The organism is Micromonospora sp. NPDC049004 (genome assembly GCF_040649315.1).
Classification (GTDB): domain Bacteria; phylum Actinomycetota; class Actinomycetes; order Mycobacteriales; family Micromonosporaceae; genus Micromonospora.
The window spans coordinates 270,690-384,935 of sequence record NZ_JBEZFG010000002.1 but is presented as its reverse complement, the minus strand read 5'-3'; the positions used below and the strand labels follow the sequence as shown (position 1 = coordinate 384,935).

The 114,246-nt window shown below is 71.5% G+C and carries 102 protein-coding genes and 1 tRNA gene (1 of these 103 cut by a window edge); 56 read left to right on the top strand and 47 right to left on the bottom strand.

Annotated elements, in window-relative coordinates:
• The 4 genes from nuoL to AB0B97_RS06505 all read left to right on the top strand — a co-directional run.
• Positions 1-944, top strand: partial view of an NADH-quinone oxidoreductase subunit L gene (gene nuoL, locus AB0B97_RS06520; RefSeq protein WP_357491187.1) — the end only. The gene continues 982 nt to the left of window position 1, outside the view; only the last 944 of its 1,926 coding nucleotides appear in the window; its start codon lies off the left edge, out of view; its stop codon occupies positions 942-944.
• A gap of 64 nt (positions 945-1,008) precedes the next feature.
• Positions 1,009-2,544, top strand: a complete 1,536-nt coding sequence (locus AB0B97_RS06515) for an NADH-quinone oxidoreductase subunit M (RefSeq protein WP_234584591.1) — start codon at positions 1,009-1,011, stop codon at positions 2,542-2,544.
• A 112-nt stretch (positions 2,545-2,656) separates the two neighbouring features.
• The gene (nuoN, locus tag AB0B97_RS06510; RefSeq protein ID WP_234584574.1) at positions 2,657-4,210 is read left to right on the top strand and encodes an NADH-quinone oxidoreductase subunit NuoN; all 1,554 of its coding nucleotides are present in this window, start codon (positions 2,657-2,659) and stop codon (positions 4,208-4,210) included.
• A 90-nt stretch (positions 4,211-4,300) separates the two neighbouring features.
• Positions 4,301-5,386, top strand: a complete 1,086-nt coding sequence (locus AB0B97_RS06505) for a polyprenyl synthetase family protein (RefSeq protein ID WP_234584573.1) — start codon at positions 4,301-4,303, stop codon at positions 5,384-5,386.
• 79 nt (positions 5,387-5,465) lie between these two features.
• Here AB0B97_RS06505 and AB0B97_RS06500 read toward each other — a convergent pair whose 3' ends face one another.
• Positions 5,466-6,665, bottom strand: coding sequence for an MFS transporter (locus tag AB0B97_RS06500; RefSeq protein ID WP_357491184.1), 1,200 nt, complete (start codon positions 6,663-6,665; stop codon positions 5,466-5,468).
• Between the two features lie 154 nt (positions 6,666-6,819).
• Between AB0B97_RS06500 and AB0B97_RS06495 the strand changes: the two genes are divergently transcribed.
• Positions 6,820-7,602 (top strand): IclR family transcriptional regulator C-terminal domain-containing protein, encoded by a 783-nt coding sequence (locus AB0B97_RS06495; protein ID WP_234584571.1) that lies wholly within the window; start codon positions 6,820-6,822, stop codon positions 7,600-7,602.
• Positions 7,603-7,713: 111 nt separating this feature from the next.
• Here the strand turns inward: AB0B97_RS06495 and AB0B97_RS06490 are convergent, their stop codons facing one another.
• Positions 7,714-9,843, bottom strand: coding sequence for a PhoX family phosphatase (locus AB0B97_RS06490; RefSeq protein ID WP_357491181.1), 2,130 nt, complete (start codon positions 9,841-9,843; stop codon positions 7,714-7,716).
• A 215-nt stretch (positions 9,844-10,058) separates the two neighbouring features.
• Between AB0B97_RS06490 and AB0B97_RS06485 the strand changes: the two genes are divergently transcribed.
• Both AB0B97_RS06485 and AB0B97_RS06480 read left to right on the top strand, forming a co-directional pair.
• Positions 10,059-10,574 carry a sigma-70 family RNA polymerase sigma factor gene (locus tag AB0B97_RS06485; RefSeq protein WP_266249813.1) on the top strand — a complete coding sequence of 172 codons (516 nt, stop codon included), beginning with the start codon at positions 10,059-10,061 and terminating at the stop codon, positions 10,572-10,574.
• Positions 10,571-11,290 carry a zf-HC2 domain-containing protein gene (locus AB0B97_RS06480; protein WP_357491179.1) on the top strand — a complete coding sequence of 240 codons (720 nt, stop codon included), beginning with the start codon at positions 10,571-10,573 and terminating at the stop codon, positions 11,288-11,290. Before AB0B97_RS06485 ends, AB0B97_RS06480 begins: the two co-directional genes overlap by 4 nt.
• Positions 11,291-11,465: 175 nt before the next feature.
• Here AB0B97_RS06480 and rarD read toward each other — a convergent pair whose 3' ends face one another.
• From rarD to eccE, 4 genes are all read right to left on the bottom strand, one after another.
• Positions 11,466-12,383 (bottom strand): EamA family transporter RarD, encoded by a 918-nt coding sequence (gene rarD / locus AB0B97_RS06475; protein WP_357491177.1) that lies wholly within the window; start codon positions 12,381-12,383, stop codon positions 11,466-11,468.
• Complete coding sequence (locus AB0B97_RS06470; RefSeq protein ID WP_357491175.1) at positions 12,380-12,877, bottom strand: GNAT family N-acetyltransferase; 498 nt, start codon at positions 12,875-12,877, stop codon at positions 12,380-12,382. Before AB0B97_RS06470 ends, rarD begins: the two co-directional genes overlap by 4 nt.
• A gap of 118 nt (positions 12,878-12,995) precedes the next feature.
• Positions 12,996-13,382 carry a phage holin family protein gene (locus tag AB0B97_RS06465; RefSeq protein ID WP_234584566.1) on the bottom strand — a complete coding sequence of 129 codons (387 nt, stop codon included), beginning with the start codon at positions 13,380-13,382 and terminating at the stop codon, positions 12,996-12,998.
• A 110-nt stretch (positions 13,383-13,492) separates the two neighbouring features.
• Positions 13,493-15,217, bottom strand: coding sequence for a type VII secretion protein EccE (eccE, locus tag AB0B97_RS06460; RefSeq protein WP_357492055.1), 1,725 nt, complete (start codon positions 15,215-15,217; stop codon positions 13,493-13,495).
• A 560-nt stretch (positions 15,218-15,777) separates the two neighbouring features.
• On the opposite strand from eccE, the gene AB0B97_RS06455 reads away from it, so the two are divergent.
• Positions 15,778-16,098, top strand: coding sequence for a WXG100 family type VII secretion target (locus AB0B97_RS06455; RefSeq protein ID WP_234584564.1), 321 nt, complete (start codon positions 15,778-15,780; stop codon positions 16,096-16,098).
• A 20-nt stretch (positions 16,099-16,118) separates the two neighbouring features.
• The gene (locus AB0B97_RS06450; protein WP_234584563.1) at positions 16,119-16,412 is read left to right on the top strand and encodes a WXG100 family type VII secretion target; all 294 of its coding nucleotides are present in this window, start codon (positions 16,119-16,121) and stop codon (positions 16,410-16,412) included.
• Between the two features lie 85 nt (positions 16,413-16,497).
• On the opposite strand, the gene mycP is transcribed toward AB0B97_RS06450, so the two are convergent.
• Positions 16,498-17,721: a type VII secretion-associated serine protease mycosin gene (mycP, locus tag AB0B97_RS06445; RefSeq protein WP_357491172.1), complete on the bottom strand. Its 1,224-nt coding sequence runs from the start codon at positions 17,719-17,721 to the stop codon at positions 16,498-16,500.
• Positions 17,722-17,873: 152 nt separating this feature from the next.
• Here mycP and AB0B97_RS06440 point away from each other — a divergent pair, with 152 nt between their 5' ends.
• Positions 17,874-21,041, top strand: coding sequence for an SseB family protein (locus tag AB0B97_RS06440; RefSeq protein WP_357491170.1), 3,168 nt, complete (start codon positions 17,874-17,876; stop codon positions 21,039-21,041).
• Positions 21,038-21,403, top strand: coding sequence for a hypothetical protein (locus AB0B97_RS06435; protein ID WP_357491168.1), 366 nt, complete (start codon positions 21,038-21,040; stop codon positions 21,401-21,403). The genes AB0B97_RS06440 and AB0B97_RS06435 overlap by 4 nt, the downstream gene beginning before the upstream one ends.
• A gap of 4 nt (positions 21,404-21,407) precedes the next feature.
• Here the strand turns inward: AB0B97_RS06435 and AB0B97_RS06430 are convergent, their stop codons facing one another.
• From AB0B97_RS06430 to acs, 5 genes are all read right to left on the bottom strand, one after another.
• Positions 21,408-22,340 (bottom strand): alpha/beta hydrolase, encoded by a 933-nt coding sequence (locus tag AB0B97_RS06430; protein ID WP_357491166.1) that lies wholly within the window; start codon positions 22,338-22,340, stop codon positions 21,408-21,410.
• A 65-nt stretch (positions 22,341-22,405) separates the two neighbouring features.
• Positions 22,406-22,807 (bottom strand): hypothetical protein, encoded by a 402-nt coding sequence (locus AB0B97_RS06425; protein WP_357491164.1) that lies wholly within the window; start codon positions 22,805-22,807, stop codon positions 22,406-22,408.
• 204 nt (positions 22,808-23,011) lie between these two features.
• Positions 23,012-25,438, bottom strand: a complete 2,427-nt coding sequence (locus AB0B97_RS06420) for an immune inhibitor A domain-containing protein (protein ID WP_234591394.1) — start codon at positions 25,436-25,438, stop codon at positions 23,012-23,014.
• 332 nt (positions 25,439-25,770) lie between these two features.
• Entirely contained in the window at positions 25,771-28,563 is a 2,793-nt protein-coding gene (locus AB0B97_RS06415; protein WP_357491162.1) for an immune inhibitor A domain-containing protein, read from the bottom strand.
• A 242-nt stretch (positions 28,564-28,805) separates the two neighbouring features.
• Positions 28,806-30,770, bottom strand: a complete 1,965-nt coding sequence (acs, locus tag AB0B97_RS06410) for an acetate--CoA ligase (protein ID WP_357491160.1) — start codon at positions 30,768-30,770, stop codon at positions 28,806-28,808.
• Between the two features lie 376 nt (positions 30,771-31,146).
• On the opposite strand from acs, the gene AB0B97_RS06405 reads away from it, so the two are divergent.
• Positions 31,147-31,893 (top strand): oxidoreductase, encoded by a 747-nt coding sequence (locus tag AB0B97_RS06405; RefSeq protein WP_357491158.1) that lies wholly within the window; start codon positions 31,147-31,149, stop codon positions 31,891-31,893.
• A gap of 6 nt (positions 31,894-31,899) precedes the next feature.
• Here the strand turns inward: AB0B97_RS06405 and AB0B97_RS06400 are convergent, their stop codons facing one another.
• The 7 genes from AB0B97_RS06400 to AB0B97_RS06370 form a co-directional block, all read right to left on the bottom strand.
• A complete protein-coding gene (locus AB0B97_RS06400; protein WP_234584132.1) occupies positions 31,900-32,532 on the bottom strand; it encodes a TetR/AcrR family transcriptional regulator in 633 nt (210 codons plus the stop codon).
• Positions 32,427-33,791, bottom strand: a complete 1,365-nt coding sequence (locus AB0B97_RS06395) for a methyltransferase (protein ID WP_357491156.1) — start codon at positions 33,789-33,791, stop codon at positions 32,427-32,429. Before AB0B97_RS06395 ends, AB0B97_RS06400 begins: the two co-directional genes overlap by 106 nt.
• On the bottom strand, positions 33,788-34,720 hold the full coding sequence (locus AB0B97_RS06390; protein ID WP_357491154.1) for a hypothetical protein: 933 nt from the start codon (positions 34,718-34,720) through the stop codon (positions 33,788-33,790). The genes AB0B97_RS06395 and AB0B97_RS06390 overlap by 4 nt, the downstream gene beginning before the upstream one ends.
• A 201-nt stretch (positions 34,721-34,921) precedes the next feature.
• Positions 34,922-35,725, bottom strand: coding sequence for an HAD-IB family hydrolase (locus AB0B97_RS06385; RefSeq protein ID WP_234584135.1), 804 nt, complete (start codon positions 35,723-35,725; stop codon positions 34,922-34,924).
• A 580-nt stretch (positions 35,726-36,305) separates the two neighbouring features.
• Complete coding sequence (locus AB0B97_RS06380; RefSeq protein ID WP_357491152.1) at positions 36,306-37,025, bottom strand: hypothetical protein; 720 nt, start codon at positions 37,023-37,025, stop codon at positions 36,306-36,308.
• Between the two features lie 208 nt (positions 37,026-37,233).
• Complete coding sequence (locus AB0B97_RS06375) at positions 37,234-37,770, bottom strand: hypothetical protein (RefSeq protein WP_234584137.1); 537 nt, start codon at positions 37,768-37,770, stop codon at positions 37,234-37,236.
• Between the two features lie 205 nt (positions 37,771-37,975).
• Positions 37,976-38,590, bottom strand: coding sequence for a DUF4240 domain-containing protein (locus AB0B97_RS06370; protein ID WP_357491150.1), 615 nt, complete (start codon positions 38,588-38,590; stop codon positions 37,976-37,978).
• 396 nt (positions 38,591-38,986) lie between these two features.
• Between AB0B97_RS06370 and ssd the strand changes: the two genes are divergently transcribed.
• The 7 genes from ssd to AB0B97_RS06335 all read left to right on the top strand — a co-directional run bounded on the left by ssd (position 38,987) and on the right by AB0B97_RS06335 (position 44,226).
• The gene (ssd, locus tag AB0B97_RS06365; RefSeq protein ID WP_234584139.1) at positions 38,987-40,090 is read left to right on the top strand and encodes a septum site-determining protein Ssd; all 1,104 of its coding nucleotides are present in this window, start codon (positions 38,987-38,989) and stop codon (positions 40,088-40,090) included.
• Positions 40,087-41,298, top strand: a complete 1,212-nt coding sequence (locus AB0B97_RS06360; RefSeq protein ID WP_357491148.1) for a TadA family conjugal transfer-associated ATPase — start codon at positions 40,087-40,089, stop codon at positions 41,296-41,298. Before ssd ends, AB0B97_RS06360 begins: the two co-directional genes overlap by 4 nt.
• Positions 41,295-42,482, top strand: a complete 1,188-nt coding sequence (locus AB0B97_RS06355; protein ID WP_357491146.1) for a hypothetical protein — start codon at positions 41,295-41,297, stop codon at positions 42,480-42,482. Before AB0B97_RS06360 ends, AB0B97_RS06355 begins: the two co-directional genes overlap by 4 nt.
• Positions 42,483-42,601: 119 nt before the next feature.
• A complete protein-coding gene (locus tag AB0B97_RS06350) occupies positions 42,602-43,165 on the top strand; it encodes a type II secretion system F family protein (protein ID WP_357492052.1) in 564 nt (187 codons plus the stop codon).
• A gap of 22 nt (positions 43,166-43,187) precedes the next feature.
• Positions 43,188-43,355, top strand: a complete 168-nt coding sequence (locus AB0B97_RS06345) for a DUF4244 domain-containing protein (protein ID WP_234584142.1) — start codon at positions 43,188-43,190, stop codon at positions 43,353-43,355.
• A gap of 113 nt (positions 43,356-43,468) precedes the next feature.
• Positions 43,469-43,783: a TadE family type IV pilus minor pilin gene (locus AB0B97_RS06340; RefSeq protein ID WP_357492050.1), complete on the top strand. Its 315-nt coding sequence runs from the start codon at positions 43,469-43,471 to the stop codon at positions 43,781-43,783.
• Positions 43,783-44,226 (top strand): Rv3654c family TadE-like protein, encoded by a 444-nt coding sequence (locus AB0B97_RS06335; RefSeq protein ID WP_357491144.1) that lies wholly within the window; start codon positions 43,783-43,785, stop codon positions 44,224-44,226. Before AB0B97_RS06340 ends, AB0B97_RS06335 begins: the two co-directional genes overlap by 1 nt.
• 123 nt (positions 44,227-44,349) lie before the next feature.
• Here the strand turns inward: AB0B97_RS06335 and AB0B97_RS06330 are convergent, their stop codons facing one another.
• The 3 genes from AB0B97_RS06330 to AB0B97_RS06320 all read right to left on the bottom strand — a co-directional run bounded on the left by AB0B97_RS06330 (position 44,350) and on the right by AB0B97_RS06320 (position 47,729).
• Positions 44,350-44,928, bottom strand: coding sequence for a hypothetical protein (locus tag AB0B97_RS06330; protein ID WP_234584144.1), 579 nt, complete (start codon positions 44,926-44,928; stop codon positions 44,350-44,352).
• Positions 44,929-45,047: 119 nt separating this feature from the next.
• On the bottom strand, positions 45,048-45,251 hold the full coding sequence (locus AB0B97_RS06325; RefSeq protein WP_234584145.1) for a hypothetical protein: 204 nt from the start codon (positions 45,249-45,251) through the stop codon (positions 45,048-45,050).
• A 99-nt stretch (positions 45,252-45,350) separates the two neighbouring features.
• Complete coding sequence (locus AB0B97_RS06320) at positions 45,351-47,729, bottom strand: DEAD/DEAH box helicase (RefSeq protein ID WP_357492048.1); 2,379 nt, start codon at positions 47,727-47,729, stop codon at positions 45,351-45,353.
• A gap of 188 nt (positions 47,730-47,917) precedes the next feature.
• Between AB0B97_RS06320 and AB0B97_RS06315 the strand changes: the two genes are divergently transcribed.
• The 7 genes from AB0B97_RS06315 to AB0B97_RS06285 all read left to right on the top strand — a co-directional run bounded on the left by AB0B97_RS06315 (position 47,918) and on the right by AB0B97_RS06285 (position 57,381).
• Entirely contained in the window at positions 47,918-48,274 is a 357-nt protein-coding gene (locus AB0B97_RS06315) for an STAS domain-containing protein (RefSeq protein ID WP_007454668.1), read from the top strand.
• Positions 48,274-48,708 carry an ATP-binding protein gene (locus tag AB0B97_RS06310; RefSeq protein WP_234584146.1) on the top strand — a complete coding sequence of 145 codons (435 nt, stop codon included), beginning with the start codon at positions 48,274-48,276 and terminating at the stop codon, positions 48,706-48,708. The genes AB0B97_RS06315 and AB0B97_RS06310 overlap by 1 nt, the downstream gene beginning before the upstream one ends.
• A 338-nt stretch (positions 48,709-49,046) precedes the next feature.
• A complete protein-coding gene (locus tag AB0B97_RS06305; protein ID WP_357491141.1) occupies positions 49,047-51,407 on the top strand; it encodes a sodium-translocating pyrophosphatase in 2,361 nt (786 codons plus the stop codon).
• A gap of 102 nt (positions 51,408-51,509) precedes the next feature.
• The gene (locus AB0B97_RS06300; RefSeq protein WP_357491139.1) at positions 51,510-52,052 is read left to right on the top strand and encodes a hypothetical protein; all 543 of its coding nucleotides are present in this window, start codon (positions 51,510-51,512) and stop codon (positions 52,050-52,052) included.
• Positions 52,043-52,792, top strand: a complete 750-nt coding sequence (locus AB0B97_RS06295) for a hypothetical protein (protein ID WP_357491137.1) — start codon at positions 52,043-52,045, stop codon at positions 52,790-52,792. Before AB0B97_RS06300 ends, AB0B97_RS06295 begins: the two co-directional genes overlap by 10 nt.
• A 435-nt stretch (positions 52,793-53,227) precedes the next feature.
• Complete coding sequence (gene topA / locus AB0B97_RS06290) at positions 53,228-56,074, top strand: type I DNA topoisomerase (RefSeq protein ID WP_357491135.1); 2,847 nt, start codon at positions 53,228-53,230, stop codon at positions 56,072-56,074.
• Between the two features lie 80 nt (positions 56,075-56,154).
• Entirely contained in the window at positions 56,155-57,381 is a 1,227-nt protein-coding gene (locus AB0B97_RS06285; RefSeq protein WP_357491132.1) for a CapA family protein, read from the top strand.
• Between the two features lie 55 nt (positions 57,382-57,436).
• Here the strand turns inward: AB0B97_RS06285 and AB0B97_RS06280 are convergent, their stop codons facing one another.
• Entirely contained in the window at positions 57,437-58,753 is a 1,317-nt protein-coding gene (locus AB0B97_RS06280) for a D-arabinono-1,4-lactone oxidase (protein WP_357491130.1), read from the bottom strand.
• A gap of 226 nt (positions 58,754-58,979) precedes the next feature.
• On the opposite strand from AB0B97_RS06280, the gene AB0B97_RS06275 reads away from it, so the two are divergent.
• Positions 58,980-59,585, top strand: a complete 606-nt coding sequence (locus AB0B97_RS06275; protein WP_234584216.1) for a TetR/AcrR family transcriptional regulator — start codon at positions 58,980-58,982, stop codon at positions 59,583-59,585.
• A 21-nt stretch (positions 59,586-59,606) separates the two neighbouring features.
• Here AB0B97_RS06275 and AB0B97_RS06270 read toward each other — a convergent pair whose 3' ends face one another.
• Entirely contained in the window at positions 59,607-60,812 is a 1,206-nt protein-coding gene (locus AB0B97_RS06270) for an amino acid deaminase/aldolase (protein WP_357491127.1), read from the bottom strand.
• Between the two features lie 317 nt (positions 60,813-61,129).
• Between AB0B97_RS06270 and tmk the strand changes: the two genes are divergently transcribed.
• The 6 genes from tmk (at position 61,130) to ricT (ending at position 67,058) form a co-directional block, all read left to right on the top strand.
• Positions 61,130-63,220 carry a dTMP kinase gene (gene tmk / locus AB0B97_RS06265; RefSeq protein ID WP_357492046.1) on the top strand — a complete coding sequence of 697 codons (2,091 nt, stop codon included), beginning with the start codon at positions 61,130-61,132 and terminating at the stop codon, positions 63,218-63,220.
• Entirely contained in the window at positions 63,220-64,494 is a 1,275-nt protein-coding gene (locus AB0B97_RS06260) for a DNA polymerase III subunit delta' (protein WP_357491126.1), read from the top strand. The genes tmk and AB0B97_RS06260 overlap by 1 nt, the downstream gene beginning before the upstream one ends.
• 122 nt (positions 64,495-64,616) lie before the next feature.
• On the top strand, positions 64,617-64,946 hold the full coding sequence (locus AB0B97_RS06255) for a YbaB/EbfC family nucleoid-associated protein (RefSeq protein ID WP_007454690.1): 330 nt from the start codon (positions 64,617-64,619) through the stop codon (positions 64,944-64,946).
• Between the two features lies 1 nt (position 64,947).
• A complete protein-coding gene (locus AB0B97_RS06250) occupies positions 64,948-65,253 on the top strand; it encodes a hypothetical protein (RefSeq protein WP_357491123.1) in 306 nt (101 codons plus the stop codon).
• Positions 65,253-65,933, top strand: coding sequence for a hypothetical protein (locus tag AB0B97_RS06245; protein WP_357491121.1), 681 nt, complete (start codon positions 65,253-65,255; stop codon positions 65,931-65,933). Before AB0B97_RS06250 ends, AB0B97_RS06245 begins: the two co-directional genes overlap by 1 nt.
• A gap of 285 nt (positions 65,934-66,218) precedes the next feature.
• Positions 66,219-67,058: a regulatory iron-sulfur-containing complex subunit RicT gene (gene ricT / locus AB0B97_RS06240; RefSeq protein ID WP_234584157.1), complete on the top strand. Its 840-nt coding sequence runs from the start codon at positions 66,219-66,221 to the stop codon at positions 67,056-67,058.
• A gap of 83 nt (positions 67,059-67,141) precedes the next feature.
• Here the strand turns inward: ricT and AB0B97_RS06235 are convergent, their stop codons facing one another.
• On the bottom strand, positions 67,142-68,878 hold the full coding sequence (locus tag AB0B97_RS06235) for a metallophosphoesterase (RefSeq protein ID WP_357491119.1): 1,737 nt from the start codon (positions 68,876-68,878) through the stop codon (positions 67,142-67,144).
• Positions 68,879-69,021: 143 nt separating this feature from the next.
• Here AB0B97_RS06235 and AB0B97_RS06230 point away from each other — a divergent pair.
• Positions 69,022-69,098, top strand: a tRNA-Thr gene (locus AB0B97_RS06230).
• Between the two features lie 250 nt (positions 69,099-69,348).
• Here AB0B97_RS06230 and AB0B97_RS06225 read toward each other — a convergent pair.
• Complete coding sequence (locus AB0B97_RS06225; protein ID WP_357491117.1) at positions 69,349-70,401, bottom strand: aldo/keto reductase; 1,053 nt, start codon at positions 70,399-70,401, stop codon at positions 69,349-69,351.
• 89 nt (positions 70,402-70,490) lie between these two features.
• Here AB0B97_RS06225 and AB0B97_RS06220 point away from each other — a divergent pair, with 89 nt between their 5' ends.
• Positions 70,491-71,096: a TetR/AcrR family transcriptional regulator gene (locus tag AB0B97_RS06220; RefSeq protein ID WP_357491115.1), complete on the top strand. Its 606-nt coding sequence runs from the start codon at positions 70,491-70,493 to the stop codon at positions 71,094-71,096.
• A gap of 142 nt (positions 71,097-71,238) precedes the next feature.
• Here the strand turns inward: AB0B97_RS06220 and AB0B97_RS06215 are convergent, their stop codons facing one another.
• The 3 genes from AB0B97_RS06215 to AB0B97_RS06205 all read right to left on the bottom strand — a co-directional run bounded on the left by AB0B97_RS06215 (position 71,239) and on the right by AB0B97_RS06205 (position 73,336).
• Positions 71,239-71,847: a hypothetical protein gene (locus AB0B97_RS06215; RefSeq protein ID WP_357491113.1), complete on the bottom strand. Its 609-nt coding sequence runs from the start codon at positions 71,845-71,847 to the stop codon at positions 71,239-71,241.
• A gap of 147 nt (positions 71,848-71,994) precedes the next feature.
• On the bottom strand, positions 71,995-72,525 hold the full coding sequence (locus AB0B97_RS06210) for a 2'-5' RNA ligase family protein (protein WP_357491111.1): 531 nt from the start codon (positions 72,523-72,525) through the stop codon (positions 71,995-71,997).
• Positions 72,526-72,541: 16 nt separating this feature from the next.
• Positions 72,542-73,336 carry a helix-turn-helix transcriptional regulator gene (locus tag AB0B97_RS06205; RefSeq protein ID WP_357491109.1) on the bottom strand — a complete coding sequence of 265 codons (795 nt, stop codon included), beginning with the start codon at positions 73,334-73,336 and terminating at the stop codon, positions 72,542-72,544.
• A gap of 97 nt (positions 73,337-73,433) precedes the next feature.
• Here AB0B97_RS06205 and AB0B97_RS06200 point away from each other — a divergent pair, with 97 nt between their 5' ends.
• The gene (locus AB0B97_RS06200) at positions 73,434-74,639 is read left to right on the top strand and encodes an MFS transporter (RefSeq protein WP_357491107.1); all 1,206 of its coding nucleotides are present in this window, start codon (positions 73,434-73,436) and stop codon (positions 74,637-74,639) included.
• Positions 74,636-74,830 (top strand): ATP-binding cassette domain-containing protein, encoded by a 195-nt coding sequence (locus AB0B97_RS06195; RefSeq protein ID WP_357491105.1) that lies wholly within the window; start codon positions 74,636-74,638, stop codon positions 74,828-74,830. Before AB0B97_RS06200 ends, AB0B97_RS06195 begins: the two co-directional genes overlap by 4 nt.
• Here the strand turns inward: AB0B97_RS06195 and AB0B97_RS06190 are convergent, their stop codons facing one another.
• Positions 74,831-75,475, bottom strand: a complete 645-nt coding sequence (locus AB0B97_RS06190; protein WP_357491103.1) for a class I SAM-dependent methyltransferase — start codon at positions 75,473-75,475, stop codon at positions 74,831-74,833. It lies immediately after the preceding gene.
• 153 nt (positions 75,476-75,628) lie between these two features.
• Here AB0B97_RS06190 and AB0B97_RS06185 point away from each other — a divergent pair, with 153 nt between their 5' ends.
• Positions 75,629-76,033 carry a VOC family protein gene (locus tag AB0B97_RS06185; RefSeq protein ID WP_357491101.1) on the top strand — a complete coding sequence of 135 codons (405 nt, stop codon included), beginning with the start codon at positions 75,629-75,631 and terminating at the stop codon, positions 76,031-76,033.
• A gap of 80 nt (positions 76,034-76,113) precedes the next feature.
• Positions 76,114-76,470 carry a VOC family protein gene (locus AB0B97_RS06180; protein WP_357491099.1) on the top strand — a complete coding sequence of 119 codons (357 nt, stop codon included), beginning with the start codon at positions 76,114-76,116 and terminating at the stop codon, positions 76,468-76,470.
• Between the two features lie 21 nt (positions 76,471-76,491).
• On the opposite strand, the gene AB0B97_RS06175 is transcribed toward AB0B97_RS06180, so the two are convergent.
• Positions 76,492-77,109, bottom strand: a complete 618-nt coding sequence (locus tag AB0B97_RS06175; RefSeq protein WP_357491097.1) for a pyridoxamine 5'-phosphate oxidase family protein — start codon at positions 77,107-77,109, stop codon at positions 76,492-76,494.
• A 164-nt stretch (positions 77,110-77,273) separates the two neighbouring features.
• On the opposite strand from AB0B97_RS06175, the gene AB0B97_RS06170 reads away from it, so the two are divergent.
• The 3 genes from AB0B97_RS06170 to AB0B97_RS06160 are packed head-to-tail and all read left to right on the top strand — an operon-like array spanning position 77,274 to position 79,437.
• Complete coding sequence (locus AB0B97_RS06170; RefSeq protein WP_357491095.1) at positions 77,274-77,774, top strand: DUF2231 domain-containing protein; 501 nt, start codon at positions 77,274-77,276, stop codon at positions 77,772-77,774.
• Positions 77,771-78,322 (top strand): Hsp20/alpha crystallin family protein, encoded by a 552-nt coding sequence (locus AB0B97_RS06165; RefSeq protein WP_234584176.1) that lies wholly within the window; start codon positions 77,771-77,773, stop codon positions 78,320-78,322. Before AB0B97_RS06170 ends, AB0B97_RS06165 begins: the two co-directional genes overlap by 4 nt.
• Before the next feature lie 8 nt (positions 78,323-78,330).
• Positions 78,331-79,437 (top strand): glycosyltransferase family 9 protein, encoded by a 1,107-nt coding sequence (locus AB0B97_RS06160; RefSeq protein ID WP_357491093.1) that lies wholly within the window; start codon positions 78,331-78,333, stop codon positions 79,435-79,437.
• A 7-nt stretch (positions 79,438-79,444) separates the two neighbouring features.
• On the opposite strand, the gene AB0B97_RS06155 is transcribed toward AB0B97_RS06160, so the two are convergent.
• Positions 79,445-80,323, bottom strand: coding sequence for a glycosyltransferase family A protein (locus tag AB0B97_RS06155; protein ID WP_234584178.1), 879 nt, complete (start codon positions 80,321-80,323; stop codon positions 79,445-79,447).
• Positions 80,320-82,116, bottom strand: a complete 1,797-nt coding sequence (rfaE2, locus tag AB0B97_RS06150) for a D-glycero-beta-D-manno-heptose 1-phosphate adenylyltransferase (protein WP_357491091.1) — start codon at positions 82,114-82,116, stop codon at positions 80,320-80,322. The genes AB0B97_RS06155 and rfaE2 overlap by 4 nt, the downstream gene beginning before the upstream one ends.
• 181 nt (positions 82,117-82,297) lie before the next feature.
• Between rfaE2 and AB0B97_RS06145 the strand changes: the two genes are divergently transcribed.
• Both AB0B97_RS06145 and AB0B97_RS06140 read left to right on the top strand, forming a co-directional pair.
• Positions 82,298-82,840 carry a type 1 glutamine amidotransferase domain-containing protein gene (locus AB0B97_RS06145; protein ID WP_357491089.1) on the top strand — a complete coding sequence of 181 codons (543 nt, stop codon included), beginning with the start codon at positions 82,298-82,300 and terminating at the stop codon, positions 82,838-82,840.
• Between the two features lie 140 nt (positions 82,841-82,980).
• Complete coding sequence (locus AB0B97_RS06140; RefSeq protein ID WP_357491087.1) at positions 82,981-84,657, top strand: MDR family MFS transporter; 1,677 nt, start codon at positions 82,981-82,983, stop codon at positions 84,655-84,657.
• Between the two features lie 62 nt (positions 84,658-84,719).
• On the opposite strand, the gene AB0B97_RS06135 is transcribed toward AB0B97_RS06140, so the two are convergent.
• On the bottom strand, positions 84,720-85,352 hold the full coding sequence (locus AB0B97_RS06135; protein WP_357491085.1) for a TetR/AcrR family transcriptional regulator: 633 nt from the start codon (positions 85,350-85,352) through the stop codon (positions 84,720-84,722).
• Positions 85,353-85,479: 127 nt separating this feature from the next.
• Between AB0B97_RS06135 and AB0B97_RS06130 the strand changes: the two genes are divergently transcribed.
• Positions 85,480-86,514 (top strand): aldo/keto reductase, encoded by a 1,035-nt coding sequence (locus tag AB0B97_RS06130; RefSeq protein ID WP_357491083.1) that lies wholly within the window; start codon positions 85,480-85,482, stop codon positions 86,512-86,514.
• A 3-nt stretch (positions 86,515-86,517) separates the two neighbouring features.
• Here AB0B97_RS06130 and AB0B97_RS06125 read toward each other — a convergent pair whose 3' ends face one another.
• A complete protein-coding gene (locus AB0B97_RS06125; RefSeq protein ID WP_355134399.1) occupies positions 86,518-87,009 on the bottom strand; it encodes an NUDIX domain-containing protein in 492 nt (163 codons plus the stop codon).
• 56 nt (positions 87,010-87,065) lie between these two features.
• On the opposite strand from AB0B97_RS06125, the gene AB0B97_RS06120 reads away from it, so the two are divergent.
• Positions 87,066-88,715 carry a fatty acid--CoA ligase gene (locus AB0B97_RS06120; RefSeq protein ID WP_357491081.1) on the top strand — a complete coding sequence of 550 codons (1,650 nt, stop codon included), beginning with the start codon at positions 87,066-87,068 and terminating at the stop codon, positions 88,713-88,715.
• A gap of 187 nt (positions 88,716-88,902) precedes the next feature.
• On the opposite strand, the gene AB0B97_RS06115 is transcribed toward AB0B97_RS06120, so the two are convergent.
• The 6 genes from AB0B97_RS06115 to AB0B97_RS06090 all read right to left on the bottom strand — a co-directional run bounded on the left by AB0B97_RS06115 (position 88,903) and on the right by AB0B97_RS06090 (position 94,195).
• Positions 88,903-89,913, bottom strand: coding sequence for an NADPH:quinone reductase (locus AB0B97_RS06115; RefSeq protein ID WP_357491079.1), 1,011 nt, complete (start codon positions 89,911-89,913; stop codon positions 88,903-88,905).
• A 28-nt stretch (positions 89,914-89,941) separates the two neighbouring features.
• The gene (locus AB0B97_RS06110) at positions 89,942-90,595 is read right to left on the bottom strand and encodes an HAD family phosphatase (protein WP_357491077.1); all 654 of its coding nucleotides are present in this window, start codon (positions 90,593-90,595) and stop codon (positions 89,942-89,944) included.
• 32 nt (positions 90,596-90,627) lie between these two features.
• Entirely contained in the window at positions 90,628-91,452 is an 825-nt protein-coding gene (locus AB0B97_RS06105) for a hypothetical protein (RefSeq protein ID WP_357492044.1), read from the bottom strand.
• 189 nt (positions 91,453-91,641) lie between these two features.
• On the bottom strand, positions 91,642-92,358 hold the full coding sequence (locus AB0B97_RS06100; RefSeq protein WP_357491075.1) for an FKBP-type peptidyl-prolyl cis-trans isomerase: 717 nt from the start codon (positions 92,356-92,358) through the stop codon (positions 91,642-91,644).
• 100 nt (positions 92,359-92,458) lie between these two features.
• Complete coding sequence (locus AB0B97_RS06095) at positions 92,459-93,097, bottom strand: DUF4241 domain-containing protein (RefSeq protein WP_357491073.1); 639 nt, start codon at positions 93,095-93,097, stop codon at positions 92,459-92,461.
• 75 nt (positions 93,098-93,172) lie between these two features.
• Entirely contained in the window at positions 93,173-94,195 is a 1,023-nt protein-coding gene (locus AB0B97_RS06090) for a Ku protein (RefSeq protein ID WP_357491071.1), read from the bottom strand.
• Positions 94,196-94,280: 85 nt separating this feature from the next.
• On the opposite strand from AB0B97_RS06090, the gene ligD (AB0B97_RS06085) reads away from it, so the two are divergent.
• The 3 genes from ligD (AB0B97_RS06085) to AB0B97_RS06075 all read left to right on the top strand — a co-directional run bounded on the left by ligD (AB0B97_RS06085) (position 94,281) and on the right by AB0B97_RS06075 (position 97,567).
• Entirely contained in the window at positions 94,281-95,222 is a 942-nt protein-coding gene (gene ligD, locus AB0B97_RS06085) for a non-homologous end-joining DNA ligase (protein ID WP_357491069.1), read from the top strand.
• Positions 95,212-96,129 (top strand): non-homologous end-joining DNA ligase, encoded by a 918-nt coding sequence (gene ligD / locus AB0B97_RS06080; RefSeq protein ID WP_234584192.1) that lies wholly within the window; start codon positions 95,212-95,214, stop codon positions 96,127-96,129. The genes ligD (AB0B97_RS06085) and ligD (AB0B97_RS06080) overlap by 11 nt, the downstream gene beginning before the upstream one ends.
• 370 nt (positions 96,130-96,499) lie before the next feature.
• Complete coding sequence (locus AB0B97_RS06075) at positions 96,500-97,567, top strand: hypothetical protein (protein ID WP_357491067.1); 1,068 nt, start codon at positions 96,500-96,502, stop codon at positions 97,565-97,567.
• A gap of 6 nt (positions 97,568-97,573) precedes the next feature.
• Here AB0B97_RS06075 and AB0B97_RS06070 read toward each other — a convergent pair whose 3' ends face one another.
• Positions 97,574-98,314, bottom strand: a complete 741-nt coding sequence (locus AB0B97_RS06070) for a hypothetical protein (RefSeq protein WP_234584194.1) — start codon at positions 98,312-98,314, stop codon at positions 97,574-97,576.
• Between the two features lie 77 nt (positions 98,315-98,391).
• Positions 98,392-99,300, bottom strand: a complete 909-nt coding sequence (locus AB0B97_RS06065) for an NAD(P)-binding domain-containing protein (protein WP_357491065.1) — start codon at positions 99,298-99,300, stop codon at positions 98,392-98,394.
• A 58-nt stretch (positions 99,301-99,358) separates the two neighbouring features.
• Here AB0B97_RS06065 and AB0B97_RS06060 point away from each other — a divergent pair, with 58 nt between their 5' ends.
• Complete coding sequence (locus AB0B97_RS06060) at positions 99,359-99,757, top strand: MerR family transcriptional regulator (RefSeq protein WP_357491063.1); 399 nt, start codon at positions 99,359-99,361, stop codon at positions 99,755-99,757.
• On the opposite strand, the gene AB0B97_RS06055 is transcribed toward AB0B97_RS06060, so the two are convergent.
• Entirely contained in the window at positions 99,723-100,754 is a 1,032-nt protein-coding gene (locus AB0B97_RS06055) for a hypothetical protein (RefSeq protein WP_357491061.1), read from the bottom strand. The genes AB0B97_RS06060 and AB0B97_RS06055 overlap by 35 nt on opposite strands.
• A 142-nt stretch (positions 100,755-100,896) precedes the next feature.
• Between AB0B97_RS06055 and AB0B97_RS06050 the strand changes: the two genes are divergently transcribed.
• Entirely contained in the window at positions 100,897-101,649 is a 753-nt protein-coding gene (locus AB0B97_RS06050; protein WP_357491059.1) for a TIGR03089 family protein, read from the top strand.
• Positions 101,650-101,761: 112 nt separating this feature from the next.
• On the opposite strand, the gene AB0B97_RS06045 is transcribed toward AB0B97_RS06050, so the two are convergent.
• The gene (locus AB0B97_RS06045; protein ID WP_234584199.1) at positions 101,762-102,247 is read right to left on the bottom strand and encodes a carboxymuconolactone decarboxylase family protein; all 486 of its coding nucleotides are present in this window, start codon (positions 102,245-102,247) and stop codon (positions 101,762-101,764) included.
• A 176-nt stretch (positions 102,248-102,423) separates the two neighbouring features.
• Here AB0B97_RS06045 and AB0B97_RS06040 point away from each other — a divergent pair, with 176 nt between their 5' ends.
• Both AB0B97_RS06040 and AB0B97_RS06035 read left to right on the top strand, forming a co-directional pair.
• Positions 102,424-103,329 carry an RNA polymerase sigma-70 factor gene (locus tag AB0B97_RS06040; RefSeq protein WP_357491056.1) on the top strand — a complete coding sequence of 302 codons (906 nt, stop codon included), beginning with the start codon at positions 102,424-102,426 and terminating at the stop codon, positions 103,327-103,329.
• Between the two features lie 166 nt (positions 103,330-103,495).
• Entirely contained in the window at positions 103,496-104,446 is a 951-nt protein-coding gene (locus AB0B97_RS06035) for a zinc metalloprotease (protein WP_357491054.1), read from the top strand.
• A 113-nt stretch (positions 104,447-104,559) separates the two neighbouring features.
• On the opposite strand, the gene AB0B97_RS06030 is transcribed toward AB0B97_RS06035, so the two are convergent.
• Both AB0B97_RS06030 and dcm read right to left on the bottom strand, forming a co-directional pair.
• Positions 104,560-105,945, bottom strand: a complete 1,386-nt coding sequence (locus AB0B97_RS06030) for a hypothetical protein (RefSeq protein WP_357491052.1) — start codon at positions 105,943-105,945, stop codon at positions 104,560-104,562.
• Between the two features lie 2 nt (positions 105,946-105,947).
• On the bottom strand, positions 105,948-107,177 hold the full coding sequence (dcm, locus tag AB0B97_RS06025) for a DNA (cytosine-5-)-methyltransferase (RefSeq protein WP_357491050.1): 1,230 nt from the start codon (positions 107,175-107,177) through the stop codon (positions 105,948-105,950).
• 248 nt (positions 107,178-107,425) lie between these two features.
• On the opposite strand from dcm, the gene AB0B97_RS06020 reads away from it, so the two are divergent.
• From AB0B97_RS06020 to AB0B97_RS06010, 3 genes are all read left to right on the top strand, one after another.
• Complete coding sequence (locus tag AB0B97_RS06020; RefSeq protein ID WP_357491048.1) at positions 107,426-108,148, top strand: hypothetical protein; 723 nt, start codon at positions 107,426-107,428, stop codon at positions 108,146-108,148.
• Positions 108,149-108,300: 152 nt separating this feature from the next.
• Positions 108,301-113,232: a carbohydrate-binding protein gene (locus tag AB0B97_RS06015; RefSeq protein ID WP_357491046.1), complete on the top strand. Its 4,932-nt coding sequence runs from the start codon at positions 108,301-108,303 to the stop codon at positions 113,230-113,232.
• A gap of 159 nt (positions 113,233-113,391) precedes the next feature.
• Entirely contained in the window at positions 113,392-114,114 is a 723-nt protein-coding gene (locus AB0B97_RS06010; protein ID WP_357491044.1) for a hypothetical protein, read from the top strand.
• Positions 114,115-114,246 lie beyond the last annotated feature (132 nt).

Below are 114,246 nucleotides of genomic sequence, written 5' to 3'. Positions count from 1 at the left end.
TGTTCCTCGGCGTCGGCCTGGGCGGTGGCGCGTACGCGCTGGCCATCGTGCACCTGCTGGCGCACGGCTTCTTCAAGGCCAACATGTTCCTGGGCGCCGGTTCGGTCATGCACGGGATGAAGGACCAGGTGGACATCCGCCGCTTCGGTGGGCTGTCGACGTACATGAAGGTCACCTGGCTGACGTTCATGATGGGCTGGCTGGCCATCATCGGCATGTTCCCGTTCTCGGGCTTCTTCTCGAAGGAGCCGATCATCGTGGCCGCCTTCGAGCGGGACGACTGGACGGCCTGGCTCTTCGGTGGTGCGGCGCTGCTCGGCGCGGGGCTGACCGCGTTCTACATGACGCGGCTGTTCGTGCTCACCTTCCACGGCCCGAAGCGGTGGACCGAGGACATCGAGCACCCGCACGAGTCGCCGAAGCTGATGACCATCCCGCTGATCCTGCTGGCTGTCGGTTCGGTCGGCGCCGGTTTCCTGCTCTCCACGTCCGTTCCGGACTGGCTGACCTCCACCGCCGGTCTGGGCGGTGAGCACGCCGAGCACGAGCCGGTCCTCTCGCACCTCGTGATCACCACGTTGTCGCTGCTGGTGACGGTGCTCGGCGCTGGACTGGCCTGGTTCCTGTTCCGGGCCGGTACGGCCACCGCGCCGCAGCCGGCCGGCGTGCTGGTCACCGCAGCCCGCCGCAACCTCTACACCGACGCGGTCAACGAGGCGGTCTTCGAGAAGCCGGGCATCTTCCTCACCCGGGCGCTGGTCTTCCTCGACAACCGGGGCATCGACGGGCTGGTCAACGGTCTCGCTGCTGGTGTCGGCGGCGGTTCGGGCCGGCTCCGGCGGCTGCAGACCGGTTTCGTCCGCTCGTACGCCACCTCGATCCTGGCCGGTGCGCTGCTGGTGATGGCGGCGTTCCTGGCGGTGCAGGCGGGGTGGTTGGCGTGATCGACCTGAATACGCCCGCCCCCGCCGGCGGACCACGCATCCACGACGGAGGTAAGGCCGCATAATGTCCAACTTCCCGTTCCTCTCGGTGCTCACCGTGGCGCCGCTGGTGGGCGCCCTGGTGGTGGCCTTCCTGCCGCGCCACCGGCCGGAGCTGGCCAAGCAGGTGGCGTTCGTCTGGTCGCTGCTGGTGCTGGTGCTCTCGGTGGTGATGTGGGTCAGCTTCAACGCGGGCGGTGACCGGTTCCAGTTCCGGGAGTCGTACACCTGGATCCCGAACTGGGGCGTCAGCTTCACGTTCGCCGCCGACGGCATCGCACTGGTGATGCTCATGCTGATCGCGGTGCTGGTGCCGCTGGTGATCCTCGCCTCCTGGCACGACGCGGAGTCCTCCAAGCGGTCCATTCCGGTCTACTTCGCGCTGCTGCTGATCCTCGAGAGCACGATGATCGGCGTCTTCGCGGCCGCCGACGTCTTCCTGTTCTACGTGTTCTTCGAGGTCATGCTGGTGCCGATGTACTTCCTGATCGGCAGCTACGGCGGTCACCAGCGGCAGTACGCGGCGGTGAAGTTCTTCCTCTACTCGCTTGTCGGCGGCCTGTTCATGCTGGCCGCGGTGATCGGCCTCTGGGTGGTCGGCGGGAAGACCTTCGACTGGCAGGCGCTGTCGCAGGTGGACATCAGCACCGGCACCGAGCGGTGGCTGTTCCTCGGCTTCTTCCTCGCGTTCGCCATCAAGGCCCCGTTCTTCCCGTTCCACACCTGGCTGCCCGACGCCGGTGGCGCCGCCCCGGCGGGCGCCGCCGCGCTGCTGGTCGGTGTGCTGGACAAGGTCGGCACGTTCGGGATCCTGCGCTACTGCCTGCCCCTGTTCCCGGAGGCGTCGAAGTGGTTCGCGCCGTGGGCGCTGGCGCTGGGCGTGATCGGCATCATCTACGCGGCGCTGCTGGCGGTCGGCCAGAACGACCTCAAGCGGCTCGTGTCGTACACGTCGATCGCGCACTTCGGGTTCATCGGGGTGGGCATCTTCGCCTTCACCACGCAGGCCGGCACGGGCGCGGTGCTCTACATGCTCAACCACGGTCTGGCCACCGGCCTGCTGTTCCTGGTGGTCGGCATGCTGATCTCCCGGCGCGGCTCGTCGTTGATCAGTGACTTCGGTGGCGCCGGCAAGCTGGTCCCGGTGCTCGCCGGCGTGCTGTTCTTCGCCGGTCTCGCCTCGCTCGCGCTGCCCGGCACCGCGCCGTTCATCTCCGAGTTCCTGGTGCTGATCGGCACCTTCACGGTGAACAAGCCGGTGGCGGTCATCGCCACTGTCGGCATCATCCTGGCGGCGGCGTACGTGCTGTGGATGGTGCAGCGCACCACGCAGGGCACGCTCAATCCGGCGCTGACCGAGGTCGACGGGATGCGCCGGGACCTCAACCTGCGCGAGAAGGTGGTGGTCGCCCCGCTGATCGCGCTGATCGTGCTGCTCGGCTTCTATCCCAAGCCGGTCACCGATGTGATCAACCCGGCCGTCCAGGCGACCATGGACGACATCGGCAGAACCGACCCGGCCCCGTCCGTGGGCGGCACCGTCCAGGAGGCGCAGCGGTGAGCGCGAGGAGTGCAGCGAGGCGGAGCCCCCGTCGCCCGCGTGAGGAGAGAGCGGAGCGAGCCCCGCAGTCGCGGGCAGAGGCTTGCGCAGTCGCGAACGGAAGGCTGGCCCAGTGACCGAGTTGAAATTGCCGTCGCTCGACTACGCGGCACTCGCCCCGATCATGATCATGCTGGGCACCGCGTTGCTCGGTGTGCTCGTCGAGGCGTTCGTGCCGCGGCGCTCGCGGCACGTCGTGCAGCTGACGCTGGCGCTGCTGGCCGTCCTCGCCGCGCTGACCATGGTGGTCCTCAACGCCGACGACCGGCTCGTCACGGCCGGTCAGGCCATCGCGGTGGACGGGCCGACGCTCTTCCTCCAGGGCGCCATCCTGGTGCTGGCCGCGATGGCGCTACTGCTGATCGGTGACCGTACCGTCGAGCGGGGCGGCGCGTTCGTCGCCCAGGCCGCGGTGACCGCCGAGTCCGCCGACGACCGGAAGCAGGCCGAGGGGCGCAACGGGCTCACCGAGGTCTACCCGCTCATCACGTTCGCGATCGGCGGCATGCTGATCTTCGTGGCGGCGAACGACCTGCTGACCATGTTCATCGCGCTGGAGGTCTTCTCCCTGCCGCTGTACCTGCTCTGCGCGCTGGCCCGCCGCCGGCGTCTGCTGAGCCAGGAAGCGGCGATGAAGTACTTCCTGCTCGGCGCGTACGCCTCGGCGTTCTTCCTGTTCGGGGTGGCCCTGATCTACGGCTTCACCGCAGGTGTTCCGGGCCGTTCGGCAGGTGTCGACTTCGCCACCGTCAACGCGGCGGTCAGCGAGTCGCCGGCCAGCCAGGTGCTGCTCTTCGCCGGCATGGCGCTGCTCGCCATCGGTCTGCTCTTCAAGGCCGCCGCCGCCCCGTTCCACGTGTGGACGCCGGACGTCTACCAGGGTGCGCCGACGCCGATCACTGGTTTCATGGCCGCCTGCACCAAGGTCGCGGCGTTCGGCGCGCTGCTGCGCGTCTTCCACGTCGCGTTCGAGGGCGGGGGCTGGGACTTCACGCCGGTGCTCGGTGCGGTGGCGGTGCTGACCATGCTGGTCGGCGCGGTGCTGGCGGTCACCCAGACGGACATCAAGCGGCTGCTCGCGTACTCCTCGATCGCCAACGCCGGCTACCTGCTGGTCGGTGTGCTGGCGCCGAGCCGGGACGGGCTCTCCGGCACGATGTTCTACCTGGTCGCGTACGGCTTCTCGGTGCTGGCCGCGTTCGCCGTGGTCACCCTGGTGCGCGACGCCGACGGCGAGGCCACCCACCTGTCCCGCTGGGCCGGGCTGGGGCGGCGCTCGCCGTTCTACGCCGGGCTGTTCACGTTCATCCTGCTCGCGTTCGCCGGTATTCCGCTGACCAGCGGCTTCACCAGCAAGTTCGCGGTCTTCGGGCCGGCGCTGGACGGCGGTCAGGCCTGGCTCGTCATCGCGGGTGTGCTGACCAGCATGGTGCTGGCGTTCCCGTACCTGCGGGTCGTGGTGATGATGTGGCTGTCCGAGCCGGGCGAGTCCACGCCGACGGTCACCGTGCCGGGCGGCCTCACGTCCGCCGCGCTGATGGTCGGCGTGCTGGCCACCCTGGTGCTGGGTGTCGCCCCTGGTCCGTTGCTCGACCTGGCTACCGGAGCCGCAGAATTCGTGCGGTGAGACGTACCTCGGACACCGGGGGTCGGCGCGCGGACGCGTGCCGGCCCCCGCTGCGTATCCCCGACCCGGAGCAGGTCGAACGGGTGTGGCATGGTTGATGGTGTGGTGATTCCGGCTGGCGAGCGTTCAGGTGCCACCGGTTCCGGCGGTCGCCGGGGTCGGGCGAGCACGAGTCAGTTCGGCGCGCTCGGCCTTCATCTTGCCGATCCCCGCGTCGAGGCGTCCGTGCTGGGGCTGCTGGACGCGGTCGAGATCGAGCTGCGCGCCAGTGTGGCCAGCGCCGACCCGTTCGTCACGGAGGCTGCCCGGCACCTCCTGGAGGCCGGCGGGAAGCGGTTCCGGCCGCTGCTGGTGGCGCTCGGCGCACAGTTCGGCGATCCGTCGGGCGCGCAGGTGGTCCCGGCGGCCGTGGTGATGGAGCTCACCCACCTGGCCACCCTCTACCACGACGACGTGATGGACGAGGCCGCCGTGCGGCGGGGCGCACCGAGCGCCAACTCGCGCTGGACCAACTCGGTCGCCATCCTGGTCGGCGACTACCTCTTCGCCCGCGCCGCGGACATCGCGGCCGATCTGGGCCCCGAGGCCGTCCGGTTGCAGGCGCGCACCTTCGCCCGGCTGGTGCACGGTCAGATCGCGGAGACGGTGGGCCCGCGCGCCGGGGAGGACCCGGTCGCGCACTACCTGAGCGTGATCGCCGAGAAGACCGGCTCGCTGATCGCCACGTCGGTCCGGTTCGGCGGCATGTTCGGTGGCGCCCCCGCCGAGCAGGTCGAGGCGCTCGCCGGTTACGGCGAGACGATCGGCGTCGCGTTCCAGCTCACCGACGACCTGCTGGACATCGCGTCCGAGTCGGTGCAGTCGGGCAAGACGCCCGGCACGGACCTGCGCGAGGGTGTCCCGACGCTGCCGGTGCTCTACGCCCGTGCGGCCGACGACTCCGACGCGGCGTCGGTGCGGCTGCGGGAGATCCTGGCGACCGGCCCGTTGACCGACGACGCGCTGCACGCCGAGGCCCTGGGGCTGCTCCGGGAGAGCCCGGCGCTCAAGCGCGCCCGGGAGACCGTCCGCAGCTACGCCGAGGACGCCCGCGCGCGCCTGGCGCCGCTCCCGGCGAGCGCGTCCCGCCAGGCGCTGGAGTCGCTCTGCGACTACATCGCCGACCGCACCAGCTAACCTCCCATCCGGTCCGTCCCCCGGTTGATCGTGAAGTTACCGCCCCGACACGTCGTGTGATCGGGCAACAACTTCATGGTCACGCGCGGGTTGGGGGTGCGGCGGCTGTCAGTAGGCGGCTGCCCATCAGCATCAGGGCGGCGGCGAGCAGCATCGCCACCGCCGCCGTGACCCACATGGTCGGATAGCCGAAGTGGGCGGCGAGGGGGCCGAGGCTCAGCGGGCCGAGGCAGCCGCCCGCGTACACCCCGGTCTGCGTGATCGAGGTGGCGGCGGCCGGAGCCTGCGGATGCAGCCGGACCACCGCGAAGTTCACCAGGCCGGGCCACGCCCAGCCGAGGCCGAAGCCGAGCACCACGCCGGCCACCAACGGCACCGGACCGGCCACCGCGAGCAGACCGAGCCCGGCCGCCCCGACCACCAGCATCGCGGCGATGAGGGCGACGTGCCCGCTGGCCCGGCGGTCGGCCAGTCCGCCGGCACCCACCCGGGCGGCCACGCAGACCGCGCTGCCCAGCGTCAGGGTGAGGCCGGCGAGGCCCGGCGACAGACCCCGGGCGGCGGCCGAGTCCACCAGGAAGGTGCCCAGCGCGTTGGCCGCGCCCGCCGCCAACGTCGCCGCCGCGCCGATCACCACCAGGGCCGTCGTGGCCCGGCCCGCGCGTGCCGCGTCGGCCCGTCGGTCCCGGCCGGGCAGTTGCCGGGGTACGGCCGGCAGCGTCGTCAGCGCCGCGACCGCTGCGGCCACGAACGCCCAGCGCCAACCGGCGGTGAGCGCGATGGTGGGCACCGCCGCGCCGGCCAGCAGGGTGGAGACCGGAATGGCCGCCTGCTTCACACCGAACGACAGCCCCTGCCGGTTCGGGGGCACGTGCTGGGCCAGCGCTGCGTTGCTGGCGAGTTGGCCGAGGGCGTTCGCTGCGGCGCTGAGCGCCAGCAGGGCGAGCAGCACCTCGTACGAGCGGGCGAACACCGCCACGGCCAGCATGGACCCGGAGGCCAGCACGATGCCGCTGCGGGCCACCACTGCCGGCCCGTACCGCTCGACGAGCCGGCCCGACGGCACCGAGGCCAGCGCGCTCACGCCGAAGTAGACGGACACGGCCAGGCCCAGCCCGGCCGGGGAGAAGTCGAGGTCGGCTCCCATCTGCACGGCGAGGCCGCCGAGAAGGAAGACGGGCAGTACGCAGGCCACGGTGGTGGCGACGGCACCGGCGCTGGCCCGGATCGGGCGGGTGCGGGTGCGGTCTTCAGCGGGGGTGAGGGCGGTGTCGGTCATCGTCCGGCAAACCTACGCGAGTCAGGCTCAGACCACTCCTGGTGACCATCGGCCTACAAGGAGTGGATGGTGATCTGGCATCCTCGACCCGAACAGGCATTTCGCGCCCGGCCTGTTTTTCATATGGTGTAAGTCCCCGGCGGCGGAGGTGGTTGTGCGCGACCCCTTGGCAGAACCCTCGGACCTGATCCGCAGCGTGTCCCGAGCCCTGCGGGTGCTCGAGTCGGTCGGTCGCGCCCCGAAGGGCCTGACCGTCAAGCAGATCGCCCGACGGTGCGAGCTGACCGTGGCCACCACCTACCACCTGGTCCGCACCCTCGCCTACGAGGGCTACGTGATCCGTCGCGAGGACGGCACGTACATCGTGGGGCTGGAGGTGGCCGACCGCTACCGCGAGCTGGTGACCGCGTTCCGGGGCCCGCCGGTGGTCGGTGAGACGTTGCGCCGGGCCGCCGTGGACACCGGCTACAGCCACTACCTGGGCCGCTTCGTCGGCGGTCAGGTCGCCATCACCGCGGTGGCCGAGGGGCACCGCTCGCCCTACCTGGAAGACCTGGTTCCCGGCTTCGACGAGGGGGCGCACGCGACGGCCCTCGGCAAGTCCCTGCTCGCCACTCTCACCACCGAGCAGCGTTTCCGCTACCTGCGCGAGTACGGCATGCGCCCGTTCACCACCGCCACGCTGACCACCACCGAGGCGTTCGAGGCCGACCTGGCCGCCGGCGACCGACGCGGGATGCAGCTGGAGCTGGGGCAGTTCCGCCAGGGCGTGGCCTGCGCGGCGGTGCTCGTCACGCCGGACAAGGACATGGAACGCCGGGTCGTACTGGCCTGCGCCCTGCCGGCGAGCGAGATGATGACGTCCGCGCGCGTCGTCCGGGCCAAGCTGCTCACCGTCGCCCGCACGGTCGCCGACGGCATCGCCTCCGACCACTGACCCACCGGATACCGAAAGGCCCTCTCCCGGGCTGGGAGAGGGCCTCTCGGGGCGGTCCAGCGCCGAACCGCCTGGGGGAACGTCAGCGGCCCGCCGGCCGCGGGGGCACCGTCAGCTGCCCACCGGGCCGCCGTCGAGACGCCAGGTGACCACCACGCCCGGCTTGGCGTAGTCGCCGTCCGGCCAGTTCGAGGCCGGGTTCTCCACCGACGCGCCGGTGATCTCACCCGGGTGCTGCACCGCGACGAACACCGAGCGGTTGTCGCCGGTGATGAACGGGCCGCAGGTCTCCGCACCGAGTGGCACGGTCAGGAACTGCTTGAGGTGACCCTTCTCCGGACCCTCGACGGCGGTGGCGAAGAGGCCGTCGTTGCTGCCCAGCGCGTTGCCGTCGGTGGAGATCCACAGGTTGCCGGTGGCGTCGAAGGCGACGTTGTCCGGGCAGGAGATCGGGGAGACCTTGGTCTTGTCGTACCCGGAGAAGAAGGTCGACGGGTCGGTCGGGTCGCCGCACACGATCGGCAGCGACCAGGCGAAGGTCTCCGAGGTGTTGTCGTTGCGGTCCTCGACCAGCTCCAGGATCTGCCCGTGCTTGTTGGCGTTGCGCGGGTTGGCCTCGTCGGCCGTCGCCTTGCCGGCCTTGCCGCGGTCGGTGTTGTTGGTCAGCGCCACGTAGACCTTGCCGGTGAGCAGGCTCGGCTCGACGTCCTCCGGGCGGTCCATCTTGGTCGCCCCGACCTTGTCGCCGGCGAGCCGGGTGAAGGTCAGCACGTCCGCGGCGGTCATCCCGTCGACGAACGAGCGGTTACCGCTGACCAGCTTGATCCAGCGCCCACGACCGTTGAACGCGCCGTCGGCGGGGACGTTGCCCGAGCCGTCGATCTCGCCCGCGCTGGTCTGGTCGAGCTGCGCGACGTAGAGCGTGCCGGACTCCAGCAGCGTGAGGTTGTGCTTGCGGGCCGCCCACGAGTTGCCCTTGAGGAACTTCTTGTCCGAGACGAACTTGTAGAGGTAGTCGAACCGCTCGTCGTCGCCCATGTACGCGACCACGTGCCCGTCCTTGGCGACGATGACGTTCGCGCCCTCGTGCTTGAAGCGGCCCATCGCCGTGTGCTTGCGCGGGCGGCTCTCCGGGTCGAACGGGTCGATCTCGACGATCCAGCCGAACCGGTGCGCCTCGTTGGGGTGCTTGGCCAGGTCGAAACGCTCGTCGGCGCGCTCCCACTTACGGCTGCCGCTGGGGTAGCGGGACGCGGTGGTGATGCCGTAGCGGTCCAGCTTCGGCTTGAGGTCGGCCGGAGCGGCGTCCGCGCCGACGAAGTACTGGTTGAAGTTCTCCTCGCCGGAGAGCACCGTCCCCCACGGGGTCACGCCACCGGAGCAGTTGTTCAGCGTGCCGACGACCGTACGACCCTTGGGGTCGGCGGCGGTCTTCAGCCAGGCCGAGCCGGCGGCCGGGCCGGTCAGGTCGAACGTGGTGCTGAGCGCGGTGACCCGCCGGTTGTACGGCCGGCGACCGTTGTCCACGGGCTTCCACTGCCCGGTGCCGGCGACCCGCTCCAACTCCACCACGGACATGCCGTGCGCGGCCATCGCCGTGCGCAGCTGCTCCACGGAGAGCCCGTCCAGGCCGGGAAAGCCGGGGAACATCAGGTCCTCGTTGGTGTACTCGTGGTTGACCACGAGCAGCGCCCGCCTGCCCTGCCTGTCCAGCGGCAGCACCCCGACGAAGTCGTTGTTGTAACCGAACTGCTTCGACTGGGCGGCGGCGGTCTGGTGGTGCAGATTGAACTCCGGCGCCCCCGGCAGCACCGCGTCGCCCCACTTGATCACCACGGCGTGGTCGTAGCCGTTCGGCACGACAAGGGTGTCCAATTTGTTCGGCGGGATCGGCTTGAAAGTCAGCGCGCCGCTGCCGACACCCGTGGTGGGACGGCCGAAGCCGAAGTTTTCCGGCACGTCCGGGGTGGCGGGGGCCGCGGCGGCGGCGGGGGCCGCGCCGGCCAGCGCGCCGGCCGCCGCGCCACCGAAGCCGAGGACCAGGGCGCCGACCGCGCCGGCCCGGACGACGCCGCGCCGGGAGACCTCCGCGTTCACCACGTCCCCGAAGTACGCGTTGTCCGACGTGTTCGGGACGGGGTGGTCACAGGCGTTGCCGCAGCGGTACAGACAGGTCATGGCATCACGGGTGCCGTGACGGTTGCCGGTCAACAGGGGGAGCAGCCGGGGACGGTCGCTCATGGAAGTGGCCTCCAGGAAAGTCGGTGGCACGACAGGCGGCGTACCAGCCGGACGCTAGGAGGACGTGGTGAGCGGTCGTCGGCCGCAGTGTGAACCAGGCGTGAACACCTGCGCGGGCACCAGCGGTCTGACCTCGGTCTGAACCGTTCGGCGTGACCGCACGTATTCCCGAGCGGACACACCGCCGGACGCGCGCCGGAAGTGAGGAGACCGCCATCAGCGACCATGACGCCCAACTGCTGCGGGCGCTGCACGACGAGCACGCGGAGGCGCTGTACGCACACGCCCTGCGGCTGGTCAACGGCGACCGGCAGCGGGCCGAGGACCTGGTGCAGGAGACGCTGCTGCGGGCCTGGCGGCACCCCGAGTCCCTCGACCCGCGACGCGGCTCCGTACGCGCCTGGCTGTTCACCACCGCCCGTAACCTGGCCATCGACGCCTGGCGGCGACGGTCCACCCGGGTCGGCGAGGTGTTCACCGACGAACTGCCCGAGCCGCCCGAGGTGGTCGACGAGGCCGAGCGCGCGGTGGAGGCGTGGACCGTCGCCGAGGCGTTGAACCGGCTCAGTCCCACCCACCGTGAAGTGCTTGTCGAATGCTTCTACCAGGGGCGGTCGGTGGCCGAGGCGGCATCGAGGCTGGGCGTACCGCCGGGCACGGTGAAGTCGCGCACCCACTACGCCCTGCGCTCACTACGGTTGGTCCTGGCCGAGATGGGGGTGACGGGATGACTCGGTGCGAGTTCGCGCACGACGACGGCGCGTACGTGCTGGGCGCCCTGGCCCCCGCCGAACGGGCGGCCTACGAGCGGCACCTCGCCGGCTGCGCCTCCTGCCGGGACGCGGTCGCCGAGATCGCCGTCCTGCCGGGACTGCTCGGTCGTCTCGACCCTGCGGGTCTGGAGCAGTTCCTGCCGCCGCCGTCCCCGCCCCGGGTGCCCGCGCTGCTCGAGGAGGCCCGGAACCGCCGGCGCCGCGAGCGTGCAGCGACCCGTCGGCGGTACGCCCTCACGACGCTGGCCGCCGCCGCGCTCGCCCTCGTGGTGGGTGTCGGCACGGCCGCGGTGCTGCCCCGACCGGTCGCCCCACCGGTGACCCCGGGCGCACAGGGCACCCACCCCGGCCCGCAGGTGTCGATGGTCGCCATGCGGCCGGTGGCGACAGCCGGGCCGGTGCACGCCGAGATCGGGCTGGCCGGCAGCAAGTGGGGCACCGAGGTGACCATGCACTGCGGGTACGACGCGCGGACGAGCTACGGCAAGGCGTACCCGTTCCGGCTGGTGGCCCACGGCCCGAACGGCAGCAGCGAGCAGATCGGCTCCTGGCTGGCCGCCCCCGGCGACGACCTCAGCTTCACCGGCGTCACCCGCTTCACCGACGCCGAGCTGGTCAGCGTGGAACTCCAACGTTCCGACGGCACCCCCCTGCTCACCTACGCAGTCCCGTAACCCCGCCCGCCCTTCGCCGCCTCCCGCGACCCCGCCCCCCCTTCGCCGCGATCTTGCACTTTCTGTCGTCCCGTAACGGGTCAAGAACCGCAAATCGACGACACAAACTGCAAGATCGCGGGGGTGGGGTGGGGTGGGGCGGGGCGGGGCGGGGCGGGGCGGGGCGGGGTGTGGGTTAGGGGGTTGGGACGGGGCTGGGGAGGCGTGGGGTGCTTCTGGAGTGGCGGGCCTGGCGAATGGCGTCGGCGGTGAAGACGACCAGGGCCAGCCAGACCAGTGCGAAGCCGGCGAGGCGGGCCGGCGGCATCGGCTCGTGGAAGATCAGCACGCCGCAGGCGAGCTGGAGGATCGGCGCCAGGTACTGGATCATGCCGAGGCCGGTCAGTGGCAATCGGTTGGCGGCCCCGGCGAAGAGCAGCAGCGGGATCGCGGTGGCCGCGCCGGCCAGCACCAGCAGCGCGGTGTGCCCGGCGGAGACATGCCCGAAGGTCAACCCGCCGTGCCGGCTCAGCCAGGCGAGATAGCCCAGCGCGGGCAGCGCCAGCACCGCCGACTCGACGAAGAGCCCCTCGGCGGCGGGCAACCCGAGCTGCTTCTTGATCAGGCCGTAGCCGGCGAAGCTGAACGCGAGGCTCAGGGCCAGCCAGGGCAGCCGGCCGTAGTCGACGGCGAGCACCGCGACGGCCGACGCGCCGATGCCCAGCGCCACCCACTGCGCCGGGCGGAGTCGTTCCCGCAGCACCGTCACCCCGAGCAGCACCACCACGAGGGGGTTGATGAAGTAGCCGAGCGCGGTCTCCACCACCCGGTTGGAGCTGACTCCGTAGATGTAGATGCCCCAGTTGATGGCGATGAGCGCGGACGCGGCGACGATCCCGGCGACCGTCCGGCGGCGGCGTAGCAGCGCCCGCAGGAAGCCGATGTTGCGCAGCGCGCCGAGCAGCAGGGCCACGAAGAGCACCGACCAGACGATCCGGTGGGCCAGGATCTCCAGCGGGCCGGTGGGTCGCAGCAGCTTGAAGTAGAGCGGAAAGAAACCCCAGAGCAGGTACGCGCCGATGCCGTAGAGGTATCCCAGGCGGAGTGGCGTCACGCCTCCACCGTAAGGGGTGAACCTCCGCTTTGTTCCTTTCCGGTGATCGGCGTCACCGGTGGGCGCCGGTCGAGCTGCATCCACCGCTGCGGAACGTCCAACGGGGTGAAGCCGACCCGCGCGTACACCTCGTGCGCGTCGCTGGTCGACAGCAGAATCCGGCGTACGCCCAGCTCGGCGAGGTGGTCGCGGACCGCGCCGGCCAGCCAACCGCCCAGCCCGCGGCCCCGGGAGGCGCGGTCGACGTACACGTCGCAGAGCCAGGCGAAGGTGGCGCCGTCGGTGACCACCCGGGCCACCGCCACCTGGTGGCCGTCCCCGGGTCGGTAGACGCCGAACGGGAGTGACCCGGCGAACGCCCGCACCACCGTCTCCCGGTCACGCCCCAGCGCCCAGTAGGCGTCGGTGGACAGCCAGTGGTGGATCCGGTCCAGGTCGAGCCGGGCGGGGTCGGTGCTGATCAGGTGGCCGTCGGAGCGGGTCAGCGAGAACACGTCTGTGAGGCTAACCAACCCGATCGGCTCGCCGGCCCGCCAATTCCCGAACTCTGGTCACCGGACCGCCCGGCCCATCGGGGGCCGGGCGGTCCGGGTCGGTGGTGGTCGGTCGCCGTCAGTCCCGGTCGAGAACGGCGCCCAGGATCCAGGTCACGATGCTCACGAACAGGGCGCCGAGCACGGCGGCCGGCCAGAAGCCGTCCACCGAGAACGGCAACCCGGCCTGGTCGGCGATCCAGCTCGTGAGCAGGAACAGCAGCCCGTTCACCACCAGCGCGATGAGACCCAGGGTGAGCAGGTAGAAGCCGCAGCCGACGGTCTTGATGACCGGCTGGAGCACCGCGTTGACGACGCCGAAGATCACCGCCACCAGGATCAGCGTGGTGACCGTCTCCACTGCCGAGGTCGACTCCAGGTCGATGCCCGGAATGAGCAGTGTGGCCAACCAGAAGGCCAGCGCCGTGGTGGCCAGCCGAATCAGCAACCCTTTCAGAAAACCCATGGCCGGGATCGTGCCACGGACCACTCACCGGCGTAACCCACCAGTTGACCATCCACGACGACGCGGCCCCGGGAGCGCCCGGCAGCACTCGGGTCGGCGTCCCCGCCGGCTCAGCCGCGTGCCGGCGGGCCGATCAGCTGGGCCTCGATCGGGGTGGGGGAGAGCAGCGCCCAGCGCAGGGCTCGGCGGTTCACCACCGCCACCATGTCGTCCCGGATCCGGGTGAGCCAGTCGGCCGAGCCGCCCAGCCCCAGCGCCGTTCCAGCCAGCGCGGCCTCGGCCCCGTGCAGCGGCTGCAACACGGCCAGATCCGCGCGGCTCAACGCGTCCACATCGGCCGGGGTCAGCTCGTCGCGCACCACGAGGGTGGCCCGCCACGCCGGACCCGGCTCGGTCTCGGCCGGCACCGGCCCGGCGTCGACCACCAGCAGCAACGGTTGAAGCGCGGTACCCACCGAGTCGGCGACCGGTCGGCCCGGCGGGATCAGCGGGATCGTTCCGCCCGGAGCGCCCACACCCCGCACGAACGGCTCCCAGGCGCGGGGTCGCGCCGTCTGCACCACCACCAGCGCGCCCAGGGCCATCGCCCGCAGCGCCACCAGCTGCGCGGCCCGCACCCCGCCCACCAGCATCACCCGGGTGCTCTCCGGCCGGAACAACCGTACGGTCACCGCGCCGCCGTGCCGGTTGGTGCCGACCATCATCCCCGCCTCGCCCAGGGTCAGCTCCCAGTCGTCCAGCGCCACAGCCGATTGCCCCCCGGTGCTGGTGAGCGCCACCGGCAGCGTGCCAGCCAGCCCGCTCAGGTGCGCGCCGTCGAGTCTGCGCAGCGTCCCGCCGACGCCGTCGACCAGTCGACTCAGCGCGTCGACGGCCACGGTCAGCTCGGCGGTCGACGTGGCGGCCAGGCGTACGGCCATCTCGGTCGGCGCGGTCCCGGTGTCGCCGGCCGCCGGCGGCCCGACGCAGAGCGACACCGTCGTCGCGGTCGCCGGCAGCGCGAGCAGCCGGGGCACCAGCCGCCGCGCGGCCGGTGCGCCGGTCTGCGGCCAGTCGACCAGCCGGAACGTGGCCTGGACGAGTGCGCCCGAGCGGAGCAGCGGCCACGACTCCCGCACCGGCTGGCCGTCGTGGTGGGCCAGCTCGCCCAGCACGCGCAGTGCCGCAGGCACGCCGAGCGGCCGGGCGGTCAGCGGCCCGAGTCGGCGGACGATCCGGCGTACCGTGCCGGCGAGCGCCCGACGCAGGGCCTCCTGCGTCCACCCGTCCGCCCGCAGCACCCGAACCGCCAGCACCGCCCGCTCCCGCCCGGCGAGCCGGCCGTCGGTGAGCTGCCGGTACGAGGTGCCGACGGTGCCACCCGCCGTCGGGACGGGTGCCGGCGTCCCGCTGAGAAGCAGTTGGATCCGCACCGGCGGGACGTCCGGACCGGGCGTCGGCAGGAGCGCGGCCGGCGCGGGGATCTCCCGGGACGCGTCGCCGAGCAGGTCGCCGGGGTCGCCGAGCTCCAGAAGCGCCACCATGCCGCCGGTGTCCTCCAGCACCGCCGCCGGCCCGCCCGACAGCTCCGTCGAGTGGACCACGGCACCGGGTGCGACAAGGGCGAGCAACCCGGCCGGGTCGGCCTGCCGACCCAGCACGCGCCGCCGGGTCAGATGCGCGGCGGCGGTGCCCAGCCACTCGAAGAGCCACCTGCCGCGCACCCGCACGCCGGCGACCGCGACCAGGAGCGCGGCCACGAGCAGTGCGGCGACGGTGAGCGGCGTGCCCCGACCCAGCGCGGCGAGGACGACCGCGACGGCGACCTGCCCGGTGACCAGTTGGCCCGCGCGGATCCCCGCGCCGCGTCGGCTGAACGCGGCCCAGCGACCGCGGGATCGTCGACCGGGTGCGCCGTCCCTGGCCGCCCTCGGCCCGGGAACGCCGAGCGCGGCCGGCGCGGCGGTGACGGCTTCGGTCGCTCCGGTGTCGACACCCGGCGCGGTGCCGACAGACGCTCCGACGGCGGTGGGGGCGCCCAACCCGGCTGTCGGGGCGGCGGCGGCCGGGACCGGGCCCCAACCCTGCCGGCTCGCCGGGTGCGGGCCTCCGGTGGTGATCGGCGACACCGCGCCTCCTCGACCAGTTTGGACGTGCCGGGCGGCCGACCGCCCCGGGACTGCCCGTCACGCGCCGCGACGTGGCTGCGGCACATAGTAAGCGACCGATGGCTGCCGTGGTTGTCCACAGGGGAGCCCGGTGGGGTAGCAGAACTGCTACCGGGCCGCTACCGTCAGCCACGAAGTTCATCGCTGACCCGCGTCCAGCCATGCTCGTCGACCGGGCCACGCGATAGTGCGCTCCCCCTGGGCGCACAGCCGGCCAGGCACGACCGAGGAGACGAGGTGATGTTCGGGTGTCCCAGACCCAGGCAGAAGCGGCGGTGATGCGGCAGACCGCCGCGAAGTTCGAGCAGGTGGACCAGTCGTTGCAGTCCATGCTGACCGGCCTGCTGGCCGAGCTGGAGGTGTTGCAGCAGGCCTGGCGCGGCGCCGGTGGGCGGTCGTTCGAGCAGGTCAAGCGGCAGTGGTCACAGGATCAGGCCGCGTTGCACCGGGCCCTGCGGGAGACCGCCGGGGCCATCCGCACCGCCGGCCGACAGTACGACGTCTCGGACGACGAGGCGGCCAGCCGGGTGGCCGGCACCAACCGCGGCGGCATCCAGCTGCCGCTCTGACCTGCCGGGAGGGAGTTCCGATGGACCACGGTGTGCTGGTCGTCAACTTCGCCGCGCTGCAACAGGCCGGCGTGGACATTCAACGGGCGCTGAACACGCTCGACTCACAGCTCGGCCAGCTCGAACGCGACGCCGCGCCGCTGGTGTCGGCCTGGGCGGGTGACGCCCGACAGGCGTATGAACAGCGCCAGGCGCGGTGGCGGTCCGCCTCGCAGGACCTGCAGGCGATGCTGCGCGCCATCAAGGTGGCGGTGGACGACTCTGCGGCCGACTATCTGGACACGGAGAAGAAGAACACCGGGCTGTTCCAGTGACGCCGGTGGGCCGGGAGCGCTGACCGTGCCCGCGTCGGCGCCCCGGCCGCCCTCCGACGAGGGCCACCGAGGCGACCCGGTCGGGTCAGACCGGCTCGGCCGGTCGCCAACGCCGGCGCGCGCCGCGGGGCAGCACGACCGCGAGCAACACCACGGCGACCGCCGTCAGGCCGATCGCCGCGCCGGCCACCAGAGCCCGGTCCCGGGCGGCCGCGCGGCGGGCCTGGCGGGCGAGCACCGCCGGATCGGGCCGGTCCTCGGCGAGTACGGCAACCGACCGCGCGGCGGCCGACCGGCCGCCGCCCGTCTCGGTGACCGCCCGGTAGGGGTTCAGCACACCGGCGCCGTACCCGCCGCCGTGTCCCGGGCCGGGCGCCGGATCGACAGTGGCGACGATCCGCTCCACCACCTCGGCGGCGGTCAACTCGGGTCGGTACGCGCGCAGCAACGCAGCGGTGGCGGCCACGAACGGCACCGCGTAGCTGGTGCCCTCGACCTGCTGGTGGCCCTGCACGGGCGCGGCGACCAGCACTCCGCTGCCCGGGGCGACCAGATCGACGTACGAGCCGGTCTGGGAGAAGGTCGCCCGTGCACCGTCCGCCCCGATCGCGCCCACCCCGAGCACCCCGTCGTACGCGGCGGGGAACGGGCGCGGGTCGCCGCTGTCGTGCAGGTTGCCCACGGCGGCCACCAGCACCACGTCCCGCTCGACGGCGTACCGCACGGCGGAGCGGACCTCCGGGTCGTCGGCGTACAGCACCACGGAGAGGTTCACCACGTCGGCGTCGTGGTCGACGGCCCAGCGGATGGCGTGGGCGAACTCGTCGGCGCTCACCGTGCGCCCCGACTCCCGACCCTGCACCACCTGCTGCTCACTCACCCGTACCGGCAGGATCCGGGCGGCCGGGGCCAGGCCGTGGAAGGCGACACCGGGCCGGGGCGCCGCCGCGATGATGCTCGCCACGCCGGTGCCGTGCCCGGCGCAGTCCCGGCTGCCGTCCCCACCCGGGTCGAGCAGGTCGGTGCCGGCCAGCACCCGTCCGGTCAACTGGGGATGCGCCCGGTCGACTCCGGAGTCGACCACCGCGACCGTCACACCGGCGCCCGTGGTCAGCGGCGCGAGTCGCGTGGGGTCGTACCGCTGCTGGGGCCAGGGTGTGGCCTCGACCGGCCGGACGGGCGCCAGTGGCGTCGCGCAGGCCGGGGCCATCCCCAGCCCGGCGCTGGCGGCGACGGCCGGACCGGCCGCAGCGGTCAGCAGAGCAGCCGCCAGACCTGCCAGGACGGGGCGCGCGATCGACCGGGACATCGACAGCCTCCGTATCGTGTCGGCTCCGGAACGGGATGTTATCGCCTCGACGCCGCCCCGGCGGACCGCCACCGGCCAGCCATTGTGATCTTGATACCACCTTGTAGGTTGTACGCGATACCTGTGGCCTGTTCTCGGAAGGAGAGGTGGCCGTGACCGAATGGGAGCCGGCCACGGAGGCCGAGGTGGCGATGCGGGACGCGCTGCGCGCCAACGACCAGGAGCTCTACTTCCGCCTCCTGTCCCGCACCGATCTGCTGTTGCCGGTCTCCACGCCGGCGCCGTCCGGCCAGTCGTCCGCCGGCTGGGGCACCTGGACCACCGGCGGCCGGACCCACGTGCTGGCCTTCACCTCCGCCGCGGCGCTGCGGGCCTGCCTCGGTGAACACGCCGGCACCAACCGGCGCGTGCCGTTCACCGACCTCGCCCTCGGTTGGCCCAACCACGAGTGGTGGCTCGCGGTCAACCCCGGGTTGCCGGTCGAGGGCTACCTGCCCGCCTGGTTCGTGTCGCAGCTCTCCCGTGGGGACGTCCGGCTGCCGGGCCGTGCCATGGGCGCCCGCGCCCGGCTGGAGCGCGCCGAGACGCTGGCCCGATCGAGAGCCGGTACGACCGGCCGGGACGGCTCGCCCGCCACCGGGTTCGTGCCGCCCATGCCGCTTACGCCGCCCACGCCGCCCGCGTCGGACCCGACGCCGTCCGGACGGTCCGCCCCGAGGAACGCGGTGCCGCCGGTGGGTACACCCTCGGGATCGGCCACCCCGACCCGCGCGCCCGGCCCGGGTGAGCTGTCGCGCCGATCCGGCCCGGAGGATCTGCCCGCCGCCGGTCAGCGGCAGCCGACCGCCCCGCCCCGACCGGCCCGCCCCGGCGTCGGCCCCGTGCCGGGCGCGAGCCGTGCCGGCGCATCCCGGTACGTGCCGCTGGCCTCCACCGACCGCGCCCAGGTCGCCCCGGTCGACCAGCCGGGTCCACGCGCCGGCCGGCCGTCCGCGAGCCGTCCGGCGGGTGACGGCGACGGCCCGGCCGCCGGTGACGGCAACACCCAGGGTGGCCGGCGCTCCTTCTTCGAGCCGACGTCCGGTCGAGCGTCCGGGCCGGTCTCCGGGGACGGCCGGCCGGGCGACCGCGCGGTGCCCCCGTCCCGGTTCGGGCGGGGCAGCCAGCCCTTCCCGCGTCGCCGTCCCGCGGACGCGCCGGGCGGCGACAGCGCGGCCTCGGCCTTCCCGATGCCGACACCGGACGCCACCCGACCGCTGCGGCCACCGGCCGGCGACCTGGGCGCGTCCCGGGTGGTACGGGCGCCGTCGACCGACGACGAGGCCACCCAACCTCTGCCACCGCGACGGCCCACACCGTTGGCCGAGGAACCCACCCATGCGTTCCGGGTGCCCGGCCCAGCCGCGGGTGAGCCGTCACCGACAGGCGTCGGAGGGCACGTTCCCACGGCCGACGAGACCCAGGCGATCCCGCGTGGCCGCCCCGGTGACCGGCAGCGTTTCGAGCCGGTGGAGGAACTGCCGCCGTCGGTCGCGGAGCCGGTCTCCGGCCCACCCGCCCCGCGTCGCGGCTTCACGCCCATCGTCATCGAGGGCACCATCATCGAGTCCCGCGATCTCCTCGACCCGACCGAGGGCGCTCCCGCCTTCGACACGACACGGCGACCCGGCCCGACGACGGCCGGCCCGACGACGGCCGGCCCACCGCCGTTCGGCCCGGCGACGGCCGGCCCACCGCCGTTCGGCCCGGCGACCGCCGGCCCGCCGCCGTTCGGCCCGCCCGCGCCCGACCCGGCCGCACCCGGTCCCGCTGTTCCCGGGGCCTCGATGCCCGGCCCCTTCGTTCCCGGACCCGCCGCCGCGGCCCCGGATCCGTTCGGCGTGCCCTCGTCGTTCGCGCCCGCCTCGTCCGGCACAGCTCCGTTCGAACCGGCCGACACCGGCACGGGTCTGGCCGATCCCCCCGAGACCGCCGCCGGCCTGTTCGGCACGGACAGCACCGGCGCGGGCCCGTTCGATCCGGCCGGCTCCGACCTGAGCGGCGCTGGCTTGAGCGGCGCTGGCCCGAGCGGCTCCGACCTGAGCGGCGCTGGCCTGAGCGGCTCCGACCTGAGCGGCGCTGGCCTGAGCGGCTCCGACCTGAGCGGCTCCGACCTGAGCGGCTCCGACCTGAGCGGCGCTGGCTTGAGCGGCGCTGGCCTCAGCGGTGACGACCTGAGCGGTGGCGGCTCGGCCGGTTGGTCGGCGCCCCGATCCCCGGTGGGCTACGAGCCGGAGACGGTACGCGCCGACGACGAACGCCCGGTCGTGGACGACAAGCGTGCGGTGGTCGACGAGCCGGCTCCGGTGCAGTTCGAGCCGGCCAACACGGTCGAGGAGGACCTGCTCGGCGCGGCCGGCGCGGGCAGCACGGACACGTTCCTGTCCACCCTGCTGTTGGCGAGGGTCCTGCTTCCGTCGGCGGCGGACTCGGTGCGCGGCAGCCGTCCCGGCGACCCGGGCTTCGTGTGGCGTACCGCCCAGCTCGACGGCGAGACGTACGTGGTGGTTTACACGTCCCCGGAGCGTCTCGCCGACCACGTCGAGGGTGACGTCGACACCGTCCGGGTGAAGTTCGCCCAGCTGATCCGGCGCTGGCCGGACGAGGACTGGTCGTTCGCCGTCAACCCGGGCACGCCCGTCGGCGCGAAGCTGCCCGGCGACCAGATCGTCGCGTTGGCCAACTGGGCCGCCGAGGTGGGGCTCGGCGACGATCTGGAGGTCGACCCGCAGGAGCCGGCGGTCGAGGCGGAACCCACGGCCCGCCCCCGGTACGCTCCGGCGGCGGTCGACCCGGCCCGTCCGACAGTGATGCAGAAGGCGATCGCGCCGAGTCAGCTCGCGTACTACCTGGAGCGCGGGTACGACCGGGTGTCCGGCTTCGTGCACCGGGCCGGCGAGTTGGCGCACCTGACCACGCCGGCCGAGCTGCACGATGCACTGGGCCTGAGCTACCCGGGGTCACCGTTCGTACGCGACGCGGAGGAGATCTACGTGCTGCGCTGGCCGGCGCACCGGCCCAGCCTTTACCGGATTCCGTACGGCGGTCAGAACGAGCCGGCGATGCGGGCCATGGAGGGTTGGGTCATCGAACGCCCGCCGTTCCGGGGCAACGGCTTCGCCCCGGGTGAGAGCAGCGACGTGGTGGCGGAGTTCAAGGTGGACAGTGCCCGCCTCCCGCACGGCGCGCAGCTCTGGCGCATCGGCGGGGACGGCACCGAGCGGGTGATCGCGGTGCTCGACACGGACGCGGTCATCTGGCGACGGGTTCCGGAGGCGTGATGCGCGACGGCTACGTGGCCCGCTGGCGGGGCCGGGAGTACCAGGCGAGCCCGGACGGCGACGACATCCGGCTCTACCAGCCGGAGCCGGGTGAGGGCTTCGAGGAGATCCGTCCGGGCCGGTACGTGCGGGTGCTGCCGGCGAGCGAGATCGAGGACCTGGCGTACGTGCGGACCACCTGCACGTGGCAGGGGCAACCGTTCATCGTGCTCGGGAAACACGACGCCTGGCTGCGGGTGGAGTACACCGGCGGTCGCTGGCCGGTGGCCGAGGCCATGCAGCTGGAGGTCTTCGACTTCGGCGTCTACCAGGGCTGGGCGCCGGCCGCCGAGGTCACCGACCTGCGCGAGCAGCGGGTCTGATCGATCAGGACTTGGCCCACCGCAGGATCTCGCCGAGGACCAGCTCGGGAGCTTCCAGGTGGGGGAAGTGCCCCACCCCGTCGAGCAGGCGCCACTCGTACGGCGCCACGACGTACCGGCCGGACCCCAGGGCGGTTCTTGGCAGGGCGGCGACGTCCCGTGCGCCGTGCAGTTGCAGGGTCGGGGTGACCAGCGGCTTCTGCATGAGGCGAACGAACCGGTAGCCGTGCAGCCGCAGCACCGACCGGAAGGCCCAGCGGTAGCCTTCCAACGCGCAGAACGCGGCCTGCGGAATGCGCATCGCCTCCCGGCACCGCTCGGCGTACGCCTCGAAGCCCGAGCTGGCCGCCCAGCGCGGTCCGGCCCAGCGGCGCAGGATCTCCCCGACGGCCGCCCCGCCGTCCTTGGTGAGCACGTGCTCGTAGCGGGGGAGCTGGAACTTCAACGCCGGGGTGGAGGCGGCGAACTGCCCGCGTGGGTCGGCGAAGATGGCGGCGCGCAGCCGCAGCGGGTGGGGTGCTCCCAGGACCACCAACCGCCGGACCAGCGACGGGTGGAACGACGCCACGGTCCAGGCGACCATGCCGCCGACGCCGCTGCCGACGACAGTCGCCGAGCGTTCACCGAGCGCGCGGATCAGACCGGCGATGTCGGCGGCGAGCGTGTAGCCGTCGTACCCCCGGGGTGGTTTGTCGCTGGCGCCGTACCCGCGCAGGTCCACGGCGACCGCGCGGAAGCCGGCGTCGGCGACCGCCGGGAGCATCTGGTGCCAGGCCCACCAGTGCTCGGGGAAGCCGTGCAGGAAGAGCACCATCGGCCCGGTGCCGGCCTCGACCACGTGGAACCGGGTGCCGTTGGCGCCGACGAAACGGTGCGTCCACGGCCCCTCGGTGAGGACACAGGACTCGTCGACGGCTCCGCCGCGCTGGTCGGTCATGGTTGACAGCCTAGGACCCCGTCGACGGGCAGCCGTTTCGCCGGCCCGGGAGCGTCGGGCGACGGTCAGCCGACCGGGCTGATGTCGACGATGCTGGCCGGGGTGCCCGGGCCGCAGTCGGTGGTCGGGTCGGCCGGGCCGATGGTCACCCGGACCGTCGTGCCGACGGCGAAGGTGCCCTTGCCGGTGCCGTGCAGCGCGTACTGCCGGCCGTCGTCGGTGACCAGGCCGTAGCAGGGGCCGGCGCCGCCCCGGTTGATCCGTCCGGCCAGCACGTTGGCCTTGCGGGCGTCGGTCGGCTCGCGCGGTGGGCCGGTCGGCGGGCGCAGGGTGGGCAGCGGGACGCGCGAGCGCGACGGTCGTCCGGAGGGGGACGACGGCGTCGGATCGGTGGGCCCGGTCGGCGCGGTGGCGGACGAGGGTACGCCTGTCGACGGGGCGTCGGACGGGGTCTTCTCGGTGGACACGCCGTCTCCTTCGTTCCGCGCTCCGGCGCAGCCGGTGAGCGCCAGCAGGGCGGCCAGACCAGCGCCGGTCACAGTGGTGCGGGTTCGCGGTTGCACGGGTGATCGGACGCGCGGGGCGTGGCCGGGGTTCCCGCAAACGGGCGATGCCCGGGCAGGTGACCTGCCCGGGCATCGCCGTGGTGCGGGTGTCGCGTGATCCGAGGATCAGAAGAAGCGGACGGTGGTGTTGATGCCGTCCTGCGACACGACCTTGATCTTCCGGCCGGTCGCCGGGAGCTTGACGCCGTGGTTCGGCAGCTCCGGGTACCAGTACTGCTGGGTGTCGTCGAACAGCGGCTGCGCGGCCTGGCCACGGACGTAGTTGGCCTGGCTGTCGATGTGCAGCGTGAACGAGTCGGCCTTCTTCAGGCTGAACGGAGCGTCGTAGACCTGGACGCGGGCCCGCCAGGGGGCACCGGTCAGGTTGTACAGCGGCTCCGGGTGCGCGTCGATGATCAGGTTCCGACCCTCACCCGGGTGCGCGAACGTGTCGTTGTCCGCCCAACGGGTGTTGTGGTACGAGATCAGCAGACCCTCCTGGTACGCGTAGTGGTCCACGTAGTCCGGGCGGGTGTTCGCGTAGCCGAAGTAGTACGGGCCGGTCTTGAGGTACTTGTCGTACGAGGTGTACGACCGGGTACCGGCGATGTAGTAGTTGTCGAACGAGCGGGTGTAGGTGGCCGCGGCGATCTCGAACTTCCCGGCGAAGGTCCAGCCGTTGGCACCGTTCTCGGCACCGTCGGTGAACACGGTCTGGCCGTCGGCGGTCACGGTGATCGCGTCACCGTAGAAGCCGCCCTTGGACAGGCCGCCGTCGGTCTGGTAGCGCAGCCGGAACTGCACGACCTTGCCCGCCACGGAGTTCATCGGGATGTTGACGTCGACCCACTTGCCGTTGCTGGAGCCGTCCAGGGCGAAGCGCCCGGGGGAGATCTCCTTCAGCGGGTTGCCGTTGACGGTGCCGGGCAGGGTCGCCCAGGTCTTACCACCGTCGGTCGAGGCCTCGAAGAACAGGTAGTCGAACCCGCTCTCGATGTTGTAGCGGCCCTTCATGGCCAGGGCGGCCGACGACTTCCCGGTGAGGTCCAGCGTCCGGGTCATCGTGCTGTTGAGGTCGTCCTCGTTGCCGGTGAAGAACTGCTTGCTGCCCTCGAACGGTGCGCCGTTCGAGAAGGTGTACTCGCGGTCCGGGAGCACGACGACCGCGCCCTGCGCCTCCGGCGAGTTGTACTCCTGCGGGCCGAGAACCAGCGTCTTCTTCTGCCCGATACCGATCGTCTCGTAGTCGAGCCAGCCGAGCTGGTACTTGTTCCACGCGCCGAGGTCGCCACCGCGCTCGCCGATGCCACCGTCGTTCTTGGCACCGAGCCGGCTCTGGGCCATCAGGGTCCAGTGCTCGTTGTTGTTGTCGCCACCACTGACCACGTTGTAGTCGTCCGGCAGACCGAGGTCGTGACCGTACTCGTGGTAGAAGACGCTCCGGCCACCGTTCTCCGGCTGGATCGTGTAGTCACCGATCCAGACGCCGGTGTCGCCGATCTCGGTGCCGCCGGCCGGGAAGTTCGCCGGGCCGGTGTTGCCCTGGTCCGAGGCGTACGCGTACCAGCGGTGGCTCCAGATGGCGTCCTCACCCTGGATCGGGTCACCGTCGGCCTGGTCGCCGCCGGAGTGGACGATCTGGAAGTGGTCGATGTAGCCGTCCGACTCGTTGAAGTCGCCGTCACCGTCGAAGTCGTACCGGTCGTACTGGTCCATCGACTTGACGTCGGCGGCGATCTGCGCGTCGGTGCGACCGGCGGCCTTCTGGTCGAGGACCCACTGGTTGGCGGCGTCGCGGACCAGGTCCCAGGTGTTGCTGCAGACGTTGCTGTCGCAGACGTTCGGGTCACCGGTCGGGTCGTCGTCGGCCTTCGGGTCGTCGGAACGACCGTAGCGGGCCTCGTTGTACTTGACCTTGACCCAGTCGGTGACCTCGCCCTCGACGCTGTAGCGACCGGAGGACTGGGCCTCGTAGTACTGCTTCAGCGACTCGTCACCGGGGTTGGTGCCGAAGTAGAGCTGCCGGTAGTGGTCGGCGTTGTAGTCCGGCTGCCAGACGGTGGAGTTGTCCACCGCCCGGTTGGGCGCCGGGATCTGGTTGTGCAGCGGCCCGTCGAACTTGGTCGGCCCCGCGGTGTTGGGGTCGATGTTCTTGTCCGGGAAGTCCGGGTGCCGCTCGTTGCCGAACTCGGCGAGGATCACGAAGATCTTGTCGGTCCGCTGACGGGAGAGTTCGACGTACTGGTCTTCCGTCTGGGCCGTGCCCGCCCCGGTGGTGCGGGCGCTGGCCCCGTCGGCCTGGGTCTTACCGACCTTGACGACGGTGCTGCCGTTGATCTTCTCTGCCTTGGCCTTGCCCTTGAGGACCTCGTTGAGGCCCTCCTGGCGCAGCGCTCGCCGCTTGTCCTCCAGCGGGTTCGGCAGGTCGTGGTCGGCAAGGGCGGGCTCGGCGACCGACGGAGCGGCCGTCGGCAACTTCGGCTGCGGCGCGGCACTGGCGGACGGTCCGAACGCCAGCCCCGTCGCCGTCAGCGAAAGCCCGAGCAGACCCACTGCGACTTTGCGCACGTGGTACCTCCGGTGTGAGGGAACCGACCCAACGGGGGTACGGGCCGGTGATAGATCGATCCCACTAGTGGGACCAATGGTGAACATAGACACTGCCGGGACGGGTGGGAAGATGCGCGCGTCGATTTGTTGCAAGATTTTGTTGGGAACGCTTTTCACCGTCACACCCCTGCGCTTCATCTGCGCCGCGAACCAGGGCGGACTGGCCATGCGCAAAGACAGCGACATATTTCGATCAATATGATCGGGTGTACGACAGTGGGGCCGGCGGCGTTCCCGCCACCGGCCCCACCATCAGTTGTTGCTCCGCGAAACCGCTACTTCTTCGCCGGGGTGACGTAGATCGTGGCGGACGTGTTGTCCCGCGCGGTCTTACGGATCGTCAACGACACGCCGTTCTGCACGCCCGCGTCGCCGGGGTTACCGGTGCCGAGCACGATCGCGCCGCCGCCCAGCGTCACGCCGTAGAACTCCGGCGCCGGGCTGCCGTCCGGGTTGGTCACCCGGGTGGTGTACGGCGCGTTGCCACGCGAGGGCACCACCACGGAGGCGTCGTTGTCCCGCGCGTACGGTGCCCCGTCGCGCATCTCGATGCCCGGGTACCAGCCCTTGGCGTCGGTGAAGCTCTTCACCGGTGCCTGCGCCTTGAACTTCGTGCAGTACGCGCTGTACGGCTCGTCCGCCGCCTCCAGGCACTCCGTGAAGGGGTACGTCTTCTGGAGCGTGAACGCCGCGTTGGCCGACTGCGGACGGCTGGGCAGGTTGTCCGTCACCGACGGGTCCTTCTCGGCCGCCGTGCCGGTCCGCCGGTACGGGTCGAAGTGCGAGTCCACGATGAGCAGACCGCCCTTCGCGCCGTAGCTGGGCAGCGCGGTCATCTGCCCGGTGACGTGGTTGACGTCGCCGAGCGCGCTGTCCCGATACCACACCAGCATGCCCGGCGCGTTGTAGGAGATCCGGTCGACCTTCCACGCCTCGTGGGAGTAGATGGTGTCGTAGGCGTACTTCAGGCCCTTGTCGAAGCCGTCGAAGTTGCGCCACTCGGCCAGGTAGTACTGCGCGTGCACCTCGGTGCCACCGGAGACCTTCCAGCCCGCGCCGGTGGTGTCCACGAAGGTGCCGCCGGTGGCCGTCCAGCCGTTGGCGCCGCCCTCGACGTCGTCGCTCCAGGTGGTGGCGCCGCCGCCGGTGACCGAGAAGTCGTCGACGAACCAGTTGCGCTCCTCGAACGCCTCATCGGTGGCCAGGCGCAGCCGCACCTGGACGGTCTTGCCCGCGTACGCCGACAGGTCGACGTAGTCGTGGCGCCAGCCGTCGGTGCTGCCGGTCAGGCCGTACTTCTTGCCGCCGAAGTCGTTCATCCGGCCGTTCGGGTCCGGGTAGTTGTCCGGCGTGGTGACCACGGAGCCACCCTCGGCGTACACCTTCTGCTCGGTCCAGGTCGCGCCGCCGTCGGTCGACAGCTCGACGAAGCCGAAGTCCCAGTCCTCCTCGATGATGTAGTTGTTCCACATCCAGAACTTGGCGTCCGCGGCGTTGGGCACGTCGACCGAGCGGCTCAGCTTGACGTCGGCCCAGCTCTGGTCGTTGTTGCTGTGCCACATCTTGGTGCCGCTGTGCGGCGTGGCCAGGACCGTCACCTTGTCCGGCAGGTCGACCTTGATGCCGTCCTCGGCGTCGATAGGCGTACGCGAGGTCTGCCCGAGCTTGACCTCACGCGGGTTGGACCCGGGGCGGATGGTCAACGGGTCGGCCCAGCCGAGCACCCACTTGTCCCAGATGCCCATGTGCGTCGGGAGCGCCTGGAAGATCTCACCCGAGTGCGAACCCGAGGCCATCAGGTCCCAGAAGTCCACGTCGGAGTCGGCGTTGCCGGAGGTGTCGTAGAGGTCCGGCAGACCGAGGTCGTGGCCGAACTCGTGGGCGAAGACACCGACGCCGGCGTCCTCCGGCTGCACGATGTAGTTCGACACCTTCAGGTTGGTGCCCGGGATGCTGTAGCCACCGGGGACCGAGGAGGAGTGCGCCCAGACGGCGTACACGCCCTGGTCGCCGCCGCCGCGCGACTTGCCCTGGCCGGCGTGCACCAGCACCAGGTGGTCGATCACGCCGTCCGGCTCGAAGAGGTTGCCGTCACCGTCGCGGTCGGCCTGGTCCTCCTTGTCGTACTCGGCCCACGGGAAGCTCGGGTCCTTGGCGGCGAGCGCGTCGATCGCGTCGGCCGCCAGCTTGCCCGCGCCAGCCGGGTTGTCCGGGTGGCCGTTCATCGACTGCTCCCGGCCGGGGACCCAGTTGCCGTTCTCGTCCTGGGTGCAGCGGTTGGCCGCGTACCAGCCCTCGGAGTGCGGAACGGTGATCCACGGGCTGGCCTGCCCGTCGACCGTGTACGCGTTCTTGGACATCTCCAGGTACATGTTGTGCATCGTGCGACCGGAGAGGTCGATGCCCTTCTTGCCGTCCGGGCCCTTCAGGTCCTTGCGGACCCGCTCGGTGATGCCCTTCTTGCTGTACAGCATCTTGTCGTAGTGCGACGGCGAGAAGTCCGGCACCCACATCGAGTTGTTGTCCTCGTGCGGCAGCGTCGCCGGGTTCGCGATGGTGTTGTGCTTCGGCCCGTTCTGCACGGTGCCGGGGACACAGGTCCGATCCTCGAACACCGTCTTCGGGACCATCACGTTCGTGAAGTCGTCGTTCGCCTTGTCGTTGAACTCGACAAGCAGCGTCAGCAGCTTCGCCGTCTGCGTGGTCGGCGACTGCTTGATCTGCCGCGGGCTCTTGCCCGTCTTGATCGACTTGGCTTCGATCTGCGCGAGCTGGCGCGCGGTCACCGGGTTGCCCCGCGCGTGCTTCTGGTCGAACGCGCGCGCGGCGTCGACGGCGGGGGTGTAGACGCCACCCTTGCCCTTGACCTCACGGCCGGTGGTGTCCGTCTGCACCTCGGGCTCGGCGTAGTTGATGTAGTACTCGTCAGCCCCGATCACCGCCCGGGGGGTGGTGGACGGCTGCGCCGCCGCACTTCCACTCACGGTCAGTGAGGTGGCCGCGAGGGCGATGACGGGCAGCGCGACGAGTAGTCGTCGACGCGACCCCGGATGGGAGTTTCTGTTCATGCCGCTCCGTTTCTCGGGCATGGGCGGAGGAAGCCGGCCGACTCCGGGCGCGCAGGGGCGCATCGAGGCCCACCGACCTCCGTGAAACTAAATGAGAAACACGCCGAACGGCGGGAACGTGATGGAGGCGTTATTCGTCCAACCTCCGCGGCCGGCGGCACGCGGTGGTCGTACCTCCACAAAAGACGACGGTGGGTGACGGTCCGGACGGACCGTCACCCACCGACGGGGTACGCCTGTCGTCAGTCCTCGTCGGACTTCGTGCCGCTCATCCCGGACGAGATCAGCTCCATCACCGAGGAGTCCTGCAGCGTGGTGACGTCGCCGAGCGACCGGTTCTCGGCCACGTCCCGCAGCAGGCGACGCATGATCTTGCCCGAACGGGTCTTCGGCAGCTCCGGCACCAGCATGATCTGTCGCGGCTTGGCGATCGGGCCGAGCGTCTTCGCCACGTGGTTGCGCAGGTCCGCGATGAGCTGCTCACCTGCCGCGCCGGCGATGTCCGTGCTGCCCCGCGGGATGGCGAACGCGACGATCGCCTGGCCGGTGGTCGGGTCGGTCGCGCCCACCACCGCCGCCTCGGCCACCGACGGGTGCGACACCAGCGCCGACTCGACCTCGGTGGTGGAGATGTTGTGCCCGGACACCAGCATCACGTCGTCGACCCGACCGAGCAGCCAGATGTGCCCGTCGTCGTCCTTCTTCGCCCCGTCGCCGGCGAAGTACATGCCCTCGAACCGTGACCAGTACGTCTCGATGAACCGGTTGTCGTCACCCCAGATGGTGCGCAGCATCGACGGCCACGGCTCGCGCAGCACCAGGTAGCCGCCCCCGCCGTTGGGCACCGACTGGCCCTGGTCGTCCACCACGTCGGCGACGATGCCCGGCAGCGGAGTCATCGCCGAACCCGGCTTCGCCGCCGTCACCCCTGGCAGCGGGGAGATCATGATGGAGCCCGTCTCGGTCTGCCACCAGGTGTCCACGATGGGCAGCTCGCCCCGGCCGACGTGCTGCCTGTACCACATCCACGCCTCGGGGTTGATCGGCTCACCGACGCTGCCCAGGAGCCGCAGCGACGACAGGTCGAAGCCGGCGGGGATGTCCTCGCCCCACTTCATCATCGTCCGGATCAGGGTCGGCGCGGTGTAGAGGATGCTGACCTTGTACCGGTCGACGATCTCCCAGAACCGCCCCTTGTGCGGCGTGTCCGGGGTGCCCTCGTACATGACCTGGGTGGCGCCGTTGGAGAGCGGGCCGTACACGATGTAGGAGTGCCCGGTGACCCAGCCGATGTCGGCGGTGCACCAGTAGACGTCCGTCTCCGGCTTCAGGTCGAAGACCGCGTGCGTGGTGTACGACGCCTGCGTCAGGTAGCCGCCCGTGGTGTGCAGGATGCCCTTCGGCCGGGCCGTGGTGCCGCTCGTGTAGAGAATGAACAGCGGGTGCTCGGCGTCGAACGGCTGCGCCGTGTGCTCGGCCGACGCCGTCTCCACCACCTCGTGCCACCAGTGGTCCTTCTCCGACCAGGCCACGTCCTCGCCGGTACGGCGGACCACCAGCACGTGCTCGATCGACGGGCAGTTCGCCACCGCCTCGTCCACCGTCGGCTTCAACGCCGACGGCTTGCCCCGCCGGTAACCACCGTCGGCGGTGATCACCACCTTGGCGTTGGCGTCCTGGATGCGGTTGCTCAACGAGTCGGCGGAGAACCCACCGAAGACCACGCTGTGCGCCGCGCCGATCCGGGCGCAGGCCAGCATCGCGACCGCCGCCTCCGGGATCATCGGCAGGTAGATCGCCACCCGGTCGCCCGCCGTCACCCCCAGGTCGGTGAGCGCGTTCGCCGCCCGGCAGGTCAGCTCGTGCAGATCGGCGTACGTGAGAGTGCGGGTGTCACCCGGCTCGCCCTCCCAGTGGATCGCCACCTTGTCACCCCGACCGGCCTCGACGTGCCGATCAAGACAGTTGTACGCCACGTTGAGCTGCCCACCGACGAACCACTTCGCGAACGGCGGGTTCGACCAGTCGAGCACCTCGTCCCACTTCTTCGACCAGGCCAGGCGGTCGGCCTGCTTCGCCCAGAAGGCGAGCCGGTCGGCCTGCGCCTCGGCGTACGCGTCGACTGTGACGTTGGCGTGCGCGGCGAGTTCGGCCGGCGGGGGGAACTGGCGCGTCTCGTTCAGCAGATTGGCCAATGCCTCGCTCATGCCGTGACTCCTCGTCCTCGGGTGACCTGCGTCTCGCTGGGCACGAGGGTAGTCGCGGGGTCCCCGACCGGCGACCGCTGCCCACCCCGTCGCGCCGAGCGGCCCCCGCCGCGCGCCCGACGGCCGGCCCTGCCCGTCCCGCCCGGCCCTGCCCGCCCTGCCCGGCCCGGCCGGTCTTGATCGACACGGGTTCGGCGATGTCGCGGTATCCGGACCGGTGGGACACCCCGATATCGCCGATCTCGTGTCGACCTTGCCCAGCGGCGGGACGGGAGCGGCGGGGACGGGAGCGGCGGAACAGGGTCGCCGGGTGGCCGGGGTCGCGTTGCGGGCGGGTGCGGCCCGTCGGGCCGGGCCGGGTCGCTAGCGTGACGGGGTGACCACCGACCCGCTCGCCCCGCTGCTCGCGCTCACCGACGTCGCCGCTGCCGTCGACCGGGCCCGTGAGCGCTTCGACCAGGCGCTCGGGCACCGCGCGCTGCGCCGCAACGGTGGCCAGGTCGCGGCCGAGGTCAGCCTGCGGTCGGCGGTGGCCAGCGCCGCGCTCGAAGGCGCCGTCCACGAGCGTGAGGAGGTCCGGGCCGGCACCGTCACCGACCCGGTGCTCCAGGGGGCGCTGCGGGTCGCCGGGGCGCTGCCCGGCCTGAGTGAACTCTGGCCGAAGGCACCCCGGCAGGCACTCGCCCGGCTGCACGTCCTCGCCGCCCGCGACATCGTGGGCGAGGCCGAGCTGGGCCGACCGGTGCCCGACCCGGTGGTCGCCGCCCGTCTCGACGGGCTCGCCGCTCTGGTGGCCGGCGGCACGAGGGTCTCGCCGCTGGTGCTCGCCGCCGTCGTACACGGGGAGTTGCTGAACCTGCGTCCGTTCGCCGGGCCGTCCGGCGTGGTGGCGCGCGGTGCCGCCCGACTGGTGCTGCTCGCCAGCGGCCTCGACCCGCGCGGCCTGCTCGGCGTCGACGTCGGTCACCGGGAACGGGAGCCCGAGTACGTCGGCTCGGCCGGCGCGTTCGCCACCGGCACCCCGGACGGGTTGCGCTCCTGGCTGCGCCACTACATGGCGGCCGTCGAGGTGGGCGCCGACCAGCTCACCGCCATCGGCGACGAGATCCTCGCGGCCGCCTGAGGTCGTTCAGGCCCGTCGTACCGCCCGGTTGACCTTGGCTTGGAGCGCCCGGCGGGCGATGGGCCCGAGGTCGTCGACGACCTCCAGCAGCAGCGCGAGTTGGTCGAGCGCGGCCATCGCCTGGTCGGCGCCGGCCCGGTCCACCCCGTCGTAGAGTTCCAGCCCGATGAACGCGGCCGAGACCGCACGGGCCAGGCCGGGTACGTCGGCGACCTCGGCGAACGGGGAACCGGCGAGCAGCCTGCGCAGGACTGCCTCGATCTCGTCCACCCACAGTTGGAGCGCACCGGCGGTGGGGGCGGCCATCCGCTGGTCCGCCTGTGCGGCAGCCAGCATCTGGGCCAGGAACGTGACGTTGCCGAGTTGGCGTTCCTCCTCGTGCAGCGCACGCCCGACCGCGAGCAGTTCGCGCAGCGACCCGGCCGAGGCCAGGCGGGCGGACCAGTGCTCGACCCGCTTCGCGGTGCTGTCGCGGCAGGCCGCCGCGAGCAGGTCGTCGACGGTGCCGTAGTGGTAGAAGACCAGGGCCTGGTTCACCCCGGCGGCGGCGGCGATGGTCCGTGCGGAGACGCCGGCGATGCCGTGTTCGCGGATGGCGGCGATGGCGCCGTCAAGGAGACGCTGCTTGGTGTCGGACATGGCGCTCCTCGCGGGCGGGCCGGGTGCGGTGGTGCGATCATCGCATCGGTGACCAGTTGGGCGAGCCAGGCGACGCCCGGTAGCCGGACGGCCCAGCCGACCACCGCCCAACCGAGGTGCACGTGTTCGAGCGCGCGGGCGACGGCGGCCACCCCCCGTTGCGCGTGACCGTCGCCGCCCACGTACTCCGCCCGCCACAACACACGGTCGTGTTCCCGGGCGGGCCGGATGCGCAGCCCCACCGGGTGGCGCCGGGCCAGCATCCGCCAGATCGCCGCGCAGGGTCCGCAGTCGTCGTCCAGCCAGAGCACCGCGGGTGGCCCGGGCGCGTACGGCCGCCACCGGGGCCACCAGTCACGAACCTGCCGCCGGTACGACCGCCAGGAGTCCCCGTACCGGGCTCGCAGGTCGTGTCGCTCGTGCGGCGTCGCGACCGCCGCGCCGAACGCCACCGCCGACACCGCCGCCAGGACGAGCGTGGCGCTGCGCGTCACCGCTGCGGTGAGCAGCAGCAACACCACCGCGCTGAGTTGCATGGGGTTGGCCAGGTAGGCGTACGGGCCGGTGGTGACCAGTCGACGCGGCGGGTCCCACGGGTACGGCGTGCCGCCTCCCCGGGTGACGAACTCCGCGACCGCGGCCAGCGCCGGGGTGGCCGTCAGGAGGGCCAGTTGCGCCAGCACCAGCAACTCGGTGCGGTTCAGCCCGGTCAGTCGGGCCCACGACCCGTCGCCGAGTTCGAAGGCCAGGCTGGGCAGGAACCAGAGGAGCAGCGCGGTGAAGAGCCCTACCTGCAGCAGTGTCCTGGTGCGCAGGCGCCGCCGGTCGGCGCCGGACCGACCGAGCAGTTGGGCGGGTAGGGCCACCAGGAGCAACCCGGCCACCTCCCCGACGAGCCAGTACGGGCCGAGGTGGACAAGCGGGTGCAGCGCCGGCATCGCCACCACGTCGACCCAGAGCAGCAGACCCAGTGCGACAGGCAGGGGCAGCAACCGGCGCAGCAGCACGGGCAGCGGCCCCCAGAGCGCAGCCCAGCCGATCCACAGGTCCACCGGCATCCCCCGGTACGCGCCGTCGACCGGGGCGAACGCGTACCAGCCGGCCGTCCGGGCGACCTCGTGCAGTGCGGCGATGCCGACCCCAGCAGCCACGAACGCCAACAGCGCGGCACCACGGGCGGCGCGGTCCCGCTCCCGCGCGCCGACGGCGAGCACCGCGAGAAGCGGCACCCCCAGGCTCAACCACCTGGCGACTGTCACCCGAGTGCCAGCATGTCGAGCAGGTGGCCGACCCCGGCGCCGAGCAGCGCCTGCTGGATGGGGCCGAAGTACCAGGACGGGTCCAGACCCCGCGTGTAGTCGACCCGGATCTGGACCTCGGTGTGCCCGGCGTCGGTCGCCCGCCAGGTCAACTGTGCGTGCCGCCAGGTGAACCAGCGCGCGGTGATCGAACTGTCCTCGACGAAGCGGAAATCCACACGTCCCGGCGTTACGTTCTCGACCTCGGCGAGCAGATGGCCGCCCGGGCCGTGCGCGCTGCCGTGGTAGCCGAACATCCACCTGTCGCCGGGATCGAGCCCGTCGCCGCTGACCCGCCCGGGTGTGGGCACGCCCAGCAGGCGCAACGGCGCAGACCGTACGGCGGTCGGGCGTGGGCCGGCGGCAAGGCGGTCGGCCACCCGGTCGGCGGGTAGCTCGACGACGCGGGTCACCTCCACCGTCTGCTCCGGACCGAGCCGGGGAGCCATGCCACTGCCCTCCAGACCGGGCAGGAGCAGCAGCGGCACGGCGACGAGCACGTAGGGCCGGTTGGCCTCCCGCAGGGCGCGGATCAGCGCGGTGGTGCCGTGGGCCACCGCGTACACCAGGGGGGCCGCCAGGATGACGCAGATCGCTCCCTCGTGCAGCGCCACCGCCGCCAGCAGCAGGGCCACGGTGGTGGCGGCGAAGACCTGGCCGTGGGCCGTCCGGCGCGGGGTCAGCGCGAGGGCGGCGGCCAGCAGCACCGGGAGCGCCACGAAGAGTACGGCGCTGTCGGCGCGGCCCTCACGCACCACCGCGACGAAGACCACCAGCCCGAAGAGCGTTATCAGGCCGGCCAGAGTCCAGTGGGCGGCGGTGCGCTGTGGTGGTGGTTCGGTGGTGTTGGTCCATCCGGACGGTTCGGGTGTCTCGTCGACGTCGGCCATGCTGATCTCCCCGTTTTAAGCGATCGCTCAAATCCGAGCGTACGACGATTTGAGCGATCGCTCAAGACGTTGCTGAGGGGAGGTGCGAAGGTGGGGCGGGCGGCTGGATCCGTCGATGCGGCGCTCGGCTGTCGGAGAGGCGGCGCCGCCCTGCTGTTGCCGGACCGGTCCTCGGTCTGGCCGGGCTGCTGCCTGAGGTGATCAGGCGGTGGTGGCGGCGCGGGTCCGGCGATGCCTGCCGTACCAGGCGATGCCGATGGCCACCCCGACCCCCACGCCCAGGGCCGCCGCGGCGACCGGAACGGCCGGCCGCTCCCGCAGCCGGCGACCCAGCGGAATCGGGTGCCGGAACTCCAGCACCGGCCAGGCGTTCTCCGAGGCCAGCTTGCGGAGCTGCCGGTCCGGGTTGACCACGCTCGGGTGACCCACGCACTCCAGCAGCGGACGATCGCTGTACGAGTCGGAGTAGGCGTACGAGTCGGCCAGGTCGTAGCCGCGCACGGCGGCCAGCTCGCCAACCGCCTCGACCTTGCTCGGACCGGCCGCGTAGAACTCGACCTCGCCGCTGTACCGGCCGTCCTGCACCGCCATCCGGGTGGCGATCACGTCGGTCACCCCGAGCAGCTCGCCGATCGGCCGGACCATCTCCTCGCCGGACGCGGAGACCAGCACCACGTCCCGCCCGGCTGCCTGGTGCTCCTCGATCAGAGCGGCAGCCTCGGCGTACACATAGGGGTTGATCAGCTCGTGGAGCGTCTCCGCGACGATCTGGCGGACCTGTTCCACCTGCCAGCCCTTGCAGAGCGCGGCCAGGTAGTCCCGTGTTCGGGCCATGGTCTGCTCGTCGGTGCCGCCCAGCCGGAACATCAGCTGCGCGTACGCCGACTTGACCACGTCACGCCGGGTGATCAGCCCATCCCGGTAGAACGGCCGACCAAACGCCAGGGCGCTCGACTTGGCGATGACGGTCTTGTCCAGATCGAAGAAAGCGGCACTTCGGCCCACGGCGCGAAAGTCTAGCCGGATGGTCTATCGTCGGCGGGTGCCCGGGGTCAGGCCACCCCTCGGACCTGCGGGCGGGTGCCTCCAACTCCGCTGGGCGTGACCGTGCTCACACTCCGCGAGGAGATTTTCGCGCTGAGTGGAGTGAACACCACTCGACGTGACGGTTCCGCTCAGGCAGACTTGTCCGCACGACGAGCTCTCACATCCCCGAAACAGACAGACCCTCAGCGGTTGCACCCCCCGTGACCGCTGAGTGGTTCGGCTCGACCCCCCCGGAGCCGAACCGTCGACGACCCCCGTCTCCCCCCGACGGGGGTCGTCCCTTTGCGGGGAGCGCTCCCGCCCTGGTGGAAGCGCCTTTGCCGGCTCGGTCGGGCCCAACGCCGGGCGGAAAGTCAGCGAATCGTCAGGGAACGTCAGCCGGACCCGGTCGGCGTAGTCGTCGGGCGTGTGCGTGTACCGGTCCAGCGTCGTCGACGCCTTCTCGTGGCCCGCCGCCCGCCGCCGGAAGTTCGACCGTCGTTGCGGCCCACCGTGTCGGTGATGAGGGCAGCGTCCGCAAGGACACGGGGCACCGGATTCAGTGGTCATCAGCGGGCCGAATGGCGGCGAGGTTCGTTCCGTCGGTGGTCTTGGCGATGAGTTCCTTGAACCGGACCGGGTCGGATTCAGCGATCGCGCGGGCCGCAGCCACCCCGCGGTGCAGGCTCGCCGGATAGGAGGACTCATCCAGAATGAAGCCTCGGGCCAGCCATTCACGTGTGGCGTCGTGATCGCACTCGACGAAGGCGGTGAGACAGGCTGCGCGGTACCACCCGCGCAGGTCAGCAACCTCATCATCGTGGGCTTGGCTACCCGTTGTTGGCTGTCCGCCAGTCAGCGCTTGAGGCGACTCGTACACGAGCACGGCCTGCGACCAATACCAGGCGCGGACTGCGCAGACGCGTTGCAGTAGCGGGCCGGACGTGACGACCGAGATGAGGTACTCCTGGACCCGGCGACGGCCGACCGCCGTCAACACCGGTTCGATGAGTTGACGATTGGCGGCCACATCTTCGTCGCAGACCACTGCGGCCAGGACTCGGCTAGCCAGGGTGGCGGCCAGGTCAGGACGTTCTCGAAGAACGCAGGCAAGCTGCCAGCGCTTGCCGTTCCTCCGGTGGTAGCGACGGAACGACTCGTTGCTGGCGAACCTCGGCTGCAGTTCGGGCTCTACCCAGGCTGAGTCCAGCTCGGCTAGGAGGTCATCAAGCTGCCGCTCGAACTCGTCAGCCAGGTCGCCGTCCACCCATGCGTCCATGTCGACATCATCTGCGCCGACCCCCTCCGTCATCGACTGGCCGAACGGATCTTGTAAAGGGCGCGGGACGCAAGTGGTCAAGCATGTCCGGTGACCGGACCACGTCCGCAAGGACACCACTGCCGAAACACCCGGACGAGTGCGGACGCGATGCACAGAGCTTGTAAGCGAGACGTCGGGTGACTGTCGTTGCCCGCCGACGGAGCGCTCACCGCAGCTCCGTCTGAGTAGCCCGGTCGGCTTCCAAGTCATCGTCATGCAAAACCGCCTCTGGGTCTTCTGCGCCGAGTTGGGCGCGGACCGCGCGGTAGAACTCTTGGAGAGCGTCGTTGAGGCGAGCTGTTGGCGACTTGGAGGGGTACTCCGCTGCCCGAGGGTCACGGCCGTCCTCGGCCTGAACGCGCACAGCATAGGCATGGCGAGTTACTACCCGTGCTGCAGTCTGGACCCTCTTGTTGCCCAGTAGCCGAAGCTGCTCGCAGGCTACCCGCATCCCCTGGTGCGCTTCGTCTAGCGCCTTCCGGTGACTGTTCTCATCCTCGCTACGCGAGGGATGCTCTGCCAGGTGGCGCAGGGTGCGCGCCGAAGCGACGAAGGCGCCGCTTCGCTCAAAGAGCGCGCTGTCCCAGCGAGCCCGGACCTCGGCGGCCATCCGCTGGTTGTTCGTCCTCACCACGACATAGGCCGCGACGGACGCCGAGATTAGGCCGCCGACGAACGACAGGACGACGGTCAGCCATTGCATCCACCGAGTGTCGCTTCGATCACGCATGAAATCTAGACAGAGGCAGCGACGAGGCAGCGGACCATCCGTTGTGGAGCACCGCCAGCCGTCACCTGACGATCCTCCCTACCTGCCAGTCGACACTGTCTGATGAGCACCGACACTGGCCGGCAAGCTGAGACCGCATCCCCCCGAACGGGGCCGTCTCTTTCCGCGGGAGCGCCACCTAATCCAGCGCGAGTCGGCGGGCGCCGAACAGCTCGAAAAGCCTGGGCAGCCGCTTTCGCCACTCGGCCTCGTCGCTGAGGTCCCAGCGCTCGTCGGCTGGCTCCGGGCTCGGCGGTGGCGCAGTGGCCGCGGACTCCGCTGATTCGACGGCGTCCCAGAAGGCCTCATCGTCGCCGGTCAGCTGCTCGTACGCCTGCTGCGCGGCGAACTGGAGGGCTTCGTCGCCGATCCACAGGTCGCGGCCTTCCGATGCGCTGATCTGCCGTACCGCGGGATGGTCGGCGAGCGAGTCGGGGTCCCGCGCGGCTGACTCGAACGCCACTCTGCCCAGGCCGACCAGCCCTGCCTGGAAATCGGAGAATCCGTCGTCGGAGAGGAACCCGTACTCGATGATCCAGCACGCCGCGCAGAGATCCCAGGTGTCGGCCTGGTCCATCACCTCGTTGAGCGTCTGGTCGAACGCCACGATGTGTGACAACGGGAGTCGCGTCAGCTCCGCGACCAGGGCGTCAGCGACCACATCCGGCTGACCGTCGGGGCGGGGTTGGTCCGCCGCTGCGCCGGCCGCTGCTCGTGCCCGCTCCACGATGCTCCAAAACTCTTCCAGCTCCACGGCCGGGAGTGTCCCCGATAGCTGTGACAGTCGATCTCGGCGGCTCAGTCTCTGCTGATCTTCGATCCGGCGACGGGTGAGCTGCTCGCCCACGAGTTGCTGACGCGGGCTCCGGTGCGGATCAGCGCGTACCAGCTGATCCTGGAGACGACCTGGACCGACCGGATCGGCTGACCGCCGACTTTGTGGGACCGCTCTCTCGGGAGCGGCCCCACGGTGTTTTCCCGGTAGCCGCCCTAGCTGCGCGGCAACCCGCGCGCATAGCAGATCAACCGTCTCGTCGGGCGTTGTCCACAGGCCCCGGAGTTGTCCACAGGCGAGGCGTCGGGGGGAGTCCGCGAGGCCGATCGCGAGCAGGGTCGGCGGTGCATCCGATCCCGACCGCTGGAGGCCGCGATGGCACCCCGTACCTCCGTTCCGCCGATCCGACGGCTCCCACTGGTCGTCACGGGGGACGGCGACCTGCTCGACGACCTGCTCCGGCTCGCCGCTGCCGGCGGCACCGAGGTGGAGCTCGCCGCCGACCCGGCCGCCGCCCGCACCCGCTGGGGTCCCGCGCCGCTGGTGCTGCTCGGCGCCGATCAGGCGCAGGCGTGCCTGCGCGCCCGACTGCCGAAGCGGCCCCGGCTGGTGCTGGTCGGCCGGGCCGGTCAACTCGACCCCGGCTGGCACATCGCCGAGCTGATCGGAGCCGAGCACGTCGCCGCACTGCCCGCCGCCGAGCCCTGGCTGGTGGACCGCCTGGCCGAACAGGGCCCCGACCAGCAGAACGGTCCGGGTGCCCGGGTCGTCGCGCTGTTCGGCGGTCGGGGCGGTGCCGGCGCGAGCGTCCTCGCGGGCGGGCTCGCCGTGACCGCGGCGCGGGCCCGACTGCGCACCCTGCTCATCGACGCCGACCCGCTCGGGGGTGGCCTGGACCTCGTGCTCGGCTGGGAGCAGCTGGAAGGGCTGCGCTGGCCGTCGCTCACCGACGCGGACGGGCGGGTGGACGCGCCCGCGCTTGTCGATGCGCTGCCCAGCCGGGGCGACCTGGTGGTGCTCTCCTGGGATCGCGGCGAGATGCTGGCGCTGCCCGCCTCCGCGATGGCCGCGACCGTCGACGCCGCGCACCGTGGCCGGGACTTCGTGGTGATCGACCTGCCCCGACAGTTGGACGACGCCGCCGTGGTCGCGTTGCAGGCAGCCGACCAGGCGTACGTCGTCGTGCCGGCGGAGCTGCGCGCCACCGCGGCCGCCGCCCGGGTGGTGGCCTCGGCCGCACCACACTGCGCCGCGCTCTCGGTGGTGGTGCGTGGGCCCGCCCCGGGCCGCTTGCGCGCCACCGAGGTGGCACGGGCACTCGGGCTTCCTCTCGCTGGCACGCTACGTCCCGAACCCGGGCTCTGCCGGGGGCTCGAACGCGGCGAGGCACCGGCGGCGGCCGGCAAAGGCCCGCTCGCCACGCTCTGCCGACGGATCGTCGCGGACCTCACCGGCGTCCCCGCGACGGGTGCGGCATGAGCGGCCGGCCGGAGGACGGCACCTTCGCGGCCCGGGTGCGCCAGCGGATCGCCGCCGCCACCGACCCCGTCACCCCGGCGGCGATCGTGTCCGCCGTACGCGCCGAGCCCACCGCGGCGGTGTTGGGCGACACCGCAGTACTGCGGATCGCCGACCGGGTGCACGACGACCTCGTGGGCGCCGGGCCGCTGGCCCCGCTGCTGGCCGATCCGGAGGTGACCGACGTCCTGGTCAACGGTGTCCGCGTCTGGGTCGACCGGGGCGCGGGGCTGCACCAGGTAGCGGTCCCGGTGGGCTCGGTCGAGGACGTCCGCCGGCTGGCGCAGCGACTGATCGCCAGCGCCGGGCGGCGGCTCGACGACGGCTCCCCGTACGCGGACGCCCGGCTTCCCGACGGCACCCGGCTGCACGCCGTGCTGCCGCCGGTGGCGACCGAGGGGCCCTACCTGTCCCTGCGGACGTTCCGGCACCGCCCGTTCACCCTCGACGAACTGGTGCGCCAGGGGACGGTGCCGCGACCGGTGGCGCCACTGCTCGCCGCCGTCGTCGCGGCCCGGCTGGCATACCTGGTCACCGGCGGCACCGGCTCGGGCAAGACGACCCTGCTCAACACGTTGCTCGGTTTGGTGCCCACCACGGAGCGGATCGTCCTGGTGGAGGACGCGGCCGAGTTGCAACCGGGGCACCCGCACGTGGTCGGGCTCCAGGCCCGCACCGCCAACGTCGAGGGGACGGGCGTCGTCAGCCTCGGCGACCTGGTTCGGCAGGCGTTGCGGATGCGCCCGGACCGGCTGGTGGTCGGGGAGTGCCGGGGCGCGGAGGTGGTCGACCTGCTGGCCGCGCTGAACACCGGCCACGACGGCGGCGCCGGCACGCTGCACGCCAACACCCCGTCCGACGTGCCGGCCCGGCTGGAGGCGCTCGGCATGCTGGGCGGGCTGCCCCGCTCCGCGCTGCACGCCCAGGTGGTCGCGGCGCTCCAGGTGCTGCTTCAGGTACGCCGAGGGGACCGCGGTCGTGTCCTCGAGTCGATCTGCCTGCTGCTCCCCGAAGGGCCCGAACGACTGGCCACTGTGGTGCCCGCCTGGATACGTGGACGTGGGTTGGGGTTGGCCGCACGTACCTTCGGCACGCTGCTGCGAGACCGGGGCGTGGCGGTGCCGCCGATCCTCAGCGAGCCGTGGCCCGGATCGGCGGGCCCGGCATGACCGGCGGAACGGCGCTCGTGGTGGCGCTGCTGCTGGCCGCCGCGGTCCTGGTGGCCTGGCCGGTGCAGAGCGTCCGGGCACGCCGCCGCCGAGTGCTGGCACCGGGCCGTGGCGCCACCGGCGCTGATCCGGACGACGCTCTGGTGGAATGGATCAGGGGCCTCGCTCGGGCGCGGGGCGGGCCGACCGATGAGCTCGGTGGGTTGCCGGACCCGGTCCACCCGGGTGCCCTCTCGTACCCGCCGGGAGCGTCGACGTCCGTCAGCGGGCGGACGGTTGTCGCCTGGTCCACTCGGGACCTCGACGACAGCCCGAGCCGTCCGAGGGCGACCGGCGGGCCGGGTGGATCCACGCGACCGGCAGGTCCGGCACGGCCGCCGATCCGTCGGGATCCTCGCCGCCCGGCTGCCACTGCCCGGCCGGAGACCGAGACCATCGAGGCCGTCGAGCATCCGGGCCGCAGCAGGGCCGACCCGGCGGACCATCGCACCGTTGGCCCGCCGGACCAACGCCTCGTTCGCCCGGCGGACCGAACGGCCGGCGCGTCGTACGAGGCCCGTCGGCTGCGCGTGCGTCGGTCGCCGAGGCGTGTGCTGCTGCTGGTTGGCCTGGTGGGGGCAGGGGTCGGTGCCGTGTCCGCCGGGCCGGTGGCCGCTGTCGCGGTGGCCGGCTACGGCACGCTGGCCGTGCGCGCCCTGCTCCGCTGGAGAGCGGGCCGGCACGCGGACCTGGTACGGCGGCGCGGCCTGGACCTGCTCTGCGGTCTGGCAGCCGACCTCCGGGCGGGCCTGCCCGTCCCGCCAACCCTGGAGATCGCCGCCGTCGAGGGGACGGGTCGAGCCGACCGGCTTCGCGAGCTCACCTCGGCCGCCGTGCGGCTGGCGGACCGGACCGGCGCACCGCTGGCCGAGCTGATCGAGCGCATCGAGGCGGACGCCCGGGCGACCGACCGGGGCCTGGCCGCCGCGGCGGCACAGGCGGCGGGCGCCCGCGCCACGGCCTGGTTGCTGGCGGCCCTGCCGGTTGGCGGGATCGCGCTCGGCTACGGGATCGGAGTCGACCCCTTGGCGGTGCTCCTGCACAGCACTGTCGGCGGGGTCTGCGCGGTCATCGCGGTCGCCCTGCAGATAGTCGGCCTGTTCTGGGCCGAGCGGTTGGGCGCGGCGTCGGGGCGGGCCGCCTGATGTCCCCGGTGCGCCTGGGCGGTTCGGTCGGTCGGCGCGGCTCGCCGCACCGGGCCGGCTCGGGTGGCGGCGGTGTGGAGAGTCGGCGACGACCGGACGCGATCCGCCTCGCGGCAGCGATGGCCGGGCTCGCCGTCGCGGTGGTCGTCGGGGGCTGGTTCGGGCTGCTCGGTGCGGTTCCGACCGCAGTCCTGCTGGACGTGCTGCTGCGGCGGATCGAGTCTCCGGCGGCGCGTGACCGGCGACTCCGGGAGGCCGCCGACCTGCCGCTCGCCGCCGACCTGCTGGCGGCGGCGATGCGGGCGGGTGCGCCGGTGGACCGCTCGGTGCTGGCCGTGGCCGAGGCGCTGGACGGCCCGCTCGCGAGCCGACTGGCCCGGGTCGGCCGCACCCTGCTCCTCGGCGGTGGCCAGGCCGAGGCGTGGTCGGCGTTGGACGGGGTGCCGGGAGCCGATCGGATGGCAGCGGCGGCCTTCCGCTCGGCCAACAGCGGCGCCGCGCTGGCCGGTGCGCTGACCCGTCTCGCCGACGACCTGCGGGCCGACCGGGCCACCGCCGCCGAAGCGTCGGCCCGCCGGGCTGGCGTCCTCATCGTGCTGCCGCTGGGGCTGTGCTTCCTGCCCGCGTTCATTCTCGCCGGCCTGGTGCCGGTGATCGTCGCCGTCCTCGGCGACGTGCTCTGACCCATCGAGAAAGGAAAGACGCATGCGCAAACTCATCGCCCGACTCCGCGGCGACGACGGGATGAACACCGCCGAGTACGCCGTGGGCACGCTCGCCGCGGTGGCCTTCGCCGGGATTCTGTTGAAGGTCCTGACCTCCGGCAATGTCCAGTCGGCGCTGACCGCAGTCATCGACCGGGCGCTCAAGTGAGCGGGCGCCGGCAGGTCGGCCATGGTCGGAGACCGGGTACCCCCGGGCGAGCGTGCGACGGCAACCGGGGGGCCCATTTCGTCGGCGGCGACCGGGGCTCCTTCACCGCCGAACTGGCGGCCGGCCTGCCGGCGCTACTCCTGCTGCTGCTCGCCGGCCTGACCGCGGTCAACGCCGTCAGCACCCAGGCGAGCTGTCTGCACACGGCCCGGGAGGTGGCGTTGGCCGCCGCCCGGGGAGCCGACAGCGCGGATGGGGAGCGCGCGGCGCCACCGGGGGCAGAGGTGTCGGTGTCGGTCGACGGCGACCGGGTGCAGGCGACGGTCCGCGCGCCCGTCCGCGCGCTGGGCGGCCGGCTACCGAAGATCACCGTTCTCGCCACCGCCGTCGCAGCCGTTGAACCCGGCGCGGACGAGGGGAGATGGTGATGCGGCATCCCGACACCCGGTCGCGTGGGCACGGCCCGGACGCCGAGCGACACGACGGCGACCGACCGGACGCCGAGCGACACCACGGCGGCCGACCGGACGCGGAGCGAGGCGGTGCAACCGTGCTGCTGCTCGCGTTGGGACTGGTCTTCGTGCTGGTTGGGACGTTCGGCGCCGCTGCCACCGCCGCCGGGATGGCGGCTCAGCGGGCGGCGGTGGCCGCTGATCTCGGTGCGCTGGCCGGGGCTGCCCGGGCGCTTGACGGCGACGCGGTGGCGTGCGCGTCCGCCGCGGACATCGCCCACCGCAACGCTGGCCGACTGATCGACTGTCTCCTCGACGGGCTGGACGTGCTGGTGACCGTCGAGGTGGCGTTCACACCGCTTCCGGGCGTGACCCGGGTCGTCGCGTCGACGGCCCGCGCCGGCCCGGTACGCGGCTGAGTCGATGGTCCGCGTGGACCGCGCCTGGCTGTTCGACCGCGGCCGGCTGGCCGGGGCAGGCTTTGGGGTCCTGTCCCGGTCAGCGGCCGAGAGGGTGGGTCGCCGGGTGTGAGCCGGGTTGCGTCAGCGGGACTGGAGCGCGTCGAGGGCGACGGCCATCGCGATGACGAGACGACGGTCGATCTGCGGGTTCTGCACCTCGACGACGTACTTGTCGCGCAGGCCCCACTTCTTCACCACCGAGAAGATCGGCTGACCGCCGGCGGTGAAGTCGAAGTGGTACGGCAGCCAGGACAGCGAGTCGACGAACCGGCGCAGCAGCGCCACCGGCAGGCTGCGCTCCTGGCCCGTCACCTGCGGCAGGCCGGCCTGCTCGACGTGCCAGGTGGAGCGGAGCAGCGACTGGGCGAAGTCCTTGCGGAACAGGCCGATCGCGTTACCGGCCGCGTCGGTGACGTCGTACGTCGCGCCGAGGTCGATGCGCTGGCGGGCCTTGAAGCCGAGCAGGGGCTGCTGCTTGGAGTCGTCGGTGTAGATCGTCACCTGCTCCTTGAAGGCGAGCCGCTTCTGCTGCGCGAACGCCAGCAGCTCACCCTCGGTGCCGTCCGGCGCGACCGCCCGGACCTCGTACTGGTTGACCATCATCCGCAGCCGCTGGCGGATGTGGAACTGCTGCAGGGCCTGCAAGTTGTCGAGCTGCATGTGTTCTCCTCAGGGGGATGGTGCGCCGGAGTCTCGCACAGCCAGGCAACCACCGTCGGCCCGTGCCCCTGGCGCTCCCACCCCCACCGGTCCGCCCCGCGGGACCGGGCCCGCGACGGTCAGCGACCGTCCACGGTCACGCGCAACGACCAGGTGTTGAGCACCTGGTGGATGCTGCGCAGCCGTTCGTTGATCTGCTCCAGTCGTTCCGCCTGGGCCAGGGCGGCCAGCGCCGCCCCAAGTGCGATCTGCTGATCAAGGGTGAGGTGGTCCTGGTCGATGGTGTAGAGCAGGTCGACGGTCTCAGCGATCGTGTCGGCCACGGCTTCTCCTCGGGCGCGGGGGCTAACTGGAACACAAGCATCGATGGAAGCGCTCCCATGCCATTGTGCCCAGTGCCGTCGGGATTCATGCAAGGTGCGTCAGGCGGGCAGATTCTCCAGCACCACGTCGAGCACCCGGATCGCGTCCGGCTTCGAGAGCGGGTTGTTGCCGTTGCCGCATTTCGGCGACTGCACGCAGGACGGGCAGCCGGTCTCGCAGCCGCACTCCGCGATGGCGTCCCGCGTGGCGCGCAGCCACGCCGAGGCCGTCCCGTACGCCCGCTCGGAGAAGCCGGCGCCGCCCGGGTGCCCGTCGTAGACGAAGACCGTCGGCGCCTCGGTGTCCGGGTGCAGGGCGGTGGAGAGCCCGCCGATGTCCCACCTGTCGCACGTCGCCATCAGCGGAAGCAGGCCGATCGCGGCGTGTTCGGCGGCGTGCAGCGCACCCGGGACGTCGGCCTGCTGGACCCCTGCGGAGGCCAGCGACCGCGGTGACAGCGTGAACCAGACCGCCACCGTGCGCAGCTCCCGGGTGGGCAGGTCGAGCGGCCGGGTGTCGATCACCTCGCCGGTGGCGATCCGACGCCGCTGGTACGACACGACCTGGCTGGTCACGTCCACCTCGCCGAGGAACATCCCGACCGGCCCGGCGTCGACGTAGGAGCGCACCGACACCACGGACAGGTCCGTGACGTCCCGGGCGTGGGTGGACCAGTCCGGCTCCTCGACGTGCACCAGCGCGCAGCCGTCGGCCAGGTCGAGGTCGTCGACCACGTACGAGATGCCCTGGTGCAGGTAGACCGCGCCGGGGTGGAGCAGGAAGTGCGACGAGCCGCCGTCGACGGTGCCGAGCAGCCGGCCCGTGGCGGACTCCACCACGCACACCGGGGCGCCGCCCTCGCCGCGCAGGTCCACCTCGGGGCGCTCGCGGTGCCGCCAGTACCAGCCGGTGGGCCGCTGCCGCAGCGCGCCGGCCTCGACCAACTGGTCGATGGCCTCCTTCGCCCCGTCGCCGAAGAGCGCCAGGTCGGCCGGGGTGAGCGGCGCCTCGACTGCCGCGCAGGCCAACTGCGGCGCCAGCACGTACGGGTTGGCCGGGTCGAGCACCGTCGCCTCGACGGGCGCACCGAAGATCGCCTCCGGGTGGTGCACCAGGTAGGTGTCCAGCGGGTCGTCCCGTGCCACCAGTACGGCGAGGGCCTCCTGCCCGGATCGCCCGGCACGGCCGGCCTGCTGCCACAGCGACGCCCGGGTGCCCGGATAGCCGCAGATCAGCACGGCGTCCAGACCGACCAGGTCCACGCCCAGCTCCAGCGCGTTGGTGGAGGCGAGGCCGAGCAGGTCACCGTGCAGCAGGGCACGTTCCAGCTCGCGCCGCTCCTCGCGCAGGTAGCCGCCCCGGTAGGCGGCGACCCGGTCACCGAGCCCCGGGACGGCGTCGTCCAGGGCCCGGCGCGCGTTGGCGGCCACCACCTCGGCGCCCTTGCGGGATCGCACGAACGCGAGCGTGCGTACGCCCTCGGCGACCGTGTCGGCGAGCAGGTCCGCGGTCTCGCGCAGCGCCGACCGGCGGACCTGGACGAGGTCCGTGGTGGCGTCGTGGTCGCCGGCGGCCTGCGCGGGCACCGCGGGGGTGGCCGAGTCGGGTGGGAGCAGCGGCGGCTCCCAGAGCGCGAAGGTCACCCCGCCGCGCGGTGAGGCGTCCTCGGTGACCGCCGTCACCGGCAGGCCGGTCAGTCGGCCGGCGGCGGTCGCCGGGTCGCCGGACGTCGCCGAGGCGAGCACGAACACCGGGGTGGCGCCGAAGCGGGCGCACTGCCGGCGCAGTCGCCGCAGCACGTGCGCCACGTGCGAGCCGAACACCCCCCGGTAGGTGTGGCACTCGTCGATCACCACGTACGCGAGGCGGCGCAGGAAACCGGACCACTGGGCGTTCCCGGGCAGGATGCCGTGGTGCAGCATGTCGGGATTGGTCAGCACGAAACGGGAGTGCCGGCGGACCCACTCCCGTTCGGCGCGCGGCGTGTCCCCGTCGTAGCAGGCGGGGCGTACCCCGTCGAGCTCCAGGCCGGCGACGGCGCGCAGCTGGTCGGCGGCGAGGGCCTTGGTCGGCGCCAGGTAGAGAACTGTGGCCCGGGGGTCGGCGAGCAGGGTGGCCAGCGCCGGGAGCTGGTACGCCAGCGACTTGCCGGACGCGGTGCCGGTGGCGACGATCACGTGGCCGCCGTCGTACGCCAGGGTGGCCGCCTCGGCCTGGTGCTGCCAGGGCGCGACCACGCCGCGGCGGGCGAACGCCGCCCGCAGCTCCGGTGGTGCCCACGCCGGCCAGGGTGCGGGCACGCCGACCCGTGCCGGCACCCGCTCGACGTGGGTGACCGGGTCGCCGGCGCCCCGGGCGCGTAGCCGGCGCAGCAGGTCGACCGGCGCTGGTCCGACGTCGTGACCTGCGGATACGGTGGGCGCGGCGGACGACTCCAGGTCACGGCGCGGCGTAGGCCGCGCCGAGAGGAAGTCGTTGGAGGTCACGTCCTGCACTCTCGCACTGGTGTTCGGAGATGAAAAGCCGGGGCCGGGGGTAAGGGGAAGCCTCCGCCGGTGACCGCAGGGTGTCCCGGCGGTAGTGGTTAGATGCCCAGGAGAGTTTACGGCTCTGGCGAGGAGGACCGATGGAGCTGTCGCTGGCGACGCGCACCGTGGGCGAGCACACGGTGCTCGAGGTCGGCGGTGAGGTGGACGTCTACACCGCGCCCCGGCTCCGTGAACGACTCCTCGAGCTGATCGACGGTGGCGCCCGGCACGTGGTCGTCGATCTCGGGCGGGTGGACTTCCTCGACTCCACCGGTCTCGGCGTGCTGGTGGGTGCGCACAAGCGGCTGCGTACGGCCGGCGGCTCGTTCGCCCTGGTCTGTGACAAGGAGCCGCTGCTCAAGATCTTCCGGATCACGGCGCTGGACCAGGTGTTCCCGCTGCACCCCACGGTCGAGGCTGCGGTCGGTGCGGGCCCGACCGGCGCCAACGCGTGATGGCGACGGTCCGGCTCTCCTTCTCTCCGGCGCCGGTGCACGTGCGTACCGCCCGACTGGTCGGCGTCGCCGTCGCCCGGCGTGCCGGTGTCCGCGAGGATCTGCTGGACGAGGTGCGCCTGGCCATCGGTGAGGCCTGCACCCGGGCGGTCGCCCTGCACCGGCAGTACGGCCTGGCCGATCCGGTGCTGGTGGAAATGTCCGACGGCGGCACGTACGCGGTGCGGGTGGTGGACCGTGCGCCGATCGAGGCGGGCATCGGGTTGGCGGCGTTGCCGCCGGACGAGTTGGCCAACGAGTCGCTGACCGACGAGGCGCTGACCACGGGCGTCGGGTTCGCCCTGCTGGCGGGCTTCGTCGAGGATCTGCAGGTGCGCCCGGTCGACGAGGGCATCGGCACCGAGGTGCGGATGGTGTGGCCGGTCGGCCGCTGAGCCGAGGAACCGCTCAAGCCCGAGAACTGCTGAAGAAGGCCGTATCCCTGCCGAGGGTGCGGCCTTCTCGTCATGGATCGGGCCCTATATCAGATTTCGTTTCATAACACAGCGACGAAGATCATCGAGACACGGTGCCACCTCGGTGTGACCTCGAACACTGTGGAGGGCTACAGTACCCGGGTTGTCAGCAAGTGATCCAACCCGCAGCCAGCGGGTATGGGTGGTCATCGCTGGTCCGCTGGGGTGGGTTGGCGCGCGCTTGCGAGTCCGCATCCAGGCGTCGACCGGTGCGTCTCCACCCGTCGACGCGAGTGTTCGGTAACAGGAGGACACAGATGTCCGAGACCTTGGCCGCCGATGGCGGCGGGCTTTCCCTTACCGGAAGCAATGTCACATACGTCGTCATCGCCGCGGTCATCGCGCTGGTGGCGCTCGTCTTCGCCGCCGCGCTGACGAAGACGGTGCTGGCAGCCGGCAAGGGCACCACGAACATGCAGGAGATCTCGGGGGCGGTCCAGGAGGGCGCCTCGGCCTACCTGCTCCGCCAGTTCCGCACCTTGGCGATCTTCGTCGTCGTCGCCGTGGTGCTGCTCTTCCTGCTGCCGGTGCACGACACCGACGGCAGCGAGGTGGCCGTGAAGCTCGGCCGCTCGCTCTTCTTCATCGTGGGCGCCGTGTTCAGCGCGTCCATCGGCGGTGCCGGCATGTGGTTGGCGACCCGCGCCAACCTGCGCGTGGCCGCCGCCGCCCGGGAGCGGCAGGGCGGCCGCGAGGCTGCCATGAAGATCGCCTTCCGGACCGGCGGCGTGGTCGGCTTCCTCACCGTCGGCCTCGGTCTCTTCGGCGCCGCGCTCGTCGTCCTGGTCTACCGGGGTGACGCGCCCACGGTGCTGGAGGGCTTCGGCTTCGGCGCCGCGCTGCTGGCGATGTTCATGCGGGTCGGCGGCGGCATCTTCACCAAGGCCGCCGACGTCGGCGCGGACCTGGTCGGCAAGGTCGAGCAGGGCATCCCCGAGGACGACCCGCGCAACGCCGCCACCATCGCCGACAACGTGGGCGACAACGTCGGTGACTGCGCCGGCATGGCCGCCGACCTCTTCGAGTCGTACGCGGTGACGCTTGTCGCAGCGCTGATCCTCGGCCGCGCCGCCTTCGGCGAGGACGGGCTGGTCTTCCCGCTGATCATCTCCACCATCGGCGTGCTGGTCGCCATCGTCGGCGTCTTCATCACCCGGCTGCGCGCCTCCGACCGCAGCGGCCTCACCGCGATCAACCGGGCCTTCTACATCTCCGCCGTGCTCTCCGCGGTGCTGGTGGCGATCGCCGCGTACGCGTACCTGCCGGCGACCTTCGCCGAGCTGGAGGGTGGCCTCACCGACGTCGACCGTAACCCGCGACTGGTGGCCATCGGCGCGGTCGTGATCGGCATCGTGCTGGCCGCGGCGATCCAGGCGCTGACCGGGTACTTCACCGAGACCAACCGCCGGCCGGTGCAGGACATCGGCAAGAGCTCGCAGACCGGCGCCGCCACGGTGATCCTCGCCGGCATCAGCATCGGGCTGGAGTCGGCTGTCTACTCGGCGCTGCTGATCGGCGCTGGCGTCTTCGGGGCGTTCCTGCTCGGCGGCAGTTCCATCACGCTGTCGCTGTTCGCGGTGGCGCTGGCCGGCACCGGCCTGCTCACCACCGTCGGCGTCATCGTCGCCATGGACACCTTCGGACCGATCTCCGACAACGCGCAGGGCATCGCCGAGATGTCCGGCGACATCGACGAGCACGGCGCCCGGACGCTCACCGAGCTGGACGCGGTCGGCAACACCACCAAGGCGATCACCAAGGGCATCGCGATCGCCACGGCGGTGCTGGCGGCGACCGCGCTGTTCGGCTCGTACACCGACACGCTGCGCACCTCGTACGCGGACGCCGGTGTGGGCGACGTCGGGACCGAGATCCTCAACTCGCTGAACGTGGCCAACCCGCGCAACCTCGTCGGCCTGATCATCGGTGCGGCTGTCGTCTTCCTCTTCTCCGGGCTGGCCATCAACGCGGTGTCCCGCTCGGCCGGCGCCGTGGTGATGGAGGTCCGCCGGCAGTTCCGTGAGCTGCCCGGCATCATGGACCGCACCCAGCGCCCGGAGTACGGCAAGGTCGTCGACATCTGCACCCGGGACGCGCAGCGCGAGCTGATGACCCCCGGTCTGCTCGCCATCCTGGCGCCGATCGCTGTCGGCTTCGGCCTCGGGCCCGGCGCGCTGGCGGCGTACCTCGCCGGTGCGATCGGCGCCGGCACCCTGATGGCGGTCTTCCTGGCCAACTCCGGTGGCGCGTGGGACAACGCCAAGAAGCTGGTCGAGGACGGCGCGTACGGCGGTAAGGGCTCCGAGGCGCACGCCGCCACGGTCATCGGCGACACCGTCGGCGACCCGTTCAAGGACACCGCCGGCCCGGCGATCAACCCGCTGATCAAGGTGATGAACCTGGTCTCGCTGCTGATCGCGCCCGCCGTGGTGGCGTGGAGCGTCGGCGACGACCGCAACGTCGGCCTGCGGGTGACCATCGCGCTGGTGGCGACGGCGATCATCGTGGCGTCGGTGGTGTTCAGCAAGCGCAAGGGCATCGCGATGGACGACTCCGACGCCGGCGGCAACACCGGTGCGGGCAGCGCCGACCACCGGCCGGAGACGGTCAACGCCTGAGCGACACCGGCACCGGGGTCCCCGTCCGACGTACCCGTCGGGCGGGGACCCCGGCCATCCGGACCGGTGCCAGGCCTGGCCGCAGGCCGTACGCTGCAACGCATGCGTACGTGCCGGGCGTCTGCCGCCGGAAAGCTCACGGTGGTCCTGGCCACGATCGTCGTCGTCCTCTCCGGTTGCGGTGGTGGGCCCAGCCCGCGGGCCTGGGCGGCGTCGGTCTGCGGCGCGCTCACGCCGTGGCGCTCCGAGATCAGCAAGTTGACCAGCAGCGCCGATCAGCAGATGACGGCGCAGACCACTCCGGCGCAGGCCAAGGAGAACCTGGTGCGGCTCTTCGGCGGTGCGGAGCAGGCCAGTGAGACCGCGCGCCGCAAGGTCGAGCAGGCCGGCGTCCCGGAGACCGACAACGGCGAGGCGATTTCCGCCGGGTTCCGCAGCTCGCTGAGCAAGATGCGGGACGCCTACGGCCGGGCCCGGGACACCATCGAGGGGCTGGGCACCAGCGAGCCGGCCGCCTTCTACGACGGCGTGCGGGCCGCCGTCGAGACGCTGAACAAGGAGTACGACGCCAGCGCCCTGGACACCAGCCAGCTCAACTCCGAGGAGTTGAAACAGGCATTCGACGAGGTGCCGGAGTGTCGCTGAAGGGGCTCGGGGACTCTCCGGCGGCGCAGCCGCTGCCGGCGCTGTTTCCCGCACCCGAGCCCGATCCGCCGGACACCGGCGCGGCGACGTCGGGTGCCGGCCGGCGACGCGGCGGCCCGGCCCGATCGGAGTCGGGTCGTCCGGGGCAGCCGCACGCCGACGACGCGGGGCGGCAACTGGTCTTCTTCGGCGCGGATGCCGCCGAACCGGCGGTCGCAGATCTGGCCGGTCTGCTGGCCGGGCCGGGCGAGGTGGTCCGGATGGGCGGCACGGCCCGGCTCGCGGTGCGGGTGGACGCCGCCTGGCGGGTGCACGTGCTCGTCGCCGAACTGGCGCTGCGCGGGCTGGCCGCGAGCTGGGAGCCGACCGAGGACGAGCGACACACCGTCCGGACGTCGTACACCCGGCTGTTGAAGCCGCTCGCGGTCGCGTGGCTGCACGGCTCGGCGAAGCGCCCGCCGGAGGTCTTCCACCTGACCGGCCGGCGGCTGCGGCTCTGGCTCGCCGCCGCCGGGACCCCGGAGCCGCCCGGCGGCTTCCTGCTGCGGCTCGGCGAGGGCGATCAGGAGTCGTGGGACGCGATCGGCGCCGCCCTCGCCGCCGCCGGCCTGGACGGCACGTTGCTCGGCCCCGGCGAGGGCGGCCCGGCGTACCGGATCACCGGCCGACGCCGGATGGCGCGGCTCGCCGAACTGGTCGGCGAACCGCCACCGGCCGCACCACCAGACGCCTGGCCCTGACCCCGCCGCTCCTGACCCCGCCCCCTCGTTGCCGATCATGGAGTTGTGGTGGTGGACTTTCCTCTCCTTCGGGGCTGAACGCCCACCACAACCTCATGATCGACGCGGGTGGGGGGTATGGGACGGGGTGTCCGGTGACGGACAGCTGGCGGGCCGATCCAGAGGAAAACAGCCGGGTCGGGCCTCGGCCGAGGGTCCGCCATCGTCACAGTGACCCGCTTCGAGCCCTACTCACGGTGTACGGTGGCGCCGTCCGGCAGTGCCGAGCGCGGCGGGGCGGTGAGCGCCGCGCCGCAGCGGATTGCCGCCCGCGAAACCCGAAACGCGGACGGCGGGTTACGTTGGACATCCGGACCGCCGGTGCCACGGCGGGGTCGAGAGCGGTCGCTGTCCGGGCGCCGGAAGGCCACGAGCAGGAGTGAGGTCGACAGAGACGTGCCGAGCAAAGCTGGAACCACCCGTCTGGTCATCGTCGAGTCACCGGCGAAGGCCAAGACGATCTCGGGCTACCTGGGCCCGGGGTACGTCGTGGAGGCCAGCTTCGGTCACGTCCGCGACCTGCCGCGCAACGCCGCCGACGTGCCGGCCAAGTACAAGGGCGAGTCCTGGGCCCGCCTCGGGGTGGACGTGGACAACGGGTTCCACGCGCTCTACGTCGTCTCCGCCGACCGCCGCCAGCAGATCAGCAAGCTGGTGAAGCTGGCCAAGGAGGTCGACGAGATCTTCCTGGCCACGGATGAGGACCGCGAGGGCGAGGCGATCGCCTGGCACCTGGTGGAGACGCTCAAGCCCAAGGTGCCGGTCAAGCGGATGGTCTTCCACGAGATCACCAAGCCGGCGATCCAGGCGGCGGTGGCCAACCCCCGGGAGATCGACCGCGACCTGGTCGACGCCCAGGAGGCCCGGCGGATCCTCGACCGCCTCTACGGCTACGAGGTCTCCCCGGTGCTGTGGAAGAAGGTCATGCCGAAGCTCTCGGCCGGCCGGGTGCAGTCCGTGGCGACCCGGATCGTGGTCGAGCGGGAGCGGCAGCGGATGGCGTTCCGCACCGCCGAATACTGGGACATCCTGGCCACCCTCGCCGTGGCGAACGCCGGCGAGGGGCCCCGGGCCTTCAACGCCACCCTGATCGCGTTGAACGGCGACCGGATCGCCACCGGTAAGGACTTCGAGCCGACCACGGGTCGGGTCCGGGCCGGCGCCGGCGTCGTCCACCTGGACGAGGGCGGTGCCCGAGGGCTCGCGGCCCGCCTTGAGGGCCGGCCGTTCACCGTCACCCGCGTCGAGGAGAAGCCCTACCGTCGCCGCCCGTACGCGCCGTTCATCACCTCGACGCTCCAGCAGGAGGCGGCCCGCAAGCTGCGCCTGTCCTCGCAGCAGACGATGCGTACCGCGCAGCGGCTCTACGAGAACGGCTACATCACCTATATGCGTACCGACTCGGTGAACCTGTCGGAGACCGCCATCTCGGCGGCCCGCCGGCAGATCGTCGAGCTGTACGGCGAGCGCAGCGTTCCGCCGGAGCCGCGCCGCTACACCGGCAAGGTGAAGAACGCGCAGGAGGCGCACGAGGCGATCCGCCCGGCGGGGGACAACTTCCGCACCCCGGGCGAGGTGGCCAAGGAGCTGTCCGCCGAGGAGTTCAAGCTCTACGAGCTGATCTGGCGGCGGACGATCGCCTCGCAGATGACCGACGCGGTCGGTTCCAGCGTGTCGGTGCGCATCCGGGCGGTCTCCACCTCGCAGGAGGAGGCCGACTTCGGCGCGACCGGCAAGACCATCACCGACCCGGGCTTCCTGCGCGCGTACGTCGAGTCCAGCGACGACGAGAACGCCGAGGCCGAGGACGCCGAGCGCCGGCTGCCCACCCTGGTCAAGGACCAGCCGCTGACCGCCGACGAGCTGGCCGCGCAGGGTCACCACACCCAGCCGCCGTCGCGCTACACCGAGGCGTCGCTGGTCAAGGCCCTGGAAGAGCTGGGCATCGGCCGTCCGTCGACCTACGCGTCGATCATGCAGACGATCCAGGACCGGGGGTACGTCACCAAGCGCGGCCAGGCGATGATCCCCACGTTCCTGGCCTTCGCGGTGATCGGCCTGATGGAACGGCACTATCCCCGCCTGATCGACTACGACTTCACGGCCAGCATGGAGAACGAGCTGGACGAGATCGCCGGCGGTGACCACGCGGCCGTCGACTTCCTCACCGCGTTCTACTTCGGCAGCTCCAACGGTGCCGGTGACCAGGACATCGCCCGTTCCGGCGGGTTGAAGAAGCTGGTCACCGAGAACCTCAGCGACATCGACGCCCGCAGCGTCAACTCCATCCCGCTCTTCACCGACGAGGACGGCCGCGAGGTCGTCGTCCGGGTCGGCCGGTACGGGCCGTACCTCCAGCGGGAGCTGCCCGGCGGTGAGCAGCCGACGCCGGCCGCCACGGGTGAGGGCGAGGAGAGCGGCCCCCAGGGCGACCGGGCGCCGATCCCCGAGGGCCTCGCCCCGGACGAGCTGACCCCGGAGAAGGTGCACGAGCTGTTCCTCGGTGGCAGCGGCGAGCGCAAGCTCGGCGACGACCCCGCCACCGGCGAGCCGATCGTGCTGAAGTCCGGCCGCTTCGGCCCGTACGTGTCCAGTGGTGAGCGGAAGTCGTCGCTGCTGCGGTCGCAGACTCCGGATTCGCTGTCCCTCCAGGAGGCGCTGCGGCTGCTCAGCCTGCCCCGGTTGGTGGGCGTGGCGCCCGACGGCGTCGAGGTGTTCGCCAACAACGGTCGCTACGGCCCGTACGTGAAGCGGGGCGAGGAGTTCCGCTCGCTGGAGTCCGAAGAGCAGATGTTCACGGTCAGCCTGGACGACGCGTTGGCCCTGCTGGCCGCGCCGAAGACCCGGGGCCGGCGGGCCGCCGCGCCGCCACTGCGGGAGATGGGCGTCGACCCGCTGACCGAGAAACCGCTCGTGATCAAGGATGGGCGTTTCGGCCCGTACGTCACCGACGGCGAGTTCAACGCGTCCCTGCGGCGCGGGCAGACCCCGGAGGCGTTGAGCCTCGAGGAAGCCTCGGAGATGCTGGCCGACAAGCGTGCCAAGGGTCCGGCGCCGCGCAAGAAGGCGGCGGCGAAGAAGGCGCCCGCGAAGAAGGCGACGGCCACCAAGAAGACGGCCGCCGCCAGCAAGTCCACTGCCGCGAAGAAGACCACCACCGCCAAGGCGACGGCGGCCAGGAAGGCGGCCCCGGCGAAGAAGGCGGCCTCGAAGAAGGCCACCGCCAGCCCCGCCGAGGAGTGACAGCCGGCACGCCGCCCCTAATGGGTTAAAATGTCCGATTCGGTGGCGGGGCTCTGGTGTGGACTGCCTAACGTGAGGGGATGTTCGCAACCCCGGTCCCGCGCCGCCGCGTGCTCGTCGGTGCTGCGGCGGGTGCGCTGCTGCTCGCCGTGGCCGCGGTCGGCATCCGGACGATGGACGCCGACAGCCCCTCGCCGGCCGGCGCCACCGCGTCGCACGCTTCGCCGCAGACCGTCGCCCCCGGGTCGTCCACCGGGCCGACCCGGGATCCCGCCAACCGGCGGACGGTGCGACTCGTCGCCGCGGGTGACGTTCTGATCCATCCAGCGGTGACCGAGCAGGCACGCCGGGACGCTGCCCGTGCCGGCGGCATGGACTTCGCCCCGATGTTCGCCGGGGTCGCCCCGGCGGTCCGCGGCGCCGACCTGGCGCTGTGCCACCTCGAGACGCCACTGGCCGATCCCGCCGGTCCGTTCGCTGGCTATCCGTCGTTCAACGCGCCCCCGCAGGTGCTCGACGGGCTGCGCACCACAGGCTTCGACGGCTGTTCGACCGCCTCCAACCACACCCTCGACCAGGGCGCCGACGGGGTGGCCCGGACCATCCGCGCACTCGACGCCGCCGGGCTGGGACACACCGGCAGCGCCCGCAGCGCCGCCGAAGCGGCCCGGCCCCGGATCTACCAGGTCGGCGACGTCCGCGTCGCCCACCTGGCGTACAGCCTGAACTTCAACGGGCTGACCCGACCCCCGGGTCAGCCGTGGCTGGCCAACCTGATCGATCCGCCCAAGATCCTCGCCGCCGCCCACAAGGCGCGCGCCGCCGGAGCCGACATCGTCGTGCTCAGCCTGCACTGGGGTACTGAGTATCAGCACCTGCCGGACGCCGACCAGCGGGCCTGGGCCGAGCAGTTGATCTCGTCGCCCGACGTGGACCTCATCCTGGGCCATCACGCCCACGCGGTGCAGCCCTTCCAGCGCTTCGGCGACAAGTGGGTGGTCTTCGGCATGGGCAACGAACTGGCCCGGCACGAGGAGCCGATCAACGACAACCGCGAGGGTGTGATGGCCCGGGCGACCTTCACCGAGACCGCCCCGGGGCGCTGGACGGTGACCCGGATGGAGGCGCTGCCCACCTGGACCGACCTGACACCGGCTCTCCGGCTGGTCGACCTGACCACAGCGCTTGCCGACCCGGGCACCCCGCCGAAACTGCGGGGCGACTACCGGGCGGCGTACCAGCGGGTGCTCGGCTACGTCCGGGCCCTGGGTGCCGGCGCGAACCAGGTGGTGGCGTCGGGCGGCTGAGCCCCTCTCGACACCGGCCGTGACCCACGTCCTGGTCCACTTCTCCAGCGCGCCGTCAGACCCCGAGGACGTGGGTCAGGTGGGGGTTGGTGAAGACCCGGTGGGGGTCCAGGCGGTCGCGGACCGCCTGGAAGTCGGCGAAGCGGGGGTACGCCGTGGCGAGTGACGCGGCGTCGCGGTAGTGCAGCTTGCCCCAGTGCGGGCGGCCACCCAACCCGGCGGCGACCTTCTCGAAGGCCTGGAAGTACGGCTCGTAAGGCATGCCGACGTACTGGTGCACGGCGACGTACGCGTTGTCCCGGCCGTAGCCGTGCGACAGCCAGATGTCGTCGGCGGCGGTGAAGCGCACCTCGACCGGGAAGAGGACCTTGAACGGCAGCCCGTCGACGATCCGTCGCAGCGCGGCGAGCGCCTCGGGCAGCGCCTCGCGGGGCAGGCCGTACTCCATCTCGACGAAACGGACCCGGCGCGGGGTGCAGAACACCCGGTCGGAGCGCCCGGTGTACTGCCGTTCGGTGAGCGCGCGGGCGGAGACGGCGCTGATGCCCGGTGCCAGCGCCGGCACGGCTCGGCCGAGTCGGCAGGCGCCGGCGAAGACCGTGTTGGACAGGAAGTCGTCGTCCAGCCAGCCGCGCCAGCGGGGCAGCGGCCGGTCGTTGGCGGGCGCCCGGTTGTTGGTCTTGACCTGGACCCGGGACGTGTAGGGGAACCAGTAGAACTCGACGTGGTCGTGGCCGCCGATCAGCGTGGGCAGGTCGCCGAGCACGTCGGCCAGCGCGGCGGGGCGTTCGTGGGCGTGCAGGACGAAGGCGTCCACGCAGCGCAGGGTCACCTCGACCAGGACGCCGAGCGCGCCGAGCGCGACCCGGGCGGCGGCGAAGACGTCGGGATGCTCGTCGGCGGAGCAGCGCAGCACCTCGCCGGTGCCGGTGACCAGGGTGAGGGCCTCGACGAAGGTGGACAGGCAGCCGAAGCCGGCGCCGGTGCCGTGGGTGCCGGTGGAGATCGCGCCGGCGATTGTCTGCGCGTCGATGTCACCGAGGTTGGGCAGTGCGAGGCCGTGCCGGGCGAGCAGCCCGTTGAGCGTGTGCAGGGTCATTCCCGCCGGTACCGTGACGAGTCGGCGCGCGACGTCGACACTGACACCGGTGTCCAACTCGGACAGCTCCATCCGCCGGTCGTCGGCCAGGGCGACAGCGGTGAAGGAGTGGCCGCTGCCGGCGACGCGGATCCGGCCTCCGGCGGCGGCGGTGGCGCGTACGGCTTCGGCGACGTCGTCCGGCGAGCCGGGGCGCAGGATCGCTGTGGCGCTGCCACGCTGGTTGCCGGCCCAGTTGGACCAGCGGGCGGTGAGCGGTGCGGTGCCGACCATGCGCGCTCCTCGTTCATGAATATGAACTGACTTCATATCAGGAACGTTGTACCTGGTAAATACCGCAATTGCGATCCGCTCGTTGTACCGGTAGTCACGGACTCGTGACGTGGAGATATGTTCATCCGTCGAAGGGGGGTGGCGCCGAGTGTCCACACCAGCCGCCACGACCGGGCCGCTGCGCCGCGTACCGGTGCAGGGTCGAAGTGTCGCGCGGGTACAGCGCATGTTGGATGCCTGCGCCGAACTCGTCGACGAGGTGGGGTACGAGGGTCTGACGACGACCCTGCTCGCCGAGCGGGCCGAAGTGGCGATCGGGTCGGTCTATCAGTTCTTCCCGGACAAGCGGGCGATCGTGCAGGCGTTGACCCTGCGCACGATGGAGTCCTACCTGCAGCGGCTCGACGAGCGCTTCGCCTCCGACGAGATGACCCACTGGTGGGACGGCGTCGACGCGGGCATCGACGAGTACATCACGATGCACCGCACCGTCCCCGGCTTCCGTACTCTGCACTTCGGCGACGTGGTCGACCTGCACCTGCTCGATGAGCAGCGGGACAACAACGGCGTGATCGCCGACCAGTTGGCGCGGGTGCTCACCGAGCGCTTCGGGCTCACCGACGTGCCGAAGCTGCGCTTCGTCCTGGAGATCGCGGTGGAGGCCGCCGACGCGTTGATCAAGCTCGCGTTCCGGCGGAAGTCCGACGGCGACGAGCGGGTGCTGCTTGAGGCGAAGGCGCTGATCCGGGAGTACCTGCATCGCCAGGTCGACGGGCGCGACAGCGGTCGACCCGCCGCCGAGCAGCAGGCCGAGGCCGTCCAGCACGCCTGAGCCGGCGCGCGGGGCGGCCCGTCAGAGGAACGCGTGGCCCTCGCCCCGGTAGGTGGGCACGGTCGCCACGATCGCGTCCCCCTCGACCAGGTGCAGCTCGTTGACCCGTTCGCACAGCTCACCGGCCTTGGCGTGCCGGAACCACACCCGGTCGCCGACCTTCAGGGTGGCCGCCGCCGCGCCGGACAGCGGAGTCTGCACCTCGCCGGCGCCCTCCGTGGCGACGAGCTTCAGGCCGGCCGGCAGCCACGGCCGGGGCAACCGGCTGTCGGCGGCCTGGCCGGAGGCGATCCAGCCGCCGCCCAGCACCGTCGCCAGCTCCGGCGTCGGCCGGCGGACCACCGCGCAGGCGAAGAACGCCGCGGGGGTGGGCCGCCAGGCGCGGTACGCGTCGAACAGCGTCGGCCCGTACAGGCCCGATCCCGCGGTGACCTCGGTGACCGCGGGATCGGCGCTGGTCGCGGCCACGCTGCCGGTGCCGCCGCCGTTGACGAACTCCAGGTCGGCGTGCTCGCGTACCGCCGCCACCGCCGCGCCCCGGCGGGCCAGCAACTCGCGGTACGACCCGCGCTGGGCCAGCCGGATCGCGCCGGCCAGCAGCGTCCGCCCCGGCGGCGCGTCGCCCAGGCCGGCGATCTGCGCCTCGTACGACATGAGCCCGACCAGCCGGAAGCCGGCGCGGCCGGCGACGGCGGCGGCGAGCGCGCCGGCCGCCCGGGCGCTGTGCACCGGCGAGCGGCGGACGCCGACGTGCACCCCGCGCAGTGGTCGCCAGGAGGCGTCCAGGTCCAGGCAGAGCCGCAGTTCGGCGCGCTGCCCCGGGGCGCGGACGGCGTCGATGAAGTCCAGCTGCCCGGTGCCGTCGATCATCAGGGTGATCGCGGCGGCGAGCGTCGGGTCGGCGGCCAGCTCGGCGAGGGCCGCCCGGTCGGCGCTCGGGTACGCGACCAGCACGTCGTCGCTCACACCGGCGCGGACCAGCCAGATCGCCTCGGGCACTGTGAACGCCATGACGCCGTGCCAGCCGGGTCGGGCGAGTGCCCGGCCGATCAACTCCCGGCTGCGCACCGACTTGCTGGCCAGCCGGAGTGGTTTGCCGGCGGCGCGGTCGGTCAGGGCCGCCGAGTTGGCGTCGAAGGCGGTGAGATCCACCACGGCGTATGGGGGGTCGAGATGGGCGGTCGCCCGGTCCAGGCGGTCGCGCAGTTTGTCGCTTTCGATGGCCACGTGTGCACGCTAACTGTCCGACGGTGAATGCGAAATACCCTCGCGTACGTCCCGGGCTGCGGCCGGTGCCTCCGGCGGCCTAGGCTCAGCGAGCAGGAGAATGTCGCCGGTGGGGCGGCCCCCACCGGGTCTAGAGTGTTCCACCGGGGGTGCCCAGCGATGGGCCGGCACGTGGAGGTACGGCCATCGAAAGCCAGAACAGCGGCGAGTCGCCCGGCGTGTCGCGCGCGGGTGACCAGTCGGGCAACGCCGCCAACCAGTCCAGCTCCGGTCAGGTCGATCCGTCCGGCTACGCCGCGATCCGCTCGGTTCTGCGGATCAGGCCGTTCCGGCGGCTCTGGATCGTGCTCGGCGCGGCCTCCTTCGGCGACTGGCTCGGTCTGCTGGCCACCGCTCTCTTCGCCGCCTCCCAGGTGCAGGGCAGCACCGCCCAGGGCGCCGCGTTCGGCGGTGTGACAGCGATCCGGCTGCTGCCCGCGCTGGTGCTCGGCCCGGTGGCCGGCGTCTTCGCCGACCGGTTCGACAGGCGCTGGACGATGGTCATCTGTGACCTCCTGCGTTTCGTCCTCTTCGCGTCCATCCCGCTCTACGCCCTCACCGGCGCCGCGGGCGGTCTGGTGGTCGGCTGGGCGCTGATCGCCACCTTCCTGATCGAGTCGATCACCCTGCTCTGGATCCCGGCCAAGGAGGCCGCGGTCCCCAACCTCATCCCGCGGGCCCGGCTGGAGGCGGCGAACCAGCTCACCCTGATCACCACGTACGGCCTTACCCCGATCGCCGCCGCGATCGGCCTGGCCGTGCTCGACCGTGGTGTCCGTGGCGCCGTCGGCGGTGACCTGCCGAACTGGGCGGAACCGGCCCAGCTCGCGCTCTGGTTCAACTCCTTCTCCCGGCTCGCCACCGCCCTGGTGGTGGCCTTCGGGATCAAGGAGATCAGCGAGGCGCAACGCGGTGAGGCCGAGCGCTCCGAGCAGAGCATGTTCCGGCAGTTCTCCGAGGGCTGGAAGTACATCGGCAAGACCCCGCTCGTGCGTGGTCTGGTGCTGGGCATCTTCGGGGCGTTCGCCGGTGGCGGCATCGTCGTCGGCACGGCCAAGTTCTTCGCCAACTCGCTGGGCGCCGGCGACGCCGCGTTCTCGCTGCTCTTCGGCGCCATGTTCGCCGGTCTGGCCCTCGGCATCGGTCTCGGTCCGATGATCGTCAAGGACATGTCCCGGCGCCGGTGGTTCGGCATGAGCATCGTGCTGGCCAGCGCCGCCGTGATGACCCTCGCCTTCGCCATCCACCTGTCCATGGCGATCGTCGGCGCGGTCCTGGTCGGCGCCGGTGCCGGGATGGCTTTCCTGGCCGGCACCACACTGCTGGGCGGCGAGGTGGCCGACGAGGTGCGGGGCCGGGTCTTCGCGGTGGTGCAGATCGGCACCCGGCTGGTGCTGATCCTGGCTATCGGGCTCAGCAGCGTGCTGGTCGGCGTCGGCGGCTCCCGCAAACTGACAATCGCCGACCTCGGCATCTCCATCTCCTCCACCCGCCTGCTGCTGCTCGCCGCCGGCGCCGCCGGCATCTTCGCCGGGATCAGCGCCTTCGGCCAGATGGACGACAAGAAGGGTGTTCCCGTCCTCGCCGACCTCTGGGGCTCGATCCGTGGTCGCCCGCTGATGCCCTCCGAGCCGTTCGTCTCCGCCGGGCTCTTCGTGGTGTTCGAGGGCGGCGAGGGCGCCGGCAAGTCCACCCAGCTCACCGCGCTCGCCGAGCGGCTGCGCGGCCAGGGGCACGACGTCCTGGTCACCCGCGAGCCGGGGGCCACGGCCGTCGGCCAGCGGATCCGGTCGCTGGTGCTGGACACCTCCGGCGACGAGGCGCCCTCCCCGCGCGCCGAGGCGCTGCTCTACGCCGCCGACCGGGCACACCACGTGGCCGCAGTGGTCCGGCCCGCGCTGGTCCGTGGCGGTGTGGTGATCAGTGACCGGTACGTCGACTCGTCACTCGCGTACCAGGGCGCCGGGCGGACGCTTCCGGTCGACGAGGTCTCCTGGCTCTCCTCCTGGGCCACCGGAGGGCTCAAGCCGGACCTTGTGGTGCTGCTCGACGTCGAGCCCCGGACCGGCCTGTCCCGGGTGGCCTCGCGCAACGCGGGCGCCGACCGACTCGAGGCGGAGTCGATCGCCTTCCACGAGCGCGTCCGCTACGCGTTCCTGGACCTCGCCGCCGCCGACCCGAAGCGCTACCTGGTGCTCGACGCGTCCCGACCGGCCGACGAGATCACCGGCCTGGTGGTCCGGCGCGTGCAGGAGATGCTGGGTAAGCCGGGCGGCATCGTGCACCCCCGCCCCGCGCAGGGCCCGGACACCTCGGTGCAGCCGGAGTTATCCGACGCGGAGCTGGTGACGATGGAGCACAAGACCTGATGCCGGACGTCTTCGCCGATCTGGTCGGTCAGGACGAGGCGGTCGCCGAACTGCGCCGGGCCGCCGGCGCGGCGGCGGCCGTGCTGCGCGCCGGCGCGGCCGACCGGGCACCCGCGCTGATCGCCGCAGGCGCGGCCGGCGAGGCCGCTCCCGAGACCGGCGACACCGAGCCCGGCGTGCTGGACCCGTCCACCGGGATGACGCACGCCTGGATCTTCACCGGGCCACCCGGTTCCGGTCGCTCGGTCGCCGCCCGCGCCTTCGCCGCCGCCCTCCAGTGCACGTACGGCACCGGCTGCGGCGAGTGCCCCGGCTGCCACACCACGATGGGCGGCACCAACGCCGACGTCCGGATGGTGGTGCCGGAAGGGCTCTCCATCGGCGTCGGCGAGATGCGCGCGCTGGTGTTGCGCGCGGCCAGCACCCCGTCCGGCGGGCGGTGGCAGGTGGTGGTCATCGAGGATGCCGACCGGCTCACCGAGGCGGCCGGCAACGCGCTGCTCAAGGCCATCGAGGAGCCGCCACCGCGTACGGTCTTCCTGCTCTGCGCCCCGTCCACCCACCCGGACGACATCTCGGTGACCATCCGGTCGCGCTGTCGTGTCGTACCCCTGCGCCAGCCGCCGGCCGCCGCGGTGGCCGAGGTGCTGGTCCGGCGGGACGGCATCGCGCCCGACGTGGCGCAGTGGGCGGCGGCTGCCGCGCAGGGGCACGTGGGCCGGGCCCGCCGGCTGGCCCGTGATCCGGAGGCCCGCAAGCGGCGTGAGGCGGTCCTCGCCGTGCCGCGCCGGCTGACCGGCGTCGGCGCGGCGTTCGACGCGGCGTCCGCGCTGATCGAGGCGGCCGAGGCGGAGGCCGAGGCGTCGGTGTCCGAGTCGGACGCGACGGAACGGGCCGCGCTGGAGACCGCGCTCGGCGCGGGCGGCACCGGTCGGGGCGCGGCCGGCGCGATGCGCGGTGCCGCCGGGCAGCTCAAGGAGTTGGAGAAGCGGCAGAAGTCGCGGGCCACCAGGGCCCAGCGGGACGCGCTGGACCGGGCGCTCGTCGACCTGGCCGGCTTCTACCGGGACGCGCTCACCATGGCGCTGCGGGCTCCGGTCGATCCCGTGCACACCGACACCGCCGCGCTCGCCGGCGCGGGGGCCCAGAAGTGGGACGCCGAGGGTTCGTTGCGCCGGTTGGAGGCCGTTCTCGCCTGCCGGGCGGCGATCGAGGCGAACGTCAAGCCACGGATCGCGGTGGAGGCGATGATGCTCGCCCTCTGGAAGGGCTGACCCGCAGCTCCAGCCGGTTGTCCACAGCCATCGACACGCGCGATTGCGGTGCGGTACGGTCCGGTGTGCCGTGGTGACGGTGACGGCACGCTCAGTGAGGGGCCATCCGGGAGGAGTCGCCGATGCCGCGGGGGGAGATCGACGAGGCCTGGATCGAGGAGGCGGTGCGGCGCTACCGCCGCATCGAATCGCTGCAGGCCGAGTTCGACCAGGCCGTCTCGACAGTCGAGGTCACCGTCCGGTCGCCGGACGGGCTGGTCGAGGTGGTGGTCACCGCCGGCGGGCGGATCACCGACGTCCGGTTCCTCGGGCCGCTGCACACCCGCAGCCCACGAGACGTGGCGGGCTCGGTGCAGGCCGCCGTCACCGCGGCCGCCGACGCCGCCGAGTGGGCCCGGGAGAAGCTGCACAACGAGACGTTCGCCGCCTACCGACCGCTCGCGGGGGCCTGACATGGACGCACTGCGCGCGCTCTCCGCGCGGCTCGATGAGGCGAGCGCCATCCTGACCACGCTGTCCCACACGGTCACCGCAAGCGACCCGGCCCAGGCCGCGTTCGGCGCGGACGCCCCGGGCCGCCCCGGCGAGATCGGTCGCGCGCTGCACCGACAGTGGACCGCCGCCACCGACGATCGGGCCCGCGAGGCGCGAGCCGCCGCCGCTCGGCTCGCCGCCGCCTCCTCGGCGGTCCGCGAGGCCGCCGACCGGTACGCCGAGGTCGACCGCGCCGCCCGCCGCCGGATCATCGGGGAGCCGTGATGGACCCGCTGGACCGGCTCGCCGAACCGGGCCTCAACCTGCTCTACCGGGTGGACGCGTTGCTCGCGGCCGGCGTTCCCGAGGGGCACCGCGTCTGGCCTCTGCTGCGCCGGATGCAGGTGCTGCCGGGTGACGCCGTCCGGGGCTTCCTCGACCTGCACCCGGCGCCGCTGGCCAGCGCCGGGCACGCGGTGCGCCGGCTGGTCCGGGGGTACGACGACGTCGGCGCGGCGCTCACCGACCCGGTGCTCTGGTCCGGTCCGGCCGCCTCGGCGTACGGGCAGGAGCGCGCCGCGCTGCTGCGCCATCTCGACGAGGGTCCGGAGAGCCTGGTCGGGCGACTGGAATCCACCGCCGGGTACGCGGACGCCCTCGCCGACTGGGTGGAGGGCAGCCGCCTCGCCCTGGCCCGGACGATGGCCGACGTGCTGCGCTCGGCCGAGGCGGTGGCCGTGGTCGCCGCCACCGCCACCGGTCCGCCGACCCGCCTGACGCCGGTCGGGCCGGGTGTCGCCGACGCGGCCGAGATCGCGGCGCGGGTGCTGGCGGTGCTGTGCGTCGCGTACGACGGTGCCGAGACACTGCTGCGTCAGTGGGCGCCGAGCCTGGCGGAGTCCACCTGGCGGTCGTCGATGGACGGCCGTCCCCGCTACGACCAGCCCACCCGGGTCGGCTGGTAGCCGGTCGTCGCGTCCCCGGACAGGCCACGGCGTCGCTCGCGGGCGCCCGAGCAGAGTCGGCGCCCACGGCGACGCCGTGGTCTTCCCCCTGCACCCCCCGCAGGTCTGCCTCCACTCAACGCCGCCCGGAGACGTTTGTCCCGCACCCGCGGCCGGAATCAACCGTCCGGGCGAGGGTCAACGGCACGACGGGTGGCCCGGCAATAGGTCGAGTCGACGGTCATGGATGCCGGTGTGCGGATCGGCCGCTGCGTCCTTTGCGGTGATGCGTCGTAAGGTGGGGGGATGGGCATGCTCTGCGCGGTCAGCTTCAACCGGTACGGGCGCCTCTACTACCTCGACCCGGGCGAGTTGCGCCCGCAGGTGGGCGACCGGGTGCTGGTGCCGACCGACGACGGGCCCGAGGTGGCCGAGTGCGTCTGGGCCGCCCAGTGGGTGACCGAGGAGACCGACGGCTTCCCCCGGCTGGTCGGGCTGGCCGGTGACGACGACCTGGCCCGGGACGAGGCGCTGCGCCGTCGTAAGGCCGAGGCGAAGGTGGCGGCGAAGCGGTTGATCCGTGCGCACGGCCTGCCGATGAAGGTGGTGGCCGTCGACCACGTCCTCGGCTCGGGCGACGGCGGCGGCGAGCGCAGCACCGTCTACTTCACCGCCCCGCACCGGGTGGACTTCCGGTCCCTGGTCCGCGACCTGGGCGCCACCCTGCACTGCCGGGTCGAGCTGCGGCAGCTCTCGGCACGGGATTCGGCGCGCGTCCAGGGCGGCATCGGTTCGTGTGGCCGGGACCTGTGTTGCGCGACGTTCCTGACCGACTTCGAGCCGGTGACGATCCGGATGGCCAAGGACCAGGATCTGCCGCTGAACCCGCTGCGCATCTCGGGGGCGTGTGGCCGGTTGATGTGCTGCCTGAAGTACGAGCACCCGCTGTACCAGCGCTTCCAGGAGACCGCGCCGGCCGTCGGCAGCCGTGTCTCCACCCCCGAGGGCGACGGTCGGGTGGTCGGCCACAGCGTCCCGCGAGACGCGGTCACCGTCCGCCTGGACGCCGACGGTTCCCGCTGCTCCTGCTCCCGCGCCTCCGTCTGCGCCCCCCGCCAAGCCCACGACCAGCACTACACCCCCTAACCCCCGGGGTCATCTTGTTGATCAAGAGCTTTGCGTCATTCGGAGCCCGAATTCTGACGCAAAGCTCTTGATCAACAGGTGGGTCAGGAGAGGACGATGGGGGGTTCGGTCAGGTGGGGGGTTAGCGGGGCGCGGGGGGTCAGCCAACTGGCTGTGGGGGACTGGTCGGGGTTCACCTGCCAGTCGCGGGCCACCCGGTCCACCCCGAGCGGGTACACCGTCAGCGTGCCATCCGGGTCGATGCGCAACCGCAGGAACGACTTGGAGTCCTCGATGCCCTGCCCGGCGAACAGCTCGTTGACGTTCACCCCGAACGCACTGGCGACCAGCAGGTACGCCGCCACCAGCTGACTGGCCACCAGGCCGATGACCGGGCCGTACAGCACCGCCGCGGCGACCGCCGGCAGCGGCCACGGCCAGTCGTAGAACGGCAGCGCCAACCAGACCCAGGTGCCGCCGGCGGCCAGCGCCACCTGGGCCACGCCGTGGCTGACGCCGAGAATCCAATGCCGGACATGCCGCTTGCCACTGGCGCTGGGCGGCTTGGCGAACAGCACCGCCGCCACCACCGTCACGAGCACCATCAGCACCAGCGGGACGCTGAACAGTCGCTGGTTGGTGCTGTCGGCCCAGTTCGCCGTCGCACCCGCCATGGCCAGCATCAGCAGGGTGTGCAGGGTGCCGAGCAGCGTGGCGAAGCCGGGGTTGCGAAACGGCAGCCGGGCGAAGATGCCCCAGCCGTAGCGCCGGGAGCGGGCCGCGTCCGGATAGCGGGCCACCAGGTCGTACGGCTCTGTGCGGCTGGCCCGTCGGGTCAGCGTGTCCCGGGGCGGCACCTCGATGCGCTTCGGGAGCTTGTGCGTCGGGTACAGGTACGCGCCGCCGCCGCCACAGGTGATCAGCTGCCGCTCCGGGCCGGCATAGCGGGCGTAGTGGTGCAGGTCGCCGGAGAGCAGCAGACGCACCTGCGCCCCGGTCGGATCGATGATGGTCCGGATGAAGTAGTCGATCGAGTCGTACGCCGTGGGGATGTCGGCGGCCTTGACCCACGTCGGCGACGGCGCCGCGATGATCACCTTCGACTCGGGGGTGAGTCGCCGGGCCACCTCGTCGAAGTACGCCAACTGTGGGTCGTCCAGGTATGAGCCGGACTGGTCGTCGACGCCCAGCAGCCACCAGCCGGCCGGCAACTCCACGGCGAAGTACGACCGCGACTGCCCGGTGCGCCAGCCGGCGAAGTTACGGTCCCGGGAGCGGACGAACAACCGCAGGAAGGCGGTCAGGCCGTCGTACCAGTCGTGGTTGCCCGGCACCGCGAACAGCGTGGGACCCTCGGGCGGGGTCGCCGGCAGCGCGGCCTGGTACGGCCCCTTGCACCGGTTCTCGTACTCCGCGTAGGCCGCCGACGGGTACACCTGGTCCCCGCCCATCACCAGGGTCTGCCCACGGGGCAGCCGGTGCCCGTCCACGGTCAGCTCCGGCTGCGCCAGCAGGTACGCGACGGAGTAGGTGGCGTGGAAGCCGTCACCGAGGTCGGCCACGTAGTCGAGCCAGAGTCCGCCGTCCGGCCCCGCCTGGCGGAAGATGCCGTCGCCGAAGGCGTTCTGCAACTCGCGCTTGTCCAGGTACGCCCCGAAGAGGATCGCCAACAGTGTCCGGATGCCGGTGCTGATCAGCAGGAACGGCGCCAGCCAGGGCACCGGCTTGCGGGGGGTGAAACCCAACTCCAGGGGGTCGGTGGAGCGCGGCCGGCGAGGGGCCCGCTCCCCGTCGGGTTGCTCGCCCGCCGGGGTCTGGTGATCGTCGCGTTCGTCACTCACGCGCCGCAGCGTAGTACCGGTCCCGCCGAGGCGCTGTCCGGTAATTAGCCAGATGGCGGTGGTTGTCCGGTTGGTGCCGGCGGCGGCGCGGGGGTATCCCGCTCGGTCCGGAGCCGGGGGGTGCCGTACACTTGCTGATCGTTGCCGCCTTAGCTCAGTCGGCTAGAGCGACGCACTCGTAATGCGTAGGTCGACGGTTCGATTCCGTCAGGCGGCTCCACGGAAAGGCCCAGGTCACCGGCTTCATCGCCGATCATGACCTGGGCCTTTCGCTGTGCCGCCAAGGAGGCCAGAGCCAGTCCAAGGAGGGCAGCCACCTGCTCTGTCGTCGGCAGCTCGCCAGCCACGCACTCGATGAAGGATTCCGCTCGATGAAGGACTCCGCGATCTCCCAGAGCGGTCTTTCGATTGGGCTCCGAGGCCAGACGAAGGTGGCAAGACGCTCTTCGTCTTCGACGGGGGCGTGCTGATCAGGCGGCGCCACGCTCACTGACCGGCCGCCGGCGCAGGTTCGGGTTCAGCAGGGCCGGGGGCAGGTAGGCCTGGTCGAGCCGGGTGACGTCGGTGCCGGGCGCGACGATCTCGTCGATCCGGTCGAGGATCTCGTCGGTGAGCGTGACGTCGACGCCAGCGAGCAGGTTGTCGAGGTGCTCCATCGTGCGCGGGCCGAGGATTGCGCTGGTCACGCCCGGGTGTGCGATGGCGAATGCCATGGCGAGGTGGGTCAACGGCATGCCTGCCTCGTTGGCGAGCGGGATGAGCTGCTCGACGACGTCGATCCGGCGCTCGTCGGTGAGGTGCCTGGAGAAGCGGGCGCGGCGCAGGTCGTTCTGCTCGCCCTTGCGGACCCGGCCGGTGAGCATTCCCTGCCCGAGCGGGCCCCACACCAGCGTGCCCATCCCGTAGCGCTGCGCGGCCGGCAGCACCTCGCTCTCGATGCTGCGGTTGAGGATCGAGTAGGGCGGCTGCTCGGTGTGGAAACGTTCCAGCCCGCGCCGCTCGGCGACCCACTGGGCCTCGATGATGTCGGATGCGGGCATCGTGGACGACCCGATCGCCCGGACCTTGCCACTGCGGATCAGGTCGGAGAGCGCGGAGAGCGTCTCCTCGATGTCGGTGTCGGGGTCCGGGCGCTGGATCTGGTAGAGGTCGATGTGGTCGGTCTGCAGGCGGCGCAGCGAGTCCTCGACCGCGCTCATGATCCAGCGGCGGGAGGCGCCTCGCTGGTTGGGGTCGGTGGCCGTGCCCGGCGTCCGGGGCAGCGCGTTCAGCCTGGGAAGGCCCACCTTGGTCGCGAGGATGACCTTGTCGCGGCGCCCCTTGAGGGCCCTGCCCACGATCTCCTCCGAGTCGCCGTAGGCATCGGCGGTGTCGACGAGGTTGATCCCCGCGTCCAGCGCCCTGTGGATGACCTTGATCGAGTCGTCAGGGTCGGGGTTCCCGATCACCGTGGCGAACATCAGCGTGCCGAGCGCGTACGGGCTGACCTTGATGCCCGTCCGGCCCAGGGTGCGGTACTGCATGAGCGTCTCCCTGCGGTATCGTCGTTATCTGGAAACTCTTTCCGGAACTATACGGAAAGCCTTTCCGGAACAGCAAGGGAGGCGCAGCCATGTCCGACAACACGGCAGATTTCAGTGTTCGCGATCGCGCCCCGCGCCGGCTGCGCACCGACGCGCGCCGCAACATCGAGTCCCTGCTCGAAGCGGCTAAGACGGTCTTCAGCACCGTCGGCGTCGACGCCCCCGCCAAAGAGATCACCGATCTGGCCGGCGTCGGCGTCGGCACGCTCTACCGGCACTTCCCGCAGCGCTCGGACCTGATCAAGGCCGTCATCGAGCGCGAGATCGACGCCTGCGCCGACGCTGCCCCGGCTCTGGCCGCCGCGCACGAGCCGGGGGTCGCCCTCGCGAAGTGGCTCGACCGGTTCACCGCGTTCGTCGCGACCAAACGCGGATTTGCCGCAGCCCTGCACTCCGGCGATCCGGCGTTCGACGGCCTGCCCGGATATCTCCTGCAGAAGCTGGGACCGGCCCTCGAGTCCCTGCTCGACGCCGCGACGGCCAGCGGCGAGGTCCGGGCCCGGGTCGGTGCCCAGGACCTGCTGTACGCCGTTGCCAAACTGTGTGCGCCCATGCCGGACGAGGAACCCGACTACGGGCGGCGCATGGTCGCGCTCCTCGTCGACGGACTGCGGTCCGGCGAATCCCCGCACTGAGACACCAGTCGACTCGCGCGGAGTTGAACGAACAGACGTCGGGCGGTGCGGCAGCACGAGCATCGGCGCGGGTCGGCCCTGAAGGTCATTCGATTCCGTCCGGCAGCTCCGCTCGAACCGGGTCTCAGTTCCGCGCCGACGATCAGCCGCGCGCCGGGGGGTCGTTGGCCCACGGCGAGTGCGGGTGCGCGGTACGGATCGCCATCCGCAACCACCGGCGTTGCTCGGGGAGTAACAGGCGGTCGGCGATGCTCAGGTCATGCTCGTCCTGCGGGCGTGGATCTCGCGCCTTCCACAGGAGTTGAGTGGCCAGCGTTCCGGTCGGTACGCCACGGACAGTCGCGACGGCCGAACTCCACCCGAGACTGATCCGTGGATCTCTGCGGTACCGCCTGACCGACTCGTCGCCGTCCTCCACGTTGACCTGAAGGACGAAACGATCGCGGTTCTCGTCGTGTATCCAGATATTGCGCAGCTCGGGGTCGTCAAGGTGCTCCGTCAACGGGAGAAGACGCCCGCTCATGGCCGCGATCGGCCGCAGCTGGGCGGGCATGCTGCCGAGCAGGGCTGGGAGCCCCGGCCGGAGGGTGCTGACGTCGATGTCGCCGTGCTGGCGGCTGACCGCGCCCAACCAGTGGTCGATGGCCCATCCACCGGAGAGCCACCAGCGGGCCGGACAGCGGCCGAGCAGCGAGCAGACGTCGGTGATGGAGAGCGCCGCCCAGACGTGCCGTTGAGGGTCGTACCGCACGCCCCCAGGCTGGCACCGACTCACACCGGACGCCAGGCTCCGCACCCGGGCCTGCTGGTAGCGCAGGTGCCGACCCACCGGGGTACGCCTGCGGTAGCGCCTCTGACAGAGGGGCTGGCCCGGTACGCGGAGGACTGCCGAACGTACTCAGCGATCCGCCCCCAGCGGAAACTCGCAGACGGTACGCCATGGGCTCAGGCCCGGCGTTCCGGCGATGAGTCGCACCATGTCGACGGCCGCGTTGATCGGCAGCTGCGCGGAGACCGTCTCGGCGGCGTGGCTCAGGGTGGGCTCGGGGGCGTCGCTACCGATGGTCAGGTGCGGCACCACCTCGGTGTGCGCCCCGGCATAGGGGGCGGTCTCGGGAAACCGCTGCCACACCGCCGCGGTGAGGTTCCGGAACGGACGGTCGGGCTGCGGTGCGAGCCATACGACCGTGTCGCCGAACCAGCCGATGTGAGTAAACGCAACCTCGAACCGCGGTATGCCGGCAATGGCCTTGCGCAGTACTGCCAGGACCTGGTCGCTGATCTGCTGCGGAGGCAGGAACGGGTAGAGGACTGTCACGTGTGCCGGCACGCCCCAGGAGGCAGCGGGGTCGAGGGATTCCCGAAACCGGCCCACCGCTTCCTCGGCCTCGGGTATCGGCACGATGAGCGCCGTCTGTGTCGGTTCCATCCCGGCAGTTTCCCGATCACGGCCGGTGCTCGTCCACGGGGTTTCGCCACCGGTGCTGCGTAGCGCCCGTCGGAGGAGAATCGCGCCCCTGCCGGCTCCGGCAGTACTCGCCCGGCGTCATCCCGAAGTAGGCCCGGAACGCCTGAATGAAGGCGCTGGGGCCGCTGTAACCACTGGCCGCGGCGGTCGTGGTCACCGATTCACCCACGGCGATCAACGTGAGCGAGTGATGCAACCGCAGCTGCGTCCGCCAGTGCGGGAACGACATTCCGGTCTGCTCCCGGAACAGCCGGCTGAGGGTACGCGCGCCGGCTCCCACGGCAGTGCCCAGCTCGCCGAGGGTGCGACGGTCGGTGGGGTCCTCGAGCAGGATCTCGGCAAGATCCCGCAGCCGGGAATCGGCCGGGTACGGCAGGCGAAGGCGCAGTGTGGTCGCACGTCGTAGCTGGTCGAGCGCCACGCGTTCGAGGTTGTCCCGTTCGTCGTCGGTCAGCTCCTCGCCGTCGGTGAGGCTGACGATCACCTCGCGCAGCAGCGGCGAGACGGCCAGGGCGGTCGGTTGATCCACGCCCATCGGATTCAGTGGGCGATCGAACATGATCGCGCGCATGTCGGTGGGCCCGTACGCCCGATGGGCGTGGGCGACCCCGGCCGGAATCCACACCGCCCGGTCCGGTGGCACCGTCCACATTCCCGTCGGCGTCGACACGGCCAGCACTCCGTTGCGGGGGCAGACAAGCTGGTGGCGTCCGTGGTGGTGCCAGTCGATCCGGTCACGGTCGGCCAGGGGTACCCGGGCGGGACCGTCCACATCTTGGCTGCTTGGCGACATAAGTCGGCAGGATATCGATAGCCGGCAACTGGGACGCTCGGGCATTCTTCCTCCGACACCCGCAACGAGAGAGCTGATGGTGGCGGAGACAAGCAGCCGAGCGAACCCGGCCAACCCCGAGTCGGTGCTGGCACTGGCCGAGGAGCTGGACAGGCAACCGTCGGCGTGGCGGCGGATGCGACTGTGGGGCGCGGCCCACGCGGTCGACGACCTTTATCAGGGTCTGGTGCCGGCCTGCGTCCCGTATTTCGTACTGGACCGCCATTACAGCTACGTCGCCGCAGGGGGGCTCACGCTCGCCGCGACCCTGGGCAGCTCGGTTCCGCAGCCCTTCATCGGTGTCGCCGTCGACCGTTATCGGCTGGACTGGCTGGCCGGGGCGGGAGTAACGCTCGCCGGAGTCGGGCTCGGCCTGTCCGGTCTCGTGGACAGTTACGTGGCGGTCTGGCTCCTGCTCTGCGTGTCGGGATTCGGCGTGGCGATGTTCCACCCGGCCGCCGGAAAGTCGGCACGGGTGGCGGCGGGCGACAGTGCGACAGCGATGAGCATCTTCGCCGCCGGGGGCAGTGTCGGGTTCTTTCTGGCGCCGGTGCTTGCCACTCCCGCACTGATCGCGATGGGCGTCGGAGCGACCGCGCTCTTCATCCCGCCGGCCGTGCTCATGGGGTTCCTGCTGTACCGGAACCGGCTGCGGCGACCGGCCGCGCGCACCGTCTCGCACAACGGCCGGGACCGCTGGGTCCCCTTCCTGGTGCTGACCTGCATCGAGACCGTCAGGTCGGTCGCCTTCTTCGGCGCGATCACCTTCATCGAGTTGTTCTGGATACGCCATCTGGGCGCGGGCCGGAGTCTCGCCGGGGCGGCGCTGGCGTGCTTCCTGGTCGGCGGAGTGGCCGGGACTCTGCTGGGGGGTCGGATCGCCGACCGCGTCGGGATGGTCCGCACCGTGCAGTTCGGCGCGATCGTCGCCGTTCCCGCACTCGTCGGCCTGCGGCTCACGCCCGGGGAGTACCCGCCGCTCGTCTTCGCCGTGCTCGCTGGCATCGCCCTGAACATCCCGTTCGCCGTGCTGGTCAAGCTGGGCCAGGACTATCTGCCGTCGCGGCCCGGCACGGCGGCGGGCGTGACCCTCGGGCTCGCCGTGAGCATCGGCGGCCTCCTCGCGCCCGTCCTCGGGGTGGCGGCGGAAGCCTGGGGCCCGCAGGGCGTGTTCACCATCATCTGTCTGATCCCCCTGGTGGCGCTGGCCCTCGGCGTGTTCCTCACCGAGCCGCAGAAATGACGGGGTACGCCGACCCGGGCGACACGGTGATCGAGGCCCGGGACGTCGATGTCGTGCGGGAGGGTCGCCTGCTGCTCGCGGATGTCAGCGTCACGATCCGCGCCGGGGAGCACTGCGCACTGATCGGGCCCAACGGTGCGGGCAAGAGCACGCTGCTCAGCGTGCTCGGCGCCGACCGGATCCGCGGGTGATCAGGGCTCTCGTCGACCGAAGGTGATGCCGCCGAGCTTGCTCTCGGGTGAGATGACTGTCATCTCGGCCTCGACCGCGAACCCGTTGTCGCGTAGCCAGGCGGCGACCTGCGCCGGCCGGCGGCGGTGCACGCGGATCCTCATGGGGTGACCGCCGTACCCCTCGGTCTTGAGGGTCGTCTCGTCGCCCACGTGGTAGCCGACCAGCAGCGGGCCTCCGGGGCGCACCACCCGCCGGAAGTGCGCGAGGACCTGACCGAGCCGCTCGTCGGGAATGTGGATGAGCGAGTACCAGGCGATCAGGCCGGCCACCGAGCCGTCGGGCAGGTCGAGATCGGTCATGGAGCCGACCTCGAATCTCAGGTCGGGGTGCTCGTGGCGGGCCACCGCGATCATTCCGGGGGAGAGGTCGATGCCGAAGGCGGCGATGCCCAGCTCGTTCAGGTGCGCCGTGATGCGACCCGGTCCGCAGCCCACGTCGGCGACCGGGCCCCCGCCTGTGGCGCGTACGTGGTCGGCGAACAACGCCAGAGCTGCCCGCTCGTAGGGTGCCTGTGCCAGGAAGTCGCGGACCAGGTGCGCGTAACTGACCGCGACCGTGTCGTAGGACGTGCGGGTGTCTGCCAACCAGCCGTCGACACTCATGGCGGCCACGCTAGAGGGTCATGCCGGGGGCGGGCATCCGGCGCCACCGGTTGTCGATGCGCTACGAGTGTCAGCCCCGCTGTCCATACTGGAAATGCGGTCCTCATCCCCGAGCCGGTGGCCGTGTCCGACCGACCTGTGGAGGTGCCGTCCATGCCAGCCGCACCAGTGATCATCAGCCTGCCGATCGCCGATCGTCCGACCTCGTACCGCTTCTACCGCGACAGCCTCGGCCTCGAAGCGGTGGGTGAGCTGGCCGACGACGGCATCCCGGAGCCGTTGCAGTTCGTGGTCAACGACGGGCTGCGCCTGATGCTCATCCCGACCGGCGGCTTCGGTTGGGTGATCGGCGGACACGAGGTCGCCCCGCGGGGGCAGAGCGAGTGCCTGCTCGGCCTCGGGGCCGCCACCGTGGCCGAGGTGGACGCGGTCGTCGAGCGGGCGCGCGTCGCAGGCGGCGAGGTCGTCACCGAACCGACCGCACAACCATGGGGGTACGCGGGCGTCTTCGCCGATCCGGACGGCCACCTGTGGATGGTGTCGGTCACCCCGGAGTGACGTCCGGCAGGATCAGAGTCCGTAGTCGGACGCGGTTTGCCGGGAACGCCGCGGCGAGCCTGCGCCGTTAGGGTGACCTGGTGACGGTACGGGGGTTGCGGCGGATCATCGTGTCGGTGGCGGATCGGGAGCGCGCGCTGGCGCTCTACCGGGATGCGTTGGGGCTGACCGAGAAGTACGGCGCCGGTGAGATGGTGGCCCTGGCCGTTCCGGGTTCCGAGGTCGAGCTTCTGCTGCACGAACGCCCACCCACGCCCGGCTTGGCCGGCGTTGCGGTGAGCTTCCTCGTCTCGGACGTCGACGCGGCGACCGCTGCGGCGGTGAAGGCGGGTGCCCAGGTCGTTGACGCGCCAGCTGATCAGCCCTGGGGCGAACGACAGTCGGTGCTCACCGATCCGGACGGCCATGTCCTCTGCCTGGTGACGCCAGCGGCCTGACCGCCCGCCGGCCGGGGTCGGTCAGGTGTAGATCTTCCTGGCGTACTCCGGGCCGTAGTGCCTCTCCAGGTCCTCCAGGCTCTCGGGCGGCGCCTCGACCTCCTTGATCAGGCGTGCGCGGGTCGGCAGCACGTCGGGCTGCCAGGTCTCCGGCTGCCACAGCGCGGACCGCAGGAACGCCTTCGCGCAGTGGTAGAAGATCTGCTCGATCTCCACCACCACGGCGAGCACCGGCCGGTGCCCCTTGACGACCATGTCGTCGAACCAGGGCGCGTCGCGTACCAGTCGGGCCCGCCCGTTGATGCGCAGCGTGTCGGTGCGACCGGGGATCAGAAAGAGCAGCCCGACGTGTGGGTTGTCCAGGATGTTGCGGTAGCCGTCGGCCCGCTTGTTACCCGGCCGCTCCGGCAGCGCGATTGTCGTGTCGTCCAGCACCAGCGCGAATCCGGCCGGGTCGCCCTTGGGCGAGACGTCGCAGGTGCCGTCCGCGCCCGCCGTCGCCACCAGGCAGAACGGCGAAGCGGCGAGCCACTGCCGGTCCCGCTCGTGCAGGCGGGCGCGGTCCTTGGTGGCGGCGCGTACACCCGGCGTCCCGAGCAGCTCACGCAGTTCCTCGTGCGAGGTGATCTCCACCGTCACGCGATCCTCCCCCAGCCGTTGACCCGGGTGGCGGCGCCACCGTCGCCAGCCTAGGCCCGCGTGGCCAGCGCGAGGTTTGCCCCCGGTCGCCCGGGGTACGGCCTCACCCGACACGCCCGCCGCTCATACCGTCCGCAGGAAAGCCGACCAGTGGAGGCCGGGAGATGGAGAGCCGACTCAAGGTACTGGGTCATCCAGTCCATCCGATGCTGGTCATGTTCCCGGTCGCGCTGCTGGTCACGGCGGTGCTCTTCGACATCATCGACACGGTCGGCGGGCCCGACTTCCTCGGCGAGGTCGCGTACTGGAACATCACCGTCGGCCTGATCGGCGGCCTGCTGGCCGCGGCGGCCGGCTCGTTCGACCTGCTGGCGATCCCGACCGGCACCCGCGCGAAGCGGGTGGGTCTGCTGCACGCGGGCGCCAACCTCGCGGTGATCCTGCTCTTCGCCGCCGTGTGGGCGGTCCGGCTCAACGCCGATTCGCGGGCCGCCGGTGGCGCGCTGATCGCCATCGAGGTGGTCGCGGTGGCGATCCTCGGCATCAGCGCCTGGCTGGGTGGCGAGCTGGTCGACCGGCTCGGTGTGGGCGTCGACCGGGACGCCGGTCTGGATGCGCCCAGCTCACTGCGGCCCACCACCCAGCGGATCGGAGACGTGCGATGAGCGAGCAGCAGCAGCCCGGCGGGTTCGGCCGGGGGTGGCGTGGCCGGCAACAGGGCTGGGACCCGATGGGCGAGTTGCAGTCGCTGCGCGCCGAGCTGAGCAGACTGGTCGGCGGTCGGGCCGGGTCGTCCGACGTCGAACTGACCGAGACGTCGGACGGCTGGCAGGTCGTCGTCCGGCTGCCGGGCGTCGCGCCCGAGGAGGTGGCCGTCGAGCTGGACGACCGCGAGCTGTGCGTACGGGCCCGCTCCGAGGCGGAGGTCAACGCCGAGCAGGGCATTCCCGGTGGCTTCGAGACGCGCGGTTTCGAGTACCGCATCGACCTGCCGTCCCGGGTCGACCCGGACGGCATCGACGCGGTCATGGACCACGGGCTGCTGCGCGTCCGCCTGCCGCGGGCGGCCCGGCCCACCGCGCGCACCATCACCGTCGGCCGCACCGGGCCGCGCTCGGCCGGCCCCTCCGCTGGTACGCCGATGCCGGCCGATCCCGCCGCGGACCGGGAGCTGCACCACCCGGACACCGTCGGCGAGATCGACCGGTCGTAGCGCGCCACGTGGTCACCCCGTCCCTGCTCGGCCCGACGGCCGGGCGAGTCGAAGACGTGCGCCGGATCGCGGTGCTGCGTGCCAACGCCCTCGGCGACTTCATCTTCGTTCTGCCGGCGTTGGACGCGTTGCGTGCCGCGTACCCCTCGGCGGAGATCGTGCTGCTCGGGGCGCCGTGGCACGCGAAGCTCTGGCGCGACCGGCCGGGCCCGGTGGACCGGGTGCTGGTGGTGCCGCCGGGCCCCGGCATCCGGGAGCCGGAGGCCGGTGAGTCGGCATCCACGATGGACGAGTTCGTGGCGGCGGCCAGCGGCGAGGGTTTCGACCTGGCGGTGCAGGTCCACGGCGGGGGCGCCAACTCCAACCCGTTGGTCAGCCGCCTCGGCGCCCGCGTGACTGTCGGGTTGCGCGCCGACGACGCGCCGCCGCTGGACCGGTGGATCCGCTACGTGTACTACCAGCACGAGGTGATCCGCTATCTGGAGACGGTGGCCCTGGTGGGTGCTCCGGCGACCACCATCGTGCCGACGCTCGCGGTCACCGACGCGGATCGGGCGGAGGCCGAGCGGGTGCTCGGCCCGCCGGCCCGCCCTCGGGTGGCGCTGCATCCGGGCGCCACCGACACCCGGCGTCGCTGGCCGGCCGAGCGGTTCGCCGAGGTGGCCCGTGCGCTGCACGGCGACGGGTACGAGGTGCTGGTGACCGGTACGCCCTCCGAGCGGGAGGTGGTGGACCAGGTGGTCGCGGCGGCGGGGGTGCCGGTCCGGCCGCAGGTGGGCACGCTCAGCCTCGGCGGGCTGGCCGGCTGCTACGCCGATTGCGCGCTGGTCGTCTCCAACGACACCGGCCCGCTGCACCTGGCCGCCGCGGTGGGCACGGCGACGGTGGGCATCTTCTGGGTCGGCAACCTGATCAACACGGCGACGCCGCTGCGGGGCCGGCACCGGCCGATCAGCTCCTGGATGGTGCACTGCCCGGTCTGCGGCGTGGACTGCACGCCCGGCATCTATCCGCACCGGCCGGGGGACGGCGAGTGCCCGCACCGCGACTCGTTCGTCACCGACGTGCCGGTGGTCGAGGTGCTGGAATCGGCCCGCGAACTGCTCAACCCGTAGGCGGCGCTCAGGCCGGCTGTGGGGTGTCCTCGTCGGCGAGGACCACCTCCCACGCCTCCACGTCCCGCTCGGTGACAGTGGTGGGGGTCTCCAGGTGGTAGGCGCCGCTGGGCAGGATGCCCGCCCCGCCGTGGCGGGCCAGCACCGCGAGCTGGGCGGCCACGTCCTCGCCCTGGTGCCGCTCGTGCACCCGCCGCCAGAAGTCGAAGCCCCCGGAGTCGACGAGCTTGGCCCGGTCGTAGAGCACGCACCCGCCGATCCAGGACACCTTGTACGCCCGCCACGCGCCCGGCGGCAGTGCCAGCTCGGCGGTGACGTGCAGCAGGTTGGCCGCCGAGTGGATGCGGGCGCGGTCCCACTCGGGGGTGCCCGGCCGGATCCGCTCCGGGACGGGCCGACCGGCCCACTCCTCGTAGTGCCGGTGCGTGTCCGGTCGTACGTCCTCGGTGTAGGACAGGCCGTGCACACCGTTGCCGACGAACCCGCAGCCCAGCTCCTCGATTGCGGCGACCAGCCGGTGCAGCGCCCCGGGTTCCAGCCAGACGTCGTCGTCGAGGTTGAGCACGTACCGGGCCGATGACGCGGCGAGCAGATAGGCGCGGTGCTCGGCCAACCCGCGGCGCGGCAGCCGGCGGGTCAACAGCACCGGGTGGCCCGCGTGCCGCAGCGCCCGGACCATGGTGGCCGCGGCGGGATGGGCGTACGCCGGATCGTTGTCGGACTGGTCGCTGACCACCACGCCGAAGCCGGGGACCCCGCCCTGGGCGGCGAGCCCGGCCAGGGTGACGGCCAGTTCGGCGGGCCGGTTACGGGTCGGGATCAACACGTCGACCAGCCGGTCGGCACGGAACTCCGCCGGGGCGCCGAGGGCGAGGGGCCGGTTCACGACGCCTGGGTGCGCGGGCTCAGCGACGGGTCGGTGGCGTGCGACGACGGCTCTTGGCTGTGTGACCGGATCCGGTCGATGATCGCCGAGGTGGACCGGTCCGGCACGTACCCCAGCGTGCGCACCTGACCGCCGAGTCGGCGCACCAGCGGCGCCTCCGGCACCAGCTCCGGCGGATAGTCGCCGCCCTTGACGTACACGTCGGGCCGGACCGCCTCGATCAGCGCGGCGGGCGAGTCCTCCTCGAACACCACCACATGGTCCACGCAGGAGAGCGCGGCGAGCAGGGCGCCCCGGTCCTCGACCGGGTTGACCGGCCGGTCCGGCCCCTTGAGCCGGCGTACGCTGCCGTCCGAGTTGACCGCCACGATGAGCAGGTCGCCCAGGGCGCGGGCCTGTTCCAGGTAGCGCACGTGCCCGGGGTGCAGCACGTCGAAGCAGCCGTTGGTGAACACCACGGACCGGCCCGCCTCGCGGTGCTCGGCGACGATCGCGTCCAACTCGTCGGTGCCGACCACCGCCGGGTGCCCGGCGGTCTCCGGTGGCATGTCGAGGGCGGCGAGCAGGTCGTTGCGCAGGCACACGCAGGTGCCGGTGTCCGACACGGTGATCGTTGCGGCGAGCTGGGCGAGTTGCGCGGCGGTGGGCAGCGGCGCGTCGGCGGCCAGGGCCAGCGTCATCGCCGCCAGGTAGGCGTCTCCCGCACCCACCGCGTGGCTCGCGGGGACCGGGGTGCTGTGGCTGCGCCGCCGTTCCCCGTCCGCGCCGCCGACCACCGCGCCGTCGGTGTCCAGGGTCACCGCGACCACGTCCGCGCCGGTGTGCGCGCGCAGTTCGGCGAGGCGCGACTCGGCCAGTACGGCCCGGTCCACGCCCGCTCCAGCCTCGGTGTTCACTGTGACGCCGGTGCCGGTGACGCTGAGGCCGTCGCCGGTGAGGGCCACCCGCCCCTCGCCCGGGGTGGGCTCGCCGACCGGGCCGGGCCGGTCGTCGGCGCGGGCCCCGCCCGGGGCGGCGCCGACGCTCAGCTCGGACGGCCCGTCGGCCGGATCGTTGTCTGGGTGTTCCAGGTGCAGGTCGGTGCCGGCGGTCGAGCGGTTCGCGCCACCGGCACGGGCCAGCAACCGGGTCGCCTCGGCGAAGCTGGGGGTGACCACAGTCGGCGCGAGCCCCCGCCAGTCGGCGAGGTCGTGGGCGTCCAGCGCGACAGTGGCGTACCGCTCGCGCTGCTCGACCAGCCAGGCGCGGACCGGCGCGGGCAGCGCGCCCAGGCCGTAGTCGCAGACCACCAGGGTCGGCGCCTCTCCGCCGGCGGCGGCGCGCAGCTCCTCGGTGGCGCAGTCCAGCGCCGTGAGCAGCCGGTCCACCCCCTCCGGGTCGAGCGCGTCGTCCGCGTCGCCGGAGTCCTCCCGGAGCAGGATCTGGTTGCCGGCGAGCATCCGCCGCTTCACGGGGGTGGGCCGACCGGGCTGGTTGACCGTGCGGTCCCAGACGCCGGCCCGGTCCAGACAGTCGTGCAGTTCGTCGCCGGCCACGTCGGCGCCGACCGGCGCCACCAGCACGGCCCGACCGCCGAGGGTGGCGACGTTGACCGCGGTGTTCGCGGCCCCACCGGCGGCGGAGATCCGTCGGCGCAGGGTGAGGACCGGGGCGGGCGCCTCCCGGCAGAGCCGGTCGGAGTCGGCAAACCGCCACTCGTCCAGCATGGCGTCGCCGATGATCAGGACCGGGCGCCCGAGCCAGCTCTCCACGACGGTGGCGAGCCGGCGCTGTTCCGCTGCTGCTCCTGCCATGCCTCCCCGGGTCCCCAGCGGCCCTCGGGACAAACCTGCGCCGGGACCGGGCTACGCCGCAGGTCGGCGGCCTTTCGTCCCACAGTCGTCGGCGGGGTGCCCGTCGTTACCGCCGTGGGGTGTTTCGGGCGTTGGCGCTCGGGAAGGGAGTTGAGGTACCCCGGAAAGGAGATGTACTGAGATGGCAGCGACACTGCAGGGCAAGAGGATCGCCTTCCTGGCCGCCGACGGCGTCGAGGAGGTCGAGTACGTCCAGCCGCGCGAGGCGGTCGAGAACGCCGGCGCGACGGCCGAGCTGGTCTCGCTCAAGCCCGGTTCCATCCAGTCCTTCAACCACCTGGACCAGTCCAAGACGTACGACGTGGACGTCACCGCGGACAAGGCGGACGCCGCCGGGTACGACGCGCTGGTGCTGCCGGGCGGGGTGGCGAACCCGGACTTCCTGCGGTCCGACCCGGACGCGGTGCGGTTCGTGAAGGCGTTCTTCGACGCCGGCAAGCCGGTCGGGGTGATCTGTCACGGCCCGTGGACGCTGATCGAGGCGGACGTGGTGCGTGGCCGGCGGATCACCTCCTGGCCCAGCCTGCGCACCGACCTGACCAACGCCGGCGCGACCTGGGTCGACGAGGAGTGCGTGACGGACGGCAACCTGACGAGCAGCCGCAAGCCCGACGACCTCCCCGCCTTCTGCGCAAAGATCACCAAAACCTTCGCCGCCTCCTGACCCCGCCCTCCCGAGTTGATCAAGAGGTTTGCGTCATCCCACCCGGCGTGTCGTGACGCGAACCTCTTGATCAACCTTGGGAGGCTCGGGGTTTTTTGGGGTGTGGGGCATGTTCTCCGGTGGTCGGGAAAGAGGGCTTGATGACCACCGAAGCCTCTGCCGCGCCGGTACTGAATCGCCAGCAGATCCGGCTGCTCATGCTGGGCCTGATGACGGGCATGCTGCTGGCCGCCCTCGACCAGACCATCGTCGGCACGGCCCTGCCGACCATCGTCGGTGAGCTGGGTGGGATCAACCACTACTCGTGGGTGGTCACGGCGTACCTGCTCGCCTCGACCGCGTCGACCCCGCTGTACGGCAAGATGGCCGACCTGTACGGGCGTCGCCCGGTCTTCCTCTTCTCGATCGGTACGTTCCTGGTCGGGTCGCTGCTGGCCGGCCTGTCGCAGAACATGACCCAGCTGATCGTCACGCGGGGCATCCAGGGTCTCGGCGCCGGTGGTCTGCTGACGCTGGCGTTCACGATCATCTCGGACGTGGTCTCACCCCGGGAGAGAGGCCGCTACCAGGGTCTGTTCGGAGCGGTGTTCGGCATCGCGTCGGTGGCCGGCCCGCTGGTCGGTGGATACTTCGCCGAGACCGACTGGCGGTGGATCTTCTACATCAACGTGCCGCTGGCGATCCTGGCCATCGTGGTCTGCTACCACGTGATGCGGCTGATCCCGTTCGAGCGCCGGAACCACGCGATCGACTGGCTCGGCGCCGGCCTGCTGGTGGCCGGGGTGAGTTGCCTCCTGCTCGCGCTGAGCTGGGGCGGCAACGAGTACCCGTGGGGTTCCGGGCTGATCATCGGCCTCTTCGTCGCGGGTGCGGTCCTGGCGGTGCTCTTCGTGCTCCAGGAGGCGCGGGTCGCCGAGCCGATCCTGCCGCTGCGGCTGTTCCGCAGCGCCACGTTCGCGCTGGCCAACTCCGCAGGCTTCGTGCTCGGTCTGGTGATGTTCGGGTCGATCATCTTCATCCCGCTGTACCTCCAGATCGTCAAGGGTGCCTCGCCGACCCGCAGCGGTCTGCTGATGCTGCCGATGATGGCCGGCATCATCGTGACCTCGATCCTCACCGGACGGGCGATGAGCCGGATCGGCAGGTACAAGTGGTTCCCGGTGGCCGGGGCGGCCACCCTGGTGCTCGGCATGCTGCTGTTCACGCGGTTGCAGGTGGGCACGTCGCTCTGGATGGCGTTCGGCTTCATGGTGGTGATCGGCGTCGGCCTCGGTCTGTGCATGCAGTCGCTCGTCCTCGCGGTGCAGAACGCGGTCTCCATCCGCGACCTGGGCGCCGGTACCTCGTCGGCGACGTTCTTCCGGTCGCTGGGCGGCTCGTTCGGGGTGGCGATCCTCGGCACGGTGCTCTCGTCGCGGCTCAACTCGCAGCTCGCCGACCGGCTGCCCGGTGCGATCGCCCAGCTTCCACCGGAGCAGCGGGCCGCTGTCGCGGCGAGTGGCGGCACGAACATTTCGATCAACGACCCGGCGACCATCATGGCCCTGCCCGGCGCCGTCCGGGCCGCCATCCAGGCGTCGTTCGTGGAGTCGCTGCACCTGGTCTTCCTGACCACCGGTCTCGTCGCCATCGTGGCGGTGCTGGTCACCCTGGCGCTGCCCAACAACGAGCTACGCGGTGCAGGCCCGCAGGGCGCCAAGGGCGGTGCCGACCCGCTCGGCGGAGAGGCGCCGGCGCCGGGCGGGAAGCCGCTGACCAAGGAATCGAAGGATGAGGCCGCGGCGGACATGGAGGCCAAGTCCCAGACGATGATTTGACCACGCCCGGTCGCCCTGCCAGCCGACGAGCCGGCTGGCAGGGCGAATTCGAGCGGAATTGATCAAGCCGGGCGGCGGTACGCGCCGTACCACCATGTCGCCGCAAGTTCCCGCGCTGCCGCCGCGTCGGTCCCGGGGTCGGCCGTGGTCGTGCTGACGTGGTCGGCGAGGAAGCGGTCGCCGCCGATCACGATCAAGCGGCTGGCGGCCGTGACGTCCAGGTCGGCGGGGGTACGCCCGGCCTGCTGCTCGGCGCGGAGGGCATCCGCCGTGCGCCTCACGAACCGTTCCAGCCCCGCTGCCCAGTACTCCCGGACCACCTCGTCGTACGCGGCGACCTCGCTGACCGCCGCAAGCACCGGGGCGTACGTCCGGTAGATCCGGATCACGTCGGCGAAGACCTCGGTCAGCCGTGCGAGCGGGTCGCCGGGCCCGCCCGGGTCCCAGCCGCTGGTGCGGTCGAAGGAACTCTCCCGCATGGTGCCGGCGAGGCGCATGAGCAGCTCGCTCTTGTCCCGGAAGTGGGTGTAGAAGGTCGACCGGGCCACCCCGGCCTCGGCGGCGATCCGCTGCACGCCGAGGTCGGTGAAGCGGGCGCCCTCCTGGAGCAGTCGCTCCGTGGCCGCCAGCACCCGTGCCTCGACGGCCGCCCGCCCGTCCGGGTTGGGCGGGCGACGTCGGGTGATCGAGGGCATGGTCGAGATCCTAGGTGGCCGGGGGCGCGACCGACGACGTACGCTCACTGCCGGACACAGTGTCCGACACAGTGACCGCCGGAGTGCCGACGTGGCCTCCGACCCCCCACCACGAGGAGCAACACAGGTGAAGTACCGACTGCTGGGCACCACCGGGGTGTACGTCTCGGAGATCTCGCTCGGCGCGATGACCTTCGGTGGCAGCGGGCACCCGCTCTGGGGAACCCTCGGCGGACTGGCGCTGCCCGAGGCGCAGCGGATGGTCGACACGGCGCTCGACGCGGGCGTGAACTTCGTCGACACCGCCGACGGCTACAGCGACGGGGAGAGCGAGGAACTGCTCGGCCAGGCGCTCGGCAAGCGGCGTCGCGACGTCGTGCTGGCCACCAAGGTGCACTCGCGCACCGGCCCCGGCCCCAACGACGTCGGCACCTCCCGCCTGCACATCATGCAGAACCTGGAGGAAAGCCTGCGCCGGCTGGGCACCGATCACATCGACCTGTACCAGATCCACAACTTCGACCAGGTCACGCCGATGGAGGAGATGCTGCGCGCGCTCGACGACGCGGTCCGACAGGGCAAGGTCCGCTACATCGGCTGCGCCAACTTCGCCGCCTGGCAGATCTCCAAGGCGCTCGGCATCTCCGCGCGGGAGAAGCTCGCCGGCTTCGTCTCCGTCCAGGAGTACTACTCCCTGCTGGGTCGGGACGTGGAGCGCGACGTGGTGCCGATGGCGCTCGACGCGGGCGTCGGCCTGACCGTGTGGAGCCCTCTCGCCGGTGGATTCCTCTCCGGCAAGGTCGGCCGGGACGGCGCCGTCGCCGACAGCGGCGCCCGCAGCGCCCAGCCCGGCTACTCCAGCTTCACGCCGTTCGAACCCGAGCACGCCTTCGCTGTGGTCGACGTGCTCAAGGGCGTCGCCGAGCGGCACGAGGTCAGCCCGGCCCGGGTGGCCGTCGCCTGGCTGCTGTCCCGGCCGGCAGTGACCAGCGTGATCGTCGGAGCCCGCAAGCACGAGCAGTTGGTGGACAACATCGCCGCCTCGGACCTCACGCTGACCGAGCAGGACCTCACCGAGCTGGACGAGGCCACCAAGCTGCCGGTCGCGTACCCGAACTGGATCCAGGAGGGGTTCTTCGCCGAGATGCGCTACCCGCAGTAGGACCTACTTGAGGATCAGCCGGTTCGTCTGCTCGAAGACGTCCAGGTCGGCCAGGGTTTCCAACACCGAGCCGGAGAGTGGGGTCGGGAAGCGGTCGCGGGGGAAGAAGCCGGCGTCGGTGGTCTCGTCGGTGACCCGGGTCAGCTGCCCGTCCCACTCCTCGACCTTGAACGCGGTGGTGAAGACCTGGTACGTGTGCCCGTACATGTTGGTGCTGGTCCGGTCCGGGCCGGTGTAGAGGGCGAACGCGCAGACCCGCAGCGCCCGCAGCCCGGTCTCCTCGCGGACCTCGCGGACCGCGCAGTCGGCGATCGACTCGCCCAGTTCCATGGCGCCGGCGGGCATGGCCCACTGACCGTTGTCCGAGCGTTGGATGAGCAGGATGCGCCCCGCGTTGTCGCTGACCACGGCTCGGGCGCCGACGAACATCAGCGTCCGGTCCCCGGCGAGCGCGCGCAACTGCCCCACGTACGAGTCGGCCCAGGAGATGCTCACCTGCGACAATTTACGGGGGTTCCCAACGTGTGACCGCCGACACTAGCTTGTTACCCATGCGTAGCACGATGATGGACGCCCCCCTGCAGGTCTCCCGGATCCTCGACCACGGCGCAGGGGTGCACGGCACCGCCGAGGTGGTCACCTGGACGGGCGGCGAGCCCCGCCGGATGACGTACGCCGAGGTGGGTCGCACCGCCGCCCGGCTGGCCCACGCGCTGCGCGACGAGTGCGGGGTGACCGGCGACGAGCGGGTCGCCACCTTCATGTGGAACAACAACGAGCACCTGGTGGCCTACTTCGCGGTGCCGAGCATGGGCGCGGTGCTGCACACCCTCAACCTCCGGCTCTTTCCCGACCAGGTCGCCTACATCGCCAACCACGCGCAGGACCGGGTGGTGCTCGTCGACACCACGCTCATCCCGCTGCTGGCCAGGGTGATCGGCGAGCTGAGCACGGTGCGGCACGTGGTGGTGGTCGGCGGTGGCGACCCCGCCCCGCTGGTGGCGGCGGCGGGCGACCGGATCACCGTGCACCACTGGGACGCGCTGCTGGCCGACCGGCCCGACGTGTACGACTGGCCGGAGGTGGACGAGCGGGACGCCGCCGCGCTCTGCTACACGTCGGGCACCACCGGCAACCCGAAGGGCGTCGCCTACTCGCACCGGTCCATCTACCTGCACTCGTTGCAGGTCTGCATGCCGGAGGGCTTCGGTCTCGGGCCGACCGACCGGGAGCTGGCCATCGTGCCGATGTTCCACGCCATGTCGTGGGGTCTGCCGTACGCGGCGTTCCTCTCCGGCGCGTCACTGATCATGCCGGACCGGTTCCTCCAGGCCGCGCCGATCGCCGAGATGATCGCCGCCGAGCGGCCCACCCTGGCCGGCGCGGTGCCGACCATCTGGACCGACCTGCTGGCCTACCTGGACAGCCACGACGTGGACACGTCCTCGCTCACCGAGGTGATCGTCGGCGGCTCGGCGTGCCCGCCGGCGTTGATGCACGCGTTCGACGAGCGGCACGGGATCGACGTCATCCACGCCTGGGGGATGACCGAGATGTCGCCGCTGGGGTCGGTCTCCCGGCCGCCGGCGGGGGCGACCGGCGAGCAGGCCTGGCGCTACCGCTACACGCAGGGTCGCGTGCCGGCCGGGGTGCAGGCACGCATCGTCGGGCCGCTGGGCGAGCCGCTGCCCGCCGACGGCACGGCCGTGGGCGAGTTGGAGGTCCGTGGGCCGTGGGTGACCGCACGGTACGTCGGTGACGACGCCCCGGACGAGGAGAAGTTCCGCGACGGCTGGTTGCGTACCGGCGACGTGGGCATGCTCTCCCCGGACGGGTACATCACGCTCACCGACCGGGCGAAGGACGTGATCAAGTCCGGCGGCGAGTGGATCTCGTCGGTGGAGCTGGAGAACGCGCTGATGGCGCACCCGGCCGTGCTGGAGGCGTGCGTGGTGGGCGTGCCGGACGAGCGCTGGGACGAGCGGCCGCTGGCGACCGTGGTGGTCCGTGAGGGCGCTTCGGTGACCGCCGAGGAGCTGCGGGACTTCCTGGCCGGTTCGATCGCCAGGTGGCAGCTGCCCGAGCGGTGGGCGTTCATCGACACGGTGCCGAAAACCAGCGTCGGCAAGTTCGACAAGAAGGTCGTCCGTTCGCGGTACGCCGACGGTGAGCTGACTGTCCGGGAGCTGACAGCACCGTAACGTTTTACCGGGCACTGTCGCCTGTTGGGCAGAGGAGTTCTCCTGACATTCCTCCCCAGGGGCGGCCCCGGCGTTCGCACCGCGCCGGGGCCGCCCGCTCCACGCGGGGTTATCCCGCACCGTCATTGTTGCGAAAATTGTTCGCGTCTGTCCTGATGACGGGGAAATCGGGTGTCGCGCGATCCGTTCAGGCGTCGCTGGTGGTGATCAGCACCTTGCCCACCGCCGAGTCCTCGACCGCCTGGTGGGCCGCCGCCGTGTCGGCCAGCGGATAGTGGTGCAGCGGCAGACCGGCGTCCGCACCGACCCGGATACCACCCTGGTTGGCCGCCGCCGCCACGTCGATCACACCCTGCGCCTTGGCCGCCTTCGGCTCCGTGTAGACCAGCACGAACTGCCAGCGGGCGTTCACCACGTACAGCGGGCGGATCGGGAGCGTCACCTCGGTGCCGCCGTTGTCGGCGTACACGCAGACCGCGCCGCCCTGCCGGATCATCTGCACGTCAGCCGCCGCGTTCGCGGCCGGCGCGACCTCCACGATCGTGTGGACGCCGTGCGGAGCGATCCTGCCGACCTCCTCGACCACGTCCTGCTCCCGATAGTTGATCACATGGGAGGCACCGGCCGCCGCCGCGAGCTGCGCCTTCTCCGCGCTGCTCACCGTGGCGATCACCGTCGCGTCGGCCCAGCGGGCGAGCTGGATCGCCGCGTTGCCTACCGCGCCCGCCCCGCCCTGCACCAGCACCGTGTGATCGGCAAGCGCACCGGCGCGCAGCGCGTCGGGCATGAACTCGCCGGCCGTCAGGCAGCGGTGCGCGGTGAGGAACGGGATGCCCAGGCTGGCTCCCAGCTCGAACGAGGCGTCGCCCAGGGGAACCGCCTGGCGCACCGGCACCAGCGTGTACTCCGCGGAGGTGCCCCACGGCCGCTGCCAGGCCGCCTCCCAGATCCAGACCCGCTGGCCGATCAGCTCACGGTCGACCCCCTCGCCGACCGCCTCCACCACGCCCGCGCCGTCCTGCCCGGGGATCTGCCACCCGTCCGGCGGGAAGGCCCGCCGCGACTTCCAGTCCGTCGGGTTCACCCCGGACATCGCCAGCCGGACCAGCACCTCGCCCGCACCCGGCTCCGGCACCGGCCGGTCGACCAGCTCCAGCACGGAAGGGTCGCCGGTGCGCTCGTACACGATGGCTTTCATTCGTTGTTCCTTCCCCAGTCTGCCCGCGTCAACCCAGCCCCTCCACCAGCTCCGGCGTCAACTCACCGATCGACCCCAGCGTCACGACCGCGAGCCCGGCCGCGTCCGGGTCGAGGGGGTACGACAGGTGCGGCACCGCCACCACCCGCATCCCCGCCGCCGCGGCCGACCGCACGCCGTTGGACGAATCCTCCACTGCCGCGCACCGGGTCGGGTCGACGCCGAGACGCCGCGCGACGTCCAGGTAGACGTCCGGCGCCGGCTTGCCCCGCTCGGTCTCCTCGGTGGAGAGGGTCGCGCCGAACGCGCCGGTCAGGCCGGTGACGTCCAGCGCCGCCGCGATCAGCCGGGTCGGTGACGAACTGGCCAACCCCAGCGGCCACCGCGCGGCCAGCCGGCGTACGACCTCGTCGGCGCCGTCGATGAGCGGCACGTGCTCGGTGTAGCGCCGGGCCATCTCCCGCACCACCTCGTCGGCGACCTGCCCGGCGCTGCGGCGCACACCCAGCTCACCGCTGAGGTAGTGGGCCCACTCACCGGTGCTCATGCCCATCAGCCGGCGCTGGGTGTCCGGCTGCCACGACCCACCGTGTGCCGCCACGTACGCCCGCCGGACCTCCTCCCAGACCGGTTCGGAATCCACGATCACACCGTCCAGGTCGAAAACCACCGCATCCACCACGGGCCCATCCTGCCCGAGAGGCGGACCGCCGGTCAGCCGGGCAGCGCGGGCAGCCCGATCGGGCTGTTCGGCGGGATCACCGTGTGACACGACCGGGCCATCGGCTCCAGCAGCTCACGCAGCCGGTCGGTGTCGTCCGGGCCGAGGGCCAGCCACGGATGCGCGGCGGCCCGGTCGGTGGCGTCCTCGATCGCCTGGAAGCCGGCGTGACCGACGTCCGTGGCCGTGCCGTCGCCGGTCAGCCAGCCGCGCTGTGCCAGCCGCTCGCGGGCGGCCCGCCACTGCTCCTCGGACCAGCCCCGGCCGAGCAGGTTCTCCGCCGGCATGTCCACGGCGACCCGCCAGGCCAGCGTCTCCACCGGGTCCAGGCCGGCGGCCACCAGGGCGGCGTTGTGCCCGTCGCCCCGCAGCTCCCGCAGCGTGGTGGCGGCCTGCCAGAGACGGGCGAGGGGGTATTCCCCGACCGGCAGCGCCGCATTGGCCGCGCCGAGCACCCGACCGGCGGTCTGCGCCGCCGAGGCGGCCCTCTCCAGCAGATCGGCGGCCTCGGCCAGGTGCGCCTCGGGCAGCTCGTAGGTCAGCTCGGCGAGGGCCTGCACGGCGCCGGTCAGCCGGGCGCGCAGGGCCTCCTGCGGGGTGGCCAGCCGCCAGACCGCCGGCAGGGCACGGCTCACCATGAGTGGTGCGAAGTTGAAGAACGCGGCGATGACCGGGGCGGCCTCGGCGGCGCCCAGCGGGGCGGTCCGGCCGGCGAAGTAGCCGCGCCAGTAGCCGCGCAGCCCGACCGCCTCGTGCGCGGCCCGAGCCCGCGGGTGGAAGTAGGTGACCGCGTGCACCGGCTCGAAGTGCGTCCACATCAGCCGGGCGGTCCGCCCGGGCTCGTCCAGCGCCGTCACGTGCACCTCCGCGTCCCCGGTCCGCCTGGTCACCCCGGACGGCGGGCCGCCCGGGGTGACGCCGAACCTACTGCCGGAGGGTGACGGGCAGGAAGCCCCATGTGAACAAGTCCATCGCGCCGGGGTGACAACCGGGGCGATCCGGACGGGTCACTGGGCGGCGAGCACGTCCACCACGAAGCGCAGCGGACCGGTCGGACGCCCGTTCGCGTTCGCCTCGTCGTTGCCGTACGCCAGCTCGCCCGGGATGTCGAGCTGCACCCGGCTGCCCACTGTCACACCCACCAGACCCTGGTCCCAGCCGGGGATGACCTGGCCCACGCCGATGGGGAAGGTGGCCGGCTGGCCGGCGTTCCAGGACGAGTCGAACTCCTTGCCGTCCTTGTAGAAGACGCCCACGTAGTTGGTGGTGATGGTCTGGCCCTTCTTCACCGCCGGGCCGCTGCCCTTGATCACCGGGGTGACGGTGAGCTTCTTCAGCTCACCCTTGCCCGCCGTCACCTTCGGCTTGGTGCCCAGCGCCGGGTCGGAGCCCGCGGGCAGCTGCGGATCCGGGGGCGCGGTGGGGGCGTCCGCGGCCGGGGCGGAGGCGGACGGGGTCGCGCCTGCCTGGTTGGCGGGCTTGTCGTCGCTCCGGTTCTTGTCGATCCACACGAAACCACCGATCAGCAGCGCCATCACGGCGACGCCGGCGAGGCCGCCCGCCCACGCCTGGCGGCGGCGCTTCGCCTCGGCGGCCTTCTGCGCGGCCAGCTGGGCGGCGAGCCGCCGCCCCGCCTTCGTCGCCGGGCTCTGGCCCTCCGACCGGTTCTCCTGCGTGCGCTCGCTCACGTCGTCGACTCCCTGCTGCGAAGGTGTGGCCGGCACCCGGTGCCGGGGGGAAAGCCGACGCACACGGTACCCGCCCGGCGGCCTGCCGTGCCCGCCCCGGATGCCTCGGATCGCCCAGCGACGCCCTTACGGGACGTTATTTCGGGATCACCATGAAGTCGGTCACGAACGACGTCACGCCTCCGTCGGCTGCGCGCCCGATCCAGGTGCCGTAGCAGCCGTCCCCCCAACCCGTGGCCACGGTGACGACATTGGCGCCGGTGGCCTCGTCGAGGACTGCGGTGATCAGGCCCCGGACCGGCGACACGGGCAGCTCGTCGGGGATGAACACCTCCTCCACCTGGTCGTGCTCCCAGCCGTCGAGGACGGCGAGCGCCGTCGGGTCGGCGAGCGTGCCGGCGCCCGCGTCCACCCCGTACCCGAAGTAGTCGTCCGGGCCGAGCGTGGCGACGTCCTGGTCGCCCGCGACGGCCGGCTCCCAACGGGTCGCCGGCTCGTCGGAGACCACCAGTTGCAGCGCGGCCACCCGACGGTCCACCTCGGCGCCCTCGCGCAGCACCACGGCCACCCAGGCGCGGGCGGGATACCGCCCCGGCACCACGGTCACGGTGTACGGCTCGGCCTCCGGGCAGACCAGCGGGTCGCATCCGACCACCCGGCCGGTGGGCAGCACGACGTCGTCCACGGGGTGGGCCTCGATCAGGTACGCGCCGTACTCGTCGGTGAAGCGGGCACCGGGCGTCAACAACCGGTCCAGATCAGGGGTGTACGGCATGGGGGGCTCCTCCGGTGGCCAACGGCCGGCGGAGCGTACCCGGTCCGGCGGACACCCTTCGTCGCCGCCGTACGGTCAGGCGCTCTTGCGGGGTGCGGTCTTGCGCGCGGCCGTCTTCTTCGCCGGCTCGGCCTTCTTCGCTGCTGTCTTCTTCGCCGGCTCGGCCTTCTTGGCGGCGGTCTTCTTCTCCGCCGTCTTCTTCGCCGCGGTCTTCTTCGCGGGCGCCTTGGCGGCCTTCTTCTCGGCCGCCTTCTGGGCCGAGCGGGCCGACGAGATGGGCGTCGGCTCGCCGCCGCCCCCACCGCGCGCGGGCTGTTCGCCGCGTGCCGCACGGGCCCGGTCCACCGATGCCTTCAGCGCGGCCATCAGGTCCACCGCCGCCGCCGGTGCCTCCTCGGCCTCCTCCGGCTGGACGACCTCCCGACCCTCCACCTTGGCGTCGATGACCTCCTGCAACGCGGCCCGGTAGTCGTCGGTGAAGACGTCCGGCTCGAACTCGCCGGTCATCGAGTCGATCAGGGAACTGGCCATGGCCAGCTCCGGTGGGCGCACCTTCAGGTCCTCGTCGAGGAAACCGAAGTCCGGCTTACGGATCTCGTCCGGCCAGAGCATCGTGTTGAGCAGCAGCACACCCTCGCGGACCCGCAGGGTGGCGAGCTGTTCACGTTGGCGCAGCGCCACCTTGACGATGGCCACCCGCTCCGAGTCGGTCAGGGCGTCGCGCAGCAGCACGTACGGTTTGGTGGCCGTGCCCTCCGGCTCCAGGAAGTACGCCTTGTTGTAGAGGATGGGGTCGACCTGCTCGGCGGGCACGAACTCCAGCACGTCGATCGCCCGCGAGCTGGTCAGCGGCAGGTCGGCGAAGTCCTCGTCGGTGAGGATCACCATCTCGCCGCCGCCGATGTCGTAGCCCTTGGCGATGTCGTCGTAGGTGACCTCCTCGCCGCAGACCGAGCAGGTGCGCTTGTAGCGGATCCGGCCGCCGTCCTCGCGGTGCACCTGGTGGAACCGGATGTCCTTCTCCTCGGTCGCCGAGTAGAGCTTCACCCCGATCGAGACGAGCCCGAACGACACGGCTCCCTTCCAGATGGCACGCATCCTGCGCTCCCTTCCCCGGTATCGACCATGCTCGCATCCGAAGGAACTCGACGCGAGGTGTTCGGCCTGCTACTACAGTCGGGTCGTGCCCGGCGTGCCGCTCAAGCCGATGCTCGCGATGACCGGGCCGCTCCCGGCGGGTGACGGCTGGGCGTACGAGTTCAAGTGGGACGGGGTCCGCGCGCTCGCCGACATCTCCGGCGGCGTCCAGCACCTGTACGCCCGCTCCGGCGTGGAGATCACCGCCGCGTACCCCGAGCTGGCCACCCTCCCCGAGCAGGTCGACGACGTGCTGCTCGACGGCGAGGTGGTGCTGCTCGGCCAGGGCGGGCAGCCGTCGTTCACGGCCCTCGCCGAGCGGATGCACGTCCGGGACCGCAACAAGGCGGCCCGGCTGGCGGCGGTCATGCCGGTCACGTACATGATCTTCGACCTGTTGCGCCGCAACGGCGAGGACCTGACCGGCTGGCCGTACGAGCGTCGCCGGGAGGCACTTGACGCGCTCGGCCTCGGCGGCGCCCGATGGGCAGTGCCGCCGGTGTTCACCGACGGCCCGGCGACCTACGAGGCGGCCGGCGAACACGGCCTGGAGGGCGTGATGGCCAAGCGGGTCGGCGCCGTCTACCGCCCCGGTGTGCGCTCCCCGGACTGGGTGAAGGTCAAGCTGGAGGTGACCGGGGACTTCGTCGTGGGCGGCTGGCGGCCGGGTGCACGCCGCATCGGTGGGCTGCTGGTCGGGGTGCCCGGCCCGGACGGCCGGTTGATCTACCGGGGTCGGGTCGGCGGCGGGATCGGGGCGGCCATCGAACGGCAGCTCCTCGCCGAGCTGGAGCCGCTGCGCTCCGGCGTGTCACCGTTCGCGCCGGGCGTGCCGCGCGAGGATGCCCGGGGTGCCATCTGGGTAGAACCCCGGGTGGTGGTGGAGGTGAAGTACGGCCAACGCACCCCCGACGGCCGGCTGCGCTTCCCCCGGGTGCTGCGGTTGCGCCCGGACAAGCCGCCGGAGGAGGTCGACGATGCCGGCTGAGAAGCTGCGGGTGGACGTCGAGGGCCGCCCGCTGGAGCTGTCCAACCTGGACAAGGTCCTCTATCCGGCGGTCGGCTTCACCAAGGGCGAGGTGATCGACTACTACACCCGGATCTCTCCGGTGCTGCTGCCGCACCTGTCCGACCGCCCGGTCACCCGGATCCGCTTTCCCAACGGGGTCGACGACAAGTCCTTCTTCGAGAAGAACAAGCCGGCCGCGACCCCGGACTGGGTGCGGGTGGAGACGCTGCCCGCGCCCGGGTCGACGAAGGGTCGGGAGACCATCGACTACGTGGTCGCCGACGATCTGCCCACCCTGGTCTGGCTGGCCAACCTCGCCGCGTTGGAGCTGCACACACCGCAGTGGAAGGTCGGCGAGGACCCGGACATGATGGTCGTCGACCTGGACCCGGGGCCGCCCGCCGGGCTCGCCGAGTGCTGCCCGGTGGCGGTGCTGATGCGTGACCGGCTCGCCGACGACGGCATCGACTCGTACCCGAAGACGTCCGGCAAGAAGGGCATGCAGTTGTGCTGCCCGATCGCCGGCACCCAGTCCGCCGACGACGTCTCCGCCTACGCGCGCCGGATCGCCCAGGAGCTGGAGAAGGCGCACCCCAAGCTGATCGTGTCGAAGATGGCGAAGAACCTGCGCCCCGGCAAGGTCTTCATCGACTGGAGTCAGAACAACGCGGCGAAGACCACAGTGGCGCCGTACTCGCTGCGCGCCCAGCGCACGCCCTCGGCCTCGACGCCGTTGACCTGGGACGAGGTCGAGGCCGGCGCCCGCGGCCGGAAGCCCGCCGTCCGCCAGTTCACCGCCGCCGAGGTCCTGGAGCGGGTCGAGGAGTACGGCGACCTGCTGGCCGCCCTGCTCGACGGCGGCCCGGAACTGCCCGGCGGACGCTAGCCCGGCCCGGTCATTCGGGCCGCCCACGTAACGGTGGGTGCGTGACCGGCGCCGTCGCCACCTGTCGCTCAGTGTGACTGCCCCAGCCGCCCCCGTTCGAACCGCTCAGCCCCTTTGCTCTGCTTCAACAGAGGAAACACCGGGATCTACCTGCTGTTCTGTTTTCAGGAGAAGATGACGGGCGAGGCGCGGCCTGCACGGAGCGTGTGTGTTTCCTTGGTTGAAGCAGAGCAAAGGGTGCGGAGGTTGAGGCGACCCCGGACGTACAGGTTGCGGTGTGTGACTGGCCGACGGCCCGACCGTGGGGTTGGACGCCACATCGAACGTCCCGGATGAGACCGGTCTGGCCGACAGCCGCTAGAGTGCGTCGATGCTTCAGAGTGAAGTCGTCGCCGCGTTGAGTGAACTTCGCGCGCTACGGGTCGAGCAGGACGGGCCCGCCCTGCTCGTCACCGTGCCGGCGATCGACGTGAGCCTGCGGCTCTACCCCGAGACGGTGGTGTGGCTCAACCACCTGACGTTGCCGCAGGGTGAGCCGATCCTCCAGGTGGTGGTCCGCCAACACGGCCGGGACCTGCGGATGATCCTGCTGAACGATGACGTCGCCTGGGAGCCGGCCGACCTCGACTCCCTGCTCGACTCCCCGATCCCGGTGCTACTGACGGACATGCCGGAGCTGGTGGCGTACAGCGAACTGGAACGGAACTCCGTCGGCGCCCTGCGGGCCTACGACGAGTCGAGGGCGAACCTGGCGGCGCTCGCGGGCACGCTGCAACTGCACCGGTGCGTCCTCGTCGCCGCCATGCGGCTCGGCCTTCGACCCCTCAACGCGGTACGGCTGTGGCACGAGCTGTGGTGCCGCGTCAGCGAGTTCGCGCCGGCCCCGTACTGGCCCGACCCGGACTTCGATCGGCTCCTCGTCGAGGCGGGGGTGCCGTTGACGCCGTACGAAAAGGTCCGAGCCGGGGATCGACCGGTCGAGATCGAGGCGTTGACAGTGGCCGACCTGCGGGCGGCGGAACCGGCGCTGACGGTCGGCCGGGCGGACGAGGCCGCGCTCGCCGCCTGGCGACAGTGGATGAAGCTGACGCCGAGGCAGTTCCACGAGGTGTTGACAGCGGAGCTGCCCGAGGCGCGTGTCGAGGTCTCGTTGTATGCCGACGGCGGTGCCGCGGTCTCGCTGCGTATCGCGCCGTCCGACGTCCTGCGGGTCCTGCTCGAACTGCGACTCTCCTTCCCGCGCCGGATGGCGATGCTGGACGAGATCCGCATCACCGAGGAGGCCACCGACACCGGGCTCTTCCAGCGCATCATGTCCAACCTGGAAAGGCTCACCCGGTCGCTGGGCCTGAAAGCGATAAAGGTGTACGCCACCGGGGACGGCAGCGTCGCGTTCGCCCGCGCCGGCTTCGACTGGGACCGGGATCCGGGCGACTGATTCCGCTCAGCGGTGCTGCTGTCGGGGCGTCAGTGTCCGCCGGATCCGGGCGGTGGCCGCCGGACCGATGGCCTCCTGGGTCGCCGTGAGCAGCCGCGCGCACAGCGCCCGGGCGGCGGCCAGGTCGGCACGGGCCCGGCCCGCGTCCCGCAGCAGCGTCGCGCGCTCGTCGTCCGCGACGGCTCGGATGTCCGCCACCTCCCGTCGGCGCACGCTGCGTACCTCGTCCGCCATCACCAGCACGAAGTCCGTCCGGTTCCGGTCGAGTGCGGTGGCGGTCGAGGCGGCCGGGCTGGCGGCCACCACCCGGGTGACCGCCTCGGCGGGCAGGAAGAACAGCGTCGTGGTGGAGTACCGGCTGAGGGCCGCCTGCTGTTGCCAGCGGGTGAGCAGCCCCGACTTGCCGTCGAGGAAGGGCGCCATCGCGAACGCGAAGTCCACGTCGACGGTGGCGAGCAGCGCGCGGGAGTCGTCGATGCCGCGTCGGAGCTGGTTGATCAGCACGGACTGGCGGTGCAGCAGGGCGGCGAACTCCGCCTGGTCGTCGGCCCGCGGCTCCGCACCGGAGATCATGGTGTCGGCCAGGCTCAGGAGACGGTCGCCGTTGAGGCACAACTCCTGCAACGTGAGGACCACGTCCAGCAGGTGGGCGCCGACCTCGGCGTCCTGGGAAACCGCCCGCCGATCCAGCAGCCTGGTGACGTACGAGTTGAGTATCTGAACCACAGTCGACAGCAGTTCACCCACTGCGCCGCCCCCTCCACGTGGTGTGGGGGCGAGTGTAATCGCCCGGGTCGCGGCACCCGGCCCAGTGCCGAACGTGATCAGCGTGCCGCCTCCGCCGGATCGGCGGGTACGAGCGACTGGGCCAGTCTGGCGTAGCTGTCACCTCCGTGGCCCGCCGCGATGGCCCGTTCGATGATCGAGTGCACGGCCTGTAGCGGCGCGGGGTCGACACCGCGCGCGGCAGCGGCATCGCGGACGTGGGCGACCGCCGAGCCCGCCGACGCGATGGTGGACACGTCGGCGGCGAAGGTTCCGGACGTGAGTTGATCGCCGAACCGGTCGGCCATGTCGGGCAACAGGCCGCCGATTCCGCGGGCGAAGCGGGCGAACGCGGTAGGGGATATGCCCTCGGTGGCTGCCAGGGCGAAGGCGTGCGCGAGCCCGCCGACGGACATGGTGAACAGGTCGAGCAACGCCATCTCGTACGCCGCTGCCGTGCCGGCGTCGGCGCCGAGGTAGGCGCTGGTGCCACCGAAGCTCTCCAGCCAGAGAAGGCTGTCGTCGAAGAGGGCCCGCGGACCGCTGTAGAGGATCGTCGCGGCAGGTGTCCCGATGGTCGGCGCGGGCGTCAGGATCGCGCCGTCGAGATAGTTGACGCCCCGCTGCGCCGCCCAACCCGCCATGTCCCGTGCCTCGGCGGCGTGCCCGCTGCTGAGGTTGACGAACGTTCCTCTCGGCGGGCGTTCGAGCCCCGACAGGACGGCGCGGACCGCCCGGTAGTTGATGACGCAGGCGATGACGACCGATGCCCGGTGTGCCGCATCGGCCACCGTCGGAGCGAGCACCGCCCCCTGGGCCACCAGCGCGGACGCCTTGGCGGGTGAGCGGTTCCAGAGCACGGTGGGGTGGCCGGCGGCGAGCGACGCGGCGGCCAGGGCCCGGCCCATCGGGCCGAGTCCCAGGACGGCGACGGCTGCGGATTGATTGTCATGGCTGCGGTGAGTCACAGCGACGACGCTAAACCTTCACGTTGACGTGAAGGTCAAGCCCTGATCTGCTGTCGGTGTGCGGATCAGCGAACTGGCGCGGGAGGCGGGCACCACCCCGCGCGCCCTGCGCTACTACGAGGAGCAGGGCCTGTTGCGACCCGCCCGTCTCGCCAGCGGCTACCGTCACTACGACCCGCAGGCGGTGGGCACGGTGCGGCACATCCAACTGTTGCTGTCCGCCGGCTTGAACACCGCGGCGATCGCCGAGATCCTTCCCTGCATCCCGGACGACGTGACCGTGCTGGCCCCCACCTGCCCGGAGCTCCTCGACGCTCTGGCCGTGGAGCGCGCCCGCATCACGGCGTCCATGGATCGGCTCGGCGCCGCTCGCGATGTCCTGGATCGCCTCATCCAGGCCGGCCCCGCCGCCGGCGAGAGCGTCACCTCGCGGCGACACCAACAGCGGCCGAGCTAGGGCCCAGACGCCACCAGGCGCCCACGACCAGTGCCACGGTGATGACGGTGACCGCGACGTCACCGGCGAGGGCCGCCGCCGGGCTCGCCGGGGAGTACGGCGGCACCAGGTACGCGAACGCGGCGGCGCTGACCACGCTCGCCGAGCCCGCGGCGAGCACGTGCCGCTGCCCCCAGCGCGCGCCCGCCGACAGGTACGCGAGCACGGCTCCGACGGTGGCGGCGAGCGCCAGCGCGATGACCACTCCCGCCCAGCCGGGTGCCAGGTCGGTGCCGAAGTGGACGAGGACGACAAGCAGACCGACCCAGAGCGGGTGCGGCACCCGGCGGACGCGGCGCGGGTGCGGGCGACGCCAGCGGGGCAGCAGGGCCGTCGCGACCAGGGTGAGGACCACCGCCGTGGCGGAGGCCAGTTGAAGCGGGCTGGCCAGGAAGTTCTTCCGGCCCTCGGGAGAGGCGAAGACCAGCAGGCTGCCGAGCAGGTAGACCACAGCGACCACCGCCAGCCCCTGTCGTCCGAGCCACGGCCGAAGTCGCCGCTTCGCACCGAGGAAGGACTCGACGAACACGATCGGCGCGCAGATGGTCAGCACGACGTGGTTGCCCACGTAGTCGAACGCCTGCCGGAGGCTGAACCCGAGCCCCGGCACCAGCGACGCCTCGGCGGCGGCCCGGGTGTCGGCGTACTGCGTGTCATTCAGGTAGCCGGGGTTGAACAGGGACTGGTCCACCAGGCCGGCCTGGAGCACACCGAAAGCGGCGGCGAGCAGCACGATCGCCGGCCAGCCCGCGCCGAGGTGTCGGGCGGTCTCCCGGATCAGGATCGCCGCCCCGCCGTACATCGGAGCCAGGCCGATCACCACCGGGAGGAAGCCGTCGATGGCGAAGCCACCCCACGAACACTCGGCCGCCCAGGGCGCGAGCAGCAGCAACGCGACGACCGGCACGAGCCGGCGGCGCAACGGGGGACGGTCGGCGGGGTCGGGCTCGGTAGGCATGGGCACTCCTCGATGGCGCTGCGGGGTCGCCCGTAGCGTCAGTGGGCCACCCGGCCAGCCGCTATGGCCATCGGCCGACGAGGGGTACGACCAAAGTCGTTGCGTAGGGTGGTGCCGACGTCGCCACCCGGGGAGCGCCCAGATGCAGCCACACGCCACGGCCGACCTGTCGGACCCGTACACCGCCACGGAGATTCCGCTGCTCAGCTACCGCGACGAGGCGACCGGCGAGCGTGTCGACCTGACCGCCCAGCAGGTCGGCGCCTGGGCGGCGCGCAGCGCCAGCCTCCTGCGGGACGGGTGCGGGCTCGGCCCCGGCAGCCGCGTAGCGGTGCTGCTGCCGCCGCACTGGCGTACCGCAGCGGTGTTGTTGGGGGCTTGGGCGTGCGGCCTGGCGGTGTCGTTCCGACCGCGCGCCACGGCGGGCCTGGCGGTGCTGGAGCCCGGCGGCGACCGGCCGTTCGACGCGGTCTTCGTGACCCCCGAACGCCAGGACGACTGGTTGGAGGACGTGCCGGACGCCCCGCACCGCTACCTCGTCGGTACCGGGCCGGGTCGCCTGGCCGACGTGCCGCTGGGCTGGTTGGACTGGTCCGCCGAGGTGCTCCGCCACTCGGACGTCACACCCGACCACACCGCCATCCGCCCGTCGGATCCGGCGAGCGCGGACGGCACGACCTACGGCCAGTGGGGAGCGCTCGCCCGGGAGGTCGCCGGGATGCTGGACCTGCGCGCCGGTGACCGGCTGCTGGTCGACGCCGCCGAGCACGAGCAGCCGTTGAAGTGGTTGCTCGCGCCGCTGTCGGCGGGCGCGTCCGTGGTCATCAGCGCCAACCTCGACCCGGTGCGACGGGATGCCATCGTCGCCGCCGAGCGGGTGACCCGGATCCTCTGAGCCAGGTGACCGTCCCGGGGCCGAGCAGCGCACGCGCCGACCGAGGTTTCCGCTTCCGGCGTGCCCCCCGGCCCGGGACATCGGCTGATCCCGGGCCGGGTCCGTTGCCGATTCAGCCGAACGCGGCGGCCAAGGTGCCGGGCTCGTAGGAACCGCCCCGCTGGTGCACGATCACGGCGAGCCGGTTGGCCGCGTTGATCAGAGCGACCAGGGCGACCAGCGCGGCGACCTGGTCATCGTCATAGTGCTTGCGCACCTGAGCCCAGGTCTCGTCGGACACGCCCTGGTAGGCGTCGGCGAGCCGGGTGCCCTCCTCGGCGAGCGCGAGCGCCGCCTGCTCGGCCTCCGTGAAGACCGTGGACTCGCGCCAGGCAGCGACCAGGCTGAGCCGAACCGCACTCTCGCCGGCCGCGGCGGCCTCCTTGGCGTGCGTGTCGATGCACCAACCGCAGCCGTTGATCTGGCTCGCCCGCAGCGACACCAGCTCCTGCGTGGACTTCGGCAGCGGCGACTGCTGCAGCACCATGCCGGCGTTCGCGAACCGCTTGAAGAACTTCATGGCGAACTCGTTCTCGAACATGTTGAACCTGGCGTCCATCGTTCCGTCCTTAACTCTGGTGTTGGATCGGACGACCATGAGATGCCGGCGAGCGCAGCCCTGTGACGGCCGGGCAGGGTGACGACCGCCACAGGCCGGAAGGTGTCACAGAACGGCCGGCTCCGGCATCTGGTGGGTGACGCAGTCGACAGCGAACAGGAGTCACGCTGGTGGGCATGCCGCAGACCGCACCCGACGACCGGCCGGACCGGGCCACCGAGGCTTTCCTCGCCCACCGCAACCTGCTCTTCACCGTCGCGTACGAGATGCTCGGCTCGGCCGCCGACGCGGAGGACGTACTCCAGGACACCTGGCTGCGGTGGGCGGGCGTCGACCTGGGAGCGGTCCACGACCAGCGCGCCTACCTGGTGCGCATCACCACCCGCCAGGCGCTCACCCGGCTGCGGACGCTCGGTCGCCGCAAGGAGTCCTACGTCGGATCCTGGTTGCCCGAGCCGCTGCTCACCGCGCCCGACGTGGCCGAGGACGTCGCCCTGGCCGACAGCGTCTCGATGGCCATGCTGCTGGTGCTGGAGACGCTCGCGCCCACCGAACGGGCGGTGTTCGTGCTGCGCGAGGTGTTCGACCTCGAGTACGACGAGATCGCCGAAGCCGTCGACAAGAGCCCCGCTGCCGTCCGCCAGATCGCGCACCGGGCCCGGGCACACGTCTCGGCCCGCAGGCCCCGCCAGGTCGTCTCCGCGGCGGAAGCCCGGTGCGCGCTCGACGCGTTCCAGCGAGCGGTCGACATGGGCGATCTGCAGGGCCTGCTCGACGTCCTCGCGCCGGACGTGGTGTTTCTCGGCGACGGCGGCGGGATCAAGCAGGCAGTCCCGCGGCCGATCCTCGGTGCCGACAAGGTGGCCCGCGCCCTGGCATCTTTCTGGGGCAAGGTCCCGGCCAGCACGTCGTGGCGGCCGGCGCAGGTCAACGGCTACCCGGCGCTGATCGTCCACGTCGACGGCGAACTGGACACCGTCGTGGCCGTGCGCATCGACGGCGGCCTCATCACCGGGATCTACGCCGTCCGCAATCCCGAGAAGCTGTCCCACATGCAGCGGGAGAATGCCCTGAGCCGCTGACGCCAGGCGATAACAGCGCCCGTCGTGCCCCTGCCGTTACACCCCACATCAGGGCCGTACGCAGGTCTTTTGCTGCTGCCGTCGACGTGGTCTCATACCCGGAGACGACGTCGTCGAGCAGGTCATGACGACCCTGCGCCGTCTCCATCCCCCGAGAGGTGCACCGATGCACAGGAGACCAACTTTCCGACTGGCAGTCCTCACCGCCACCGCTGCGACGTTCCTGGCCTCCGGCGGCGCCTCCGGGGCGCTCGCCACCGCCGCCCCCGCGACTGCCTCCCCGGGTGTCGCGGCGTGCGACCCGGGTACCGCGGCGCGGGCCGCCGAGGGCGCCACCGCCCAGGAGCCGGCGCTGTACTCCAAGAACGAGGCCAACGCGTACGGCGTGATCAAGGACGCGCCGCGCCTGCCCAACGGCAGCATCACCGTGCCGACGGTCTTCCACATGGTCTCCGACCACCCGCTCACCGCCGCCGAGGCGACCAGGTGGAACACCCTGATCGCGGCCCAGATGAGGGTTCTCAACGACTCGTACGCGGGCCGTACGGCAGCCAACGCCTCCGACACCCCGTTCCGGTTCTCGCTCGTCGACACCACGTGGACGGTCAACAGCGCCTGGTACACGGTCGAGCCGGGCAAGAACGAGCGCGACATGAAGAAGGCGCTCTACACCGGCGACTCGGAGACCCTGAACGTGTACGCGGCCAACATCGGTGGTGGCCTGCTCGGCTGGGCGTACTTCCCGAAGGGCTACAACAACGGCCGCGACTACATCGACGGCGTGGTGATGCTCGACGAGTCGATGCCGGGCGGCACGGCCGGCAAGTACGCCCTCGGTGACACGCTGACGCACGAGGTCGGGCACTGGCTGATGCTGGAGCACACCTTCGCGCACGGCTGCTCCGCGTCCGGCGACTTCGTCGCGGACACCCCGCGCGAGGCGGCGCCGCAGTTCGACTGCCCGATCGGCGCGGACACCTGCACCGCGCCGGGGCTGGACCCGATCCACAACTTCATGGACTACACGCAGGACTCCTGCATGGACATGTTCACCGCCGGCCAGGCGGACCGGATGAGCGACGCCTGGGTGGCGTTCCGCGCCGGCGGCGCCGGCTGACGCAGGCGTTGTCGGGGGCTGGCGGGCTGCGTCCCGCCAGCCCCTTCGCGTTCCTCCCCACCGCTGGTTGAGCCCGCCAGCGTCCGTCCGCTGGATCGTGCCCCCTGAGGCGCCTAGAACAGTCGGCCTTCCTGGGCTACCTGCTCGGCAACGTTGTCCGGGCCAGACGAGCACCACTCGCGCAAGAACTTGTCCAACCTGCCGCTCGCTAATGCCCGTGCCACCTGGCCGAGGTCGAATATCTGGGCGATGTGCTGGTCATTGATGACGGGTTGGTTGAAGGTCAGGATCGCGTCATACAGATGACGCAGGGATTCCCGCCGGATCAGGAAGTTGTCGCCGGAAGGAATGAATTGGTCTGACCGCGCCCACCGAACGTCCGCCAGTTTGTCCACGTAATCCGCTCTCAAGAAGAGCGGATCGAGATTCGCTACGAGCGCACCCCGCACCTTCGTGGCTGCCGCATCATCTCGGTAATAGGAACTAAATTTCAGTAGCTGATACGTGCCTTTTTTTATGTCGTCGGTACGGCCAAGGCCTGGCTTGGTCTTGTTCGAGTCGATCTCATCGCCCCATCCATTGACCAGGTAGGCAAGTCTGAGGTTGCGGTCTCTCCGCTGTGTCTTCGGGATTCGGTAGGCCTCGTACAGCTCGATCCACGCGGAGAGGAACTCGAGAAAATTGCCGGGTTCCAAGAAGAACGACGAGAGCTCATCGTACGGCCAAGACCCGCCCCTCTTCTTTCCCAGTGGGACCAGCCAGTCCCGGTGTGGCACATAGAGGGCGAGGTCGACCTCGGCCAGATTCATGTCCACCAACGCGTGCTGCGGATACTCCGCTGGTTCTCCATCGCGGTCGGTGAGGAGCGGCTCGGGCAGCACGGCAACCAACGGAAAAGTGACCATCGGCGAAGCCTTGATCTCGAACAACACAATCAGGTCGTCACGGTATCCGATGGCGTCTACATCGTGCGACTGTTTCGTGATGGTCGCGATCTGGAAGGGCTCCTCGTTTGCGGCCGCAACCAGTTGGAGGAGTAGTGCCGTGGCGACCGTGGTGATCTCGCCGATGTGGTGACTGGTCGGCTTGTGTTGGGCGCCATTGAGCCTGCCCTCGAGCCCCTTGTCCAAGCAGCATCTCGGGCACTGCTTCAGAAACGAGTAGTACACCCGCGGCGAGCTCCCTTCCCGGTGGCAATAAATCCACCTGGAATTGACCACTCTGCCGTGCAGGTACTCGGCGTTCGTCACGAGGTCGAAAGCGGCCGCCAAAGAGAGGCCGAAGAGTTGCGAATCCTGAGCGGCCTTCGCCAGGAAGGGGTCATTCCCGGTGTAGTGGTCGCCGGTGCCGTCTCGGTATGCGCCCAGTACCGTGCCAAGGAGACGGCTGGCTGCCATACCGTCGATGTACTGGGTGCTCGTGAGGCTCGCATCCAACAAACGGGCCAGGTCAGCTAGCTTTTCCTTCGCAGCCGAATCGGCATGGAACGGAAAGTCCATTATTACGCCACCGACGCGAGGTCGAGGGTAAGCTGGCTTGCACTGATGTTCGGCAATCCGAGGGCTAGCAGCTGAATGCTGTTCTCAAAAACCCAGCGAACCGCCGGTACGCATACGGCGTCGCCGAAAGCGAACAATGCTTCCTGTTCCGACTCTGGGATGACGAAGTTGGGAGAGTTGCCGTGCATCGCAACCCCTTGCAATCGGGCGCTCTCCGACCCGAGAATCCTGCGGATCTGCACCTTCCCGCTCCGCACCCGCACCACAAATTGAATTGAGGAACCGCCCTTCGGGGTCCTCAAGCAACTTGCAAGCCCGTCAAATCGCAGGTTGAAGATCTGCTCCCGAATCCCACGCCGGCGTCCACGGCGCACAGCGGTAAGTTGAAGGTCAGCTCCGGCCGCTGCCATCGCCTCAAGTTTCGGCCGGTGATCGTGCTCCAGGTGGTCCCAAAAGTACTGGGTGCGCTCCTCGTTCCACCAGTGCGGATCACCTTCCGGGAGATCGACCAGGACATCGCCGAGCTCCAGGCGTCGGGACGGCAACTCCGGGAAATCGAAGAACATCCAGGGCAGGTCCCGGTTCCTCTGGAAGATGTGCTGCACCTTGTATCGGCGGATATGAGTATCCGGCATTTGGTTCGAAGTAGCCAACGCCTGATCTCGCACGCCAAGGATGAAGACTCGATTACGGGCCTGCGGCACAAAATGACGAGCGTCCACCTGCACGAGATCGATCGCATAGCCTAATTCCGAGATCTGCCTGAGCAGCAAATCGATGCTCGTACCCTCGTGCAGGGTAAGAAGCCCTGCAACGTTCTCGAGAAGAAGGAACTGCGGTGCGCGCCCCTCTTTGACGAGCTGTGCGATGTGGTCAAGAAAGGACCATACGATACCGCTGTGCTCGCCATTGATTCCACGCCTGCCGCCGGCCTGGCTGAGGTCGATGCACGGGAAGCTGGCTGTTGCCAGCCGGGCGGTCGGGATCTTCTCGGTAGGCAGCTCACGGATGTCGGAGTCATCGATGGGCGTCGAGTAGTTCCGCTTGTAGGCCGCTACCTTCCGAGGGTCGTTGTCGTTGGCGAGGAGGCATGACCACCCGAGGGGCGCAAGCGCCTCGTGGATCAACCCGACGCCGGCGAAGAACTCGACGAACGTCAGGTCCGAAGATGGAGCCGGGGAGCCCTGGGGGGCAGCCGTCCCGAGGGGCACGGGGGTCAGCGGTGATGGCACCCTGCGACCTTACGCGAGGACCTGCGTGGCGGACGAGCGACGGACCGTGTGCCGGAGACCGCTCCGCCCTCTGCCGGATGGCGACCTCGAAGGGCTGTTGCCCGCAGCGCAGTTGATCAACTAACTGTTCATCCGCGCTGCGCCCGCTTCTCATCAAGCTCGCCTGGCGAGTTCGCCAACGGCCGGCAGGGTCACCGAACGGCCGCGCCCACCGGCGTGCCACAGCACCTGTAGACCGGAGCGCTGGCATGCCCTCAACCGCACGGTGGCCCCGCCGCGTCGTGATCGCGGTGGCGTTCACCCTCACCCTGCTCGCCATGGCCGTCCCTGCCGAGGCCCACCCGTACGGCTATCCGCAGACGGTGACCATCGCGGCGGACGCGGCCCGTCCCGAGGTGGTGCATCTGACGTGGAAGGCGGGCGGCGTCGACGAACTGACCCTGCTCGGCGTTCACCTCGGCCTGCTGCCGCAGGACCGCGTCCTGCTCGACGGGGCCGTCGACACCCGGGACTCGGACGGCACTGTGCTCGCGTCGTCGACGCAGTTCGCGAGCTACCTGCTCCGGCAGCTCACGCTCAGCAGCGACGGTCACGCATGCGCCGGCACTGTCGGGAAGGCGAGCGATCTCGCAGCCTCCGGTGTGGACGTCGGCTACACCTGCCCAGGTCCGGTCGGTGTCGCCCGCATTGAGGTCCGGATGCTGAGCGACCTCGACCCCGCGTACCGGACGGTGGCGACCGGGCCCCAGGGCAAACGCCAGGTGTACGGCGCCGACGCGTACTCCCACGACTGGGTGCTCGGGGACGTGCCCGCCGCCGTGGCCAGCGGGGCGAGCGATGTCGGCCACGACCGCGCCACCGCCTGGAAGGTCGCCGGGAGCGTCGGCCCCCTGCTGCTCCTCGCGGCAGTCGTCGCGCTGCTGCGACACCAGGTACGTCGCCGGCGGGTCGCCCACGCCCGCCCGTCCTGAGACCGGCCACCCGCTCTGGCCCCCCGTGCCCGCCGTGGTCGGCATTCCGGTGCTCGGCGTTGGCGGTTCCTCGCACCCAACAAAGGAGAAACCTCGCCATGACGCACGCTCCACGTGCGCGTAGGAAGCGATCACGCGGACTCCTGTCCGCGGTGGCGCTCCTCCTCATCGCCGGACCGGCGACGACCCTCAGCCCCGCCCTCGCCGGAGCACAGACGACCCTGACCAGCGGTAACGCGCCGCTGATCAGCCTGAGCGACGGGCAGAACATCGAGGGTAAGGTCCCCGTCGTCGTCGAGCCGGTCACCGAGAACGATTCGGTGACCACGCTCGCGGTCGACGGCGACAAGATCAGCGCCGAGCGGACCGCCGGCACCGCCCACTTCGCCTTCGAGATGGGCGGCAACGGCACCGAGGCCCGCTACCGCAACTACATCACCGTCAACGGCCACACCGCCGCGGCCGACCGGGTGTACCTCCCGGACATCCCCGGTGGTCAGGTCGGCACGCTCGACTTCCCCGGTGACTGGCTGCAGGTCGGCACGAACACCATCACCGTCCAGGCCGGAGCGAACTGGGTCGACACGACCACCAAGACCGCCGTCGGCTACGAGGAGCTGCCGAACGGTGAGGGCGGCCGCTGCCCCAACTACGACGACTACGCGCTGAGCAGCATCAGCCTCAGCCTGCTCGGCGTGGTCGCCGACGGCGAGCAGAACCTGTTCAGCTACAACTTCGGCGACGGCACCTGCGGCAGCTCGGCGAAGTTGCTCAACCAGGCTCTGACCTTCGTCATCTCCGGCGAGCCGGGCAGCACGTCCGGCCTGCGGACCGACCTGGACACCACGAGGCTCACCAACGGTACGCACACCGTCAGCGCGACGACCCAGTCCGGCGCGAAGACGTCCGTGACCGTCGACGTCAACAACGCTCCGGCCGGCGCGGCGGCGGTCACCCCCGGTGACGGTGCCCGCGTACACGGCACCCAGCCCGTCATCGCCGCGCTGTCCAGCGGCGGCAAGGACCATGTCGAGTCGCTGGCCATCGACGACAAAACCGCCGAGAACGCGGAGGCGTTGGCCACCGGAACCGCCACCCTCGGCCTCGCGGTCGCGGCCGGCAACTCGATCGAGGCCCGCTACCAGAACTACGCGCTGGTCAACGGCCACCGGGTCGATCTCGGCGGCGACTACGGCGCCACCGGAGCCGAGGACGTCAGGCTGGCGTTCCCGACCGGGTTCCTGCACCTGGGCGACAACGTCGTCGAGGTCCGCACCGGCGACTACAACGGCACCCTCAACGGCGCGACCTGCGCCAACCACGACGACTTCACCCTCACCCGGGCGGCGACGAGCCTCACCCTGAGCACTGCGGGCACGGTGACGGCCGGCACCACGTACCTCGTCACCACGAGCGGCACGACAGTGACGAAGGCGGAGACGACAGCCGCCACGCTGGCGCTGGGCGACGCCACCTGCGGGGCCAACCGGGACGCCGAGTTCCACTTCACCATCGACGGCGCCCCGACGACCCGTACCGTCGACACTCTCGGCAGCGGGGGCGACGCGCACCTCAAGGTGTTCGTCGGCGGCAACGGCAGCGACAACGGGTACGACAACAAGGTGCTGATCAACGGCATCCCGCTGGAGATCGGCATGTGGGAGAAGGAGGTCGCCGACCTCGCGTTCCCGAACGAGTGGCTGGTGCCGGGCGTCAACGTCGTGGAGTTCGTCGCGGGCAACGACCACGGCAGCGCCAAGCCCGGCGGCTGCGACAACTTCGACGACTTCACGCTGCGGGACTTCGAGCTGCTGCCGACCGGCGCGAAGGCGACCCAGCTGATCCGCTCGATCGCGCAGACCACTGTCACCATCGGTTCGGCGAGTTACCCCGCCGGCTCCCAGGTGACCACGTACCTCGGCGACGGCACCTGCGGCAGCAGCTACAACGCGGTACTGACCAGGACCGTCCTGTTCGACGTCACCGCGCCTGACGGCACCGCGCTGCCGGCGCTGGGCAAGCGCGCCGACGTGGACACGACCACGATCGCGGACGGCCCCCACACCATCAAGGCTGTCGTCGGGGAGAAGACCTCGACGCGGCGCTTCACCACCGACAACACCGCCCCGGAGATCTCCAGCAGTGTCCCGGCGGCCGGGCAGCGGCTGACGTCGACAGTCGCGCTCAACGTCACGATCAAGGACGCCTCCGGCGTGGTCGGTACGCCCGTCATCACCCTCGACGGCGCTCCCGTCAAGCAGGGCGACCAGATCGGCCACGGCCTGCCGGCCGGTGAGCACACCATCGCGCTGACGGCTACCGACGCGCTCGGCAACACCGCCACCCGCGAGGTGCGCTTCAGCAGCGCGAGCATCCCGGACGTCCCGACCGAGCTGAACTCGACGGTCAAGAACACCGACCCGCTCTCGGCCGAACTGTCCGCCCGGATCCCCGGCGCCGAGGGCGTCGGGCTGACCGCCACGTTCACCAAGGCGGACGTGGTCCTGCCGACCGGCGGCTACCTGGGCGAGGCGGCGGACGTGCCGACCACGCTCGACGTGCAGCACGACAAGACCGTGGACGTCGCCTCGCTGCGTCCGCTCGACGGCGCGACCATCGAAACCCCGTCCAGTCGTGGGGTGGTCTTCCAGCGGTACGACCTGCCGCTGGGCGCAACAAAGCAGGAGCCGACGCTGCGCTGGTCCGGCACCATCGATCCGGCGCGGATCGTGGCGCTGCGGGCGTGGGATCCGGCCACCAGGAAGTGGGTCGTGCTCACCAGTTCGCGGGGGCAGTCCGGGCAGGACACCGTCCTGACCGCGCAGATAGAGGCCGGCTACCGCGACGGCGGCGTGGTGCACGTGCTGGTCACCGGTGAGGACCCGTTCGCCGACGACCTGTCGCCGCACGACGCGTCGGCGCAGAACGACAAGGACCGCTTCGAGGATCCGAGTTCGTACGACTTCTCGTTGGCGCACTTCACCGACACCCAGTACATCACCGAGGGTGCGGCCGGCGGGACGTACGACGACTTCGACGGCAACGCCGAGCCCTCCGACGTCGAGACGGCCGAGGAGCAGGCGATCTGGTCGGCGGCGTACCGCGAGCAGATGCAGTGGATCGCCGACAACGCGGCCAGCCGCAAGATCGCGTACGCCGCGCACACCGGCGACGTCATCGAGAACGACTACTACGACCCGCTGGCCACCAACCCGGACGGCTCGTTGAAGCGGCCCGGTCTGCACGAGCAGGTCGAGAAGGAGCTGGCCACGGCCTCGGGCTTCCAGAAGATCCTCGACGACAACGGTGTCGTCAACCAGGTCATCGCGGGCAACCACGACGACCAGTTGGGCGCCGAGACGGGCCCCACGTCCCGGTTCAGCCGGACCTTCAGCGCGGACCGGTACTACGGGACGGCGAAGGGCTGGCCGAAGGGCACCGAATACCACGCCTGGGATGAGAAGACGAACGCCGACGGGTCGGTCACGCCGGGCAAGGACAACCAGAACAACTACCTGCTCTTCTCGGCAGGTGGCCTGGACTTCGTGGCGGTCGGCCTGTCGTACGGCGTGACGCCGGCCGAGGCCAAGTGGGCTGACTCGATCTTCAAGCGGTACAAGGACCGCAACGGGATCCTGCTCTCCCACGACTATCTGAAGCCGTCGGCCAACCCGGATGGGCGGGGTGCGGACTTCTCCGCTCCGGACGGCTCTCCGCTGTTCAGGCAGGTCGTCGAGGTCAACCCGAACGTCTTTCTGGTCCTCGCCGGTCACGAGCACGGCGTCGGCACCAACCTGAAGTCGAAGATCGGCGTGACGGTCAGCCACGACGTCGTCGAGCTGCTGGCGGACTACCAGTTCTATACGGTCACCGCCGCCGAGCTGTGGCCGACGCGGGTCGCTCCCGACGGCACCATCGACGTCAACGGCGACGGCAAGCCGGACCACAAGGCCACCGACCGGCTGCAGTTCGGCGCGAGTTTCCTGCGCCTGCTCCAGTTCGACGTGGACCGGGCCGAGATGCACATCGACACGTACTCGCCGTTCCTGAAGAACTTCGGTGCGACCGAGTACGACATCCGCCAGGACGGTAGCCAGCCCAAGCCGCGCTACAACGGCTCGGAGGACAACCTGACCCTGCCGGTGGATCTCAGCACCCGCAAGACGTCCTTCGGCACCGACTCGCTCGCCGCGTACGTGCCGGCCGGCACGATCGGCACCGACGAGGTGACCTCGAACGGCGTCGCCACGGCGACCTGGGACACGCTCCTGCCGGGCACCTCGTACGGCTGGATCGTCTCCGCGAAGAGCGCCGACGGCGGCGAGGCGGTGGCCCAGCCGGCCGTGTTCACGATCGCCAAGCAGGTCCCGACGATGACAGTCACCGTCGCCCCGACCAACTGGGGTACGGCGGCGACGGTGACCGTGCAGGTCGCGGCCGGCAGCACGCCGGTCACCGGCGCGGTGGAGTTGCGCGAGGGCACGACCGTCCGCGGTTCGGCCGCGCTGACCAACGGCACGGCGACGTTCACCCTGCCGGCGGGCCTCGCGGGTGGCCAGCACACGCTCACCGCGTCGTACGCGGGCGACGACCACCTCGCTCCGGTGCAGGCCACCGCCGTCCTGACGGTGAACCTGCCGGCCCAGTGGAGCTCGTCGACCGTCTACAACGACGGCGACCGGGTCACCTACCAGGGCCGGGTCTTCGTGGCCTCCTGGTACACGAAGAACCAGAAGCCGGGCGCCGACGCCAACGGCGCGTGGCAGGAAATCGCCATGACCGAGGACGGCACGGCGATCTGGACCGCGTCGCGGATCTTCAACGCGGGTGACTTCGCGATGTACGACGGTAGGAAGTGGCGGGCCCAGTGGTACACCCGCAACCAGAAGCCGGGTGACCGCAACGGGTCCTGGGAGGAGATCGCCCCGACCCCCCCGGACAACAGCCCGGCGGCCTGGACGCTCACGAAGGTCTACGACGCCGGCGACCGGGTGACGTTCAAGGGGCACGTCTACGAGGCGAAGTGGTGGACGTGCGGCCAGGAGCCCGGTGACAGGTCCGGTCCCTGGAAGCTGATCAAGTAGTCAGGTTCGCGTGACGCCGGCCCGGGACCGCTTTCGGTCCCGGGCCGGTGCGCGTCCCGTCACTCGTCAGGTGGAGCGGCAGCCTTCCGCCGGCTCTCACGTTTTTCCTGCTCATACGCTGCGCCGAAAGCAGGTGGACTCTCACCCGGCGGAGGGCAGATGGCTTCGAGGCGTACCCATCGGATGGTGGTGTCGGCCGTTGCCGGCGGCCTGTTCGCCCTCGGCGTGGTCGCGCCGGGTCCGGCGGCGGCGCCGCTGCCCCGCGCGGCCCGGGCGGACGGTCCTACGGCCCCTGACACGCGCGAGCCGCGCCCGCCGCTGCTGCCGGCGGACTTCCACGGCACCGGCCGGTACATCGTGCGGGACCTCGGCATCGACGTCCCGTTCAGCTGGCAGGGCCGCGACGGCAACAGCCAGATGGTCGCCGGCGGGCCGCAGCACCCGATCTGGTTCACGAACCTGATCTACGAGAACACCCTCTACACGCTCACCTACAAGTGGCCGAACATCCCGCTGTTCCCGCCGCGTCCGTGCAGCAAGGTGCCGGGGTTCTTCAACCGGCAGATCTTCAACGACAAGCTGAAGACCGCCCGCTATGTCGGCCCGGAGATCCTGCAGGGAGAGAAGGACCGGCACGTGGACCACTGGCGGGTGGGCGTGGTCGGGGGTTCCACAGTGCCGGGGGAGTTCTTCCGGTTCCCGCTCGCACTCGGCGACATCTACGTCGACCAGCACGACTCGGCCCGGTGGTGGCAGGTGTTGCAGTTCGGCCTGCAGAACCTCTTCGACCCGGAACTCGACGAGTGGTTCACGATGGACAGCTTCGACCTGCGCCCCGGCGAGGTCAACCTCCCCGACCGCTGTCCACCCCCCACCCCCTGACCTCCGGCCCCCGGCCCCGGCTGCGGTGATCAAGAGGTTTGCGTCACCGACGGGCCGATCGGTGACGCAAACCAATTGTTAAAACCCCGGCGGGGGAGGGGGGGGTTTAAGGGGGAACAGCCAGAATGACGC

Coding starts and splice junctions, on each gene's coding strand:
- AB0B97_RS06165 (WP_234584176.1), top strand. CDS start 77,771: ATGAGCGAGCAGCAGCAGCCCGGCGGGTTCGGCCGGGGGTGGCGTGGC.
- mycP (WP_357491172.1), bottom strand. CDS start 17,721: ATGTCCCGGTCGATCGCGCGCCCCGTCCTGGCAGGTCTGGCGGCTGCT.
- AB0B97_RS06020 (WP_357491048.1), top strand. CDS start 107,426: ATGCCCTCAACCGCACGGTGGCCCCGCCGCGTCGTGATCGCGGTGGCG.
- AB0B97_RS06200 (WP_357491107.1), top strand. CDS start 73,434: ATGGTGGCGGAGACAAGCAGCCGAGCGAACCCGGCCAACCCCGAGTCG.
- AB0B97_RS06170 (WP_357491095.1), top strand. CDS start 77,274: ATGGAGAGCCGACTCAAGGTACTGGGTCATCCAGTCCATCCGATGCTG.
- AB0B97_RS06090 (WP_357491071.1), bottom strand. CDS start 94,195: ATGCGTGCCATCTGGAAGGGAGCCGTGTCGTTCGGGCTCGTCTCGATC.
- AB0B97_RS06260 (WP_357491126.1), top strand. CDS start 63,220: ATGCCGGACGTCTTCGCCGATCTGGTCGGTCAGGACGAGGCGGTCGCC.
- AB0B97_RS06190 (WP_357491103.1), bottom strand. CDS start 75,475: ATGAGTGTCGACGGCTGGTTGGCAGACACCCGCACGTCCTACGACACG.
- AB0B97_RS06030 (WP_357491052.1), bottom strand. CDS start 105,945: ATGGACTTTCCGTTCCATGCCGATTCGGCTGCGAAGGAAAAGCTAGCT.
- AB0B97_RS06330 (WP_234584144.1), bottom strand. CDS start 44,928: ATGCAGCTCGACAACTTGCAGGCCCTGCAGCAGTTCCACATCCGCCAG.
- AB0B97_RS06280 (WP_357491130.1), bottom strand. CDS start 58,753: ATGGTCGGCACCGCACCGCTCACCGCCCGCTGGTCCAACTGGGCCGGC.
- AB0B97_RS06360 (WP_357491148.1), top strand. CDS start 40,087: ATGAGCGGCCGGCCGGAGGACGGCACCTTCGCGGCCCGGGTGCGCCAG.
- AB0B97_RS06285 (WP_357491132.1), top strand. CDS start 56,155: ATGTTCGCAACCCCGGTCCCGCGCCGCCGCGTGCTCGTCGGTGCTGCG.
- AB0B97_RS06450 (WP_234584563.1), top strand. CDS start 16,119: ATGGACCACGGTGTGCTGGTCGTCAACTTCGCCGCGCTGCAACAGGCC.
- AB0B97_RS06480 (WP_357491179.1), top strand. CDS start 10,571: ATGACTCGGTGCGAGTTCGCGCACGACGACGGCGCGTACGTGCTGGGC.
- AB0B97_RS06185 (WP_357491101.1), top strand. CDS start 75,629: ATGCCAGCCGCACCAGTGATCATCAGCCTGCCGATCGCCGATCGTCCG.
- AB0B97_RS06350 (WP_357492052.1), top strand. CDS start 42,602: ATGGCCGGGCTCGCCGTCGCGGTGGTCGTCGGGGGCTGGTTCGGGCTG.
- AB0B97_RS06095 (WP_357491073.1), bottom strand. CDS start 93,097: ATGCCGTACACCCCTGATCTGGACCGGTTGTTGACGCCCGGTGCCCGC.
- AB0B97_RS06075 (WP_357491067.1), top strand. CDS start 96,500: ATGCTTCAGAGTGAAGTCGTCGCCGCGTTGAGTGAACTTCGCGCGCTA.
- AB0B97_RS06310 (WP_234584146.1), top strand. CDS start 48,274: ATGGCGACGGTCCGGCTCTCCTTCTCTCCGGCGCCGGTGCACGTGCGT.
- AB0B97_RS06050 (WP_357491059.1), top strand. CDS start 100,897: ATGCAGCCACACGCCACGGCCGACCTGTCGGACCCGTACACCGCCACG.
- AB0B97_RS06345 (WP_234584142.1), top strand. CDS start 43,188: ATGCGCAAACTCATCGCCCGACTCCGCGGCGACGACGGGATGAACACC.
- AB0B97_RS06335 (WP_357491144.1), top strand. CDS start 43,783: ATGCGGCATCCCGACACCCGGTCGCGTGGGCACGGCCCGGACGCCGAG.
- AB0B97_RS06315 (WP_007454668.1), top strand. CDS start 47,918: ATGGAGCTGTCGCTGGCGACGCGCACCGTGGGCGAGCACACGGTGCTC.
- AB0B97_RS06380 (WP_357491152.1), bottom strand. CDS start 37,025: ATGGACGCATGGGTGGACGGCGACCTGGCTGACGAGTTCGAGCGGCAG.
- AB0B97_RS06490 (WP_357491181.1), bottom strand. CDS start 9,843: ATGAGCGACCGTCCCCGGCTGCTCCCCCTGTTGACCGGCAACCGTCAC.
- AB0B97_RS06040 (WP_357491056.1), top strand. CDS start 102,424: ATGCCGCAGACCGCACCCGACGACCGGCCGGACCGGGCCACCGAGGCT.
- AB0B97_RS06355 (WP_357491146.1), top strand. CDS start 41,295: ATGACCGGCGGAACGGCGCTCGTGGTGGCGCTGCTGCTGGCCGCCGCG.
- AB0B97_RS06430 (WP_357491166.1), bottom strand. CDS start 22,340: ATGACCGACCAGCGCGGCGGAGCCGTCGACGAGTCCTGTGTCCTCACC.
- AB0B97_RS06145 (WP_357491089.1), top strand. CDS start 82,298: ATGGCAGCGACACTGCAGGGCAAGAGGATCGCCTTCCTGGCCGCCGAC.
- AB0B97_RS06305 (WP_357491141.1), top strand. CDS start 49,047: ATGTCCGAGACCTTGGCCGCCGATGGCGGCGGGCTTTCCCTTACCGGA.
- AB0B97_RS06300 (WP_357491139.1), top strand. CDS start 51,510: ATGCGTACGTGCCGGGCGTCTGCCGCCGGAAAGCTCACGGTGGTCCTG.
- AB0B97_RS06245 (WP_357491121.1), top strand. CDS start 65,253: ATGGACCCGCTGGACCGGCTCGCCGAACCGGGCCTCAACCTGCTCTAC.
- AB0B97_RS06250 (WP_357491123.1), top strand. CDS start 64,948: ATGGACGCACTGCGCGCGCTCTCCGCGCGGCTCGATGAGGCGAGCGCC.
- AB0B97_RS06400 (WP_234584132.1), bottom strand. CDS start 32,532: ATGTCCGACACCAAGCAGCGTCTCCTTGACGGCGCCATCGCCGCCATC.
- ligD (WP_234584192.1), top strand. CDS start 95,212: ATGCCGGCTGAGAAGCTGCGGGTGGACGTCGAGGGCCGCCCGCTGGAG.
- AB0B97_RS06515 (WP_234584591.1), top strand. CDS start 1,009: ATGTCCAACTTCCCGTTCCTCTCGGTGCTCACCGTGGCGCCGCTGGTG.
- ricT (WP_234584157.1), top strand. CDS start 66,219: ATGGGCATGCTCTGCGCGGTCAGCTTCAACCGGTACGGGCGCCTCTAC.
- AB0B97_RS06375 (WP_234584137.1), bottom strand. CDS start 37,770: ATGCAATGGCTGACCGTCGTCCTGTCGTTCGTCGGCGGCCTAATCTCG.
- AB0B97_RS06010 (WP_357491044.1), top strand. CDS start 113,392: ATGGCTTCGAGGCGTACCCATCGGATGGTGGTGTCGGCCGTTGCCGGC.
- AB0B97_RS06465 (WP_234584566.1), bottom strand. CDS start 13,382: ATGGGTTTTCTGAAAGGGTTGCTGATTCGGCTGGCCACCACGGCGCTG.
- AB0B97_RS06500 (WP_357491184.1), bottom strand. CDS start 6,665: ATGACCGACACCGCCCTCACCCCCGCTGAAGACCGCACCCGCACCCGC.
- AB0B97_RS06225 (WP_357491117.1), bottom strand. CDS start 70,401: ATGCAGTACCGCACCCTGGGCCGGACGGGCATCAAGGTCAGCCCGTAC.
- AB0B97_RS06195 (WP_357491105.1), top strand. CDS start 74,636: ATGACGGGGTACGCCGACCCGGGCGACACGGTGATCGAGGCCCGGGAC.
- AB0B97_RS06105 (WP_357492044.1), bottom strand. CDS start 91,452: ATGTGGACGCACTTCGAGCCGGTGCACGCGGTCACCTACTTCCACCCG.
- AB0B97_RS06120 (WP_357491081.1), top strand. CDS start 87,066: ATGCGTAGCACGATGATGGACGCCCCCCTGCAGGTCTCCCGGATCCTC.
- acs (WP_357491160.1), bottom strand. CDS start 30,770: ATGAGCGAGGCATTGGCCAATCTGCTGAACGAGACGCGCCAGTTCCCC.
- AB0B97_RS06115 (WP_357491079.1), bottom strand. CDS start 89,913: ATGAAAGCCATCGTGTACGAGCGCACCGGCGACCCTTCCGTGCTGGAG.
- rfaE2 (WP_357491091.1), bottom strand. CDS start 82,116: ATGGCAGGAGCAGCAGCGGAACAGCGCCGGCTCGCCACCGTCGTGGAG.
- AB0B97_RS06055 (WP_357491061.1), bottom strand. CDS start 100,754: ATGCCTACCGAGCCCGACCCCGCCGACCGTCCCCCGTTGCGCCGCCGG.
- AB0B97_RS06135 (WP_357491085.1), bottom strand. CDS start 85,352: ATGCCCTCGATCACCCGACGTCGCCCGCCCAACCCGGACGGGCGGGCG.
- AB0B97_RS06035 (WP_357491054.1), top strand. CDS start 103,496: ATGCACAGGAGACCAACTTTCCGACTGGCAGTCCTCACCGCCACCGCT.
- AB0B97_RS06220 (WP_357491115.1), top strand. CDS start 70,491: ATGTCCGACAACACGGCAGATTTCAGTGTTCGCGATCGCGCCCCGCGC.
- AB0B97_RS06275 (WP_234584216.1), top strand. CDS start 58,980: ATGTTGGATGCCTGCGCCGAACTCGTCGACGAGGTGGGGTACGAGGGT.
- AB0B97_RS06045 (WP_234584199.1), bottom strand. CDS start 102,247: ATGGACGCCAGGTTCAACATGTTCGAGAACGAGTTCGCCATGAAGTTC.
- AB0B97_RS06255 (WP_007454690.1), top strand. CDS start 64,617: ATGCCGCGGGGGGAGATCGACGAGGCCTGGATCGAGGAGGCGGTGCGG.
- ssd (WP_234584139.1), top strand. CDS start 38,987: ATGGCACCCCGTACCTCCGTTCCGCCGATCCGACGGCTCCCACTGGTC.
- AB0B97_RS06210 (WP_357491111.1), bottom strand. CDS start 72,525: ATGGAACCGACACAGACGGCGCTCATCGTGCCGATACCCGAGGCCGAG.
- AB0B97_RS06140 (WP_357491087.1), top strand. CDS start 82,981: ATGACCACCGAAGCCTCTGCCGCGCCGGTACTGAATCGCCAGCAGATC.
- AB0B97_RS06415 (WP_357491162.1), bottom strand. CDS start 28,563: ATGAACAGAAACTCCCATCCGGGGTCGCGTCGACGACTACTCGTCGCG.
- AB0B97_RS06390 (WP_357491154.1), bottom strand. CDS start 34,720: ATGGCCGACGTCGACGAGACACCCGAACCGTCCGGATGGACCAACACC.
- AB0B97_RS06505 (WP_234584573.1), top strand. CDS start 4,301: ATGGTTGATGGTGTGGTGATTCCGGCTGGCGAGCGTTCAGGTGCCACC.